The organism is Bradyrhizobium iriomotense, from assembly GCF_018129405.1.
Lineage (GTDB): Bacteria > Pseudomonadota > Alphaproteobacteria > Rhizobiales > Xanthobacteraceae > Bradyrhizobium > Bradyrhizobium iriomotense_B.
The window spans coordinates 1-110,773 of the sequence record NZ_JAFCLP010000006.1 but is presented as its reverse complement, the minus strand read 5'-3'; the positions used below and the strand labels follow the sequence as shown (position 1 = coordinate 110,773).

At 64.9% G+C, this 110,773-nt stretch carries 116 protein-coding genes; 57 read left to right on the top strand and 59 right to left on the bottom strand.

The genetic code is table 11. The annotated features are described in order from the left end of the window. Positions 1-45: 45 nt before the first annotated feature. Positions 46-2,910: an aminomethyl-transferring glycine dehydrogenase gene (gene gcvP / locus JQ592_RS15665; RefSeq protein ID WP_211403926.1), complete on the top strand. Its 2,865-nt coding sequence runs from the start codon at positions 46-48 to the stop codon at positions 2,908-2,910. A 124-nt stretch (positions 2,911-3,034) separates the two neighbouring features. Here gcvP and JQ592_RS15660 read toward each other — a convergent pair whose 3' ends face one another. The 3 genes from JQ592_RS15660 to recA form a co-directional block, all read right to left on the bottom strand. Beyond that, a complete protein-coding gene (locus tag JQ592_RS15660) occupies positions 3,035-4,009 on the bottom strand; it encodes a hypothetical protein (RefSeq protein ID WP_349630465.1) in 975 nt (324 codons plus the stop codon). 88 nt (positions 4,010-4,097) lie between these two features. Further along, a complete protein-coding gene (locus tag JQ592_RS15655) occupies positions 4,098-5,087 on the bottom strand; it encodes a hypothetical protein (RefSeq protein ID WP_211403731.1) in 990 nt (329 codons plus the stop codon). Between the two features lie 105 nt (positions 5,088-5,192). Further along, positions 5,193-6,281, bottom strand: coding sequence for a recombinase RecA (gene recA, locus JQ592_RS15650; protein WP_061882979.1), 1,089 nt, complete (start codon positions 6,279-6,281; stop codon positions 5,193-5,195). A 649-nt stretch (positions 6,282-6,930) separates the two neighbouring features. On the opposite strand from recA, the gene JQ592_RS15645 reads away from it, so the two are divergent. The 6 genes from JQ592_RS15645 to JQ592_RS38250 all read left to right on the top strand — a co-directional run bounded on the left by JQ592_RS15645 (position 6,931) and on the right by JQ592_RS38250 (position 10,887). Beyond that, positions 6,931-7,194, top strand: a complete 264-nt coding sequence (locus JQ592_RS15645; RefSeq protein WP_211403730.1) for a PepSY domain-containing protein — start codon at positions 6,931-6,933, stop codon at positions 7,192-7,194. 209 nt (positions 7,195-7,403) lie between these two features. After that, positions 7,404-7,568, top strand: coding sequence for a hypothetical protein (locus tag JQ592_RS15640; RefSeq protein ID WP_211403729.1), 165 nt, complete (start codon positions 7,404-7,406; stop codon positions 7,566-7,568). 433 nt (positions 7,569-8,001) lie between these two features. Beyond that, positions 8,002-8,193 carry a hypothetical protein gene (locus tag JQ592_RS15635; RefSeq protein ID WP_211403728.1) on the top strand — a complete coding sequence of 64 codons (192 nt, stop codon included), beginning with the start codon at positions 8,002-8,004 and terminating at the stop codon, positions 8,191-8,193. Positions 8,194-8,492: 299 nt separating this feature from the next. Beyond that, positions 8,493-8,663 carry a hypothetical protein gene (locus tag JQ592_RS15630; RefSeq protein ID WP_211403727.1) on the top strand — a complete coding sequence of 57 codons (171 nt, stop codon included), beginning with the start codon at positions 8,493-8,495 and terminating at the stop codon, positions 8,661-8,663. Between the two features lie 614 nt (positions 8,664-9,277). Continuing rightward, positions 9,278-10,483 carry a hypothetical protein gene (locus tag JQ592_RS15625; RefSeq protein ID WP_211403726.1) on the top strand — a complete coding sequence of 402 codons (1,206 nt, stop codon included), beginning with the start codon at positions 9,278-9,280 and terminating at the stop codon, positions 10,481-10,483. Further along, complete coding sequence (locus tag JQ592_RS38250) at positions 10,450-10,887, top strand: hypothetical protein (RefSeq protein ID WP_246820464.1); 438 nt, start codon at positions 10,450-10,452, stop codon at positions 10,885-10,887. The genes JQ592_RS15625 and JQ592_RS38250 overlap by 34 nt, the downstream gene beginning before the upstream one ends. 708 nt (positions 10,888-11,595) lie before the next feature. Here the strand turns inward: JQ592_RS38250 and JQ592_RS15615 are convergent. Continuing rightward, the gene (locus JQ592_RS15615) at positions 11,596-11,835 is read right to left on the bottom strand and encodes a DUF2798 domain-containing protein (RefSeq protein WP_211403725.1); all 240 of its coding nucleotides are present in this window, start codon (positions 11,833-11,835) and stop codon (positions 11,596-11,598) included. A gap of 325 nt (positions 11,836-12,160) precedes the next feature. On the opposite strand from JQ592_RS15615, the gene JQ592_RS15610 reads away from it, so the two are divergent. Further along, entirely contained in the window at positions 12,161-12,349 is a 189-nt protein-coding gene (locus JQ592_RS15610; protein WP_211403724.1) for a hypothetical protein, read from the top strand. Between the two features lie 163 nt (positions 12,350-12,512). After that, the gene (locus tag JQ592_RS15605; RefSeq protein ID WP_018642771.1) at positions 12,513-12,746 is read left to right on the top strand and encodes a DUF6894 family protein; all 234 of its coding nucleotides are present in this window, start codon (positions 12,513-12,515) and stop codon (positions 12,744-12,746) included. Positions 12,747-12,764: 18 nt separating this feature from the next. Here JQ592_RS15605 and JQ592_RS15600 read toward each other — a convergent pair whose 3' ends face one another. Together JQ592_RS15600 and JQ592_RS15595 are read right to left on the bottom strand one after the other, a co-directional pair. Further along, a complete protein-coding gene (locus tag JQ592_RS15600) occupies positions 12,765-13,022 on the bottom strand; it encodes a hypothetical protein (RefSeq protein WP_211403723.1) in 258 nt (85 codons plus the stop codon). 96 nt (positions 13,023-13,118) lie between these two features. Beyond that, positions 13,119-13,415, bottom strand: a complete 297-nt coding sequence (locus tag JQ592_RS15595; protein WP_211403722.1) for a hypothetical protein — start codon at positions 13,413-13,415, stop codon at positions 13,119-13,121. A gap of 353 nt (positions 13,416-13,768) precedes the next feature. Between JQ592_RS15595 and JQ592_RS15590 the strand changes: the two genes are divergently transcribed. Continuing rightward, positions 13,769-14,233, top strand: a complete 465-nt coding sequence (locus JQ592_RS15590; RefSeq protein WP_211403721.1) for a PaaI family thioesterase — start codon at positions 13,769-13,771, stop codon at positions 14,231-14,233. Between the two features lie 115 nt (positions 14,234-14,348). On the opposite strand, the gene JQ592_RS15585 is transcribed toward JQ592_RS15590, so the two are convergent. Beyond that, positions 14,349-14,642 carry an HdeA family protein gene (locus JQ592_RS15585; protein ID WP_211403720.1) on the bottom strand — a complete coding sequence of 98 codons (294 nt, stop codon included), beginning with the start codon at positions 14,640-14,642 and terminating at the stop codon, positions 14,349-14,351. Positions 14,643-14,820: 178 nt separating this feature from the next. Between JQ592_RS15585 and JQ592_RS15580 the strand changes: the two genes are divergently transcribed. Beyond that, on the top strand, positions 14,821-15,069 hold the full coding sequence (locus JQ592_RS15580; RefSeq protein WP_433996421.1) for a PilZ domain-containing protein: 249 nt from the start codon (positions 14,821-14,823) through the stop codon (positions 15,067-15,069). 404 nt (positions 15,070-15,473) lie between these two features. Here the strand turns inward: JQ592_RS15580 and JQ592_RS15575 are convergent, their stop codons facing one another. Then, positions 15,474-15,698 carry a hypothetical protein gene (locus JQ592_RS15575; protein WP_183240245.1) on the bottom strand — a complete coding sequence of 75 codons (225 nt, stop codon included), beginning with the start codon at positions 15,696-15,698 and terminating at the stop codon, positions 15,474-15,476. Between the two features lie 152 nt (positions 15,699-15,850). Between JQ592_RS15575 and JQ592_RS15570 the strand changes: the two genes are divergently transcribed. Together JQ592_RS15570 and JQ592_RS15565 are read left to right on the top strand one after the other, a co-directional pair. After that, positions 15,851-16,255, top strand: a complete 405-nt coding sequence (locus JQ592_RS15570) for a hypothetical protein (RefSeq protein WP_211403719.1) — start codon at positions 15,851-15,853, stop codon at positions 16,253-16,255. 110 nt (positions 16,256-16,365) lie between these two features. After that, positions 16,366-16,698 (top strand): hypothetical protein, encoded by a 333-nt coding sequence (locus tag JQ592_RS15565; protein ID WP_211403718.1) that lies wholly within the window; start codon positions 16,366-16,368, stop codon positions 16,696-16,698. A gap of 82 nt (positions 16,699-16,780) precedes the next feature. Here JQ592_RS15565 and JQ592_RS15560 read toward each other — a convergent pair whose 3' ends face one another. The 3 genes from JQ592_RS15560 to JQ592_RS15550 are packed head-to-tail and all read right to left on the bottom strand — an operon-like array spanning position 16,781 to position 18,060. Then, the gene (locus JQ592_RS15560) at positions 16,781-17,137 is read right to left on the bottom strand and encodes a carboxymuconolactone decarboxylase family protein (protein WP_211403717.1); all 357 of its coding nucleotides are present in this window, start codon (positions 17,135-17,137) and stop codon (positions 16,781-16,783) included. Positions 17,138-17,158: 21 nt separating this feature from the next. After that, positions 17,159-17,626 carry a DUF6691 family protein gene (locus tag JQ592_RS15555; RefSeq protein ID WP_211403716.1) on the bottom strand — a complete coding sequence of 156 codons (468 nt, stop codon included), beginning with the start codon at positions 17,624-17,626 and terminating at the stop codon, positions 17,159-17,161. Between the two features lie 5 nt (positions 17,627-17,631). Beyond that, positions 17,632-18,060 carry a YeeE/YedE family protein gene (locus JQ592_RS15550; RefSeq protein ID WP_211403715.1) on the bottom strand — a complete coding sequence of 143 codons (429 nt, stop codon included), beginning with the start codon at positions 18,058-18,060 and terminating at the stop codon, positions 17,632-17,634. Positions 18,061-18,268: 208 nt separating this feature from the next. On the opposite strand from JQ592_RS15550, the gene ccoG reads away from it, so the two are divergent. Continuing rightward, positions 18,269-19,705, top strand: coding sequence for a cytochrome c oxidase accessory protein CcoG (gene ccoG, locus JQ592_RS15545; protein WP_211403714.1), 1,437 nt, complete (start codon positions 18,269-18,271; stop codon positions 19,703-19,705). A gap of 163 nt (positions 19,706-19,868) precedes the next feature. Next, complete coding sequence (locus JQ592_RS15540; RefSeq protein WP_211403713.1) at positions 19,869-21,038, top strand: GNAT family N-acetyltransferase; 1,170 nt, start codon at positions 19,869-19,871, stop codon at positions 21,036-21,038. 4 nt (positions 21,039-21,042) lie between these two features. Here JQ592_RS15540 and JQ592_RS15535 read toward each other — a convergent pair whose 3' ends face one another. Together JQ592_RS15535 and JQ592_RS15530 are read right to left on the bottom strand one after the other, a co-directional pair. Next, positions 21,043-21,708: a DsbA family oxidoreductase gene (locus JQ592_RS15535; protein WP_211403712.1), complete on the bottom strand. Its 666-nt coding sequence runs from the start codon at positions 21,706-21,708 to the stop codon at positions 21,043-21,045. 67 nt (positions 21,709-21,775) lie between these two features. Beyond that, positions 21,776-22,597, bottom strand: coding sequence for a helix-turn-helix domain-containing protein (locus JQ592_RS15530; protein WP_211403711.1), 822 nt, complete (start codon positions 22,595-22,597; stop codon positions 21,776-21,778). 101 nt (positions 22,598-22,698) lie between these two features. On the opposite strand from JQ592_RS15530, the gene JQ592_RS15525 reads away from it, so the two are divergent. Then, positions 22,699-22,929, top strand: coding sequence for a hypothetical protein (locus JQ592_RS15525; protein WP_211403710.1), 231 nt, complete (start codon positions 22,699-22,701; stop codon positions 22,927-22,929). Positions 22,930-22,961: 32 nt separating this feature from the next. Continuing rightward, positions 22,962-23,360 carry a hypothetical protein gene (locus tag JQ592_RS15520; protein ID WP_211403709.1) on the top strand — a complete coding sequence of 133 codons (399 nt, stop codon included), beginning with the start codon at positions 22,962-22,964 and terminating at the stop codon, positions 23,358-23,360. A gap of 163 nt (positions 23,361-23,523) precedes the next feature. Here JQ592_RS15520 and JQ592_RS15515 read toward each other — a convergent pair whose 3' ends face one another. Then, positions 23,524-24,081: an SET domain-containing protein gene (locus tag JQ592_RS15515; RefSeq protein ID WP_211403708.1), complete on the bottom strand. Its 558-nt coding sequence runs from the start codon at positions 24,079-24,081 to the stop codon at positions 23,524-23,526. 164 nt (positions 24,082-24,245) lie between these two features. Here JQ592_RS15515 and JQ592_RS15510 point away from each other — a divergent pair, with 164 nt between their 5' ends. Then, complete coding sequence (locus tag JQ592_RS15510; RefSeq protein WP_211403922.1) at positions 24,246-24,851, top strand: hypothetical protein; 606 nt, start codon at positions 24,246-24,248, stop codon at positions 24,849-24,851. 22 nt (positions 24,852-24,873) lie between these two features. Here the strand turns inward: JQ592_RS15510 and JQ592_RS15505 are convergent, their stop codons facing one another. Next, entirely contained in the window at positions 24,874-25,602 is a 729-nt protein-coding gene (locus tag JQ592_RS15505; RefSeq protein ID WP_211403707.1) for a TetR/AcrR family transcriptional regulator, read from the bottom strand. Between the two features lie 106 nt (positions 25,603-25,708). On the opposite strand from JQ592_RS15505, the gene JQ592_RS15500 reads away from it, so the two are divergent. The 6 genes from JQ592_RS15500 (at position 25,709) to JQ592_RS15475 (ending at position 30,049) form a co-directional block, all read left to right on the top strand. Next, entirely contained in the window at positions 25,709-27,106 is a 1,398-nt protein-coding gene (locus JQ592_RS15500) for a carotenoid oxygenase family protein (protein ID WP_211403706.1), read from the top strand. Positions 27,107-27,146: 40 nt separating this feature from the next. After that, entirely contained in the window at positions 27,147-27,410 is a 264-nt protein-coding gene (locus JQ592_RS15495) for a hypothetical protein (RefSeq protein ID WP_211403705.1), read from the top strand. Between the two features lie 76 nt (positions 27,411-27,486). Beyond that, entirely contained in the window at positions 27,487-28,062 is a 576-nt protein-coding gene (locus JQ592_RS15490; protein ID WP_211403704.1) for a hypothetical protein, read from the top strand. 12 nt (positions 28,063-28,074) lie between these two features. Next, positions 28,075-28,629, top strand: coding sequence for an inner membrane-spanning protein YciB (locus JQ592_RS15485; RefSeq protein WP_211403703.1), 555 nt, complete (start codon positions 28,075-28,077; stop codon positions 28,627-28,629). 189 nt (positions 28,630-28,818) lie between these two features. Further along, entirely contained in the window at positions 28,819-29,115 is a 297-nt protein-coding gene (locus JQ592_RS15480; protein WP_211403702.1) for a hypothetical protein, read from the top strand. 13 nt (positions 29,116-29,128) lie between these two features. Continuing rightward, the gene (locus tag JQ592_RS15475) at positions 29,129-30,049 is read left to right on the top strand and encodes an SH3 domain-containing protein (RefSeq protein ID WP_211403701.1); all 921 of its coding nucleotides are present in this window, start codon (positions 29,129-29,131) and stop codon (positions 30,047-30,049) included. A 110-nt stretch (positions 30,050-30,159) separates the two neighbouring features. On the opposite strand, the gene JQ592_RS15470 is transcribed toward JQ592_RS15475, so the two are convergent. Next, positions 30,160-31,815 carry a fumarate hydratase gene (locus tag JQ592_RS15470; RefSeq protein WP_211403700.1) on the bottom strand — a complete coding sequence of 552 codons (1,656 nt, stop codon included), beginning with the start codon at positions 31,813-31,815 and terminating at the stop codon, positions 30,160-30,162. 247 nt (positions 31,816-32,062) lie between these two features. Here JQ592_RS15470 and JQ592_RS15465 point away from each other — a divergent pair, with 247 nt between their 5' ends. From JQ592_RS15465 to JQ592_RS15455, 3 genes are all read left to right on the top strand, one after another. Further along, positions 32,063-32,536 (top strand): hypothetical protein, encoded by a 474-nt coding sequence (locus tag JQ592_RS15465; protein ID WP_211403699.1) that lies wholly within the window; start codon positions 32,063-32,065, stop codon positions 32,534-32,536. Positions 32,537-32,793: 257 nt separating this feature from the next. After that, entirely contained in the window at positions 32,794-32,967 is a 174-nt protein-coding gene (locus tag JQ592_RS15460) for a hypothetical protein (protein ID WP_211403698.1), read from the top strand. 117 nt (positions 32,968-33,084) lie between these two features. Next, positions 33,085-33,759, top strand: a complete 675-nt coding sequence (locus tag JQ592_RS15455) for a methyltransferase family protein (RefSeq protein WP_211403697.1) — start codon at positions 33,085-33,087, stop codon at positions 33,757-33,759. A 45-nt stretch (positions 33,760-33,804) separates the two neighbouring features. Here the strand turns inward: JQ592_RS15455 and JQ592_RS15450 are convergent, their stop codons facing one another. The 10 genes from JQ592_RS15450 to flgB all read right to left on the bottom strand — a co-directional run bounded on the left by JQ592_RS15450 (position 33,805) and on the right by flgB (position 43,199). Beyond that, entirely contained in the window at positions 33,805-34,512 is a 708-nt protein-coding gene (locus JQ592_RS15450) for a glutathione S-transferase (RefSeq protein WP_211403696.1), read from the bottom strand. A gap of 222 nt (positions 34,513-34,734) precedes the next feature. Further along, positions 34,735-35,415, bottom strand: coding sequence for a lectin (locus JQ592_RS15445; protein ID WP_211403695.1), 681 nt, complete (start codon positions 35,413-35,415; stop codon positions 34,735-34,737). Between the two features lie 147 nt (positions 35,416-35,562). Further along, the gene (locus tag JQ592_RS15440; RefSeq protein WP_211403694.1) at positions 35,563-36,579 is read right to left on the bottom strand and encodes a Tim44 domain-containing protein; all 1,017 of its coding nucleotides are present in this window, start codon (positions 36,577-36,579) and stop codon (positions 35,563-35,565) included. A 434-nt stretch (positions 36,580-37,013) separates the two neighbouring features. Continuing rightward, positions 37,014-39,596 (bottom strand): cell cycle histidine kinase CckA, encoded by a 2,583-nt coding sequence (gene cckA, locus JQ592_RS15435; protein WP_211403693.1) that lies wholly within the window; start codon positions 39,594-39,596, stop codon positions 37,014-37,016. Positions 39,597-39,750: 154 nt separating this feature from the next. Further along, positions 39,751-40,830 (bottom strand): flagellar biosynthesis protein FlhB, encoded by a 1,080-nt coding sequence (gene flhB / locus JQ592_RS15430; RefSeq protein ID WP_211403692.1) that lies wholly within the window; start codon positions 40,828-40,830, stop codon positions 39,751-39,753. Positions 40,831-40,840: 10 nt separating this feature from the next. Continuing rightward, complete coding sequence (gene fliR, locus JQ592_RS15425) at positions 40,841-41,611, bottom strand: flagellar biosynthetic protein FliR (RefSeq protein ID WP_211403691.1); 771 nt, start codon at positions 41,609-41,611, stop codon at positions 40,841-40,843. A gap of 17 nt (positions 41,612-41,628) precedes the next feature. After that, the gene (gene fliQ / locus JQ592_RS15420) at positions 41,629-41,892 is read right to left on the bottom strand and encodes a flagellar biosynthesis protein FliQ (protein WP_011088555.1); all 264 of its coding nucleotides are present in this window, start codon (positions 41,890-41,892) and stop codon (positions 41,629-41,631) included. 112 nt (positions 41,893-42,004) lie between these two features. After that, a complete protein-coding gene (fliE, locus tag JQ592_RS15415; RefSeq protein ID WP_211403690.1) occupies positions 42,005-42,313 on the bottom strand; it encodes a flagellar hook-basal body complex protein FliE in 309 nt (102 codons plus the stop codon). 16 nt (positions 42,314-42,329) lie between these two features. Then, positions 42,330-42,755: a flagellar basal body rod protein FlgC gene (gene flgC, locus JQ592_RS15410; RefSeq protein WP_211403689.1), complete on the bottom strand. Its 426-nt coding sequence runs from the start codon at positions 42,753-42,755 to the stop codon at positions 42,330-42,332. 39 nt (positions 42,756-42,794) lie between these two features. Continuing rightward, positions 42,795-43,199, bottom strand: coding sequence for a flagellar basal body rod protein FlgB (flgB, locus tag JQ592_RS15405; protein ID WP_211403688.1), 405 nt, complete (start codon positions 43,197-43,199; stop codon positions 42,795-42,797). A gap of 347 nt (positions 43,200-43,546) precedes the next feature. On the opposite strand from flgB, the gene JQ592_RS15400 reads away from it, so the two are divergent. Both JQ592_RS15400 and fliP read left to right on the top strand, forming a co-directional pair. Continuing rightward, positions 43,547-44,524, top strand: coding sequence for a flagellar biosynthetic protein FliO (locus JQ592_RS15400; protein ID WP_211403687.1), 978 nt, complete (start codon positions 43,547-43,549; stop codon positions 44,522-44,524). Further along, on the top strand, positions 44,521-45,273 hold the full coding sequence (gene fliP / locus JQ592_RS15395; protein WP_211403686.1) for a flagellar type III secretion system pore protein FliP: 753 nt from the start codon (positions 44,521-44,523) through the stop codon (positions 45,271-45,273). Before JQ592_RS15400 ends, fliP begins: the two co-directional genes overlap by 4 nt. Positions 45,274-45,434: 161 nt before the next feature. On the opposite strand, the gene JQ592_RS15390 is transcribed toward fliP, so the two are convergent. The 6 genes from JQ592_RS15390 to fliL all read right to left on the bottom strand — a co-directional run bounded on the left by JQ592_RS15390 (position 45,435) and on the right by fliL (position 52,523). Then, positions 45,435-45,671 (bottom strand): hypothetical protein, encoded by a 237-nt coding sequence (locus JQ592_RS15390; RefSeq protein WP_211403685.1) that lies wholly within the window; start codon positions 45,669-45,671, stop codon positions 45,435-45,437. Positions 45,672-45,752: 81 nt separating this feature from the next. Continuing rightward, on the bottom strand, positions 45,753-49,481 hold the full coding sequence (locus tag JQ592_RS15385; protein ID WP_211403684.1) for a tetratricopeptide repeat protein: 3,729 nt from the start codon (positions 49,479-49,481) through the stop codon (positions 45,753-45,755). Between the two features lie 103 nt (positions 49,482-49,584). Next, entirely contained in the window at positions 49,585-50,346 is a 762-nt protein-coding gene (locus JQ592_RS15380) for a MotE family protein (RefSeq protein WP_211403683.1), read from the bottom strand. A gap of 9 nt (positions 50,347-50,355) precedes the next feature. Then, complete coding sequence (locus JQ592_RS15375; RefSeq protein ID WP_183240172.1) at positions 50,356-50,802, bottom strand: DUF6468 domain-containing protein; 447 nt, start codon at positions 50,800-50,802, stop codon at positions 50,356-50,358. Then, the gene (gene fliM, locus JQ592_RS15370; RefSeq protein WP_211403682.1) at positions 50,799-52,001 is read right to left on the bottom strand and encodes a flagellar motor switch protein FliM; all 1,203 of its coding nucleotides are present in this window, start codon (positions 51,999-52,001) and stop codon (positions 50,799-50,801) included. The genes JQ592_RS15375 and fliM overlap by 4 nt, the downstream gene beginning before the upstream one ends. A gap of 21 nt (positions 52,002-52,022) precedes the next feature. Further along, a complete protein-coding gene (gene fliL, locus JQ592_RS15365) occupies positions 52,023-52,523 on the bottom strand; it encodes a flagellar basal body-associated protein FliL (RefSeq protein WP_211403681.1) in 501 nt (166 codons plus the stop codon). A gap of 386 nt (positions 52,524-52,909) precedes the next feature. Between fliL and flgF the strand changes: the two genes are divergently transcribed. The 4 genes from flgF to flgH are packed head-to-tail and all read left to right on the top strand — an operon-like array spanning position 52,910 to position 56,406. Next, complete coding sequence (gene flgF, locus JQ592_RS15360; protein ID WP_211403680.1) at positions 52,910-53,671, top strand: flagellar basal-body rod protein FlgF; 762 nt, start codon at positions 52,910-52,912, stop codon at positions 53,669-53,671. Between the two features lie 16 nt (positions 53,672-53,687). Next, the gene (gene flgG, locus JQ592_RS15355) at positions 53,688-54,476 is read left to right on the top strand and encodes a flagellar basal-body rod protein FlgG (protein ID WP_211403679.1); all 789 of its coding nucleotides are present in this window, start codon (positions 53,688-53,690) and stop codon (positions 54,474-54,476) included. A gap of 10 nt (positions 54,477-54,486) precedes the next feature. Then, entirely contained in the window at positions 54,487-55,641 is a 1,155-nt protein-coding gene (flgA, locus tag JQ592_RS15350) for a flagellar basal body P-ring formation chaperone FlgA (protein ID WP_211403678.1), read from the top strand. 3 nt (positions 55,642-55,644) lie between these two features. Beyond that, complete coding sequence (flgH, locus tag JQ592_RS15345) at positions 55,645-56,406, top strand: flagellar basal body L-ring protein FlgH (RefSeq protein ID WP_211403677.1); 762 nt, start codon at positions 55,645-55,647, stop codon at positions 56,404-56,406. Between the two features lie 288 nt (positions 56,407-56,694). Here flgH and JQ592_RS15340 read toward each other — a convergent pair whose 3' ends face one another. Beyond that, the gene (locus JQ592_RS15340) at positions 56,695-57,474 is read right to left on the bottom strand and encodes a 2-keto-4-pentenoate hydratase (RefSeq protein ID WP_211403676.1); all 780 of its coding nucleotides are present in this window, start codon (positions 57,472-57,474) and stop codon (positions 56,695-56,697) included. An 83-nt stretch (positions 57,475-57,557) separates the two neighbouring features. Beyond that, positions 57,558-58,586 carry an SDR family oxidoreductase gene (locus JQ592_RS15335; RefSeq protein WP_211403675.1) on the bottom strand — a complete coding sequence of 343 codons (1,029 nt, stop codon included), beginning with the start codon at positions 58,584-58,586 and terminating at the stop codon, positions 57,558-57,560. A gap of 93 nt (positions 58,587-58,679) precedes the next feature. Between JQ592_RS15335 and JQ592_RS15330 the strand changes: the two genes are divergently transcribed. Continuing rightward, entirely contained in the window at positions 58,680-59,078 is a 399-nt protein-coding gene (locus JQ592_RS15330; protein ID WP_211403674.1) for a winged helix-turn-helix transcriptional regulator, read from the top strand. A 280-nt stretch (positions 59,079-59,358) separates the two neighbouring features. Here JQ592_RS15330 and dksA read toward each other — a convergent pair whose 3' ends face one another. Further along, positions 59,359-59,724, bottom strand: a complete 366-nt coding sequence (dksA, locus tag JQ592_RS15325) for an RNA polymerase-binding protein DksA (RefSeq protein ID WP_008554760.1) — start codon at positions 59,722-59,724, stop codon at positions 59,359-59,361. A 215-nt stretch (positions 59,725-59,939) separates the two neighbouring features. Beyond that, entirely contained in the window at positions 59,940-60,551 is a 612-nt protein-coding gene (locus JQ592_RS15320; RefSeq protein ID WP_211403673.1) for an NAD(P)-dependent oxidoreductase, read from the bottom strand. Positions 60,552-60,708: 157 nt separating this feature from the next. On the opposite strand from JQ592_RS15320, the gene JQ592_RS15315 reads away from it, so the two are divergent. Then, complete coding sequence (locus tag JQ592_RS15315; RefSeq protein WP_211403672.1) at positions 60,709-61,080, top strand: winged helix-turn-helix transcriptional regulator; 372 nt, start codon at positions 60,709-60,711, stop codon at positions 61,078-61,080. A 216-nt stretch (positions 61,081-61,296) separates the two neighbouring features. On the opposite strand, the gene JQ592_RS15310 is transcribed toward JQ592_RS15315, so the two are convergent. Next, positions 61,297-61,710: a flagellar assembly protein FliX gene (locus JQ592_RS15310; RefSeq protein WP_211403671.1), complete on the bottom strand. Its 414-nt coding sequence runs from the start codon at positions 61,708-61,710 to the stop codon at positions 61,297-61,299. A gap of 282 nt (positions 61,711-61,992) precedes the next feature. Here JQ592_RS15310 and JQ592_RS15305 point away from each other — a divergent pair, with 282 nt between their 5' ends. The 4 genes from JQ592_RS15305 to JQ592_RS15290 all read left to right on the top strand — a co-directional run bounded on the left by JQ592_RS15305 (position 61,993) and on the right by JQ592_RS15290 (position 64,519). Then, the gene (locus tag JQ592_RS15305) at positions 61,993-63,117 is read left to right on the top strand and encodes a flagellar basal body P-ring protein FlgI (RefSeq protein ID WP_211403670.1); all 1,125 of its coding nucleotides are present in this window, start codon (positions 61,993-61,995) and stop codon (positions 63,115-63,117) included. After that, a complete protein-coding gene (gene flgJ, locus JQ592_RS15300) occupies positions 63,117-63,491 on the top strand; it encodes a flagellar assembly peptidoglycan hydrolase FlgJ (RefSeq protein ID WP_211403669.1) in 375 nt (124 codons plus the stop codon). The genes JQ592_RS15305 and flgJ overlap by 1 nt, the downstream gene beginning before the upstream one ends. A gap of 11 nt (positions 63,492-63,502) precedes the next feature. Next, a complete protein-coding gene (locus JQ592_RS15295) occupies positions 63,503-64,000 on the top strand; it encodes a hypothetical protein (protein ID WP_211403668.1) in 498 nt (165 codons plus the stop codon). Positions 64,001-64,159: 159 nt separating this feature from the next. After that, positions 64,160-64,519 carry a hypothetical protein gene (locus JQ592_RS15290; RefSeq protein ID WP_211403667.1) on the top strand — a complete coding sequence of 120 codons (360 nt, stop codon included), beginning with the start codon at positions 64,160-64,162 and terminating at the stop codon, positions 64,517-64,519. On the opposite strand, the gene JQ592_RS15285 is transcribed toward JQ592_RS15290, so the two are convergent. The 4 genes from JQ592_RS15285 to JQ592_RS15270 form a co-directional block, all read right to left on the bottom strand. Continuing rightward, a complete protein-coding gene (locus tag JQ592_RS15285; RefSeq protein WP_211403666.1) occupies positions 64,520-64,885 on the bottom strand; it encodes a hypothetical protein in 366 nt (121 codons plus the stop codon). Positions 64,886-64,898: 13 nt separating this feature from the next. Then, positions 64,899-65,267 (bottom strand): flagellar biosynthesis regulator FlaF, encoded by a 369-nt coding sequence (gene flaF / locus JQ592_RS15280; RefSeq protein ID WP_183240137.1) that lies wholly within the window; start codon positions 65,265-65,267, stop codon positions 64,899-64,901. A gap of 287 nt (positions 65,268-65,554) precedes the next feature. Next, on the bottom strand, positions 65,555-67,165 hold the full coding sequence (locus JQ592_RS15275) for a flagellin (protein ID WP_211403665.1): 1,611 nt from the start codon (positions 67,163-67,165) through the stop codon (positions 65,555-65,557). A gap of 235 nt (positions 67,166-67,400) precedes the next feature. Continuing rightward, on the bottom strand, positions 67,401-69,005 hold the full coding sequence (locus JQ592_RS15270) for a flagellin (protein WP_211403664.1): 1,605 nt from the start codon (positions 69,003-69,005) through the stop codon (positions 67,401-67,403). A 324-nt stretch (positions 69,006-69,329) separates the two neighbouring features. Between JQ592_RS15270 and flbT the strand changes: the two genes are divergently transcribed. Then, a complete protein-coding gene (gene flbT, locus JQ592_RS15265) occupies positions 69,330-69,770 on the top strand; it encodes a flagellar biosynthesis repressor FlbT (RefSeq protein WP_211403663.1) in 441 nt (146 codons plus the stop codon). A 108-nt stretch (positions 69,771-69,878) separates the two neighbouring features. Here flbT and JQ592_RS15260 read toward each other — a convergent pair whose 3' ends face one another. The 9 genes from JQ592_RS15260 to JQ592_RS15220 form a co-directional block, all read right to left on the bottom strand. Next, entirely contained in the window at positions 69,879-71,375 is a 1,497-nt protein-coding gene (locus JQ592_RS15260) for a pyridoxal phosphate-dependent decarboxylase family protein (protein WP_211403662.1), read from the bottom strand. Then, positions 71,372-72,625, bottom strand: coding sequence for an ATP-grasp domain-containing protein (locus JQ592_RS15255; RefSeq protein ID WP_211403661.1), 1,254 nt, complete (start codon positions 72,623-72,625; stop codon positions 71,372-71,374). The genes JQ592_RS15260 and JQ592_RS15255 overlap by 4 nt, the downstream gene beginning before the upstream one ends. A gap of 1 nt (position 72,626) precedes the next feature. After that, entirely contained in the window at positions 72,627-74,249 is a 1,623-nt protein-coding gene (locus JQ592_RS15250) for a hypothetical protein (RefSeq protein WP_211403660.1), read from the bottom strand. Positions 74,250-74,259: 10 nt separating this feature from the next. After that, entirely contained in the window at positions 74,260-75,042 is a 783-nt protein-coding gene (locus tag JQ592_RS15245; protein ID WP_211403659.1) for a hypothetical protein, read from the bottom strand. Between the two features lie 73 nt (positions 75,043-75,115). After that, the gene (locus JQ592_RS15240; protein WP_211403658.1) at positions 75,116-76,990 is read right to left on the bottom strand and encodes a flagellar protein; all 1,875 of its coding nucleotides are present in this window, start codon (positions 76,988-76,990) and stop codon (positions 75,116-75,118) included. Between the two features lie 21 nt (positions 76,991-77,011). Further along, the gene (gene flgK, locus JQ592_RS15235; protein ID WP_211403657.1) at positions 77,012-78,895 is read right to left on the bottom strand and encodes a flagellar hook-associated protein FlgK; all 1,884 of its coding nucleotides are present in this window, start codon (positions 78,893-78,895) and stop codon (positions 77,012-77,014) included. A 36-nt stretch (positions 78,896-78,931) separates the two neighbouring features. Further along, entirely contained in the window at positions 78,932-81,193 is a 2,262-nt protein-coding gene (locus JQ592_RS15230) for a flagellar hook-basal body complex protein (protein WP_211403656.1), read from the bottom strand. 270 nt (positions 81,194-81,463) lie between these two features. Continuing rightward, positions 81,464-81,976 carry a peptide-methionine (R)-S-oxide reductase MsrB gene (gene msrB / locus JQ592_RS15225; protein WP_026311967.1) on the bottom strand — a complete coding sequence of 171 codons (513 nt, stop codon included), beginning with the start codon at positions 81,974-81,976 and terminating at the stop codon, positions 81,464-81,466. A gap of 87 nt (positions 81,977-82,063) precedes the next feature. Beyond that, entirely contained in the window at positions 82,064-83,533 is a 1,470-nt protein-coding gene (locus tag JQ592_RS15220) for an NAD(P)/FAD-dependent oxidoreductase (RefSeq protein ID WP_211403655.1), read from the bottom strand. 195 nt (positions 83,534-83,728) lie between these two features. Here JQ592_RS15220 and JQ592_RS15215 point away from each other — a divergent pair, with 195 nt between their 5' ends. From JQ592_RS15215 to JQ592_RS15205, 3 genes are all read left to right on the top strand, one after another. Beyond that, positions 83,729-84,265: a SixA phosphatase family protein gene (locus JQ592_RS15215; protein WP_211403654.1), complete on the top strand. Its 537-nt coding sequence runs from the start codon at positions 83,729-83,731 to the stop codon at positions 84,263-84,265. A gap of 177 nt (positions 84,266-84,442) precedes the next feature. Continuing rightward, positions 84,443-84,868: a universal stress protein gene (locus JQ592_RS15210; protein ID WP_183240113.1), complete on the top strand. Its 426-nt coding sequence runs from the start codon at positions 84,443-84,445 to the stop codon at positions 84,866-84,868. Between the two features lie 15 nt (positions 84,869-84,883). Further along, on the top strand, positions 84,884-85,342 hold the full coding sequence (locus tag JQ592_RS15205; RefSeq protein ID WP_211403653.1) for a hypothetical protein: 459 nt from the start codon (positions 84,884-84,886) through the stop codon (positions 85,340-85,342). 13 nt (positions 85,343-85,355) lie between these two features. Here the strand turns inward: JQ592_RS15205 and JQ592_RS15200 are convergent, their stop codons facing one another. Continuing rightward, the gene (locus JQ592_RS15200) at positions 85,356-85,592 is read right to left on the bottom strand and encodes a DUF1127 domain-containing protein (RefSeq protein ID WP_211403652.1); all 237 of its coding nucleotides are present in this window, start codon (positions 85,590-85,592) and stop codon (positions 85,356-85,358) included. Between the two features lie 186 nt (positions 85,593-85,778). On the opposite strand from JQ592_RS15200, the gene JQ592_RS15195 reads away from it, so the two are divergent. Beyond that, positions 85,779-87,122: a PLP-dependent aminotransferase family protein gene (locus JQ592_RS15195; protein WP_211403651.1), complete on the top strand. Its 1,344-nt coding sequence runs from the start codon at positions 85,779-85,781 to the stop codon at positions 87,120-87,122. A gap of 1 nt (position 87,123) precedes the next feature. Here JQ592_RS15195 and JQ592_RS15190 read toward each other — a convergent pair whose 3' ends face one another. Then, entirely contained in the window at positions 87,124-87,723 is a 600-nt protein-coding gene (locus tag JQ592_RS15190) for a YdcF family protein (RefSeq protein WP_211403650.1), read from the bottom strand. A 62-nt stretch (positions 87,724-87,785) separates the two neighbouring features. Continuing rightward, positions 87,786-88,367, bottom strand: a complete 582-nt coding sequence (locus tag JQ592_RS15185; RefSeq protein ID WP_211403649.1) for a hypothetical protein — start codon at positions 88,365-88,367, stop codon at positions 87,786-87,788. A gap of 64 nt (positions 88,368-88,431) precedes the next feature. Between JQ592_RS15185 and JQ592_RS15180 the strand changes: the two genes are divergently transcribed. Next, positions 88,432-88,866 carry a hypothetical protein gene (locus tag JQ592_RS15180; RefSeq protein WP_211403648.1) on the top strand — a complete coding sequence of 145 codons (435 nt, stop codon included), beginning with the start codon at positions 88,432-88,434 and terminating at the stop codon, positions 88,864-88,866. A 63-nt stretch (positions 88,867-88,929) separates the two neighbouring features. On the opposite strand, the gene JQ592_RS15175 is transcribed toward JQ592_RS15180, so the two are convergent. From JQ592_RS15175 to JQ592_RS15165, 3 genes are all read right to left on the bottom strand, one after another. Beyond that, on the bottom strand, positions 88,930-91,329 hold the full coding sequence (locus JQ592_RS15175) for a bifunctional diguanylate cyclase/phosphodiesterase (protein WP_211403647.1): 2,400 nt from the start codon (positions 91,327-91,329) through the stop codon (positions 88,930-88,932). Positions 91,330-91,424: 95 nt separating this feature from the next. After that, positions 91,425-91,586 carry a hypothetical protein gene (locus JQ592_RS15170; protein ID WP_211403937.1) on the bottom strand — a complete coding sequence of 54 codons (162 nt, stop codon included), beginning with the start codon at positions 91,584-91,586 and terminating at the stop codon, positions 91,425-91,427. A gap of 269 nt (positions 91,587-91,855) precedes the next feature. Beyond that, entirely contained in the window at positions 91,856-92,362 is a 507-nt protein-coding gene (locus JQ592_RS15165; protein ID WP_211403646.1) for a ferritin-like domain-containing protein, read from the bottom strand. 428 nt (positions 92,363-92,790) lie between these two features. Here JQ592_RS15165 and JQ592_RS15160 point away from each other — a divergent pair, with 428 nt between their 5' ends. The 8 genes from JQ592_RS15160 to garD all read left to right on the top strand — a co-directional run bounded on the left by JQ592_RS15160 (position 92,791) and on the right by garD (position 104,188). Then, positions 92,791-93,873 carry a lysylphosphatidylglycerol synthase transmembrane domain-containing protein gene (locus JQ592_RS15160; protein WP_211403645.1) on the top strand — a complete coding sequence of 361 codons (1,083 nt, stop codon included), beginning with the start codon at positions 92,791-92,793 and terminating at the stop codon, positions 93,871-93,873. A gap of 88 nt (positions 93,874-93,961) precedes the next feature. Continuing rightward, on the top strand, positions 93,962-95,914 hold the full coding sequence (locus tag JQ592_RS15155) for a hypothetical protein (RefSeq protein WP_211403644.1): 1,953 nt from the start codon (positions 93,962-93,964) through the stop codon (positions 95,912-95,914). Positions 95,915-96,229: 315 nt separating this feature from the next. Beyond that, positions 96,230-97,582: an MFS transporter gene (locus JQ592_RS15150; RefSeq protein WP_211403643.1), complete on the top strand. Its 1,353-nt coding sequence runs from the start codon at positions 96,230-96,232 to the stop codon at positions 97,580-97,582. Positions 97,583-97,704: 122 nt separating this feature from the next. Next, positions 97,705-98,610 (top strand): LysR substrate-binding domain-containing protein, encoded by a 906-nt coding sequence (locus JQ592_RS15145; protein WP_211403642.1) that lies wholly within the window; start codon positions 97,705-97,707, stop codon positions 98,608-98,610. Between the two features lie 129 nt (positions 98,611-98,739). Continuing rightward, positions 98,740-99,684, top strand: coding sequence for a 5-dehydro-4-deoxyglucarate dehydratase (kdgD, locus tag JQ592_RS15140; protein WP_211403641.1), 945 nt, complete (start codon positions 98,740-98,742; stop codon positions 99,682-99,684). 26 nt (positions 99,685-99,710) lie between these two features. Beyond that, entirely contained in the window at positions 99,711-101,054 is a 1,344-nt protein-coding gene (gene gudD / locus JQ592_RS15135; protein ID WP_211403640.1) for a glucarate dehydratase, read from the top strand. A gap of 24 nt (positions 101,055-101,078) precedes the next feature. Continuing rightward, the gene (locus tag JQ592_RS15130; RefSeq protein WP_211403639.1) at positions 101,079-102,527 is read left to right on the top strand and encodes an aldehyde dehydrogenase family protein; all 1,449 of its coding nucleotides are present in this window, start codon (positions 101,079-101,081) and stop codon (positions 102,525-102,527) included. Between the two features lie 119 nt (positions 102,528-102,646). Further along, positions 102,647-104,188 carry a galactarate dehydratase gene (garD, locus tag JQ592_RS15125; protein ID WP_211403638.1) on the top strand — a complete coding sequence of 514 codons (1,542 nt, stop codon included), beginning with the start codon at positions 102,647-102,649 and terminating at the stop codon, positions 104,186-104,188. A 16-nt stretch (positions 104,189-104,204) separates the two neighbouring features. On the opposite strand, the gene JQ592_RS15120 is transcribed toward garD, so the two are convergent. Both JQ592_RS15120 and JQ592_RS15115 read right to left on the bottom strand, forming a co-directional pair. Beyond that, on the bottom strand, positions 104,205-104,945 hold the full coding sequence (locus JQ592_RS15120) for a hypothetical protein (protein WP_211403637.1): 741 nt from the start codon (positions 104,943-104,945) through the stop codon (positions 104,205-104,207). Positions 104,946-104,950: 5 nt separating this feature from the next. Further along, positions 104,951-105,838, bottom strand: a complete 888-nt coding sequence (locus JQ592_RS15115; protein ID WP_211403636.1) for a MipA/OmpV family protein — start codon at positions 105,836-105,838, stop codon at positions 104,951-104,953. A 340-nt stretch (positions 105,839-106,178) separates the two neighbouring features. Here JQ592_RS15115 and JQ592_RS15110 point away from each other — a divergent pair, with 340 nt between their 5' ends. The 3 genes from JQ592_RS15110 (at position 106,179) to JQ592_RS15100 (ending at position 108,675) form a co-directional block, all read left to right on the top strand. After that, a complete protein-coding gene (locus JQ592_RS15110; RefSeq protein ID WP_211403635.1) occupies positions 106,179-106,859 on the top strand; it encodes a response regulator transcription factor in 681 nt (226 codons plus the stop codon). Then, entirely contained in the window at positions 106,856-108,220 is a 1,365-nt protein-coding gene (locus JQ592_RS15105; RefSeq protein ID WP_211403634.1) for a sensor histidine kinase, read from the top strand. Before JQ592_RS15110 ends, JQ592_RS15105 begins: the two co-directional genes overlap by 4 nt. 185 nt (positions 108,221-108,405) lie before the next feature. Continuing rightward, positions 108,406-108,675, top strand: a complete 270-nt coding sequence (locus JQ592_RS15100) for a hypothetical protein (protein WP_211403633.1) — start codon at positions 108,406-108,408, stop codon at positions 108,673-108,675. Between the two features lie 112 nt (positions 108,676-108,787). On the opposite strand, the gene JQ592_RS15095 is transcribed toward JQ592_RS15100, so the two are convergent. Then, on the bottom strand, positions 108,788-109,144 hold the full coding sequence (locus JQ592_RS15095; protein WP_211403632.1) for a hypothetical protein: 357 nt from the start codon (positions 109,142-109,144) through the stop codon (positions 108,788-108,790). Positions 109,145-109,497: 353 nt separating this feature from the next. Here JQ592_RS15095 and JQ592_RS15090 point away from each other — a divergent pair, with 353 nt between their 5' ends. Further along, entirely contained in the window at positions 109,498-110,637 is a 1,140-nt protein-coding gene (locus JQ592_RS15090; protein WP_211403631.1) for a hypothetical protein, read from the top strand. Positions 110,638-110,773 lie beyond the last annotated feature (136 nt).

Sequence of the window (110,773 nt, the reverse complement as noted above, 5' to 3'; positions counted from 1 at the left end):
TCGCGGGGCATGACGGCGACAGCGAAATCTAAGCGAGGACCCATGATGACCGCGCACCGCAAATCCAATGGCGACACCGCCGCCTTCGTACGCCGCCACATCGGCCCCTCGGTGCGCGACGTCACCGCAATGCTGGAGGCCGTCGGCGCCAAGAGCGTGGACGCACTGATGGCGGAGACGCTGCCGGCCTCGATCCGGCAGGCATCCCCGCTCGATCTCGGCAAGCCGCTCAGCGAAACCGAGGCGATCGCGCACATGGCCGAGCTTGCCGCCCAGAACCAGGTCTTCACCTCGCTGATCGGCCAGGGCTATTCCGGCACCGTCCTGCCCGCGGTGATCCAGCGCAACATCCTGGAAAATCCCGCCTGGTACACGGCCTATACGCCCTACCAGCCCGAGATCAGCCAGGGCCGGCTGGAGGCACTGTTCAACTTCCAGACCATGATCTGCGACCTCACCGGGCTCGACGTTGCCAACGCCTCGCTGCTGGATGAGGCGACCGCCGCCGCCGAAGCCATGGCGCTCGCCGAGCGGCACTCGCAGGTCAAGGCCAAGGCCTTCTTCGTCGACAAGGACGTGCATCCGCAGACGCTCGCGGTGATGCGCACCCGCGCCGAGCCGCTCGGCTGGACCCTGGTGGTCGGCGATCCCCTCACCGATCTCGACAAATCAGACGTGCTCGGCGCGCTGCTGCAATATCCGGGTTCTTCCGGCGCATTGCGCGACCTCAGGCCCGCGATCGCAGCGCTGAAGGCCAAGGGCGCGCTCGCCATCGTTGCCGCCGACCTGCTGGCGCTGACGCTGCTCGCCTCGCCCGGCGAGTTAGGTGCCGACATCGCCATCGGCTCGGCGCAGCGCTTTGGCGTGCCGATGGGCTATGGCGGACCGCACGCGGCCTATATGGCGGTGCGCGATGCGCTGAAGCGCTCGCTGCCCGGCCGCATCGTCGGCCTCTCCGTGGATTCGCGCGGGATGCCCGCCTATCGCCTTGCGCTGCAGACCCGCGAGCAGCACATCCGCCGCGAGAAGGCGACCTCCAACATCTGCACCGCGCAGGTGCTGCTCGCCGTGATCGCTTCGATGTACGCGGTCTATCACGGCCCCGAGGGACTTTCGCAGATCGCGCGCACTGTGCATCGCCGCGCCGCGGTCCTCGCGGCCGGCCTGCGCAAGCTCGGCTTTGCGCCGCAGGCCGAGACCTTCTTCGACACGCTCAGCGTCGATGCCGGCGCCAAGCGCGCCGAGATCGTCGCGCGCGCCGCTGCCGAGAAGATCAATCTCGGCGTTGGCGAAACTGCCCTGCGCATCGCACTCGACGAAACCACGACGCCCGCGACGGTGGAAGCGGTCTGGCGCGCGTTCGGCGGCACGCTTGCTTATGCCGAGTTAGATGCGACCACGCGCGAGGCACTGCCGGAGGCGCTGAAGCGCACCACCGCCTTCCTGACCCATCCCGTGTTCCACGCGCATCGCTCGGAAACCGAGATGCTGCGCTACATGCGCAAGCTCAGCGATCGCGATCTCGCGCTCGACCGCGCCATGATCCCGCTGGGGTCCTGCACCATGAAGCTGAACGCGACCACCGAGATGATGCCGCTGACCTGGCCGGAATTCGGCAGCCTGCATCCCTTTGCGCCGCGCGAGCAGGCCAAGGGCTACCACGCGCTGTTCGCGCGGCTGGAAAAATGGCTGTGCGACATCACCGGCTATGACGCGATCTCGCTGCAGCCGAATTCGGGCGCGCAAGGCGAATATGCCGGCCTGCTCGCGATCCGCGGCTATCATGCGGCGCGTGGGCAAAGCCATCGCAAGATCTGCCTGATCCCCTCCTCCGCCCACGGCACCAACCCGGCCTCGGCCGCGATGGTCGGCATGGACGTGGTGGTGGTGTCTTGCGAGAAGAACGGCGACGTCGACGTCAACGATCTCCGCGCCAAGGCGGAAAAGCATTCGAACGATCTCGCCGCTGTCATGATCACCTATCCCTCGACGCATGGCGTGTTCGAGGAGCACATCAGCGAGATCTGCGACATTGTCCACGGCCATGGCGGCCAGGTGTATCTCGACGGCGCCAACCTCAACGCACAGGTCGGCCTTAGCAGGCCCGGCGATTACGGCGCCGATGTCAGCCATCTCAATCTGCACAAGACCTTCTGCATCCCGCATGGCGGCGGCGGCCCCGGCATGGGCCCGATCGGCGTAAGAGCGCATCTCGCCCCGTTCCTTCCCGGCCATCCCACGACCAACGTGGACGCACCGGTCGGCCCGGTCTCGGCCGCACCGTTCGGCTCGGCCTCGATCCTCACCATCTCCTACATCTACATTTTGATGATGGGCGGCGAAGGCCTGAAGCGCGCGACCGAGATCGCGATCCTCAACGCCAACTACATCGCAGCAAGGCTCGATGCGCATTTCCCGGTGCTCTACAAGAACGCCAGGGGCCGCGTCGCGCATGAGTGCATTGTCGATCCCCGTCCGCTCAAGACCACGAGCGGCGTCACCGTCGACGACATCGCAAAACGCCTGATCGACTACGGCTTCCACGCCCCGACCATGAGCTTCCCGGTGCCGGGCACGCTGATGATCGAGCCGACCGAGTCGGAATCCAAGGCCGAGTTGGATCGCTTCTGCGACGCCATGATCGCGATCCGGAAAGAGATCGCCGAGGTCGAGGCCGGCCGCTTCAAGATCGAGGCCTCGCCGCTGCGCAACGCCCCGCACACCGTGCACGACATCGCCGATGATGCCTGGAATCGCGCCTACACCCGCGCCGAGGGCTGCTTCCCCGACGGCGTCTCGCGCACCGACAAATACTGGTGCCCTGTGGGGCGCGTCGACAACGTCTATGGCGACCGCAACCTGGTGTGCTCCTGCCCGCCGGTGAGCGATTACGCGGAAGCCGCGGAGTAAGACGCGACGGAGGTCTCGTAGGGTGGGCAAAGCGTAAGCGTGCCCACCGCCTTTCTTGCTTGTTGAAAAATGGTGGGCACGGCGCTTACGCGCCTTTGCCCACCCTACGGCACTGAACACTTGTCTAAGGCGCTACCAGCGAGCGCGTCTCGCGATCCCAGCGCCAGAGCCGTTCGTTGGTCAGTTCAGTACCGCCCCACCAACGTTTGATCGGGTTGTGGCGCCACATGTCGTCTTCGCGCGCTACAAGTGAACGCCCGAGTTCAGTCAGCGTGACCTTCCACTCGCTCCTGCCGAAGTAGCGGTCCTCATTGTCGAACGCTGGATCGCCCAACAAGACTGGCGGCGCCGAATACGCCCCCAGTTCGAGCAAGGCATCGCGCGCGTCGTCTTCATCGAACACGTCGCGAAGCCACCTCGCCTCGCAGACGCGCCTCAGGTCGGTGTGCCCTTCGTTGACGAAATCCAGCAAATCCATTTCGCTGGCACCGAGTCCCGTCACGCTGTCCGGAAGCTCTTCAAGCACGGCAATCAGCGCCGATCGAAGTCTCGGCAGGATGGTCAGATCCGTCATCAGCAGATCGAAACAGGATTCCGGCGTTTCAGCCCGATAGGCTCGCCAGGCATGGCTTGCCGTCACCAGATGGTTCTCGGCCACCTTGAAGGCCGGCAGCTTCCATTTTGCGACATGCTCCGGCGCATAGTTCGCAACGATGTCATCCGCATGCACAAGGCTCAGCTTCGTCGTGATCTGCTTGTAAGGGCGAACCAGGTCCAGCAGCCAGACGAGCACAAGCTGATCATTGGGCCGAGGATCAACCCATATTTCAATCGAGTCGAACTTCTCGCACAGCTCCAAGAAACCAATATCGCGCGTGCCGAAACCCTCGAGCGCACCGCGACAAACGTCATCGAGCCAATGATCGCCTGGATTGCAGTGCTTTTCCGATCGGCGCTCCAGCCCCATCAAAAGCTGCTCGTCGGAAGGCAGTTTTCTCCAGACAAAACGCGGATAGAACCCGAGCGCGACGTTCGCAACGCCGGACTGGCGAAGTGTGTCCTCCGCACGATCGTTCGTTGCCAGGATCAAATGTGACACGATTTCCTCTCAAATGAGGCCGGCGCGCTGTATGGCGTCGGCATCGGACAAATCTGTCGTTTGAACAAGCTGCGTTATGTCCATGACCTCACGACGGCTTCGTCAATCCAGGGCCATACCGCCACAGCCGATCGTTGGTCAGATGGGTGCCGCCCCACCAGCGATCGATCGGGTTGTGGCGGCTGAAATCCTCCTGATGGGCCAAGAGAGTTTTGCCGAACTCGGTCAGCGAAAGGCGGCTGCGGAGATAGACTTCATGCCGAGCACCGAGATTACCTTGGTCGATCGCGCGCAGTTCGTCGCCCAAGCCGGCCACTGCTGGCCTCGGACCGAGCGCGAGCCCCTCAAGCAACGAGCCCAACTCAAATTCTCCGAACACATATGTGCGCCGTTGCGAGCGCAGGTGAAACAACGCATTCGTGTTCGCAAACCCTCGGGAAAGAAGCTCCAGAAATCGCATTTCCGTCGCACCAAGCCCTGTCGAGGGTGACGGCAGTTCTGCCAGCAGATTGAGCAAAGCTGGCCGCAGCATCAACAAGGCGCTCAGATCACTGCTAAGAAGTTTGACGCACGCCTCAGGCGTCGGTGCGCGATAGGCCTGCCATGCCATTCTGGCAGTCTCCAATTCCCGTAGGGTGACAACAAAGGCCGGAATATGCGATGCGGACTGTCTCAGTTCTTCACTTCTCATTAGGATCAAATCGTCCGTCACCAAACGCAATTTGAGTTTTTGCGCCGGGCCCGAATGAGAGCTGAGGTAATCGAGCAGCCAAATCAGCTGCAACTGATCCTGCGGACTCGGGTCGAACCATAGTTCGATCACGTCGTACAGTTCGCAAAAATCGACAAAGGACAGATCTTTACCGTCCCTGACGACGCGAGGCCAATGGATGCCCCAGTCCGACCAGTGATCACCTGGCCCAAGTGTCTCCGAACGCGCCGAAAAATAGGCGGCGAGCATCTCAGGTGAAGGCAAGGGTCCCCACTGAAAGCGAAAAGAGAACGCCACGACAATTTCGGTCAATCCCGATTTGGCGAGATCAAATCCGGACGAGCTGGTCAAGATCAGACGCTTCATCGCACTACCCGATCACGACAACCCAAAACGAAACGGGCACCGAAGACGTCGGCAACTCAACGTCCTCAGTGCCCGCTCCTCGCGAAAACTTTTCCGCGTTAGGGCTTACTCGTCCGCCGGCTCCTCGCCGTCGGCGTCGCGCTCGGGAGTGCCGGCCAGAATCTGCTCGGCGATCAGGCCGGAGTTCTGGCGGATCGCGGTCTCGATCTTGGCGGTGATGTCGGGATTGGCTTTCAGGAACGCTTTCGAGTTCTCGCGGCCCTGGCCGAGGCGCTGGCTGTCATAGGAGAACCAGGCGCCGGACTTCTCGACGATGCCGGCCTTGACGCCGAGATCGAGGATCTCGCCCATCTTGGAGACGCCCTCGCCGTACATGATGTCGAATTCGACCTGCTTGAAGGGCGGCGCCAGCTTGTTCTTCACCACCTTGACGCGCGTGGTGTTGCCGACCACCTCGTCGCGCTCCTTGATCGCGCCGATGCGGCGGATGTCGAGGCGGACGGAGGCGTAGAATTTCAGCGCGTTGCCGCCGGTGGTGGTTTCCGGCGAGCCGTACATCACGCCGATCTTCATGCGGATCTGGTTGATGAAGATCACCATGGTGTTGGACTTGTTGATCGAGGCCGTCAGCTTGCGCAGCGCCTGGCTCATCAACCGCGCTTGAAGTCCCGGCAGCGCATCGCCCATCTCGCCCTCGAGCTCGGCCTTCGGCACCAGCGCCGCGACCGAGTCGATCACCATCACGTCCACCGCACCCGAACGCACCAGCGTGTCGCAGATCTCCAGCGCCTGCTCGCCGGTGTCGGGCTGCGAGATCAGGAGCTCGTCGATGTTGACGCCGAGCTTGCGGGCATAGACCGGATCGAGCGCGTGCTCGGCATCGATAAAGGCGCAGATGCCGCCCTTCTTCTGCGCTTCCGCAACCGTATGCAGCGCCAGCGTGGTCTTGCCCGAGGATTCCGGCCCGTAGATCTCGACGATGCGCCCCTTGGGCAGGCCGCCGATGCCAAGCGCGATATCGAGCCCGAGCGAGCCTGACGACACCGCCTCGATGTCCATGGAGCGGTCGTTCTTGCCCAGCTTCATCACCGAGCCCTTGCCGAATTGGCGCTCGATCTGGGAGAGCGCGGCGGCCAGAGCTTTACTCTTGTCCATGGAAGATCCTTCGACGATACGCAGGGCAGTGGCGGACATTGGGTCGTGCTCCTTATGGCGAGGATTCGCTAGGGGGACAAACGATTGAGAGGCGGGCCGGCGATAAAAACAATGTACCCTATTTGTTCCAGGTTCGCAATATGTTCTTTTGCGGTTTTGGGTACTGTCCGTATTTGACCCCTAGTGTCCTAAGTTGATTTGGCGAGTGTCCTAATTCGTTCGGTTGCACGAACTCGACGCCGAACACACGGCGAACGCGAGTGTTCCGCTAGACGAACACCCCGGGAAAAAATGGCAATAGGCTGAGGAACTAACAGCCTAGCAGCGCATCTCTACGATACCCCCAGCACGAAAGGTGCCCCCCCGACTGCTGGAGGAAAACCCCATCAGCGGGTTGGCGGCCCCCAGTTGGGGCCGTTTATAATTCAAAGATAAGGCCGCCTCAGTTGGCGGCCTCTTTCATTTGAACACGCCGTCTTCCTCGTTGTCGTCCTGATCGGCCAAAATCTCCTTGTGGCGCGAATAGGGCGGTGTCCTGATCTGCCCACGCGGGTGTCCTAATCAGGACAGCACCCGGTTTTGGGCACTGTCCGTATTTGCCCCTCACTGTCCTAAGTTGAATTTGGGAGTGTCCTTTATTCCAAATGCCGCAAAACTCGTTGGTCCCCCAGCCGCGAGGAGGTCCCGCATGGATAGGATTGCACCTGTTGTTCTCGCGGTGGGGCTATCGGCGGGTTCGGCAAACTTCGCGCACGCCGAACAACCGGGGGCGGACTGGATGCCAATCCAGCAAGTCGTCGAGAAGGTTCTCAAGGCGGGCTTTACGCTGGTTAGCAAAATCGAAGCCCACGATGGCCGATGGGAAGGCGAAGGCATCAAGGATGGCCAGAAGATGAAGTTTCACGCCGACCCCAAGACGGGCGAGATCATATCTGCACGGCCCGATCGCTAGGAGTAGCCTAACTAGGGCAGCACCCGATTTTGGGCACTGTCCGTATTTGCTCCCGGGTGTCCCAGTTTGTTCTGGCCAGTCTCCTAAATTCATGTCTGAACCAAGGCGACCCGTGGTAGTTTACCCGCATCACCGGCTTCGGCTCTGCCCGTAGGCGTCGGTGGCTGAGAGACCGAGCGCGCTCCCGCCTGCTGACAGGGAGCGCCGCCATGTCGAAATATCTTCAAAAAATCTGGATTCAGACCGCCCTGATCGCCGACGAAATCGAGCGAACCCGGCAAATTTGTGCGCGCTCGCTGGAACTGCTCCGCCTGCCTGTCCCCAACACCTTCCTCGGCAACAGACTCGGCGCACCACCCGAGAAGGAAGAGTAGGGCCGCCTCAGCTGGCGGCCTCTTTCATTCTACCCGCGCATCCTCATTCGCTAAAGCATGATCCGGACCCGAAGGGCCGCGTAGCGCAAAGTGCGAAGCGGTTTTCCGGAAAGATCATGCGTAAACAACAACCTGAAGCGCGATGACGATTCATCTAAATCTCATCGCGCTTTAATGCCGCGTTGGATCGCTGGGCTGGGACACCCAAGCGTCCTTCGGCTTCCAGCGATGCGTTTGGCCGCAGCGCGGGCACTTGAGAGGTATTTCGATGGGCGGGAGCGTTTCGAACACAACGGTCTCCGTATTCAATCCGGTGAAGACGGCCTGCCCTGTCACGGGACAAATGATCAAAATATCCGGCATTTTCGGAAATCCGTTCTATGCAACCAAACTTGTGCTAAAGAATTGAGGCGGCGCGCAGCGTGAGACCGCCATGAGAAAAAGCGACGTGATTTGTTCCGAGTGCGGCGCCGGCTTTCGTCGCCTGGAATTATGGTCACAGCCCGGGGAAAAAGGCGAGTATCGCTGCCCGGCGTGCGACACGCCGCTGGAGACCTTCGACGGCAGCAAATTGATTGCCTACCGCCTCACGATCGAACCATCCGTCAGATCCATGCGCGATTGAGCTGCAATGTGGTGCGCGTAGCGGTGTTGCTGACGGCGATCCTCGTTGCTGATCGGCCGTAGGTGATCGCGTCACAAACCTGTGGCATGGCCGCTGCACATTGAGCTCAACTGGGATTTCAGCGCTCAGTTAGAAAATAGAGCGCCGCCGGGACGCTGATTTCGAGCCCGGCCGCGCTTTTTTCCAAACCCTGATACGGCCACTGCCGTCATAAATCCGTAATTTTACGGCACTCGAACCTTCCCGCTGTTCCCGATCTTGTCTAGGGGTCAGCGGCTGAGCGACGGGGAGCGTGTGTGATGACGGAACCGACCCATCTTGGCATGGCGCCAAAAGATCGCCTGTTGGACGCAGCCCGGAAAGAGCTGATTGAGTTCGAGCGGCGAGAAACGGAGTTCCGCAAGAAGGACCGCCAGGAGCGAGCGGCGGAGCTTCGCCTTCCCCTGGATAAGATCATCAAGGTCCACTGAGGCGAACATCGACAGTTTCATATGACTGTCATGGGACTGACTGTCATGGGACGTTTCTGATCTGACCGTGCGACGGCCGCTCCGTCGCAAAGGCTTGCGCATCGACGGCCTCGAGCATGATCCGAACCCGAAGGGTCGCGTAGCGCAAAGCGGTGTTCCGGAAAGATCATGCGGACACGACAACCTCGAGAGCAATGACGATTCATCCGGATCTCGGCGCTTTAGACCACCAGACAGGGCGAGGAGATTGTTGCTTTCAGAACCTTTGCGATGCGCACTGGTTATCCCGGCATGTATCGCCTCTGGTATTTTGCCGCCTTCCTCGCCGTCACCGCGAGCGCCTTTGGTGCCTTGGTGGCGTTCGACAAATTCCTTGGATGACCCGAGGCCGCCTCAATTGGCTGCCTCTTTCATGCTCCAGGAAGCTCAATGACTGACGGCATCGCCCATCAAAGTGCGGCAGGCGGCGGAGCCTTGTCTTCACGCGCAAGCTGTGAAATAAGCGCCGCCTTTCGATCAACCAGAGCGACGCTACGGGAGTTGGGCTGATCTTCAACTTCGCGTGCTTCAGGTCGACGCTGTTCGGAGTATTACTTGCTGCCGGTCCCCTTGCCGTGCTCGCTCATGGCTTGGCCGGCGCGGGATCCCTCTTCACCGGCGCATTGCTCGCAGTCCCGACGGTGCTGCTGATCGCGTTTGGCGACTGGAGGCAGTTCCGCCCGCACGCAACCGATCTGCTGTTCACCGCGTTCGTGGCGCTCGTCGGCATTTCGGTCGCGATCAATGGCGTCGCCGGCGACATCAAAGAGCTGGCGCTGCTCAGCCTCACCCTCGCCGCCTATCCGGCCGCGCGACTCTCAGGCAGGCACCTGCTCGCGCCCGGCTTCTTTGCGGTCGCATCAGCCGCCGTGCTCGCCGTTGCCGTCGCAACGGCGATCGCGCTGGCCAAGCAGTGGACCTGGAGCCATGGCAAGCCTCTCGTCTTCGACCAATTCGACGCTGCGCCGACGCAATGTGCAGCGCTGCTCGGCCTGCTGGTGCTGACGATCGCGACGTCGGAAAAGCTCTCCGTACGCCAAGTCACCCTCCTGGGGCTGGCGGCGTCGTTGCCCGCGGCAATATTCGCCGCCTCCATGGTGCGGTTCACGTTCATTGCGCTGGGTCTGTCGCTTCTTGCCGCAATCGCGCTGAAGCCCGCCGGCGCAGGCCGCAGGGCCGCCATCCTGATCAGCTTGATCGTGATGAGCGCGAGCGTGCTGGGCGCTGCTGCGCGCTGGCACCAGGCGACGATCTTCCTGCACCACGCGGCGACGGTCGGGGATCTTGCCGCGCGGGCACCGGATGCACGTCTTTACCTGCCGGATCCAGCTGACGCGGCGCACTGCCCGCCGATCGACATCGACAACTCGATAGCGGTCCGCAAGCAGCTCTACATCGATGCTGCTGCCGCCATCCCAAATGCCGGCCCGTTCGGAATCGGTCTCGACGGCTTTCTCGCGCGGTCCTGCATCAAGGGCTTCTCGCCCCACAACGCATTCTTGCAGGCCGCGATCGAGTTCGGCTGGCCGGCCGGTGTCATCCTCGTACTACTGGTTGCGACCCGCTTCCGCCGGGATACCTTCGCGATGGCGCGGATTTCCGCTGGGTTCCGCTTCGCGGCCTGCGCGCTCTTGTACCTCTGCCTGCTTGCGATAGCGCATGGCCGCATCAGCCGTGAGCTGGGGCTATTCATGTTGCTCGGCTATGCCGCCGAGTTGCGCGCCGCCCGCCGCGCGATCGCCACGGCATGGATGTTGCGGCCGCCGCTGCTCACGCGCTGAAGCATGATTCGAAGGGCCGCGTAGCGCAAACTGCGAAGCCCGGCCCTGGAAAGATAGAGCGGCGCGAGAACATGACGCGCATCAAAGACGCAGCCGCCGCGTGCCGTCATGCTTGCGCAATCCTGCGAAACCTTTCGGTGCTCTGCGGCCTTCTCTGGGATTGGACCGCAACAATGGGGATCTCGGTCATGGCGGAAAACACGCAGCACGATGCAATCGGGCGCAATCATCTACTGGTGACGGCGCAAGAGGAGATGATCAAGTTCGAGCGCAAGGAAAACGAGTTCCGCAAGAAGGACCGCGAAGAGCGGGCCGCCGAGCTCCGCCTCCCGCTGGATACGATCAAGGTTCATCAGGTCCGCCGGGACGTCAGCGACGATAGCCGCCCGCTAACGGTACTTTAATACTACCACTAAGCCATTGATTGCGTGAAACAATCCCACGGCGACCTACTGTGCATGGGGTTGTTTTGCAGCTTTTGCAGGACTTGGAGGCGTCCATGGCGCCCACGACCCGCGTGCGGGCATGTCCGCCCGGAGCCGGCCGCCGTCTGCCCCGCGTTACGTGAGCCCTACAGCAGCGCCAGCAGCGCGATGCCGATGACCAACACCACGAAGCCAGCCGCCGTCGCGGCGGCAAATGACCGCTCTACGTTATCCATGATGCCACCCCGTTGCCGGTGCGCGCCACGTTCCCCCATGGCAGCACCGGACTCGGCGGAATCTTGCCTGCGGCTGTGGCCTGAGTGGTGCGATCGGGTGACAAAATTGGGACCGGTGCGGGGCCAGTCTGCGGCCTGCTCAGCGCTGCTTTCGTTTTCGCCGTCAGGCCTCTGTAAGCCAACTCGCCTAGGCTCGAAGAGCCCGATGGACCAACACCGGGCCTCCATACACAGTCGACGACCCCGCTCTCCCCGAGCGGGGTTTTCTGTTTGCGGGCCTGTGCGTCGTTGAAGCCGGTGCCGATTCGATTCGCGAGCCTGTCAGGCTGCCGTAAGCTCAGCCGGTTAGGGTCGCTCGGCTTATGGTGTTGCAGCCCAGCACCTCAGCCTCCAATAACCTTCTCCCCGCTTGGCTCTCCCCAAGCGGGTTTTTTTCGTGCGCGCCGGCCGTTCACGCGCCGCTCTCCTCCCGCGTCAGCCGCAGCGAGAAGGCGCGGATCGCGGGCGCCGCCAGCAGCACCATGGGCAGCATCGCGGCCCATGCGATCAGCCACGACACCATCCAGTGCCGAACGAACAGGATGGCGCCATCAGCGGGAAAGCTGGCGATTCCCGCCGCGATCAGCGAGGTCAATCCGGACTGGATGACGCCGAAGACGAAATGACTGTAGCGGCGGGGAATGCCGAGCATGACGCGCCCTTGTTATTGCCGTCATGCGGCCAAGCAAGGCACGTGCCGCCCCGCGCACCAAGATGCGCCTGATCGCTTGCCGTTCAGCGCCCGCGCATTTTCGAATCCGGAGACTGATCTGGATCAAGAGTCTCGGGCAGCATGAGCATTGAACTGACTCCGTGGTTCTCCGGCCATGAACAAAGTTCCTGGCCGGGCGATGACGCACGCGCTTTCGAGATTTCCGTGAGCTATCCACGAGTTACCTGCAGATTTCGCTTGTCCCTGGAATATTATGACGGCCAACATGTGTGCAGTGATGGATGGTGAATCGTGGGAGGTGGCCATGAATCACAGGGGCGTCGAGTTCACCGTCGCCAAGACGGCGATTCCCGGAGTCTGGCGGTGGCAGTTCCGCATCGGGGAGCAGGTCAAGTCCGGCAAGACCGAGACCAAGATCGACCTGTTGGCGATCCGGCGGGTGCAGCTGCGCATCGATCGGGAACTGAAGGCCATCGGGCGCAAGACAGCCTGATCAAGACAGCCTGATCGAGCCGGGCATCCTTGTGCAGCGCGGCGTACCCTGAACGAAGCCGCATGTCCTCCGTAGACACCCGGAATTGATCTGCCGGGAGTTTGGGATTGCACTGCCCGGCCACGGCCTTGGGGGCGGGGCCTTCACGCGACCGGTGCCAGCCATGCCGCTCTACTTCTTCCGAATCCGCAACGGCCGCTATTCCGGCTGTGCGGACCAGGCGACGGAATTTTCCGATCGCGATTCGGCCTGGAAGGAGATGACCAGCGTCTGCGCCGACATGGCCGCCGGGATCGCCCGCAAGCTCCAGGAAAATTCCGAATGGCACATGGAGCTCCTGGACGAGGCCAAGGAGCCGGTGTTCCGCATCCGCATCGTCGCCGAGACGCTCGACTAGACGCGAGGACGTTGTCCCTCAATCGGCGCTGGGCAGCCGCCGCATGGTGAATTCGATGTCGCCGCCGGGCAGTTCGCGCCAGGTCTCGACCGCGCTCATATAGCCGGCCTTGGGATAGCGGGCGAAGAAGGCCTCCGCCCTCGCCCGCGCCGCTGCACGCGGCAGCGTGAAGGTCTCGCGCAGATAGCCGTCGCCGGAGCGCCCGCCCGGCTTGCTGCCACCGGCCTCGCGCCGGCGCGCCATCCGCTCGGCGAGATCCCGCGGACGATCGGCCATGACCTCCCCTCCTCTACGCAATACCTGCGCTCAATGTAGGGAGTGGCCGGACGAAGAGGAGTCCCGGCCGGAAGGCGCCGCCTCCGGCCGAAAGGCTCAGTTCGCGGCTGTGCCGGTCTTGGTCTTCTTCGGCGCGCTGGTGGCGGCCGCCTTCGGCGCCGCCGGCTGCTTCGGCGGATCGGAGCGCATGCCGCCCCAGGGATCGTTGGACGCCTTGGCGTCCGGAATCTTCTTCAGCGTTTCCTTGTAGGCCTTGTCACGCTCGGCTTCCGCGGCCTTCTCCTCCGGGGTCTTGCCCGGACCGTCCTGCAGCAAATTGAGATTGGGCATTTGCGCATAGGCCGGTCCCGCCAGCACGGCCAGCAACACCGCCGCCATACGGAAAAGCTTCATCTTTGACTCCTCAGATCATTTCATGGAGGCGCGGATCGCCCGTGCCTTGTCATCCCAGCGCGGCGCTGGGAGCCGCAGGGACCGCTACGATCGGCACGATTTCGGCGTGTGCAGCCAGTCGTCCCAGATCGGGCCGCACCTGGTGCACCCGTTCAGCGCAAGACCGAGCGCAACCAGACAAAAGACGAGGACATACCGACGCAACATCGCCCACCTGTACCCAACCACGGCATCATATCGGGCCAAGTCAGGCATTTTCAAGCCGACGGGACCGGCACCAGCCGGGTGACTTTGCCGCGCCGATGCGGGCAGAATGGCCGAAACATCCGGCAACAATGGAGGACACGACAGCAATGCCATCGCAGCCAGAAGCCGAGTTCGGCATCAATGATGCCCGACGCATCCTCGGCGAGGTCTTCGCGCCCTGGGTCCAGGATCTCAACCTCTCGGTCGAGCGCATCGAGCATGCACCGCCGGCAGATGATCCCGACTGGCAGCCGGGCGCACTGCTGCGCATGACGTTTTCGGAGCGGCTGTGCCGGAGCGGCGGGGTGGTCTGCGGCCAGGCGCTGATGGCCCTCGCCGACACCGCCATGGTGATCGCCATCCTTGCCGCCAATCGCGGCTACCGTCCGATGACGACGGTCGACCAGACCACGCATTTCATGCGCGCAGCCTCATCGTCGGACGTGCTCGCGGACGCCCGCGTGGTGCGGCTCGGCCGCACCATGAGCTTCGGCCGCGTCACGCTGCTGTCGGCCGCCGACAACAAGCCGGTGGCGATGGTGTCGAGCGCGTTCGCGATGTTGCCGGGCTGAGCCTCATCTGAAAAATGAGAGCCGCGTGAGCGCAAGGCGCGCCGCGGCTCTCGATGACGTCGACGCCAGACCGAGGCACGAATGCGATCGTGTCTCAGTCGGCACGCTTCAATAATTACTTGCCGAGGATCTCGTCGGCCGCGGTGACGACGCTGACGGTCGGATTCTTTCCGCAATAGGCACCGAACTTCTTGGCGTTCTCGATGAACACCTCGGTGTCGATGATCGCGTTGTCCTCGTCGCCCTTGTACCAGCCGTCCATCCAGGTCAGCACGACCGCGATGTTGTCTTCGCCGCTCTCGAGGAACTGCTTGCAGCTCATGGTCGAGAGGTCCCACTTGGCGGCGTGGGCGGGCATGGATGTCAGCGAGAGCGCTGCGGCGAACAGAAGCGAAAGCGAAGTCTTCATCAATATCTCCATCGGCGCGTAACGCCATAAAGGAAAGGATCGTGAGGAAAGTCGGCGGGACGTGACTCACCGCTCCAACGTCGTAAACGAAGTCTGAAGCGCCATGCAAGTAGCGCCAGTATTGAGTTCATTTCAACGTAATTTCTATGCACTATTTCACAATCGTCACGATGGATTAATGCCGATGATCGAGAAGCGCGCAGCACAGCGGCACCGTGTTTTCAAGGGCGGAACGATCACCTTCGAAGACGGCGGCATCGCGTGCACGGTGCGAAACATGTCGGAAAGCGGCGCGGCGATCGACCTCGATAGCCCGGTGACATTGCCGCAATCGTTCACACTCTCGATCGCACGTGACAATTTCGTGCGGAATTGCCGCCCCGTGTGGCGCAGCGACAAACGCATCGGCCTCGCTTTCGTGCAATAGCACACGCGATGTGAACGAGTGTTCGCATCACATGCACAACACGATCATGATTGCTCGATATGGTGGCGGCGCGCCAGCGTCAGCTCGCGACCGCGTCAGCTCGCGACCACGAGTGCGATGATCGCGCGTGTGACCGCCGACGACATCAAGAAATCGTCCCCGGGACGATCGATCGCGCGCGACTCTGGCGATGGCCCTCGTCTGCCAAACGCAACTTTGCGGTCGCCGATCGAGGTAGCGACCTCAGAGTGACCGCCGGTGTCCGCCGCGATGTCTCGTAGTGCCGAGAAGCGGACGTTGCGCCACTGCCGCCCCGAACTCTCCCCAGGGGGGCGCGTGGCCGCATTGTGATCAGAACAAGTGTTTGCGGAATTCGCGGACCAGTCCGCGATACCCGCCGTGGGTCATTTCGGCTTCTTGGCGGGTTCGCTCGGGCGGGCCCCGCCCCACGGATCGTACTTTTCCTTCGGCTCGGGAATACGCTCGAGCGCGGCCTTGTAGGCTTTCTCGTCGACCTTCGGCTTGTTATCCGCCGGCTTGGCGCCGTCATTGGGCTGACGCCGCCCCTGCGCCTCAGCCGAGCCGCACGCCAGCGCCAGCACCGCAGCCGCTATGACCAAAATCCTCATCGATGCAATCCCCCTCGCGTGGGGTACAAACTAGCCTGCAATCCCGTAATAGCAAATGCCGCGGGTTCCGCGCCTTCAGCAAATCTTGATCGGGGCGGACTTCGCCGGATCGCATTCGTGCCTATCTGTTCGCCCGCAGGGGACGTTCACGGATGTTGCGGATCATTGCCAATGCGGCGCTGCTGGCCGGCGCGCTCGCGCTCGGTGCATGCGGCTTTGCCGACAGCCGGGCGCCGGTGCCCGAGTTCATGCGCATCAAGGAAGCCGAGCAGCCGCCGCCGGAGCCGCCCCCCGACGTCAAGCGCGTGGTGCGCGAGCAGATCGACGTGGTGTTTCTCACCACGTCCTATCCACGTGAGGTTCATGTCGCCCCGCCCCATCACGAGGTGCGAGGACCGGGCTGGACCGCCTGCGTCCGTGCGCAGCTCACCTCCGCAACCGGCACTTCTCTCGGCGCCCAGACCTACATCGTGACCATCAATGGCGGAAAGGTCGTCGATCGCCGGCGCGCCGAAGCCGACGACATTTGCGGGACCGAGACTTACGAGCCGATCTAGGAACAATCCGCGATTGACGAAGGTGCGGTTCCGGGAAAAACCAGTATTGCGGCCGGGAACGATCACCGCCTCCCCTTCTTGTTACCGCCGAGGGCAGTTTCGAGGAGGACATGATGAGGACGTTGACTATTGCGCTGTTGGCGGGCGTGGGTGCTTTGGCCGCCGCCTCGGGGGCGAAGGCTTCCGATATCTACACGAGCAGCGAATACACCAATCCGGATCTCGTCCAGCAGGTACGACTTGTCTGCGACGATACCGGCCGCTGCTATCGCACGCGCGGCGGTTCGCGTGTCATCGTGCGGGATTCCTATAACTACATGCCGCGCGAACGCTATTACGAGCGCCGGACCTATCACCGCGATTGGGATGACGGCCCGCGCGCCGGGGTCGGCATTCGCGCGCCCGGTGTCAGCGTTGGCGTCGGTGTCGACGACCGCTGGTGATCGATGAACGCGTGATTGATGAGCGGGACCGGGCGAGACAACTCGCCCGGTCCCGCCGCTTCCGCATGCCGGTTGAACGGAATCAGGCGGCGACGGATTGCTGCCGGAACTGCTCGTAGGCCGCGATTGCATCGGCGGCGTACATCAGCGACGGCCCGCCTCCCATATAGACGGCCATGCCGAGCGTCTCCTCGATCTCCTCGCGCGTTGCGCCGAGCTTGACGAGCGCCTCGGTGTGAAAGCCGATGCAGCCGTCGCAATGCGCGGCGACCCCGAGCGCCAGCGCGATCAGTTCCTTGGTCTTCTTGTCCAGCGCGCCGTCGCGGGTCGCGGCCTGGGCCAGCGCGGCAAATCCCTTCATGGTGTCGGGAATGTCGCTCCGCAGCTTCTTCATGTTGGCGGAGATTTGCCGCGTGATTTCGGGATAGTTCTTGTCCATGACTTAGTCTCTACTGTGACTTCAGGTTTCGAGCGGATCGGCCGGCGTGACGAAGCGCGTCAATGACGGCAGGTGAGCGATGAAACGGGCGAGCACCATGCCGGCGCACATCGCCGCAACGAAGATGACCGCGGAGGCCGACCCGAATCCGAGCGCTGTCAGCGCCGGACCCGGACAGAAGCCCGCCAATCCCCAGCCGACACCGAAGATCGCGGGACCTGCGACGATCCTGGGATCAATGTCTCGCCGGGTCGGCAGATAAAATCGATCGGCGAAGAACGGACGCGCGAGCTTTAGGACGCGATTGAAGCCGATGAAGGTCACGGCCACCGCGCCCGCCATCACGAAGGCGAGGCTCGCATCCCATGTCCCTGCCGGAATGCCGCCGATGTCCAGGAAGTTCAGCACCTTGGCCGGGTTCGACATGCCGGAGACGATGAGGCCGATGCCGAAGATCAGGCCGATCGCGAATTGAACGAGGATTGCCATTGCCATCAGCTCCAGTGCCGCATCACGAAGACGGTCGCCATGCCTGCCGCCATGAAGGTCATGGTCGCGACCAGCGAGCGCACCGACAGCCGCGACAGGCCGCAGACGCCATGGCCGGAGGTGCAGCCGCTGCCCCACACCGAACCGAAACCGGTGAGCAATCCGCCGATGATCAGGACGGCCGGCCCGGCCGCGATCGTCTGCGCTGGAAGACGCCCGGTGACAAGCAGGACCAGCACGGGGGCGACGACGAGACCGGCGACGAAGGCGAGCCGGCCGGCAAACTCGCCGTCTTCGTAAGGCGGAAAGAGCCGCGCCGCGATGCCGCTGACGCCGGCGATGCGTCCGTTCGCCCACATCAGCAGAACGGCGGATAGCCCGATCAGCGCACCGCCGACGAGGGAGGCAATCGGCGTAAATGATGTCGAAACCATCAGATCCTCCGGCGGCACAGTCCCAGCATCTCGGAAAGCTGCGCGCATTGAGCCTAGTCAAATCCAGGCATGACGGTGAGACGCTATATTACAGCATCGCGATATTACAGCATCGCGAGCCGGAAGGTCCGCTCGGTGTCGGCAACTCTGTACCGCCTCTTCTGCGCACCGGAATCGGGCTCGCTGGCATTGACGCCCGGAGCGCTGCATGACTGACGACACCTTCATCGAAGGGCCTCTCTACGAGAAGCGCAGGAAGGTCTATCCCCAATCGGTCCGCGGCCCCTTCCGCCGCATCAAATGGGCGATCCTCTGCGTCACGCTCGGAACCTACTATCTCCTGCCGTTCGTCCGCTGGAACCGCGGGCCGGGCCTGCCGGACCAGGCAGTGCTGATCGATCTTCCGCATCGGCGCTTCTACTTCTTCTTCATCGAGCTGTGGCCGCAGGAGGTCTACTACTTCACCGGCCTGCTGATCATCGCGGCCATGACGCTGTTCCTGATGAATGCGGTCGCCGGCCGGCTGTGGTGCGGCTACATGTGCCCGCAGACGGTGTGGACCGACCTGTTCTACGCGGTGGAGCGCTGGGTCGAGGGCGACCGGCGCGAGCGCATGCAGGGCGACAAGCGCTACTGGACGCTCGAGCACATTCGGAAAGTCGCGCTGAAACACTTTCTCTGGATCATGATCGCGTGGTGGACCGGCGGCGCCTGGGTGCTCTACTTTTCCGATGCGCCGACGCTGGTGAAGGAGCTCGCCACCTTCCAGGCCCCGTTCATCGCCTATCTCTGGATCGGCATCCTCACCGCCACGACTTACGTCTTTGCCGGTCACGCCCGCGAGCAGATGTGCATCTACATGTGCCCGTGGCCGCGCATCCAGGCGGCGCTGACCGACGAATGGGCGCTCAACGTCACCTATCGCCGCGACCGCGGCGAACCGCGCATGTCGGTGAAGAAGGCGGATGCGGCCCGTGCCCACGGCGATCTCGCCGGTGACTGCGTCGACTGTCACCAGTGCATCAATGTCTGTCCGACCGGCGTCGACATCCGCAACGGCATCCAGCTCGGCTGCATCCAGTGCGGCCTCTGCATCGACGCCTGCGACAACGTCATGCAGGAGATCGGCCGGCCCAAAGGCCTGATCGGCTACGACACCGACATCAACATGCAGCGCCGGCGCGAGGGCAAGGCACCGATCTACCGCATCATCCGTCCGCGCACGCTGATCTATGCCGCGGCCATCGCCATCGTCGGCAGCATCATGCTCTATGCCCTCGCCACCCGCGCGACGATGGACGTCAACGTGCTGCACGAGCGCAATCCGCTCTTCGTCCAGCTTTCGGATGGCGGGGTACGCAACGACTACACCGTGCGCATCCTCAACAAGGGCGCACAGCGATCGTTCGAGCTCGACATCTCCGGCCTGCCGGGCGCGGTCATTCGCGTCGCTGGCATCGAGGCCGGTCCCGGCGGCAAGCCCATCATCGAGGTCGGGCAGGATCAGACGCGCGAGGTCAGGCTGTCGGTGCAGGTCGGCCCAGCCGACCTGCCGAAGACCTCCCGCGACGTCGAGATCGCCATCACCGATACGGCCAGTGGCGGTCGCGCGAGCACCCGCGATCATTTCGTACCGGGAGACTAGCCACCGGTCCGCGGAGTAGCCGGAGGCAGCCGCGACCGGATGCTGAATGAAATGTTAACACTACCGCTCGAATTGCAGCGGCGTCCCAACGGTATTTTCCAATCTTTGCGCTAAGCATGACCGGTAACACGGGCTCAGCTCGCGTGAACGGGGACGACGGGACGTGGTCGACATCGCGCATCAGGCTGCGATCAATCCGGCATCGGCAAGGGATGTCGCTCCAGCGCGCGCGCGCGTTCCGCTAGCGGCGGTCGACACCGGCCAATGGCGTGCGCTCGCGCAGCGCGCGATCGAGCCGAACGGATATTACCTGCCCGCCTGGGAGCTCGCCGTCAGCGCGAGTGCGCGCGGCCGCACGGACGCCTCGGCGCTGCCGGCATTCGACGGATCTTCGACGCGGCTGATCGGGCTGATGCCGGTGATCTCGCTCTGGCACGCCCAAAAGATTCCCCTGCCCGCACTGGTGAGCGCCCATCCCTATGGCACGTTGTGCAGCCCGTTGATCGATCGCGATGCTCCGATCGAGGCGGCCACGCGCCTGTTGCAGCGGACGCGCGAGGCTGGCGCGCATGCGCTCGTGCTGAACGACGTCGCGCTCGACGGCGCAGCGATGAATGCACTCAACCAGGTTCTGAACCGCGACGGCCTGAAGCCGCGCGTGCTCTCCTCCTACATCCGCGCCAGCCTCGATGCGACGCAGGATGGCGAAACGCTGTTGCGCGACGCGCTCGGCGCCAAGAAGCTCAAGGAGCTGCGCCGCCAGCGCCATCGTCTCGAAGAGCACGGTCCCGTCGCGTTCGAGGTTGCGCGCAGCCCCGACGAGATCGGACCGGCGCTCGAAAATTTCCTGCAGCTCGAAGCCAGCGGCTGGAAGGGCAAGCGCGGCACCGCGCTGGTCCAGCATGCGGGCGATGCGACCTTCATCCGCCGAGCCGTGCCGGCGCTGGCGGAGACCGCGCAGTGCGAGATCGTCACGCTTCGCGCCGGCATGACGCCGGTCGCCGCCGGCATCGTGCTGCGCCACCGGGACCGCGCCTTCTTCTTCAAGCTCGGCATCGACGAGCGCTTTTCAAAATATTCGCCGGGCGTGCAGCTCACCCTCGACCTCACCCGCCACCTCTGCGCCGATCCCGCCATCGCCAGCGCGGATTCCACGGCGAGCGCCGATCACCCCATGATCAACCCGATCTGGCGGGGACGCTTCGCGATCGGCGACGTGCTGATCCCGCTGCGGCGGAATGATCCGGTGGTGGCCTTGATTCACGCAGCACTGATCGGCATCAACGTCGCGCACGATGCTGCGCGACGCATGGTCCATCTGCTTCGAAAATAAGAAGCTACTCCGCCGCCTGCGCGTTGATCTCTTCCGAGACCTGGCGGATGGCGCGGGCGAGCAGGTTCGGATCCTGCGCGCCGGAGACGGCGTATTTCTGCGCGAACACGTAAGTCGGCACGCCGGAGATGCCCTTCTCGGCCGCTTCCTGCGCATCCGCCGAAACGCGTGCGACGTCCTCGTCGGTGGCAAGACGGTTGCGCACGTCCTCGGCATCGAGACCGACATCGGCGGCCGCCTGCACCAGCACGTTCACATCGGTGAGATCGCCGCCGTCGCGGAAATACAGCTCCATCAGCCGCTGCTTCATCTCGGGCGCCTTGCCGATGGCCTCGGCCCACAGGATCAGGCGATGGCAGTCGGTCGTGTTAGGCTGACGCGCAACCAGCTCCGGCTTGTAGACGAGCCCCTCCTCGCTCGCGGCCGCGACGACGCGCCCGGCAATGCCCTTATAGGCCTCGACCGAGCCGAACTTCTGGGTGAGATAGGCCTCGCGGCTGATGCCCTCGCGCGGCACCCAGGGATTGAGGAAGAAGGGGCGGAAGTTGAGCTTGACGGGAACGTCGGGCACCAGCGCAAGCGCGCTCTCGATCCGGTGCTTGCCGATATAGCACCAGGGGCACACCACGTCGGAGACGACGTCGATCTGGAGCGGTTTGAGCGTGCTCATGTCAGGCGCCTCCTTGGCGGTAAAGGTTGGCCCAAACATAAGCCGAACCCGCTCCGAGGCAAGGGCGCTACGTCATAGCTGCCGCGATCTGCTTCAGCCGATCCGCGGTGCGCTCGTCCGCCGGGAAGAACGTCTCCAATGCGAGCTCCGACAGCGTGATGTCCACGGGCGTGCCGAACACCATGGTGGTGGAGAAGAAACTTAGTATCTCTCCACCATGTCGCAGCTTGAAGGGAATAGCGACATTGTCGCTCGACAGCGGAGCCGCGCGCGCCGGGATGGGATAGCTCTTCAGGTCGTTGTAGAGCTTGATCAGCTCCGGGTCGGCCGTCGCCTCGCATTGCCGGTGCAGGCGCTCCAAAAGATGCCCGCACCATTCCGCGAGATTGACCGTGCGCGGCGCCAGCGCCTCCGGATGGAACGCGAGCCTGAGCACGTTGAAGGGCTGGCCGAGCAGATGCTGCGGGATGCCGTCGAGCAGCGGCGCCACCATGCGGTTGGCGGAGACCAGGTTCCAGTGCCTGTCTACCGCGAGCGCCGGATTGGGCTCGTGTGCTCTAAGCACGAGGTCGATCGCCTGGCGGGCTGATTTCAAGGCGGGATCCTCCAGCGGACGCTGCGGGAACGCCGGCGCATAGCCGGCCGCGACCAGCAGCACGTTGCGTTCGCGCAAGGGAACGTCGAGACGCTCGGCGAGCCTCAGCACCATGTCGCGCGAGGGCGCGGCGCGGCCGGTCTCGACGAAGCTGAGATGCCGTGCCGAGATCTCGGCCTCGCCCGCGAGATCGAGCTGGCTCATGCGGCGGCGCTGCCGCCATTCGCGCAAATGGTCGCCGATATGGACCGGCTGGCTGCGTTCGGCCTGTGCCGTGGATGCATGTGCGTTCATGACCAGAAACCTAGCATGCGGATTTCGGCCCTTCCATTACCCGCGAGGTAATCGAATTGGGGCGCGGACGCGCGCATCTTCGGTCACAACAGGAGGTGACCATGATCGCACTGCTGCTCTACCGGACCGTCGCAGACCACGTCTTGCCCTGGGCCATGGCGTTCGCAACCCGGATGCTGGCACGCGGCCTCAACATGCCCGAGCCGCTGGTGCATTCGACCGGCGACTATGTCCTCGCGCAGGTCATCGCCTTCGAGCACGGCGTCGGCAAGAGCCTCTGCCCGTTGCGTCTCGCCCGCCTGCTCCGCGTCTGGTGGCGCGGACTGCATTGAATTCCACCCCACCCCAAGCAAGGAGACCTACGATGATCGACGCATCCACCTTCCTGCGCCGTGCGCTGCTCGCCGACGCCATCTTCAGCGGCATCGCCGCCCTCGGCTTCACCTTCGGCGCGAGCGCGTTCGCAGCGCTGTTCAACCTGCCCGAAGCGCTGCTGCGCGAGACCGGCCTGTTCCTGATCGCCTACACCGCCCTGGTCGGCTGGCTCGCCTCGCGGGCCACGGTGGCGAAACCGCTCGTCCTGCTGGTCGTAATCGGCAACGCGGCCTGGACGATCGGCAGCATCGCGCTGCTGCTCTCGGGCGCGGTGTCGCCGAACCTCGCGGGCGAGCTCATGGTCGTCGCGCAGGCGATCGCCACCGGCGTGTTCGCCGAGCTGCAATATGTGGGACTGCGGAAGAGTGCGGGCGTGGTGGCGGCGTGAGGCCGCCTCCGCTGCTGTCGTCGCCCGGCCTTGTGCGCAATTGCGCACTGGACCGGGCGACCCAGTATTCCAGAGGCAGTAAACGTATGCGGAAAAGCTGCGGCGTACTGGATGCCCCGGTCAGGCCGGGGCATGACAGTGGAGCTAGAGACGCCAGTGCGGGCTAGGCCCGCGCGCGGCCGTTGGCCTTGCCGAAGGCGTGGCCGTTGAGCTTCTTCTTTTTGGCGGCCTTGGGGCCGGCTTTCTTGGCCTTGGCTTCCGTGCGCGCCTTCACCTTGACGCGTTCGGCCCGGGCCTCGGCGCGCAGCTTCTTGCGCTTGGCCTCGCAGGAGACGCACTTGCAGCCGATCGGCTTCAGATAGGCTTTGAAATAGTCGGTGCCGTAATCGTAGTTGATCTCGTCGCCCGGCTCGATGTTCTTGATGGCGCGGATGAACACCTTGCGCTCGCGCGGACGGACGTCCGACTCCGCATTGGGCCGGCAGGAATGGTTGATGTAGCGCGCCAGATTCTTGCGCACCGAGCCGTCGATGGTCCAGCGGCCGTTGAGCTCGAACAGATATTTGTTCTCGATCTCGTCCTGCTCGGGAATCCTGGAGTCCAGGATCGGTCCGTAATAACGGATGATCCGGGTTCCCTTCTTGATCGGTTTGGTGGCGAAGAGGCCGAGCCCGGTCTTGGAGCGGCCGACGCGATAGGGTTTGTTCGAGATTGCTGGCATGATCAGGAGAACGAGGACGCGAACGAGGCCGCATGAGCTTCAAGCGAAGCCGCTCTTCTAGAACGATTCCGCGCCGCTGTCAGGTCTCTCGCGTGCCGGTTTGAACCTTGCCCACAATGAAGACGTCTGATGGTACGGAGTTCCCGCTGCATCAAGGTCTCATCATGATCCGCATCACCTCCGCGTGCCTCGCCATGTTGCTGATGGACGCCGTCCTCGATGGTGCGAACGCCCAATCCGTGGGCAGCACCTATACCTCGACGGCGCCGAAGACCTGCCGGCAGGTCGGCAAGCCCAGCGAGCTCGACGGCAGCACGACGCGCATCTGTCCGGGCAAGGACGGCCTCATGGTGCTGATCGCCGAGGACGATCTTCGCGAGATCGTCTCGGTCGGGCGCAATCGCAAGGAAGCGGCCGGGGAACCTGCGGCAAAGCTCTGGTTCGCCCCATTCAATTCATCGGAAACCACCGTCGAATGGCGCGCCGCGGGCACAAAGCCGTTCGCGATCATCCAGCGCTGGCACATCGCCGACAGCAGCGATCCCGACAAGCAGGGACGGCCGAACACCAAGGCCATGCTGGTCGTGACCCGGCTGCCGCCGGGCCCGGTCTGCCATGTCGACTATGTCGATGCCATCGCCAACCCGAACGCCAACGAGCTCGCGCGCAAGGCCGCGGACGATTTCGCTCGCGGCTTCGCTTGCGGCAAGGATGAGGTGAAAATCATCGGCACAGGCGGCCGCGCCGTCGAACTCGCAACGATGCGCTAGGCTTTCGCCGGCTCGACGACCGCTACACGGGAAATTTCGTGGTGATGGGGGCGGTCAGCATCGCCTCGAGCAGGCGTTCGGCCGTCGTCCCCTCGGGCAGCCGCTCCAGGATGTCCTTCAGCCGCCCGTCCAGCAGCAGCGTGGTGAAGCCGTGCACCATCGACCACGCCCGCGCAATCGCGGCGCCCTGGTTCAGGGTCAGCGCATCGCCGCTGATCTGCTCCTGCCGCATCATGCCGATGGCGTTGGCAAGTCCGGCGAAGGAGGCTTCGGCCGCCTCGTGCAGCGACGGTCTGGAATAATCCAGCCGCTCGGTGCGGAACATGATGCCGTACATGCCGGGATGGGCCTGCGCATAGGCGACATAGGCCTTCGGCCGCGCCAGCGCGCGTTCGAGCGGCGTGGTGGCGGCATTGCAGGACGACGCCATCGCCGCGTTGAACTGGCGGAAGCCGACGGCCGCAAGCTCGCTGAGAAGACCAGTGAGATCGCCGAAATGATGGGTGGGTGCGGCATGCGAGACACCCGCCTCGCGCGCGACCGCCCGTAAGGTCAGGCCGGCGAGCCCGTCGCGCTCGAGCACGCGTTCGGCGGCCTGGAGCAGGGCTTCGCGCAGGGCGCCGTGATGATACGGCGTTTCGGTCTTTGCGCTCGGCGCGCGGCGGGGCGGACGCGACGCAGCGGTCGACGTCGTTTTTCTCGGGGCACGCGAGCTTCGCGCCGGTTCGCCCTTGGTGTCGGTCTTGGCCATTTGCAAGCTATATGACGCAATATTGACAGTGTAAAGATTTCACTTGACGAATGCTGCGATCGGTTCTATTCGATCTTTACGATGTAAAGATAGGGAGGGATACGCCGTGCAGCACGACGCCATCACCGAGCGCCGCAACAATATCGCGCCGATCCCGTTCGAGGCTGACGCTCCCCTCCTGAAAATCATCGGCGAACTGCCGCGCGAGCTGAACGGCACGCTCTATCGCAACGGCCCCAATCCGCAGTTCGATTCTCCAGGCGCGCACTGGTTCGTCGGCGACGGCATGCTGCACGCCTTTCATCTCGAGGACGGCCGCGCCAGCTATCGCAACCGCTGGGTCCGCACGCCGAAATGGCTGGCCGAGCACGACGCCGGGCGCGCGCTGTTCGGCGGCTTCGGCCGCAAGCTGCCGGATGCCCCGGCGAACCTGACCGACGGCGGTGTCGCCAATACCAACATCATCTTCCACGCCGGCAAGCTGCTGGCGCTGGAAGAAGCGCATCTGCCGACCGAGATCGAGCCGGGCTCACTCGCCACGCGCGGCTATCACAACTACCAGGGCCGCGTTGCCGGCAGTTTCACGGCGCATCCGAAGATCGATCCCGTCACCGGCGAACTCGTGTTCTTCGGCTACAACGCCGCGGGGCCGCTGACACCCGCCCTCTCCTACGGATCGATCGACGCCTCGGGCAAGGTGACGCGCTTCGAGCGCTTCGAGGCGCCTTATGCCAGCATGGTGCACGACTTCATCGTCACCGAAAACCATGTGCTGTTTCCGATCCTCCCCATCACCGGCAGCATGGAGCGCGCGATGAGCGGACGGCCGCCCTATGCCTGGGAGCCGGACAAGGGCGCCTATGTCGGCGTGATGAAGCGCAGCGGCACGGCGAAGGACATCGTCTGGTTTCGAGCCGAGGCCTGCTACGTCTTCCACGTCATGAATGCGTGGGAGGACGGAGACCGCATCGTCGCGGACGTCATGCAGTTCGAGGAGGCGCCGCTGTTTCCGCATCCCGACGGCCGGCCGACGGATCCGGACAAATCGCGCGCCCGCCATTGCCGCTGGACGTTCGATCTTGCGGGAAATACCGACCGCTTCCAGCAGACCTATCTCGACGATCTCACCGGCGAATTCCCGCGCATCGACGATCGCCGCGCCGGGCTGAAGAGCCGTCACGGCTGGTACGCCTGCGCCAATCCAAGACTGCCGATGTTCGGCGCGCTGTCGGGCATCGTCCATGTCGACGGCAACGGCAGGCGGCTCGGCCATTATCTGCTGCCGGCCGGCGACACCATCTCCGAGCCTGTGTTCGTCGAACGGTCAAAGGATGCGCCCGAGGGAGACGGCTGGCTGCTCGCGGTGGTCTGGCGCGCACGGGAGAACCGCAGCGATCTCGCCGTGTTCAATGCCACCGACATCGAAGCCGGCCCCGCCGCATTGGTGCAGCTCGGCCACCGCGTGCCCGACGGCTTTCACGGCAATTGGGTGGGCGCGGCGTAGCGCGTCCCGGAGTCACATCGCGAATGCAGAGAGGTCTCCCATGCACACGCCCTCGATCACCGCAGTTTGCCTGGCCGTCCTCGCGCTGACCGGTGCCACGCTCGCATTCCAGATGATCCGGCTGCAGCGGAGCCGCCATACTGTCTTCAACGGCGGCATCTTGCTCAGCCTCGGCCTTTTGATCGCCTCCGCGCTGCCGCTCCTGTCACACCTGCCATGGGCGGAATTGGCTGAAGAAGCATCCGACCAAGCCGTTGCGGCCCTTCACTTTTTAGAGATCGCCTACGTCATTTTGACACTGTAAAGATTTTGCTTGACCCGTGCCCAGCCCGCAAGTAGAAATCTTTCCATTGTAAAGATCGGCTCGACCGAGGCGGCCCATGGCGATTTTCCTGATCCTCGCGCCTTATGGCGCCTACACCGTCCTGATGCTGCTGACCTCGGCCATGGTCAGCGTGTTTGCGGCATCGGCAATCTGCCTCGCCACCGTCGCGATCGATGTCGCGCGCGGCCGCTCGGTGAAGGTCCTGGCCGCGGGCTCCGCAATCGTATTCGCCGCGATCGGCCTCTACCTCGTGCTGATCGACCCCGCCCTCGGCCCGCTCGGTGTCAAGCTGTCGGTCGATGTCGGCATCTTCGTCATCTCGCTGGGCTCGATGCTGGTCCGCCATCCTTTCACGCTGCAATATGCGCTCGAATCCGTCCCGGCCGAGACCGCGGCGATGCCCGGCTTTCTCACTGCCAATTACGTCATCACCGCCGCCTGGACCGCCGCCGCGCTGCTGATGGCGGCTGCCAATCTCGTGCTGCTCTACGTGCCCGGCCTGCCGCTCTGGTCGAGCCTCGCGGTCGCCTTCGCCGCCCGCAACAGCGCGATCTATTTCACAAAATGGTATCCTGAGTATCGCCAGATCAAGTACGGTACGCCCGCCCGCGCTCTCCCCGACGCCCGCTGAACAGGATTGACGATGAAGGACGTATTCGCCCGCCTCGCCTCCGACTTCCTCTCTGCCATCGTCTTCCTGGCCGTCTACCTCATCACCGACAACGTCGTGCTGGCGACGTCGGTCGCGGTTGCCGGCGCGATCGCGCAGGTGATCTATGCAAGGGTCAAGGGACAGCAGCTCAACTACATGACCTATGCGAGCCTCGCGCTCGTCGTTGTGCTGGGCACGGTCACGCTGCTGACCAACGATCCCCGCTTCATGCTGGCCAAACCTTCGATCGCGCATTTCGCGATCGGCGCCATCATGCTCAAGCGCGGCTGGATGCTGCGCTACATGCCGCCGATCGTGAGCGAGACCGTCCCGGAATATGTGACCGCTGCGGGCTATGCCTGGGCCGCGCTGATGTTCGTGATCGGCGCCGGCATGATCGCGGTCGCCGCCACCGGCGATCTGAAGCTGTGGGCGTTCTACATCACGGTGGTCGCGGGCGGCGCCAAGATCCTGGCCTTTGCCGTGCAGTATGTCGTGCTCAGGCTCATCGTCACCAGCCGCCGCCGCGCCGCCGCCCGCGCCTGAAGCGCGATGCGATCGCGCTTCAGGTTGACGTTTGAGCACGATCTTTTCGGAAAACCGCCACACACTTTTCCGGATCATGCTTCGATGCCCTATCGGAGCGTTAGGCAGGAGCTGCGAGTTGGGCTATAGGCTCGCCCAGGACTGGTCGCGGATCGTCGCGGCCCGCCGGGATTTGTTGGGGAGACGGGAATGGCCGTAGACGGCAACTGGAATCTGACCATGACGACGCCGATGGGCGAGCGCAACTCGACGCTCAGCCTGAAGGCCGCGGGCGGCGCGCTCACGGGCGCGCAGGTTGCGGAAGGTAATTCCGCCGAGATCTTCGACGGCACCGTCAGCGGTGACAACGTCTCCTGGAAGGTCTCGATCGACAAACCGATGCCGCTCACGCTCGAATTCACCGGTACGGTCTCCGGCGACAGCATCAGCGGCGAGATGGGGATCGGCCCGATGGGCAGCTTCCCCTTCACGGGCGCGCGCGCGTAAGCGCGCTGCACCGATGCGTGCGCTCCGTCTCATCGCGGCGACGATCCTGTGTGTCGCGACACAGGCAGCGCGCGCGGATGACAGCGAACCGGCGTGGCGCGCAAGCGCGCTCGCCATGGTGCCAGCGGGCTATGTTGCCGGCACCGCCTATCGCACCGAAGGTGCGATAGGCTATCTCGCTGTGTATCCGACAACGTCGAACGATCCGAAGACACCGGCGAGTGTGTTTGCCGCACGCCAGGCTCTCGTCGTTACGCTGACGCCTGATGCGACGCGCGCGATCTCGGCCGAGCTGAAGCCGCGCGCCGCGCCGGACCGTGACAACGACGACAACGATTTCGCGAAGCTGCACGCCGATCTCGCCGGCAAGCGCGCCAGCCTCCCTGATGGTACCGAGCCCTGCGATCTCGGCGCCTGGTCCATCGACAAAGACCCGAATGGCCTGAACCTGCGCGCCGAGCCGTCGACGAAAGCGCGCGTGCTCGGCACGCTGCCGCCACCCTACCGGTTGAAGTTAGGCGGCGCCGAGAACACACCGGAGGGCGGCTGGCTTACCGAATTCCGCATCATCGGCTTCAAGGATGGCTGGTTCCTGATCGAAGGCGCGAGGCCCCCGGGCAAGGCTTACGAGGACGAGAAGCGGTATCCGCGCAGCGCGCCAAAGCCCTATGCCGGACGCGGCTGGGTCGCCTCCAACAAGGTCGGCGCGAACTTCGCCAATGGCTACACGCGCGCGGGCGGGCTTTTCCAGGCGCCCTTCGTCGACGCCAAATGGATGCCCGCGCAGCACGAGCTCGGCGGCCCGATTGACGGTGACGGCGGACCGAAGCGGCTGATGGCCTGCAGCGGCTTCTGGGGTCTGGTCGAGAGCCATGACGGCGTCCGCGGCTGGTGGCGCTCGCTGTGCTCCAACCAGGTCACGAATTGCAGCTAGGGCGGATCGCGACTTCGCCGATAGCTCGCCTCGTCATGCGCGGGCTAGACCCGCGTATCCATCTTTCTTGAAGAGTGATGGATGGCCGGGTCAAGCCCGGCCATGACATCTCAGCCCAAATTCAACTCCTTGAAGAAGTCGTTGCCCTTGTCGTCGATGATGATGAACGCCGGGAAGTCGACGACTTCGATGCGCCAGATCGCTTCCATGCCGAGCTCGGGATATTCGAGCACCTCGACCTTCTTGATGCAGTGCTCGGCGAGGTTCGCCGCGGCACCGCCGATCGAGCCGAGATAGAAGCCACCGTATTTCTTGCAGGCCTCGCGCACGGCCGGCGCGCGATTGCCCTTGGCCACCATCACCATCGAACCGCCGGCGGCCTGGAACTGGTCGACGAAGGAATCCATGCGGCCCGCGGTGGTCGGACCGAACGCGCCGGAGGCATAGCCGTCGGGCGTCTTGGCGGGGCCGGCGTAATAGACCGGATGGTTCTTGAAGTAGTCCGGCAGCGGCTCGCCCTTCTCCAGCCGCTCGCGCAGCTTGGCGTGCGCGCTATCGCGCGCGACGATCATGGTGCCCGTCATCGAGACGCGGGTCTTGATCGGGTGCTTCGAGAACGTCGCCAGAATGTCCTTCATCGGCTGGTTGAGGTCGATCTTGACGACCTCGCCACCGAGCGCCTCTTCGACCTGCGGCAGGTACTGCGCCGGGTTGTGCTCGAGCTCCTCGAGATAGATGCCGTCCTTGGTGATCTTGCCGAGCACCTGGCGGTCGGCGGAGCAAGACACGCCAAGACCGATCGGCAGCGAAGCGCCGTGACGCGGCATGCGGATCACGCGCACGTCGTGGCAGAAATACTTGCCGCCGAACTGCGCGCCGACACCGAGCGACTGCGTCATCTTGTGGATTTCCTTCTCCATCTCGACGTCGCGGAAGGCGTTGCCGTCGGGCGAGCCGTGGGTCGGCAGCGCATCGAGATAACGCGCGGAGGCGAGCTTCACCGTCTTCATGCAGAGCTCGGCCGAGGTGCCGCCGATCACGATGGCGAGGTGATAGGGCGGGCACGCCGCGGTGCCCAGCGTCAGGATCTTCTCCTTCAGGAAGGCGAGCAGCCGGTCCTTGGTCAGCACCGAGGGCGTGGCCTGGAACAGAAAACTCTTGTTGGCGGAGCCGCCGCCCTTGGCCATGAACATGAACTTGTAGGCGTCGTCGCCTTCGGCATAGATCTCGCACTGCGCCGGCATGTTGTTGGCGGTGTTCTTCTCCTCGTACATCGACAAGGGCGCGACCTGCGAGTAGCGCAGATTGCGGCGCAGATAGGCATCGCGCGCGCCTTCCGACAGCGCCGCCTCGTCGTCACCGTCGGTGATGACGTTGCAGCCCTTCTTGCCCATGATGATCGCGGTGCCGGTGTCCTGGCACATCGGCAGCACGCCGCCGGCCGCGATATTGGCGTTCTTCAAAAAGTCGAGCGCGACGAACTTGTCGTTCGGGCTCGCCTCGCTGTCCTCCAGGATCGCGCGGAGCTGCTTCAGATGGCCGGACCGCAGATAATGGTTGATGTCGCCAAAAGCCGCCTCCGACAGCGCCCGCAGCGCCTCGCGCGACACCACCAGCATGTCCTTGCCCAGGACCTTCTCGACCCTGACGCCCTCGGACGAAATCTTCTTGTAGGGCGTCTCGTCCTTGCCCAGCGGGAACAGCGGAGTGTGCTTGTAGGGCGGAACAGGCTTGGACGGGTCGGGGAAGGCGGTGGGAGCGTTCATGGAGCGAATCTCGGGGGTTTGGAGCCCTGGCGGGCCGCTAGCATAGAAGCGTTCTAAGCTTTTTTGCCGCAAAGGGAAGGCGTTCTGGCGCGGCCGGGGCATCTGAATTCGGCGACAAGACGGCCCTTTTCCGGGCCAATGTCCGCAGAGATGCGCGCCCGCCATTGTCTCCGGGGAAGGTCTGGACGCACCCCTTGCACTCCGCGCGCGACGAAGGTTGAATGCGCGCCCTCAGGGGCTTTTCATCATGATTTTCAAACTGAACGTCCGCGGCGCGATCCTGGTCGCCGCCGCCATCACCGGCCTTGTGACTCTCGCCTCGCCCGCGCGCGCCGATCGCTGCGACGACAGCGCCAAGGAGCTGGCGAACCAGATCGACCGCCTCAAGGTGAATTTCCGGGCCGCCAACGTCGTCTACCTGACGCACCCGGCGGCCAAGGAGCTTTCGGTCGGTTGCCGTGGCGACAAATATTCGATCGAGCTCTATGCCAAGGGCGACCGCAAGCCGACGCCGGAGTTTTACGCGCTGGTGGGATCGATGGCGGCGATCGTCTTCACCGTGACCAAGGACGACACCACGACGGGCGCGACACGCTGCCTGAAGCGGATGGGACTCCTGCGCGGCGACAAGGTCAGCATGCGCTACCGGCGGCTCAACATGGATTGCACCCGCACCAAGACGGACGCGTCCATCGCGATCACGCGCGGCAAGGACGAGTAGGACACTCGCTTTCCACACACTCCGTCATTGCGAGCGGAGCGAAGCAATCCAGAGTCTTTCCGCAGAGGATTCTGGATTGCTTCGCTCCGCTCGCAATGACGAGGAGAGAGCTACCGTCCTCTCAAATCTCCCCTTCGCGGAAGCAAGAACAGCGCACAATCCACCGCACCAATCCCTCGCATTTTAACGATCGCCTTGAAGGAAATTTCGCTCCTCCCGGAGCAGGCTGAATTGTTTCCATGCGTGAGGATTTGTGGATGAAGGTTTCCACCGTAGCGCCGCCGCCGATCGCGATCGTGGTACCTAACTACGACACGACCAAGCAGCAGGACGACCAGACCAAGACTGAGGACACCGAGGCGACCTACAAGCCGCAGCCGCCCGCGCCGCTGCCGCCGGGTCAGGGCACGCGGATCGATCAGCTCGCCTGACCGGCTCTTTCTGAGATGAATCGCCCGATCCGGTCGATCGGGCTTTTCGCGCGTCCGGCCGCATCTTCGCCGGATAGCGGGATCACACTCGTGCGCGCTCGGGTCTGAGAGTTGCGCATGATCGTCCGCCTTCTGCTGCAGAACACGATCTTCACCGTCGCGATGGGCGCGCTGCTGTTCGCGTCTGCCGGCACGCTGCATTGGCCGTCGGCCTGGGTGTTCCTCGTCAGCTCCGCCCTGCTTGGTCCGCTCTGCGGCTGGTGGCTCTACCGGCTCGATCCGGCGCTGCTGGCGGAGCGCCTCCGTCCGGTCATCCAGAAGGACCAGCCGCCGGCCGACAAGGCCTTCGTCGCCGCCCTCATGGCGGCGATGCTGGCCTGGCTGGTCGTGATGGGGCTCGACCGGCGTTGGCTTGGGCCCGACATGCCGGTTGCCTTGCTGGTGCTCGGCTTCGTGCTGTTCCTGCTCTGCATGTTGTTCACGATGTCAGTGTTCCGTGAGAACTCGTTCGCCACGCCCGTGGTGAAGCTGCAAGCCGAGCGCGCGCAGCGCGTGATCTCGACCGGGCCCTACGCGCATGTGCGCCACCCCATGTACAGCGCCATGATCCTGTTCTTCGCCGGCCTGCCGCTGCTGCTGGGCTCGTGGTGGGGACTGGCGATGGCGCCGTTGTTCCTCGCCCTGTTCGCCGTCCGCATCGGCATCGAGGAGCGCACGCTGCGCGAGGGCCTGCCGGGCTATGCCGACTATGCGGCACGGGTGCGCTATCGCCTGGTGCCCGGCGTGTGGTGAGTGCGCATACGCGCCCGTGCGACAGGCGGACGTTTTCCGGACCGACTAATTGTCCAGTTCGCGATAGCGACGAAAGATACCCTGCTCGTTGAAGGCGATACGGCGCGGGCTGGCAAGATAGGCCTTGATGTTCGGGCGCGCAGCGACGCGATCGTGCAAGCCGACGAGGCCCGGGATGTCTGTCTCGAACGCCGTCATGCGTTTCGGAAACGCGTAGCGCAGTCCGGCGACGATCTGGAACAGCGAGAGATCGACGTAAGTGAGCCGGCGGCCGGTGACGTAAGCGCCGCCATTGCCGGCGAGCAGCTGCTCGAAATAGCCGAGATATTTCGGCACGCGCTCGTCCCAGAATTCGGCCGTGCGCTTCTTCGCCGGCGCCTTCTGGTCCTCGTAGTACATCGAAGGCCCGAGCGGATGATGGGTGTCGTGGATTTCGACCACGAGATCGGTGATGGTCAGCTGGAGCTGGTGCACCCAGAACTTGCCTGCTTCCGTCTTCGGCGCAAGCCCATGGCGGGCGCCGAGATAGAGCAGGATATTGGCGGTCTGGCCGATGACGAGCTTGCCGGCTTTCAGGAACGGCGGCGCAAAGGGCGGAGTGCCCTTCTGCGCCTCCATCACCTTCATCATCGAAGCCGTCCCGCGCGCCGCCCGCGCGACGTCGACGTAGGCCGCGCCCGCCTCCTCCAGCGCCAGCCGCACATATTCGCCGCGGCCCTGGATCTCGGGCCAGTAATAGAGCTCGTATTTCATGGGGACAGTCCTTTGAGACGCGCGGAACAAGCTTAGCACGCGACGCAAGTTCCGTCGTCGTGGGGCGGAACATCGGCCCCACACGTCATTGCGAGCGCACGCGAAGCAATCCAGAATCTTGCCGCGGAGGCAGTCTGGATTGCTTCGCGGAGCCTGTCATCGGGCCGCGCTTCGCGCGGACCCGTTGGCTCGCAATGACGGAGGAAAGAGCGGCTCAGCGCCTCAATTCGCCGCAAAGCAATACAGCAGCCCGTCGCCGCCGGTGCTCTTCAGATCGGCCTGCGAGCAACCGCCATCGGGACCGCGCGAGGGGTGAGAGCTGTTCCAGGACTTTGACGGTTCGTCGTCGCCCAGGCCCTTACGGTCGGCATGGCCCACGACCGCGGCGCCTTGCGTGCTCGACGTCCAGTTCTTGCAGGTCTTGTCGTCACCCGCGGCAAAAGCGGTGCCGTCGGCCTGCGATCCCGTGAGGATGTCGTGCCGGTTCGGCGTGTCGCCGGCGCCGTTGTTGACCTCGCCCTTCTCGCTGAGCGCGGTCTGCTTGGTGAGATTGTTGGCCGCGCTGTGCAGGTTGGCAACGTCCTTGGCGATGACCGCGCCCTTGGCATTCTGCCACGGTCCCTTGCCGATGCGATCGCGCGCGTTGACGGCCGGCTTGCCCTCGGCGGCCTGCGTCGAGAGATAGGCGCGCCAGGTCTTGCTGCCGGCGCCGGCGGCCTGAGCGAGCTTCTGGCATTGCGCATCGGCTCCCTCCAGGCCGCCAAGATCTGCGCCCTTGCCCGGGCCGCTGGAGGTCACGAAGAAGGTCATGTCGGTTGACTGCGCATGCACGGATGGCGCCGCGAGCAAGGCCAGCGTGAGCGCGAGGCCCGAAATCGTCACGGATCTCTCGATACGGATCATCTTGTCCTCCCAGTTGTGTTTTTCGTTGGCCGCCTGATTTTCAACCCGACGCACGCCCGCTTATTCCGATGCCGCGATGCGAGAGGTCCAAAAGAAAAGGGCGCCGTGCAAGAAGCACGACGCCCTGGTTTCTCATCTCGTCTGCGATCAGTTGGTCTGCTGGATCGCCGACAATTCCCAGCCGCCGTTCGGGCGACGGGCGAAGGTCCAGACCTCGGTGGCCTCGCCCGGCTGCTCGCTGCCGGCGACGACCGCGCCGGTGTTGCGGTCCACCGTCTTGTCGGTGAGCGCGAAGCGCAGCGCCACCGTGGCGTAGTCGGTCTCGCCTTCGCGCCAGGCTTCCGCGAGGTCGCCCTGCAGCAACTTCACGTTGGTGACCTTGTTGACGACGTTGCGCGCGCGGTTCTGGGCCAGGTCCTGCTCGAAATAGGAGACCATTTCCGGCGTCGCGAGCGTGTGCAGCTTGGCAACGTCCTCGTTCGACCATGCGGTCTGGACATCGCCGAGCAGGCGCTCGAACGCTTCATAGTCGTCCGGCTTGATCTCAAGCGGCGCGTTGTTGGCGCCGAAGCCGAAGCCGCCAAGTCCACCGCCGAGACCACCGCCACCGAGGCCGCTGCGGTAGTTCGTCTGCGGTCCCGGACCGGCGCTGGCGTCAGCATTGGCATAGGCCGCCTGCGGCGAGTGACGGCGCTGCCACCAGGACATCGCCAGCCGCACCACCAACACCACCAGTGCGATCTGGATGATCAGGCCAATGATCGACGACAGGCCGCCGAGGCCGCCGAACAGGCCGCCGCCGAACAGCATGCCGAGCAGGCCTGCGCCGAGGAAGCCGGCCGCGAGGCCGCCCATGAAGCCGCCGGCGCGGCCGAACAGGCCGCCGCGCGCCGGCGCGGTCGCAGCCGAGTTCATGCCTGCGCCCGGCTGGGTGTAGGTACGGTTGAACTGCGAGGTCGAGCCCGGCGCGGTTGTGGTCGACGGCGGAGCCGAATAGGTGCGCGAGCCGCGCGAACCCGACGACATGCCGCCACCGACGCGCGCGTCGGCGGACGAAATGGCGAGCGCAGTCGGCAGCGCAAGCGCCAGCACGACGGCGAGCGTCTTGAAGAGAGAGCGGGATCGTTGCGAGAAAGTCATGTGCGTTTCCCAAATCCCCGGCATGGGGACGTGGCCCTAAGATGGGCAGACTTCCCGAAAAGTGAAGCCGGTTTCGGGACCGATGGCTGCGGCCCTCAGTCGCGGGGATGTGGCAAAAGCCCATATTTGACGGGGGTTTGGCCGGGGTGCGCCGGGGAACCGTGGTCGCCGGTTACCGGCGGGTTAACGGCGGGAATTCCGCTTTTTCCTCGTCATTGCGAGGAGCCCTTGCGGCGAAACAATCCAGACGGGCCGTCGCGGAGAAGTCGCACATATGCCTCCCCGATGTCGTCCTGGCGAACGCCAGGACCCATTACCCCAGGAGGCGGTTTGGCGAAGATTGGTCGTTCGGGATTGGCAGGGGACGCAATCGAGAGATCACGCGGTATGGGTCCTGGCCTTCGCCAGGACGACGGCCGAGATTGTTGCGCGTCGGTGCAATCTTTCGACCGCGCCCCTCACCCCTGCTTCGTCATCGTCTCCTTCACCGCCGCCACGAGCTGGCTGAGGGTGAACGGTTTTGGCAGGAAGTCGAACTGCTGGCCCTCGGGCAGGCTCTTCTCGAAGGCGTCCTCGGCGTAACCGGAGACGAAGATGAACTTGATGTCGGGGTTCTTCTCGCGCATCGCCTTCAGCAGCGTCGGGCCATCCATCTCCGGCATCACGACGTCGGAGACGACGAGATCGATCGCGCCGCTTTGCTCCTCCAGCACCTCCATCGCCTCGACGCCGTTCTCGGCCTCGACCACGGTGTAGCCGCGCGAGCGCAGGCCGCGGGCATTGAGCGCACGCAGGCCCTCCTCGTCCTCGACCAGCAGGATGGTGCCCTGCCCGGTGAGATCGGTCCGCGGCTTCGCCTCTGCCGGCGCGGCGGCTTCCTTCGCGGCGCCATTGGTCGTGCTGACCACCGCTGCCGGCTGCTCGACCTGCACCTCCGGCTCGGCATGGTGGCGCGGCAGGAAGATGTGGAACGAGGTGCCTTGTCCCGGCTCGGAATCGACGTAGATGAAGCCGCCGGTCTGCTTGACGATGCCGTAGACGGTGGAGAGCCCGAGGCCGGTGCCCTTGCCGACCTCCTTCGTCGAAAAGAACGGCTCGAAAATCTTGTCGCGGATGTCGGCGGGAATGCCGGTGCCGGTGTCGGCGACCTCGATCCGGACATAGTCCGCGGCCGGCATGCCCTTGTAGGCGAGCTTGCCGGCATCCTCGGTCGTGACGTTGGCGGTGCGGATGATCAGCTTGCCGCCGTCGGGCATCGCGTCGCGCGCGTTGACCGCGAGGTTGACGATCACCTGCTCGAACTGGGAGACGTCGACCTTGACCGGCCAGAGGTCGCGGCCGTGGATCAGGTCGAGCTTGACCTTCTCGCCGATCAGGCGGCGCAGCAGCATGGTGAGATCGCTCAAAGCATCGCCGAGATCGAGCACCTGCGGCCGCAGCGTCTGGCGCCGCGAAAACGCCAGCAGCTGCCGCACCAGGGTGGCGGCGCGCGTCGCATTCTGCTTGATCTGCATGATGTCCTGGAACGACGGATCGGTCGGCTTGTGCGCGTTCAGCAGGAAATCGTTCGCCATCATGATGGCGGAGAGCACGTTGTTGAAGTCGTGGGCGATGCCGCCGGCGAGCTGGCCGACCGTCTCCATCTTCTGCGACTGGTTGATCTGGTTCTCCAGCGCGCGCCGCTCGGTGGTCTCGAGCATGTGCACGATGGCAGCTTCCGCCTCGTTCTCGGCCGCGTCCACCGGCGTGACGAAGAACTGGCCCCAACGTTCCTTGGTCCCTTCCAGCGCCACCTCGACCGGCGCGATGTCGGCCTGGCCTTCGGCGGCCTGGTTGATGGCCGCGATCAGGAGGTGGCGATCGCGCGAATTGACCGCGCGGAAGATCGACTTGGAGGCGCTGTCGAGCCCGAGCGCCTGCCCGAGCTTGGCATAGCGCGCATTGGCGCGCACGACGTTGCCGGCACGGTCGACGGTCGCAATCGCCATCGGCGTGTGGTCGAAGAAGCGCATGAAGCGGACTTCGGCGGCGCGATCGGGATCGCTACGCTCGTCGCGGGCGCGGCTGATGACGAGGGTGCGGGACGGCCCCGGGGCGCCGTCGGCGCCGAAGGCGAGCTTGTGATAGAGCCGCACCGGCATGGTCTTGCCGGTCCGCATGCGCAGGTCGATGTCGAAGACCTCGGTCTTCACCTCGCCCGGCACCGCCACGATCGCGGTCAAAAGCGAGGCGCCATCGCCGGAGACGATGTCGGTGAGCTTCAGGCCGCCCGAGCCGATCTCGGCGAGGTCGTAGTCGAGCCAGTTCGCCAGCGTCGCATTGACATAAGCGAGCTCCCCGGCCGGATTGACCGAGAAGAAGCCGCAAGGCGCGTGGTCGAGGTATTCGATCGCGTGCTGGAGCTCCTGGAACACGTCCTCCTGGCGCTCGCGGTCGCGGGTGATGTCGGCGATCGACCACACCGCGTATTTCGACTCGCGCTTGCCGGTACCGAGCGGGCGCACGCGCATGCGCAGCCAGCGGCCCTGGCTGCCGTCATGGCCGGAGATCCGCACCTCCTCCTGCTGGCGCTTGCCCTCGCGGGCGGCCTTGAGCAGGCGGAACACGGCTTCGGAGACGTCTGGATTGCCGATGAAGACGCGCTCCACGGGACGCACGTCCTGCGGACCGCTGGCGCCGGTCAGCGTCAGATAGGCCGCGTTGGAATAGACCACGTGTCCGCGCGCATCGGTGACGGCGAGCCCGTCGAACGCGTGATCGGAGATGCGGCCGATGATGGGATCATCGAGACTACGGTCGGCGAAGCGGATGATGCCGGCGGCAAAGGCGAACAGGTTGAACAGGCCGACCATCGCCAGCACGGCGAGGATGCCGAGGATATAGGGCTGCGCCTGCGCGCGCCCGAGCGTCATCAGACCGACGGCGACGGCGACGAGGCCGGCGGCCACCAGCAGCACCAGCGCAATGCTGCCCGAGCGCGGCGACGGCTCGTGCGCCGCAACGGGCTCGCGTGTGAGGTCGTGGTCGGTCTCAGCAGTCATCTCGAGCTGGCGCAGCCTGTTGGCAGAGAATCAACGCGCTGCCGCGCGCGCAGGGCCTTCCCTGCCTCAATCGGACCCGCAGGCGCAAGGGCAGCAGGGTTGAAAGGTACGCTGATTCCCAGATTACAGCCATTTCCGATACTTTTCGGGGGTTTTAGCCACGCCCGGCGCGGAATCCCTGTTTCAGCCGCATGACGTAGCCGATGACCTCGGCGACCGCATGGTAGTGCTCGGTCGGGATTTCCTGGTCGATGTCGACGGTGGCATAGAGCGCACGGGCCAGCGGCACGTTCTCGACGATGGGGATGTCGTGCTCGCGCGCGATCTCCCGGATCTTGAAAGCGAGGTTGTCGACGCCCTTGGCGACGCAGATCGGCGCCGACATGCCGCGCTCGTAGGACAGCGCCACCGAATAGTGGGTCGGGTTGGTGATGATCACCGAGGCCTTGGGAACCGCCGCCATCATGCGCTTCTTGGCGCGCTGCTGCCGGAGTTGCCTGATCTTGCCCTTGATGTGCGGGTCACCTTCGGACTGCTTGAACTCTTCCTTGATCTCCTGGAGCGACATCTTCTGCCGCTGGAACCAGCTGCGGTACTGGAAGAAATAATCGGCAATGGCGATGATCGCGAGCGCCGCGACCACCGCGCCGAGCAGGTGCACGGTCATGCTGGTGGTGGCGCCGAGCATGGCAGCCGGATCGAGCCTGACCATCGCCTCCATGCGATGCCGTTCCGGCCACAGGATCATGGTCATGACCACGCCGAGCGCGATCAGCTTGCCGAGACCCTTGAGGAAGTTTGCCGCCGCCTGCTTGCCGAAGATGCGCTTGAAGCCGGCGCCGGGCGAGATCTTGCTGAACTTGGGCTTCAGGGATTCGGCCGACCACACCAGGCGGTGCTGCAGCATGTTGCCTGCGATCGCCGCCAGCACCAGCATCAGGAGAGGCACGCCGATCGCAGCGAGCACGGCAAATTCGATCTGCTGCATCAGCTTGAGCAGATTCCCGCCGTCGGTCTTGATCATCCAGGAATTGGCGAGCAGGTTGCGCATCGGCGTCACCAGCCCGCTGCCGACCGAGCCCGAGAACGTCGACACCACGAGCGTGCCGCCCGCGATCATGAACCAGGTGTTGATCTCCTGGCTCTTGGCGACGTCGCCGCGTTCGAGCGCATCGTCGAGACGTTTTTGTGTCGGGTCTTCTGTTTGACTCTCTGGATCGTTGTCTTCCGCCATCGATCCCTCGTTACTTGAGTGGCATCATCTGGTGCATAACACCGATGAAGTAATCGAGAAACGTGCCCATCATCGCGGTGAGCACCACGGCGAGCACCAGGAAGCCCACGAAGATCGAGAGCGGCACGCCGACGAAATAGACCTGCATCTGCGGCATCAGCCGCGCCAGCACGCCCAATCCGATGTTGAAGACGAGGCCGAACACCAGGAACGGCCCCGAGAGCTGCAGGCCGAGCCGGAACGCCGCGGCGAAGGCGCGCGTCGCGAGCGAAGCGACGTCGCCGCTTGACACGGTCTCGCCCGGCGAGAAGATCGCATAGCTGTCGTTCAGCGCAGCGATCACCAGATGATGGCTGTCGGTGGCGAACAGCAGCGTCACCCCCAGCATGGTCAGGAAGTTGCCGACCAGCACGCCCTGCTGCCCCTGCGTCGGATCGACCGAAGTGACGAAGCCGAGCCCCATCTGCTGCGCGATCACGGAGCCCGCGACCTGCAGCGCCGACAGCGTCACGCGCGCGGTCGCGCCGAGCACGATGCCGATCACGATCTCATGCAGCATCAGCACCAGCAGCGGCGCCAGCGATCCCATGTCGACGTGGTAGGCGTTGCGATGCAGCGGCAGGATGATCAGCGTGAGCAGCAGCGCGATCGACAGCTTGATCCGCGTTGGGATATTGGTCTCGCCGAGGCCCGGCAGCAGCATCACCATCGCGCCGACCCGGGCGAAGGCGAGCATGAAGGACGCGGCGAGCGCCGGCAGCAGCGAGACGTCGATGCGCATAGCGGGCGCATTGTGCCTCAGCCGCCGATGATTCGCGACGAGATCCGCAGCATGTGGGCATGGAGCGAGTCGGCCATGAACGGCAGCGCCAATAGCATCGTGGCGAAGATGGCCAGGATCTTCGGCACGTAGATCAGGGTCTGCTCCTGGATCTGCGTCAGCGCCTGGAACAGCGACACGATGACGCCGACCACGAGCCCGACCACCATCAGCGGCGAGGACACGATCACGATGGTCCAGATCGCATCACGCGCGACGTCGAGGGTCTCGGGTCCGGTCATTTAAATTCTCGCTTCCGATAATTTCCGTCATTCCGGGGCTCGCGCAGCGAGAACCCGGAATCTCGAGATTCCGGGTTCGGTGCTTCGCACCGCCCCGGAATGACAGCATCCGTCAGATCGGCATCTTCATGATGTCTTCATACGCCGAGATCACGCGGTCGCGGACCGATACCAGCGTGGAGACGGCGACGTCGGTGTCGGCGACCGCCGTCACCACGTCCATCACGTTGGCCTTGCCGGCGGCCATCGCCACCGTCTGCGCGTCGGACTTGCGGCCGGATTCCATCACGCTGCCGACGGCGTCTTTCAGCAACGAGGCGAAGGATTGCCCGCCCGGCTCGCCGCCCTTGCCGGCGCCGCTGTTCTCCAGCACGCGGGCGAGGTTGGCATAGGCGTTGGCGGCGATTGTCGGTGATGCCATGGCTCAAATGTCCTGTTCAGCTCTTGAGGATGTCGAGCGTGCGCTGGATCATCCGGCGCGTCGCACTGATGATGTTGAGATTGGCCTCATAGGACCGCTGCGCATCGCGCATGTCGGTCATCTCGACCACCGAGTTCACGTTGGGATATTTGACGTTGCCGGTCGCATCCGCAGCCGGATTGTTCGGCTCGTATCTGACGCGGAAGCTGGACCGATCGGGCTTGATTCTGCCGAGGGTGACGACCTGCGCGTCGAGCGTGCGGTCGAGCGCGGAGGAGAAGGTCGGAACCTTGCGCCGGTAGGGATCGCCGCCCGCGGTCTGCGAGGTCGAATCCGCGTTCGCGATGTTTTCCGAGATCACCCGCATGCGGCCGGCCTGCGCGCGCAGGCCGGAGGTCGCGATCGCCATCGAGCGGGCAAAGTCGCTGCTGTCATTCGCCATGATCTGCCTCCGCTAGCCCTGCTGTTCCCGGATCATGCTCTAGCCCTTGCCGATCGCGGTCTTGAGCAGATGCAGGCTCTTCGAATAGAGCGAGGTCGCCGCCGCGTAGTCCATCTGGTTGCTGGCGGCCTTCATCATCTCCTCTTCGAGGTTGACGGCATTGCCCGCGGGACGGGTCTCGAAGCCGGCATTCTTGTTCTGGTCGAAGCCCGAGGCCGCGCCTGATGGTTTCATGTGCGAGGCGCTGGTGACGGTCAGCGTCAGGGGGCCCATCGAGCCCGCAACGGCGCCGGTCTTGTCGAGCTTCGGCTCGACCAGGTCGCGCGGCCGGAATTTGGGCGTATCGGAGTTGGAGACGTTCTCGGACAGGACGCGCTGGCGCTCCTGATGCCACTGCATCTTGGTGCGAAGCGCCGACAGCACCGGGAGGTCGTTGATGGACATCGTTGCGGCTCCTTCCGCCGTCGGACTTGTGTCCGAAGCTAGGCAGAATTTGCCGCCTGTATGGTTAACAGGTGGTTAAGGATACCGCCGGGACATGTCCCCAGGCGGGACACGACCTTGCGATCCCGTGATTCTACGCATCAAAAAGCGGCATTAACCCAACCGCTTGGCGGCACACGCACGGGCCAAGAAGTCGTTTTGGATCGGGCGATTCATAGGTTATTAAGAGTTGGGGACGGCAAAACTTGCCGTGGAACGTTAAGAGATCGCAGTTTGGGGCATCGTACGCCGGTGGTTGGCGCAGCTGACCACGGGCCCGAGAAAAGCGCCATTTGTCGGGGACAAGTATGCAAGGCAGCCCTATCACCTTCATCGTCGCGTTCATCGTCGTTCTGGCGTTGATCGGCGTCGCTGCATGGCTTGTTCGCCGATTCGCCGGCAACCGGATCGGCGCCAACACCCAGCGCGGCCGGATGCCCCGGCTCGCGGTGATCGATGCCGCCGCGGTCGATGGCCGGCGCCGCCTGGTGCTGGTCCGGCGCGACAATGTCGAGCATCTCCTGATGATCGGCGGCCCGACCGACATCGTCGTCGAGCCCAACATCGTGCGCGCCGCGCCCGGCCGCGACCAGCTCCCGCAGCGTCCCAACGCCGCCGAGCCGCCGCGCCTTGCCCCGATGCCCGATGCCGGCGCCTGGGCCGACGAAGCGCCACGGCCGGAACTGCTCGATCATCCCGAGCCGCAAATGCCCGAGCCGCCGCCGCGGCCCGCGCGGCCGTCGTTCGCCGACGAAGTGCGCCGGCCCGCGCCCGCTTTGGCCGAACGCCGCAGTGAGCCGGCCCTGCCCGGCTTTCCGCCGGAGCCGATGGCGCCGCGCCCCGAGCGCGAGCCGCGGCCCGAACCGCTCCCGCCGCGTGTTGCTCGCCCCGAGCCGCCGCTGATGCCGCGTCCGCCGCGCCAGAGCGAGCCGGTGAAGGTGCCGCCGCTGCGCGCCGAGCGCGCAGCTGCGCCGCCGCCTCCTCCCCCGGTGCCGCAGGCCCCGCCCGTTCCCGCGCCGGCACCCGCCGCAGCCGCGCCCTCGAGCGCCGAGCAGAATCTTGCCGAAATGGCGCAGCGGCTAGAGGCCGCGCTGCGCCGCCCGGCCGGCGAAACGGTCGCGCCTCCGGTTGCGCCGGAGCCGCCCGCCGCTCCGCCGCGCGTTGCGCGCAGCGAGCCACCGGCGCCCCCGGCCCCGCCGCCGAAGCCCGCCGCGGAGAAGACCAGCTTTGAAAATCTCGAAGACGAGATGGCCTCGCTGCTCGGCCGTCCGAAGCCGTCTTCGTGAGGCTGCCGGCCCTCCCGCGTAGAGTTCTTTTCCTTTCTGTCCTGTTCGGTGCGGCTTCGCTCGCGATGCCCGCGCACGCGCAGGACATCAGCATCAATCTCGGCGGCCAGGGCGGCGGCGTCACCGAGCGCGCGATCCAGCTGATCGCGCTGCTCACGGTGCTCTCGATCGCGCCGTCGATCCTGATCATGATGACGTCGTTCACGCGCATCGTGGTCGTGCTGTCGCTGCTGCGCACCGCGATGGGCACGGCGACCGCACCGCCGAACTCGGTGATCATCGCGCTCGCGATGTTCCTCACCTTCTTCGTGATGGGACCGGTGCTGCAAAAGTCCTACGACGAGGGCATCCGTCCGCTCGTCGCCAACCAGGTCAGTGTCGAGGATGCGCTCCAGCGCGCCTCCGTCCCCTTGCGCGGCTTCATGCAAAAGAACGTGCGCGAGAAGGACCTCAAGCTGTTCCTCGACCTCTCCGGCGAGCCGCCGCCCGCCACCCCCGACGACCTCGGCTTACGCATCCTCGTTCCCGCCTTCATGATCTCCGAGCTCAAGCGCGCCTTCGAGATCGGGTTCCTCTTGTTCCTGCCCTTCCTGATCATCGACCTCGTCGTCGCCTCGGTCTTGATGTCGATGGGCATGATGATGCTGCCGCCGGCGACGATCTCGCTGCCGTTCAAGCTGATCTTCTTCGTGCTGGTCGACGGCTGGTCGCTGGTGGCCGGGAGTTTGGTGCAGAGTTACGGGGGATAGCGGCCTCGATCTCCGCTGTCATGCCCCGGCTTGACCGGGGCATCCAGTACGCCGCGGCTTCTCGGGTCAATCACGGCCGTCACGGAGTACTGGATCGCCCGGTCAAGCCGGGCGACGACACCGAGTACGTAGTGCGCGACTGCGTTGCGTAGACCTGCCCCCTACCCCTTCACGTCATACTGCTTGCTGAGATGATCGCCGATCTGAACCAGCATGGCGACGCTTTCGGGAAAGCCCGGTTTGTTTCGCGTGGCCTGATCGGCGTCGGCACGGAACTCCCAGCTATCGCCGTCGCGAACGATGGAGATGGCGAAGCCGTCCGGGCCATCGACATGGGCCTTCAATTCGGCCCGCGCCATAGCGATGAGTTCGGCTTCGGTCTTGGCAGGCTTGTTCATATCGTCCCTCTCCCGGCATGAAGACGTGCAGGTTGCCGCCTCGCGCGGCAGCTGTCGAGAGGTCCAGAGGTAGCAGGGTTCCTAGCGCGTCATCTTGATCTGCCGCACGGCGGGGATCGTGGGCAGCGAGCCGGTGTGGTCGCTCTCGTCCCTGGCCTGCGGCGAGGCCGGCGCGCGGGCGGTGGCGTCGGGGAAGCGCTGCTTCATCTCGCGCAGGAAGCCGTCGAGCGTGTCGACGCTAGCGGCAAGCTTGGCGATCTCGGCGAATTCGGCGCTGGAGGCCGCAGCCGGCTTGCTGGCGATGTCGAAGGCCAGACGGTCGGCGCTCTCGCTCATCAGCGGCGCGTATTTCTCGCGGAAGCGCGACAGCCCGATCGAGTCGTCGGCGAGCGCATAGCCGACGGCGGCGCGGATGATGTCGCTCTTCTCCACCGCGTTGAGCGGCTTGAAGTCGCGGAAGCGCTCGCCATAGTACAGCTCGATCTGCTCGGCGGACTCGCGCCAGCGCCGCGCCGCCCAGAAGATGTCGGAGCGCAGGCGGAGCACCTCGCGCCCGGAGACGTTGGAGACGATGTCGAGCGCGAGATCGTGACGGCCAACGTCGCTCTGCGCGCGCGCTTCGAGCAGCAGGCGCTGCTGCCTGAGCTCGCCGGAGAGATCGCTGATGCGGCTTGCGCGCAGCGCCGAGATCGCCTTGTCGGGCCTGCGGTTGGCGAGATAGATCATGGACAGGCGCGCGGCAACCTGGGCGCGGGCGGCGCCTTCGAGGCGGTGGTCGACCTGGTACTGCAAGAGCTCGGCGGCCTGGTCGAGCAGGTCGATCGAGGCGAGACGGTCGGCCAGACGCCGGATCAGTTCGTCGCCGCGGCGGCCGATCGGCGTCAGCTCGCGAAACTCGTAGAACATGCCGAGCGCTTCGACCACCGGCAGCTCGTCGCCCTTGGGGCCTAAGAAGATTTGCGTGAACAGCTCGGAGGCGAGGTCCTGCGCCTGGCGCGAGGCTTCGGCGTTCGGCTGCAGCCTCGTCGCGGTGCGCGCCGCCGTGAGCGCATCACGGTAGCGCCCGTTCGCGGCGTACAGCTGCGACAGCATCTGCAGCGTCTTGACCTCGATCGCATCGCCGCGCCAGGTCATCGACAGCGTCTCGAGCTCGCGTAGCGCGTCTTCCTTGCCGATCTCGTCGCTCTTCTGGCGCAGCGCCACCTCGAGCTGCTTGGCCTCGGCCGCAGCCAGGCGATCGTTCGAGGCGACCGCAAATTTGTAGTCGTCGAGCGCATCCTTGTCGTGGCCGAGCGCCTCGGCGAGCCGGCCGCGCAACACTGCAAAGCCGGGCGCAGCCTCGGGGGATACGCCGACGACCTCGAGCTCGCTGCGGCGCTTGGAGGCGCCGGCATAGTCCTTCACTTCGAGCGAAGCCCGCATCGCGTCCATGGTCACGATGCGCTGGATGTCGAGCGGCAGCGAGGCGATGGCGAATTCGACGTTCTTGAACTTCTCGCGCGCGTCCGCCCATTTGCCCTGCCGCGCATAAGCGAGCGCCTTCCAGAGCAGGGAGTCATGGCTGTTGCCGATCACGGGATTGGCGAGGTCCTTCAGTCCCTGTGCCGGCCGGCCGATCAGTATGCTCGCGATCGCGTGCATGATCAGGGCGCCACTCTCCTCCTTGTTGAGCGGATCGGCCAGCATCAATTCGGTCACGGCCTTGGCTTCGTGATACATCGCGCGCGACATGTAGAACTGCGCGAGGTCGAGCCGCGGCAGCGAGCGCATCGCCGGATCGACGGCGGAAATCGCCATGACCAGATCGCTCTGCCGCGTCCAGAAATTCTCCGACTGACCCTTGCGCCAGCCTTCGCGACTGAAGATCGGGCGCACCGCGGTCGGCGCCCGCTCGGCCGAGATGTCGACCGGCGACAGCGTCAGCCCACCCTTCTTGCCGAGAATGACCTTGTCGGCCCCGACCTCGACGCCGACCTCGTCGGAGTTCAGCCGGATCGCGATGCCGTGCGCGGATTCCAGCAGCGAGAGATCGACGAGGTCCTGCCGCTTGATGAAGCCGCGGACCGGCCGCTGCGCGGTGACGACATAGAGCGTGTCGCCGGCATCGGGGTCGGTCAGCTTGTGCAGCTGGCCCGGGTTGGCAAAGGGGATCGCGATGTTGGCGAGCGCGGGATCGGTGATGTTGCGCGACATCATTAGCGGCAGCGGCGTCGCCTGGATCCTGTCGGCGAGGGTCAGCAGCCAGTTGGTCTCCTTGCCGACCTCCTCGCTCGTCAGCGAGTAGACCAGCGGCCGCGTGAGACGGATGCGCACCGCCTGCCCCTTGTCGAGCGGAACGCGGCCGACCTCTCCGATCATCGCGCCGCCCTTGGTGCGGATCGCCTCGAGGTCGATCGGCTTCGGTGTGTCGAACACCAGCCAGATGGTGTCGCCGCGGCGGAACGCCGCCGCAGCGGTCGAAACCTGAAGCGGGAACGTGACGCGCAGGCCATCGCTGTCGCGGCGCACGTCGACGCCGGCGACAACGGGCTGCGGCGCCGCCGCCTCGGTCGGCGCGGCCTTGCCGGCTTCCTTGACCGGCTCCTTCGCAGCTTCCGTCACGACCTCCTTGGGCGCCTCGACCGTTGCAGGCTTGGCAGGCGCGGCCGGAGCCTCGGCAACAGGCGCCGGTTTCGGAACGTCCTTGGGCGCTTCCACAGCGTGCGGCGCTTCGGCGGCGACCACGGGAGCCGGTTTCGGCGCTTCGACGACCGGCACCGCGGCGGGAGCTTCCGGCTTCACCTCGGGCTTCACGTCGATCTTGGCCTCGCGCGCGATCGTCTCCGATGTCGGCGGCGTAATCTCGCGACGGACCTCCTTCGGCTTCTCGGCCGCCGGCTTGTCCGGCGCAGGCGCCGGTGCATGGCCCGCAGGCTTGGCCTGCGCGATCGCCGCCTCCGGCGTCATGGCCGTCTTGCCCTTGTCCGGCTGGAAGGAGACGTCGACGACGTAGTTCTTGTCGTCGCGGAAGGAGTGCACGTCGGAATCGCCGATCAGCGCGATCTCGACACTGGTCTGGTCGATGTCGGCCTTCTGCTTGATCGAGGCGACGTTCGGCGGCGCGGCGACGACCGCGTCCGCAAGATCGAAATTGAGGTTGGCGTTGAACATCAGCGTGAGCTTCTGCTCGTTGAGCACGGAGGACACGCCGACGCCGTCAGGCATCTCGAACACGAAGCGGACGAAGGTCGGCTGCACCGAGGCGCGGACGCGGATCTGCGGTCGTTTCTTGGTCTCGGCCGCGGCGCGCTGGGCGCGCAGCGCCCGTTCCGCGATACGCGCGCGCTCGGCGAGCTCCTTGACCACGTCCATGGGCAGGCTCGGCGGCGGTCCCTTCCAGCCCTCCGGCAGGAGGTCGATGAAGGTGCGCTCGCCGGCGTTCATGGTGTTGACGGTGACGCGCCGCGCCAGCGACAGGCGGATGGCACCGCCATCGGGGTCGCGGCGGGCGGAGTTGACGTAGTCGGGCGCGCCTTCCGGAACGCGGTCGACGGGAACCTCGACCGCACGGTCGAAGCGGATGATGAGGATGGAGCCGGCCGTCGTCACCTCGGACGGAACATCCTCGCCGAGCTTGATGACGAGACGGGCAAAGCCGCCGCCGGCCGAAAAACTCGCCTCGCCCCTGATGGCATCGGCCGCCCGGCCGGGCGCCGCGAGGCCGATCAGGAGGCAGGCTGCCAGCACCGGTGCAGTGCGGGCGTGACGCGACAGCCGCCGCGCCAAGGCGCGGGCTCGCGACACAAATCCAGCGGCAGCCTCTCGCGCCATTTGCGGCATGTCTTCCGGTTCGGCGGTTCACGCCGGCAACTGGTGCCGGCCGATGCCCTCGAATGTAGGTTTTGCCAATTAAGGACTTCTTAAGTATGAGCCCTCAATTCGGCTTTTGCGTCGGCCTGCCGTCGATCTTGGGCAGGTCGCCGGCCAAGGCCGATTGATCGCCGCCGCCATTGGCACGGCGGGCCATCTCGACCGTGAGCCGCTCGGCGGCCTCGGGCGACATCAGGCCGAGGATGTCCGACATCTTTCGCGGCGCGATGGCCGAGGCGATCTCGATCAGCACGCCCATCTCCAGCCGGTCGAACACCCGCGCGGCATCCTTCGGCTTCATGCCCTCATACATGGTGACGAGGCCCTTCATGCGCTGGGCTTCGGCGGCCTTCTGCTCGGCCTGGGTCGCGGAGATGCGGGTTTCCACCGCCTTCATCTCCTCGACCTTGTTCTCGATGCGCTTCTCGGCGGATTTGAGCAGGCTCTCGCGGATGTCGATCTCGCGCTGGCGGGCCTCGATCTCCTGGCGGCGCGCCTGCAGGCGCTCGAGGATCGCGCGCTCCGAGGCAGAGACCTGCGGCTGGCCTTCCTCCACCTTGACCACGGTGCCTTCGGGCTTGGTCTCGGGCGCGGCGGGCTTGGGCGCCTCCTTCGGCGCGCCATGGGTCGAACCGGTGATGTCGGGGTCCTCGCGGCCGGTCGGGAAGTTCAGATTCTCCTGCGCCCAGGACTTCCTGGTCTGGTTCGGCTGGTAGTCGAAGACATAGCCGCCATTGATCACGAGGCCCGCGACCTTGAGCGTGGCGAGACCTGCGACGGCAACCAGGACGACCGGAATGACGCGGATGTTACGAAAGGACTTCATACCCTGACTTCATGCGGCAAGGCCGTTGGATCGGCGGCGCTCGGAGAAGGCTTCGGCCGCAGCCGCCACCGCCTTCGCCGACGAGGGTTTTGCAACGGGCGCGGCAGCGGTTTCCGGATTGGTGACGGGGCGCGCGGCGATCGCGATCTTGGACAGGCGCCGCACCACGTTGTCGGCTTCGCCGAGCTGCTTGTAGAGCTGGTCCGACATCTGGGTCGCCGCCGCGAGCTGGCTGCCGAGGTTCTCGTTGACGTCGCGCACGGCGAGCTTCAGCCCGCCGATCGCGCGCTCGGCGATCTCGGTCGCGGTGATCAGCTCGGCGATGACCGCCTTCAGCGAATGCTCGTCCGCCTTCAGCCGCGTCAGCCGCTTGTTCAGCAGGATACAGTAGCCGATCGTGAGCATCAGCAGGATAGCCACCAGCGTCTCGATCGCCATTCCCAGGGAGTGGTTCATGGGGCCTCCATCATCTTGTTCTGCTCGTCCACCTTCTCGAACATCGCAAGTGTCGTACTTGGCTTGCGCAGGGGTTTCGTCACGCGGATCGCGACGCGGTCGCCGACCCGGCCCATCCGCCCCTCGGTCAGCGTGACGTCGCCGCAGCGCACGGTCACGTTGGCATCGGCGCGCATGTCGAGCGGCAGCGTGTCGCCGACCTTGAGCCGCATCAGCTGCTTGAGCGGAATGTCGGCCTCGTAGAGCACGGCATCGACGGCGATCTCGGCCTGCACGATCTCGGTGGCGAAATGGCCTTCCCAGACCGGGTCGCGGCCGAACTTTTCGCCCATGAACATCTGGAGCAGGACGCCCCGGATCGGCTCGATGGTCGCGTAAGGCAGCAAGAGCTCGATGTTGCCGCCGCGGTCTTCCATGTCGATGCGCAGGCGCACCAGGATCGCGGCGTTGGCGGGGCGGCTGATCGCGGCGAAACGCGGATTGGTCTCGAGCCGGTCGATCGTGAAGGTCACCGGCGACAGCGGCCGGAACGCCTGCTCGGCATCGGCCAGCACCACCTCGACGAGGCGCTTGACCAGTTCGGTCTCGATCGTGGTGTAGGGCCGGCCCTCGATGCGGAGCTGGCTGGTGCCGCGGCGGCCGCCGAGCAGCACGTCGATCATCGAATAGATCAGGTTGGAATCGACCGTCGCCATGCCGAAGTTTTCCCACTCCTCGGCCTTGAACACCGAGAGCACGGCGGGCAGCGGGATCGAGTTCATGTAGTCGCCGAAGCGCACCGAGGTGATGCGGTCGAGCGAGACTTCGACGTTGTCGGAGGTGAAATTGCGCAAGGAGGTCGTCAGCAGCCGCACCAGGCGGTCGAAGACGATTTCGAGCATCGGCAGACGCTCGTAGGAGACCATCGCCGAATCGATGATCGCGCGAATGCCGGAATGGTCGTCGAGCGTGACGTCGCCGACGGTGAAGCCGAGGAGGTTGTCGATCTCCTCCTGCGACAGCACCCGCTCGCCGGAATTCTTGCCGGTGCCGAGATCGCGGCTGCCGTCCTCGACCATGGCCGCCCATTGCAGGGCCATGGTCTCCGATAGTTCGTTTTCGGCAGCGGCCTTCGCGGCCTCCGCCGGATCCTCGGAATCGAGCGACGCCTCCCATTGGGCGGCAATCGCATCCTGGTCCATTTGCTCGTTGCCGGCCATGACGCTAGCCCATTGCCATCATCACTGGATCACGACTTCCTTGAACAGCACCGCACTGACCTGGATCGGCGCGACCGCCGCGTTGACGCGCTTGGTCAGCTCTTCCTTGAGGCGGAAGATGCCGGCGGAGCCGTTGAGGTCGGAGGAGCGCAGTTCGCGCACATAGGTCTGGAAGATGTCGGTGACGCGCGGCATGGTCGGCTTGATCGCCTCGATCTGCTTCTCTTCCTTCAGCTCCAGCACGATCTTCAGCTTCAGATATTGCACGCGCTCGCCGGGCGCGCCGGCGAGATTGACCATGATGTCGGGCACGTCGACGAAGGCCGGCGGCTTCGGCGGAGGCGCTACCTCGGCATGATGCTCGTCGTCGCCGTGACGGAAGAAGAAGAACCAGGTCGCAGCACCGCCGCCGAGGACAGCGAGCAGGCCGACAGCCATGATGATGAGCTTGAGCTTGTTCTTCGGGGGAGCGGCTTCTGCGCCCTCAGCGCCTGCGCCGCCTTCCGCTTCATTCTCTGCCATGGCCGCTTAGGCTCGCTCATCTCTTAAAGGAATCGAAAGAGCGAAGCCCCCTGGCAGACAGTGACGCGATACGAATGTCCCAGCGCAATGCGCTCCTCTTGCACGCAAACGCTACGGTAATAATGGTTAACGGTTTCTTTCGATCGGGCCTCAGCTAGGAAAAATCTGCCGGGCAAACATGGCTAACAGAACCTTTCTGCCGCCTCCCCGCACCCTCGAAAAACTATCAACGCATTGAAATTTAACTACTTTTCAGGTTGGCACGGCTTTCGCTGAGAGAGGGCCGGGACTGAACGGTTTGGGAGAACCCGACGGTCTCGTTCACGGGGTCCGCCAAGGCGCTTGGGAGAGCGAGGTGGCAGATCTCACTCAGGGGAGATCCTCCGATGCAGAACGCGCTTCTGATCGGCTTGTCACGGCAGATGACGTTGGAACGGCAGATGGATGTCGTCGCCAACAACGTCGCCAATGCCAACACCAACGGCTTCAAGGCCGACCATTCGCTGTTCGAGGAGTACCTCAACTCGAACGCGCGTGAGGACAATTTCATCGGCTCCGACCGCCGGGTCTCCTATGTGCAGGACCGCGGCACCTTCCGCGACGTCGGCCAGGGGCCGATGGAGCCGACCAACAACCCGCTCGACATGGCGATCGACGGCAACGCGTTCTTCGCGGTGCAGGTCAACGGCGCCGAGCGCTACACCCGCGACGGCAAGTTCTCGCTCAACAGCACCGGCCAGCTCGTCACCTCCGACGGCAACCTCGTGCTCGGCACCGGCGGCCCGATCACCTTCCAGCCGACCGACCACGACATCAACATCGCGCCCGACGGCACCATCACGGTGCTCGAGGGCACGGCCAGAACCGACTCGATCCGCGGCAAGATCCGCATGGCCTCGTTCGACGATCCGGCCAACCTGACCAAGCTCGGCGCCAACCTCTATGCCGCAGGCTCCGCGAACCAGCAGGCCGACACCAAGTCGACCGTGCGCCAGGGCTACATCGAGAAGTCGAACGTGAACTCGGTCGGCGAGATGACCCGCATGGTCGAAGTCATGCGCAGCTACACCGCCATCGCCAACCTGCTGCAGCAGCAGAGCGACCTCCACAAATCGGCGATCGAGAAGCTCGCCGACGTTCCGGCCTGATTGAGGGAGAACTGACATGCAGGCGCTTCACACCGCAGCGACCGGAATGGCGGCACAGGAACTCAACGTTCAGGTGATCTCCAACAACATCGCGAACCTCCGCACCACCGGCTTCAAGAAGCAGACCGCGGCGTTCCAGGACCTGATCTACGAGCACGTGCGCCGCGTCGGCGCGCAGGCCTCGGACCAGGGCACCATCCTGCCCGTCGGCGTCGACATCGGCGGCGGCGTCAAGACCGTCGGCACGCCGCGCAGCATGACGCAAGGCACGCTGTCGCAGACCGGCAACGACCTCGACCTCGCGATGTCGGGCGAAGGCTTCTTCAAGATCCTGATGCCCGACGGCACCTATCAGTACACCCGCGACGGCACCTTCCAGATGGACAATCAGGGCCGCGTCGTCACCGCGCAGGGCAACCCGGTGCAGCCGACCATCACCATCCCGAACAACGCCTCGGGCATCACCGTGAACGAGCAAGGCCAGGTCTCGGTCACGTTGCCGGGCTCGTCGACCTCCTCGGTCATCGGCACGATCAACGTGACCCGCTTCATCAACAAGGCGGGCCTGCAGCCGGTCGGCAGCAACCAGTTCACCGAGACGCCGTCCTCCGGCCCGCCGCAGGACGGCACCGCCAACACCGAAGGCTACGGCAAGATCACGCAAGGCAGCCTGGAGCAGGCTAATGTCGACGTCGTCTCGGAGATGAGCGACCTGATCGCCGCCCAGCGCGCCTACGAGATGAACGCCAAGGTCATCAGCGCCGCCGACCAGATGATGCAATCGACCACGGCGCTGTTCCGCTGAGGTGATGACGATGATCCGCACCACAATCGCCACGATCTCAGCTCTCCTGCTGCTGGCCCTGCCGGCAGAGGCCGCCGACGACGGCATCGCCGCGCCGACGCTGCGCGCGAACGTCACCGTGACCTCGGACGTGGTTCGGGTCGGCGACCTCATCGACAATGCCGGTTCGGCCGCGCTGATCCCGGTCTACCGCTCGCCCGATCTCGGCACCACCGGCGCGCTGCCGGTCGCCCAGGTCCTGTCGGTGCTGCGCGCAAAACAGGTGATCGGCGTGATGACCGGCGACATCAAGGAGGTCCAGGTCACCCGCCTCGCCCGCACCCTCGCCAACAAGGATCTCGAAAACGCGGTGGCCTCCGCGCTCGAGCGCCGCTTCGGCCTTGGCGATGCCGCCAACATCACCGTCAGCTTCGACCGCGGCGTCTCCGACATGCGGCTGGACGCCTCCAACACCGGCGCGCTGCAACCGGTCGCCACCCGCTACGATGCGCGCAGCGGCCGTTTCGACATCGCCTTCGAGATCAACAACGACAACAACCCGACGCCGACCAAGCTGCGCTTCACCGGCAGCGCGATCGAGACCGTGGAAGTCGCCGTGCTGACCCGCGACATCGACCGCTCCGACATGCTGAAAGCCTCAGACATCTCACTGGAGCGCCGGCCCAAGGCCGAAGTCACCGGCGAGCCCGCCTCGCGCGATCGCACCGTCGGCATGCAGCTGCGCCGGCCGATGCGGGCGGGCACGCCGATCCGCGTTGCCGACATCGTCAAGCCCGACTTCGTGCAGCGCGACCAGAGCGTCACCATCATCTACCAGGTGCCGGGCCTCTACCTCACCACGCGCGGCAAGGCGATCGAGAGCGGCGCCGAGGGCGACACCGTTTCCGTGCTCAACCTGCAATCCAAGCGCACGCTGACCGGTGTCGTCACCGGCCGCGGCCAGGTGACCGTTGAGGGCGCCAGCCAATCCGCACCGATGGCGCCGGCGGTCGAGCAGACCTCCTCGCTCAAGCGCGACGAGGCGCCCGCTCCCGTCGATACTGCAGCCCTCGTCCGGAACCTGGTCCAGGCCCCGGCGTCGCCGGCCCAAGCCGCTCAAGCTCAAGTCGCACAAGCCCAGATCCCGCAAGCCCGCGTCTCGCAAGCTCCAGCCAAGTCAGAGTAAGTCATGTCCCCGTTCAGTTCGGCTTCCCGTCTTCGTCGCATCGCGATCTCTGCCCTGCTGCTGGCCAGTTGCGCGCTGGGCGGCTGCTCCTCGATCGACCGCCTGTCGCAGATCGGCGAGCAACCGAAATTGTCCGCGATCGACAATCCGACGACGCAGCCCGGCTACAAGCCGGTGCAGATGCCGATGCCGAAGCCCGAAGTCGCCTCCTACAATCCGAACTCGCTGTGGCGCAACGGCAGCCGCGCCTTCTTCAAGGACCAGCGCGCCCACCAGGTCGGCGACCTCCTCACCGTGACCGTGAACATCACCGACAAGGCCAACATCGCCAACGAGACCCAGCGCAGCCGCACCAACTCGGAAAATTCGGGCATTACCGACTTCATCGGCGCGCAGACCATCACGCAGCCGAACAAGATCCTGCCCGGACGCATCCTCACCGCCGATTCCACCGCCGCCAGCGACGGCAAGGGCTCGGTCAACCGCACGGAAGCCTTGCAGACCAACGTCGCCGCGGTCGTGACCCAGGTGCTGCCCAACGGCAACCTCGTGGTCGAGGGCAAGCAGGAGATCCGCGTCAACTACGAGATTCGCGAGCTGATCGTGGCCGGCATCGTCCGCCCCGAGGACATCCAGAGCGACAACACCATCGACTCCACCAAGATCGCGCAGGCCCGCATCGCCTATGGCGGCCGCGGCCAGATCATGGACGTGCAGCAACCGCGCTACGGCCAGCAGGTCATGGACGTGCTGCTGCCCTTCTAAGCTTCTTTAAGAGCTCCCACATCGTGTTCGCGAACCTAGGCGCGAACGACGGTGTACTACGCGGCCCTCGCTAGCTCCCCTGGCGAGGGCCGCATGTATTTTGGGATGACGGTTTAAGGCGACTGCTTACAACTATTCAGGTCCGCGCAATTGTAGCGACGCGGCTGCCCCAAACTCCGTCATTGCGAGCGCAGCGAAGCAATCCAGAGATGCATCCGCGGAACGACTCTGGATTGCTTCGTCGCAAGAGCTCCTCGCAATGACGAGTGTTGGAGCGCTATGCGCCCCTCACTTGAACTCCGCCTCCACCACGCCAAGGCCGTCCAGCTCCATCCGCACCTTGTCGCCGGCCTTCAGCCACAGCGTCTTCACCAGGCTTCCGGTGAGAACCAGCTGCCCCGCATGCAGCCCCTTGCCTTCCGCGGCGAGATGGTTGGCGAGCCAGGCGAGGGCGTTGTGGGGATGGCCGAGCACGTCGGCGCCGGTGCCGTGGCTGACCTCCTCGCCGTTGACGATGGCGCGGCCCTTGACCGATTTCAGGTCCGGCACCGACGAGCGCGGCACGGACGGGCCCAGCACGCAGCCGGCGGCGAAGAAATCGTCGGCGATCAGCGTCGGCGCGCCCATCGTCTCCCATTTCACGTAGCGGTCGTCGACGATCTCGATCGCCGGCTGGTAGGACTCGACCGCCTCCCCGACCCATTCGGCCGTGAACGGCGCCTCGCCGGCGGCGAGGTCACGCAAGAGCCGCACCGCGATCTCGCATTCGACGCCGACGCGGACATATTTGGAGGCCGAGAGCTTCGCACCGCTCTCATACACGCCCTTCTGGAACACGCCCCCGCCGCACGGATGAGGGATGCCGATGTAGTCCTGCATCACCTGGCTGGTGCAGCCGATCTTGTAGCCGACGAGCGGCCCGAGATGCGGCAGCAGGAGATCGTGCAGCGCGCGCTGGACCTGGTAGCCCTCGGCCTCGTCCGCTGGCGGAACCTCGAGGGCCGCAAGCGGCGCATGGTTGCGGCGCGCCAGCGCGATCGCCTTTGCGGCTTCGAGAATTTTGTCCATCGGCGCCGCCTCCCACGCTACGCAATCGAGGGCGGCACTTCAGCATTCCCGGTCCGGCCTGACAAGCCGAGCGGCGGGCGGCCTCACGGCTTGACGAGGCCAAGCCGGATCAGGCTCTCGGCAGTCGCAAGGATCGCCTCATCGTTGGTACGGGCCTGCCAGCCGAGCAGCGACCGCGCCTTGGCACTGGTGGAATGCCTGACACGTCCGAGCATCGGCACGACCGCGCGCAGCAGCGGAATCCGGTTCGCGGCGAGCCGCACCAGCCAGTCCGGGGCCTGGAGCCGCGGAACCCGGCGCGCGGCCGGCCCCAGTTCCCGCCGCAGCACCTTGCCGATGTCGAGGATCGACATCGCCTCCCCGGAGACGGCGATGAAGCGCTCGCCCTTGGCCTCCGGCGCGGTCATCGCCCGCAGATGCAGATCGGCGACGTCGCGCACGTCGACCACGCCGAAATAGACCCGCGGCACCGCCGGCATGGCACCGTCGAGCAGCGATTTGACGATCTCGATCGAGCCGGAGAAATCCGGCCCCAGCACGGGACCGAAGATACCGGCGGGATTGACCACCGACAATTCCAGCCCGCCGCCCTCGCGCGCAATGAAATCCCAGGCCGCCCGCTCGGCCAGCGTCTTGGACTTGATGTAGGGCTGCACGTCGGCGCCGCCGAGATTGGTCCAGTCGGTCTCGTCGAACGGTCGTTCGCGCGGCGGATGGCCGTAGCCGACCGCGCCCAGCGACGAGGTGATGACCACCCGTTTGACGCCGGCCTCGCGCGCGGCCCGGAGCACCCGGAGCGTTCCGTCCCGGGCCGGGATGATCATCTCGTTCTCGTCCTTGGGAACACTGGTCGAGAGCGGCGAGGCGACATGGAGCACGTAGTCGCAACCCGCAGCCGCCTCGCGCCACCCCTCGTCCCGGACGAGGTCGGCCGTGAAGAAGGACACGCTCTCGGACGAAGCCGCCCCGCCCTCGCGCAGCATGGCCAGCACGTCGGCTTGACGCTCCGGCCGGCGCACCGTCGTCCGCACCGTGTGGCCGGCGGCCAGAAGCTGCAGGACGACATGGATGCCGACGAAGCCCGACCCGCCGGTGACCAAAACAGTGCTCATTGCCAAATTCCCTCGTTGCGGGCCGGCAGATTGGTTCCACCAAGCCCCTGCTCAAGGCCGCATCTGGTCACTATGTGCGTGCGGACAAGTAGAATGGATTTCGAGACCGGTATGGAAAACCTGACCACTGCCTGTGACGGCGACTGCGATTGCAGCCCCGACCCTACTTTGCTCGCCGACTTCAAGCGGGCCATCCATGCCCTTGGCGGCAAGTGGAAGCTGGAGATCCTGTTCGCCCTGATGAACGGTGCGGTTCGCTTCGGCGCCTTGCGGCGGTCGATTGGCGGCATCACCCAGCACATGCTGACCACGCAACTGCGCGAGCTCGAGCAGGACGGGCTGGTGTCCCGAACGGCCTTTGCGGGGAAACCCCTAAGGGTCGAGTACGAGCTGACGGACGCAGCCTACGGCCTGCTCCCGGCGTTTAAGGAAATATTGAGCTGGTCGAGGCTTTATGGGGACGCACGCCTAACGGCGTCGCATCAGGCCTGATTGCAGCGCTGCTTGATGCAGCTGGATCAGCCTCTCAGCATCCGAGCCGATCCCGTTGATGCGACTCGCAAAACCTCCCGCACCTGAAGTGAAGGCTGTTTCTCATCCGAACTCACGTGAGCTCGGAGGAATCGAGTCTAGCTCATTGATCGCGATTCACTTTTCGTGATTGCGCTCGCGCGCTGGCGCGCGGTGGCAAGCGACAGGCAAAATGCCGAGTGCGGCGCGAAATGGCGCCTTGTGTCCAAAAACAAAGAGCCGCATCGCTGCGGCTCGGACCTTATTCGTCGCGATAAACCTTCTCGCGTTTCTCGTGGCGCTCCTGCGCTTCCACCGAGAGCGTCGCGATGGGCCGGGCCTCGAGCCGCTTCAAAGAAATTGGCTCGCCGGTGTCCTCGCAATAGCCGTAGGTGTTGTCCTCGATACGCTGGAGCGCGGCGTCGATCTTGGCGATCAACTTGCGCTGGCGGTCGCGGGCGCGGAGTTCGATGGCGCGGTCGGTTTCGGACGATGCCCGATCGGCGAGATCGGGGTGGTTCACGTTCTCCTCCTGCAGAGCCTGCAGGGTGAGCTTGGACTCTTTGAGGATCTCATCCTTCCAGGCAAGGAGCTTCAAACGGAAGTACTCCTTCTGCCGGTCGTTCATGAAAGGCTCTTTTTCGGTCGGTCGGTAGTTTTTCAACTTTTCCAAGGGCGGCCTATCTGTCTAAACAACGACTCGCAAACGGAACGGGGTCCGTTGAGCGGGGCGTTATATAGCGGCCTCCTGTGACAGACAATATTTCCCTGAGCGTCCGGTTACCGCTCCCAAACCCTTGCACAGGAAGGTTTATCCGCAAGGGCCCGGGAGCGGCCGAAGGCCTAGTAGCCGACCGTGAAACGCTGCCTCAGATGGGCCGGCTTCTCGATCTCATCGGCCAGCGCAATGGCGTAGTCGGCGAAACTGATCCAGCTCTTGCCGTTCGCATCTGCGAGAAGCTGGTCGGTCCCGAGCCGGAACTTACCCGTGCGTTCCCCCTCGATGAACAGCGCCGACGGCGAGATGAAGGTCCAGTTCAGGTCCTTTTCCTGCCTCAGCAGATCCAGGAAGGCTGAGCCCGCCTCGGCCTCGGCCTTGTACTGGGCCGGGAAATTGGGAGTCGTGACCAGCTTCACGCCGGGGGCGACTTCGAGGCTGCCGGCACCGCCGACGACGAGGTAACGGCCCACCCCGGACGCCTTGGCCGCGCCGATCAACTTGAGCGGGTCGCTGGCCAGGAAGTGGACGGAACTCACGGCGACGTCGTGCCCGGCCCACAGCTTGGCAAGGCCCGCTTGGTCGAGCACGTCACCCTTGGTCGGTGTGACGTTCGGCAGGGTCGCGATCTTCTCCGGGTTCCGGGCGATGGCGGTAACGCTATGGCCGCGGCGCGACAGCTCCTTGGTGATCTCCGACCCGGCCCGGCCCGAGGCGCCGGCGACTGCGATTTTCATTGGAAGGCTCCTTTGCTTCTATGGTAACTAACGGTTACTAGATATCGCAAAGAATGCTGGTGTTAAGAGAGCACTTTGTGCTTACCTGATTACGCTGGAGTAACCGGCAGAACGAACCGGCGCGCGCAGGCGACCGGAATGGATCGAGGAACCGACGATGAAGCCCGACGTCTATGCAGCGAATTGCCCCACGCGCCAGATCCTCGACCGCGTCGGCGACAAATGGGCGGTGCTGATCCTGTTGCTCCTGCGCGGAGAGCCGATGCGCTTCAATCAGTTGCGCCGCACGATTGAAGGCATTTCGCAGAAGATGCTCAGCCAGGTTCTCAAGTCGCTCGAACGCGACGGGCTGATCAAACGCCGCGCCATCGCAACCGTGCCGGTGACGGTGGAGTATTCGATCACGCAGCTCGGGCTGACGCTCGCCGCCGCCGTCGATCCCTTGAGGGATTGGGCCGAACAGAATCTGAAAGACGTGCTCGCCGCCCAGCGCCGCTACGACGCGCAGTTGAAGGAGGAAGCGGCGTAGGAACAAGCGAGAGCGTAGCTTGCCAACCCAACGTTGGTGTCATGCCCCGGCTTGCCGCCTTCGCTAAAGCTCCAGCGGGCCGAGCACCCTTGTGGCCCCGGCGTAGCCTTGGCGGAGACGGGACCGGGGCATCCAGTACGCCGCAGCTTCTCGATTCAACAGCGACTGTCTCTGGAATACTGGGTCGCCCGGTCAAGCCGGGCGACGACAGCCTGACTAAGCCTGTCCCGCCTTCGCCAGCTCGACCTCGACGCGCAGCTCGATTTCCGAGAGCACGGAGTCCAGTCCGGGATCGCCGGAGGACGATTTCAGGTTCGCCGCGGCATCGCGCAGCCGCATCACGGTCGATGCATCGAGATTGCCGGACAAGAGCCCCATCTTGAGCTCGTCGAGCACATCGAGCGCGGTCTTGCCGCGCGCGACCGAGCGCTTGCGGCGCTCGACCGGATCCTCCTCGACGCCCTGCAGCGCAAGCAGTGCGTCGATGTTGCCGGCGGCCTTCGGTGCGGCAGCGCTCCGCGTCCCCTGCGCCGAGGAGGTGTCGGGCAGCACGAAGGTGCCGGAGCCGGTCCGTCTGGCCTGGCTGGCCGGCGTTCCAAGCGTGGTGCCGTTCGGTCCGTAGATGCGCATCGGAAGCAATCCGGGTGATCGATGCCTCACCTTCGCTGTTTTATGGTTAACGGCCCGTAAACGGCCCGGCAAAATCTGCCGACAGGCGGCAGTTTCGCTCCTGAAGGCGAACGCCCGCTGACACCGGTCGACACAGATTTATTCAACCTATTCAACCGCCTACCCCGTCTGCCCACGTTGGCACAGCGCTCGCAAGGAAAGCGCCGGACCAGCTCGTCATGGGAGTGTCGTGCAGGTCCTGTCGATTTGAGGAGGCTCTTTGGAAGCCTTGGGGAGCAGAGGATGCCAGGCGTTCGTTGGGTGAGGATTGTTGGGGTGGCCTGCGCCGCGCTGTCAGCGCTGGCGTTGTCGGTCAATTCGGCGGCTGCGACCTCGCGCATCAAGGACCTCGCCAATATCGAAGGCGTGCGGCAGAACCAGCTCATCGGCTACGGCCTCGTCGTCGGCCTCAATGGCACCGGCGACACGCTCAACAACATCCCCTTCACCAAGCAGTCGCTGCAGGCGATGCTCGAGCGCATGGGCGTCAACATCCGCGGCGCCACCATCCGCACCGGCAACGTCGCCGCCGTGATGGTGACCGGCAATCTGCCGGCCTTCGCCACCCAGGGCACGCGCATGGACGTCACCGTCTCCGCGCTCGGCGACGCCAAGAACCTGCAGGGCGGCACCCTGCTCGTCACTCCCCTGTTGGGTGCCGACGGCAATGTCTATGCGGTGGCGCAGGGCTCGCTCGCGATCTCGGGCTTCCAGGCCGAAGGCGAGGCAGCGAAGATCGTGCGCGGCGTGCCGACCGTGGGGCGCATCGCCAATGGTGCCATCATCGAGCGCGAGATCGAGTTCGCGCTCAACCGCCTGCCGAACGTCCGCCTGGCACTGCGCAACGCCGACTTCACCACCGCCAAGCGCATTGCGGCCGCGGTCAACGACTATCTCGGCGTCAAGACCGCCGAGCCGATCGATCCCTCGACGGTGCAGCTGTCGGTCCCACCGGAGTTCAAGGGCAACGTCGTCGCCTTTCTCACCGAGATCGAACAGCTCCAGGTCGATCCCGATCTCGCCGCCAAGATCATCATCGACGAGCGGAGTGGCATCATCGTGATGGGCCGCGACGTTCGCGTCGCCACCGTCGCGGTGGCGCAGGGCAACCTTACCGTCACGATCTCCGAGAGCCCGCAGGTGAGCCAGCCCAACCCGCTGTCGCGCGGCCGCACCGTGGTCGCGCCGCGCAGCAGCGTCACCGTCACCGAGGACGGCAAGAAGCTGGCCCTCGTCAAGAACGGCGTCTCGCTCCAGCAGCTCGTCGACGGCCTCAACGGCCTCGGCATCGGCCCCCGCGACATGATCAGCATCCTCCAGGCGATCAAGGCCGCCGGCGCGATCGAAGCCGACATCGAGGTGATGTGATGCAGACGGGCGCAATCAATACCCCGCATCTCACGACGTACTCCCCGGCCTTCTCGGTCGAGAGCCGCAACGGCCGCCCCGACTTCGAGCTCGCCGCCGCGCTGCAAAAAGTCGCGCCGCAGCAACAGGCCAAGGCGCAGAAGACCGCCACCGACTTCGAAGCGATGTTCCTCAACAGCATGTTCTCGCAGATGACCTCGGGCCTGAAGGGCGATGGCCCGTTCGGCAGCACGCCCGGTACCGGCGTGTGGCGCTCGATGCTGACCGAGCAATATTCCAAGAACTTCGCCAATGCCGGCGGCGTCGGTGTCGCCCGCGATGTCTATCGGACTCTGATCATCCAGCAGGCGAAAACCACTCTTCGTACGGCATAAGGTCCAACGAGATGAACCAGTTCAACGCCTCACGTCGGCCGATGCAAGCGCAGCGCCCGAACACCACGCCCGGCAGCGCCGAGGCGCGCAAGCTCGCCGAAGACCTGATGGACGCGATGAGCGCCCTGCTCAGCCTGATCGAGCGCGAGACCGAGCTGGTGCGCGCCGGAAAGGTCCGCGAGGCTATGACCCTCGAGAGCAGGAAGCAGGAGCTGTCGCGAAACTACGTCGGCGCGGTCAGCCAGCTCAAGGCGAACCAGACCCAGCTCGCGAAATCCGCGCCCGAGCTGCTCTCGACGCTGCATCGGCACCACGATGCGTTCCGCGCGATGCTCCAGGTCAATCTCACCGTGCTCGCGACCGCGCATGCGGTCTCCGAGAGCGTCGTGCGCGGCGTCAATGCCGAGATCCAGAAGCGCAACGTACCGAACACCTATACCGCCGCCGGGCGTCGCGCTGCTCCCGGCCCGCGCCACATCACCCCGCTCGCGGTCAGCCGCTCGCTCTGAGCGCACGCAAAGACCGGCTACAATTTTAGGAAAAACCGCGCGGCGATATCGTCGCGTGGTTAGGCACGTTTGCTTACCGGGTCTTCAGTCCTGGTGTTCCAAGGTTGCGTTATTAGAGGGGTTGGGATTTGACTCAAGTAAGGCAACCAGGAGGCTGCCATGAGTACAGATTTCAGCATCAGGCCGGTGGGGATCCCGGCCCCCGTGCAGATCACAACGACGTCGAATGCGGCGGCGAATGAAGCCGTGCAAACTGATCTTCCGGTGAGCCAGACGGTCGCCGCGAGCGATGCCAGCGTGATCGTGCGCAATGATCTGCACAGCAACGACAACGTCTCGCGCCAGGTCGTATTCGACCAAGCGGCAGCATCCTTCGTCTTTCAGGTCGTCAATGACAGGACGGACGCGGTGGTCAATCAATTTCCCGACGAGGCCATGCTGCGGCGGCGTGCCTACTTCCATGCACTGGACTTGAAGTCCGAACCCACGCGCCCGCTCAACACGGACCTCAGCGCCTGATCAAGTGCTCCGCGTCGCCTGCGCGGTGTCGATGTAGGTCGACCCGGTCGCGGGGTCGGTGACGACGTTCTTGATCTGAGCCTTGCCGTTACCCGTAAGAAAGAACTTGGTGTTGCCGAACCGAAACGCCGAGTCCTTGATCAGCACCTGCTGGTACTGCGACGTGCTGCCACTTTGATAGTGGACCTGCGCGCGGAAGCCATCGATCTGCGAGATGCTGAGCGAGAACGTCTTTCCGTCGGGATACTTGCCCGTCCACGTGCCCTGATAGAGCGAGGCATCGACCGGAACGTATTTGGTATGGCTTGGAATCGACATGCCGGCGGACTTGTACGAGCTCGACAGGATGCTCATCACGTCGGCCACGACTCGTCTCCGTCTACGGCCGACCGGACAGACCGGCGGCAATATTCCTGTTGATCTCGATCAACGGACGGAAATGATCGAGCTGCGGGCTTGCCTGGAGCGCCGCGGTCTGACTCAGCACGAACACGCTGATGTTTGCGATCTTCTGCCGCACGTCGATCGGCTGCGGATTGGTGTCCCGCATCGCCTCGCTCAGGAAAATGGTCCAGAGCTTGCGGTTGAACATCAGGGCCTGCATCGTCTGCTCCCCGAAGGGGTCGTCGCTGTTGATCGCGTCTTGCAGCTTGTTGGCAGCCTTCAGCAGCGTTTGCGCCTCAATGTCGCGGGGGGACGCAGTGGTCGTTGCGACGCGCGCATAAGCCGAAGCAGCAGAACTCGACATTTATCACCCTGGAAGTTTCCTTGCCCGTTATGCAGGCTTAAGGATTCATTCCGACACTAGGCAGCACCGTTTAAGATTTGCTTACGTGAGAGTGCGGACAGTCTCCGGACAATTACGGGCCCGGATCTCATCGTCGCTTCAAGGATAAAACCGAGAGCGCGCACTGTAAACGATGCATCGCAGCCTGCGTCGATCTCGACTAATCGAGCGTTAGCGATCTCGCTCAAAACAACGGCGAAGCTTTCAGCTTCGCCGTTCCATCATCTGTCACTTCGTCGGCGCTACTCTTAGCGCAGGAGCTGAAGCACACTCTGCTGCGACTGGTTGGCGAGCGACAGCGCGGACACGGCGATCGACTGGCGGGTCGAGAGCGCCTGGCTGTTGGCCGCTTCCTCGTTGGTGTCGGCGAGGGTCAGGCTCGAGGAGCCAGTCTGCAGCACATTGATCAGGTTCTTGCTGAAGTCCTGTCGGATCTGCACGATCGACAGGTTCGAACCGAGCGTCGACGCTTCCGCGCGCAGAGTGGTGCTGGCCGCGTTGAGCGAAGTCAGAATGGCGTTCGCCGAATTCGAGTCCAGGAAATCGACGCCCTGGTTCAAGGGCGCAAGGCTGAGGCCGGCGTCGTTGAGAGTCACGCCCTGGATGGTCAGCGTCGAACGTCCAGTCTCATTGAACACGAGCTTGAGCGTATCGCCGTTCAGCAGGTTGACGCCGTTGAAGGAAGAGTCCTGCGCGGTCGTGTTGATCTGCGCGAGCACGTTGTTGTACTGCGCGACGAGGTTGGCGCGTGTCGCCTGCGAATTCGCGTCCGCGACGGGCGGCTGCGCGATCAGGCCATAGAAGGGCTGACCGCTTGCCGCGGCCGTGCCGCCGATTGCGCCGATCGTCAAAGAAGCGGCATCGTTGCTGGTTACGATGTTGAGATGGCCCGTCGGGTCGATCGTTGCCTGCAGATTGTTCGGCGCCAGCGCTGCATTGAGCTGATTGAGCGTGGAAATCTGCCCGGTGCCGGTGCCGAAGGTGATGCTGACCGGGGTGCCGCTGCCGGTCGCGCCGATCGTCAACGTCTTGCCGCTGAGCGGAGGCGGCACGCGGGCGGTGGTGCCGGCGGCGAGGCCGAGCGCCGTGAGCACGTTGCCCGAACCGGAGATCGCCAGGTCCTGGCTAGTGCCGGTGCTGAGCACGAGCTGACCGCTACCGTTGACGGTCGACGCCGTCCCCGCGCCCGTGATGCCGTCGATCGCGTCCAGCACGGTCTGCACCGAGAGAGCGCTGCCGGTGCCGATTCCGATCGTGACGTTGCCGAACGAGTCCGTGGTCGAGGTGGTTTGCGCGGTCGAGAATGTGATCGTCTTGCCGTTGACGGTCAGAACCGAACCGTTGGTGATGACCGTGCCGAGGTTGTCGGACGACGCGCCCGCCGTGCCAACCAGCTTGGTGTTAGCCGTGATGTTGGCGGCAGTGGTGGTGTTGTCGTTGGTAACGGTGCTGCCGTTGACCGTGTTGTTGGTGTAGGCGGTGCCCAACAGGTTGTTGGCGGTCGCACCGGTGATCGCGGCGGCCGTCACGTTGGACTTGGGCGAATAACCCGTCGGGCTTTGCAGCACCTGGCTGGCGATCGACTTTGCGCTGTCGACCAGCTTCTGCAACGAGGTGATGCCGGTATTGGCGGCCTGCAGCACCTGCACGCCGTTGCTGATGCCGTCGAGCAGATTGCTGATGTCGTTGGCGCGGTTGTCGAGACCCTGGGCGGTAAAGAAGTTGGTCGGGTTGTCCAGCGCCGTATTGACCTTCTTGCCGCTCGCGAGGCGCTGCTGCGTGGTGGCGAGCAGGTCGGCTGTCGACTGCAGCGACAACAGGTTCTGGCGAACTGATGCCGAGAGAACGATGTTGGACATTGGCGGATCTTCCTCTTGCGCGACGCTGTACGAATCGGTGCTCGCCGATCGGGGAATGCACTTTCGTCCAGTCTTAGGGGGTCTCCTTTAAATTAAGGTTAATGACGGCTTAAGCAGCAAGGTTAACGACACGTTAACCCGTCCCGGTTCCCCCGGCCTCGCGCGAGTGGGCAACAAAAAAGCGGCGGGGCAAAAGCCCCGCCGCGATGCCTTGAGTGGCGATTTTCGCCGCGTATCAGCGCAGAAGCTGCAACACGCTCTGCTGCGACTGGTTGGCCAGCGACAGCGCCGAGACCGCGATCGACTGGCGGGTCGACAGCGCCTGGCTGTTGGCCGCTTCCTCGTTGGTGTCGGCCAGCGTCAGGTTGGACGAGCCGGTCTGCAGAACGTTGATCAGGTTCTTGTTGAAGTCCTGGCGGATCTGCACGACCGAGAGGTTCGAACCCAGCGTCGACGCTTCCGACCGCAGCGTGCTGCTGGCGGCGTTGAGCGTGGTCAGAACCTTGTTGGCCGAAGCGTTGTCCAGGAAGTCGGTGCCCGAAGTCAGGGACGAGATGCCGAGACCAGCGGTGTTGAACGTCACACCGGTGATGCTCAGCGTCGACTTGCCGGTTTCGTTGAACGTCAGCTTCAGCGTATCGCCGTTCAGCAGGTTGACACCGTTGAACGAGGCATCCTGGGCGGTCGTGTTGATCTGCGCGAGCACGTTGTTGTACTGCGCAACCAAGCTGGCACGCTGGGCCTGCGAGGTCGGGTCGGCAACCGGAGCCGCCGCAGTCAGGCCGTTGAATGCCTGGCTGGCGCCAGCCGCAGTGCCGCCGATCGCGCCGATCGTCGCGGAAGCCGCGTCGTTCGTCGTCGTGATGGTGATCTTGCCGTTCGAGTCGATCGAGGCCTGCAGGTTGTTGGCTGCGAGCGCCGTATTCAGCCCGTTCAGGGTCGAGATCTGACCGGCGCCGGTGCCGAACGTGATGTTGGTCGCAGTGCCGCCAGCGGTCGCGGCGATCGTCAACGTTTTGCCCGAGATGGCGGGCGGGGTACGGGCGGTGGTGCCAGCCGTCAAACCGAGGGCGGTGAGCACGTTACCGCTTCCCGAGATCGTCAGGTCCGAGGTCGTGCCGGTGCTCAGCACAAGCTGGCCACTGGTGACGGTCGAAGCCGTGCCGGCTCCCGTGATGCCGTCGATGGCCGAGAGGACATCGCTCACCGCCAAGGTGCTGCCCGTGCCGATGCCGATCGTGACATTGCCGGAAGCGTCGGTGGTCGAGGTGGTCTGCGCCGTCGAGAAGGTGATGGTCTTGCCGTTGACGGTCAGAACCGAACCGTTGGTAATGGCCGTGCCGAGGTTGTCGGAGCCAGTGCCGGCGGTACCGACCAGCTTGGTGGAAGCCGTGATGTTGGCGGCAGTTGCGGTGTTGTCGTTGGTAACGGTGCTGCCGGTGACCGTGGCGTTCGTGTAGCCCGTACCGATCAGATTGTCGGCGGTCGCACCGGTGATCGCAGCCGACGTCACGCTCGACTTGGCGGAATAGCCCGTCGGGCTCTGCAGCACCTGGTTTGCAATCGACTTGGCGCTGTCGACCAGCTTCTGCAGCGAGGTGATACCAGTGTTGGCGGCCTGCAGCACCTGAACGCCGTTGCCAATGCCATCGAGCAGGTTGCCGATGTCGCTGGCGCGGTTGTCGAGGCCCTGCGCGGTGAAGAAGTTGGTGGGATTGTCGAGAGCCGAGTTCACCTTGCGGCCAGTCGAAAGACGGGACTGGGTGGTGGCGAGCAGGTCGGCGGTGGACTGGAGGGAGAGCAGGTTCTGGCGAACCGATGCGGAGAGGACAACGGACATACTGTTACCTTTCTGGTAGCTACGCGTCCCATCTGACCATGATTGATCAGACGACCGCCGGAACCTGCGTCCAAGCCTCTAACAATCCGTGAAATGAAACCCCCGCTTTCTCTGCGTTGGCACGCGAGCCTCCTCCCGGAGCAACCGCGGAGGTGGCCAAAATACCGCTACAACGCTCAAATCACTGAACTTTCGGCGGCAAGCGCATTCGTTTACTCCCCGTTAACCATGTTGCGCGACGATCGCCCCAAATCGCCGCCGATCGTCGCCATATAGAAGGGGCGCGCCGACCGCTTGCAGCAAAAGGATTGATGGAGAACAGGCATGGCTCTCAAGGTCGAGCTCAAACCGCACGAGCGTATCATCGTCGGCAACTCCGTGATCACCAACACGGACCAGCGTGCCCGCCTCCTGATCGATGGCGACAACGTGCCGATCCTGCGCGAGCGCGACATCCTCACGCCCGAGACCGCCGACACGCCGGCCAAGCTCGTCTATCTGGCGGTCCAGCTCATGTACATCTCGCCGGACCCGCAGACCCAGCACGGCACCTATTTCAGCCTGGTGCGCGACATCGTTACCGCGGTGCCGAGCGCCTGGCCGATCATCGAAGACATCAACAACAACATCATGAGCGGCGATCTCTATCGCGCGCTGAAGGATGCCCGCAAGCTGATCGCCTATGAGGAGAAGCTCCGGAACCAGTTCGAGGCCACGCATCCCAAGACGGCAGCGGACAAGAGCGACGTCAGCACCGCCGCCTGAGCACAGGCATTCGCGCGAAACGACCAAGCCGCACGAACGACAACGGCCCCGGATCGCCTCCGGGGCCGTTGTCGTTTCAGCCATTGTCGGTTCTGCCATGCAGCGATGCTACTGCGTCGCGAGCGACGGCGCCTCGATCTCGATCACACCGCCGGTCCGGCGTTCGCCGAACTCCAGCACGGCCACAACCAGCGCATCGATATCAGTCTCGTCGGTGCGGTGATTGACGATCGCAGCACGGATCGCGAACTTGCCGTCCAGCGTCGTGCCCGAGGGCGCGGCGATGCCGGATTCCTGTATGTCGGCAACGATCTCGCGATTGACCGCATCGCCGCACCGGTAGCGGAAGCAGACGATGTTGAGATTCACCGGCGCCAGCAATTCCAGCCGCGGTTCGGCCAGCACGCGCGCCTCCAGATATTTTGCCAGCGCGCAGCTTCGCGCGATCACCGCACCCAGCCGGTCGGTGCCGAACGTCTTCAGCGTGAACCAGGTCTTCAGCGCCCGGAAGCCGCGCGACAGATCGGGACCGAGATCGCAGGGCCAGACCGCGCCCGCCGCCAGCCCCCTCGCCTCGCGGCTGAGATAGGCCGCCGGCTGCGCAAAGGCCTGCCGGTGCTGTTCGCCGTCGCGCACCAGCAGGAAGCCGGCGTCGTAGGGCACCTGCCCCCATTTGTGGAAGTCGAGCGCAATGGAATCGGCGAGCTCGATGCCGCCGAGCAACGGCGCGAGCTCGGGAGAGAGAATGGCGAGCGCGCCGAAAGCGCCGTCGACGTGAAACCAGATCCCCTCCTCGCGGCACAGCTCCGCGACAGCCCTGAGATCGTCGATTGCGCCGACATCGACCGTGCCGGCGGACGCGACGACGAGGAACGGCTTGAAGCCGACCTCGCGATCGGCCGCGATCTGCGCACGCAGCGCGGCGACATCGATGCGATGATCGGCATCGACGCCGATCTTGCGCAGCGCATCGGTGCCGAGCCCGGCGATGTCCATCGCCCTGTAGACACAGCCATGCGCGACCCGCGACGTGTAGGCCGTGAGAAGCGCACCGTCATTGCCGATGCCGTATTGCCGGGCCAGCGTGCCGAGCGCAGCCGTGCGCGCCACCAGCACCGCCATCAGATTGGCCATCGACGTGCCCGTGACGAAAATGCCGCTCGCGCTCTCGGGGAACGCGAACAGGCGGCGCATCCAGTCGACGATCTGGCGCTCGACCTCGATCGGCATGTGGTCGCGCCCGCCGAGATTGGCGTTCAGACCAGCGGCGAGCATCTCCGCGACCATGCCGACTGCGGTGCCGCCGCCATGCACCCAGCCCATGAAGCCGGGATGAACGTTGCCGGTCGCGTAAGGCGCAACATGCTCGGCGAACTCGCGATAGACGTCGGCGAGATCGCTTGCCTCGCGCGGCACGTCGGATTTGATAGCCGCGCGGACATTATCGGGGATCGGCTGCCAGACCGGCCACGCACGAACGTTGGCGATGCCGTCGATCGCCTCGTCGAGCATGCGGTGGGCGAGCGTGCGGAATTCGCTCCAGTCCTGCGGATCGAGCGAGGTGTGCGTGACGGAGGCTTGCGTGTTGCGGATGATCTCGTTCATGCTGCAGTCCCCTCGCCCGCCTTTGCATGCCGTGACAGCATCGCCGTGAACGCGGCGAAGATCTTGCGCATCTGCGGCGGCTTGTATGGAAACACGGCCGGCGGATCCATGTTGTGCACGACGGCGGTGTTGTCGGCCTCGAACACCAGCAGCTCACCGTCCCGGTTCTCGGCGCAATCGACGATGAAATAGTCGAGGCCGACGCGCCGGCTCATCTCGTCGAGCGCATTCTTGTGGCGCGCCGCGAAGGCGTGATCGAAGTCTTGCATGAAGACGGCCTCTTCAGCGCGCTTCTCCTCGCTGAACGCCATGTAGGCGTTCAGATACCAGATGTCCCAGCGGTCCGCGATCGCCATGTGGCAGGCATAAGGCTTGCCGTCGACCATGGTGAGCCGGATCTTGCGAAACAGGCCGTCGGGGCTCGCGTAATTGACGAAACGAGCGACGAAGAAGTCCTGCTCCTGTCGTTCGGCCAGATAGGCCTTCAGCACCGCAGCATCGTCGACCTTCGCAAGCCCGACGCCGGCGTGCGTACCGCGCGGCCGCACGATCATTGGAAAGTGCAATTCGCTCGTAATCTCCGCGCAAGCGATCCGTCCGTCCGAGAGAGCCGTCAATTGCGCACGGGTCGCGTTGGCGGTCACGGGAATATCGAGACCGGGGATATCAGCCAGCAGCCGATAGAGCTTGTCGCGATCGAGATTGCCAATCAGCTCGGGGCGATTGAGCAGCGGCCGCGGCCAGTGCGGCGCAGCCTGTTCGATGACGGCGAGCGCCTCGCGGCATTCCTCGGAATCGGAGGCGACCACGATGGCAACGTCGTGCTCGGGCAATGTCTCGGGCAGGCCGACGCCCTTGACCACGTAGAGCGTCAAGAGCTCGATGTCGGAGCCTTCGAGCAGGAATTCGATCGGCGTATTGCCGCCCATGTCGATGTCGGCCGCGAGCGCGAGCACGCGCATGCGTGGTTTGGCAGCCGCGCAAGGCGTGCGAAACAATTGATGGAAGGCGAGCACCTCGGTCTGGATCACGAGACCGGCCTCCTTCTCGCCGAGAAGCTGGGCGATCAGCGACAGATCGAGGCCCTCGCCCGCCTCCGCCGTGCCTTCTGCGATCCGCGCCAGCAGATGCTCGCGCAACGGATGCAGATCGCCGCCCTCGAAGGCCCGGCGCGTCAACTGCGCGAAGCCGATGCGGTCGGAATAGTTCGGTGTGGTCATGCCGTTCGGCGTGGAAACAGGAGGCAGCATCTTAGGTCTCGAGCACAGACTTTCCCGGCGCAGTCGCCGCACGGTCGAGCAGCAGCTCGATCTTCGCCACCGCGTGGGCGATGCGATCGAGCATAGCTTGCAAATTGCGTTGCGCTTGAGCGGCGTCCGCCGACCAGGCTTCGGTGACCAGCCGCGCGCCGACGCACAGTCGCAGCAATCCTTGCACCTTGCCGTCCGTCCGCTCCAGCCGTACCGGCTGACCGACGAGGCAGCGTTGTGCGGCGACCTGCCGGTCCGCCGCGCTGCCGTCGATATCGTTGCTCATGTCGCGCGCCAGAGCGCGATGCACGGCGCTGGTCTCGGCGATGGAGACCGGCTCGCCGTCGCGCAGCAACGTGAACGGAAAGATCGTGCCTCGCGCGAATTCCTCGTCGTCGACGCCGGCCTTTTCGGATGGGTTCGGAACGGGGCGAAGCGCAGGCGACAGCGCGATCATTCTGTCGATACCGGAAGCGAGCTCGGCCAGCGCCCTGGCGCGGAATGCGCCGGGCACGGCATAGTAGCTGCCGATCTCCGCAAGCGCCGCCTCCCAGCGCAGCCATTGACCGAAATTCGGCCGGCGCTCGAAGCGCGAGCGCAACGCCGTCCAGGCCATCGGCCAGTCGCAGCGGCCGGCATAGTCGAAGATGCCGGGCGCGATCGCGCCAATCCGGTCGATCGACCGCGACAGGCCCTTCGGCACCAGCAGCGCGCCGCTGAAGGCGGGGCCGCCGAAGAATTTCGAGCCCGTCATCAGCACCAGGTAACCGCGATCGAGATAGGAGCGCAGCCGGCGGCGACCGAGCCGCGCCTGGCAGGCATCGACGACCACCTGAACCTTGCGCGGCCAGCGCCGCGCGATCTCATCGAGGCAGGCAGCACTCGGCGCGCGCCAGCCGAGCTTTGACGAATCCATGATTTGCAGAAGAACGCACCGGCCTTGCGCGAGGCTGTCCTCGATTGCACGCATTACCGCGGCATCCGCATCCGCGCGCATCGCGATGTCGGACACCGCATCGAGCAGCGGCACCGCAATGCTGTCGCCGGCAAGCCCTGCCACCGCGCCATCCTTGCGCACGCCAAGGCCGCTCGCCGTCATGGTGCTGAAATGACGCCCGCCCGCGGTATGGGCCGTCCCGCTGCCGGTCTGGTCCGCGCCGACTACGATCGTCACGGGCGGTGCGCCGAGCACCGCGCGGGCCAGGAACAAAGCATGGAGCTGGGAGTCGGTGCCCGATGGCGAGAACACGATGTCGACGCGCGGCGAGAGCTGGAGATGCCCGCGCAGCTCCTCGCGCATGCCCTCGCAGCGTGCATCAAAGGCGACCTCGACCTCGTCGAACAGGCATCTGTGCATCAGCTCTTCGCGTGCCAGCGCGGCGCGGTCATAGGCTGCTTGCGAGATCACGGACGCGGTCGATGAGGCGAAATTCCAGATCTCCGGCTCCGGCGATGCTGCACAGCCATAGGCGTTGACCCGGTCGCTCGGATCGAGCGTCAGGCGCGGATCTCCGCCGGAGACCAGCAGCGTGTCGAGCGGGGTGAAGAGATCGCGCAAGCGATAGCGCGAGCCGCCCTCGGACGCTCGCTCGATGTCTGCCAGACGGGATGCGCCGGTGCTCATCCCGGAGCGCTCAGGCCGCGTCGGCCGCCGCCGCAGGCGCCGGCGCGAACTGCGAGGCGATATCGCCGTGGAACACCGACGGCCCGACATGGTCGAGCGAGCTCTGGATGTCGGCCCAGATCTCGCCGCCGATATCGGTCCAGCGCTTGCAGAAGGCGAAGTCCTCGGAGAGATAGGTGCCGGTCGCAGGATCAATCATGCATTCGAACAGCGCGAACCGGTTCTGGCTCGCCGCCAGCGTGTCGTGCGAATGCTCGCGGAAGAACTGCAGGTTGGCGTAGTCCGGATGGCGGCACATCGCCTCCAGCACGTGACGCCGGATCATCAGGAAACCCGTGCCGGCATAACGAACGCGGGTAAAGCCGTTGACCACCACGATGCGATCGGGGTCTTCGATCTCGAGCACGTAGTCGAGCGAGGCGGCCGGTACGTCGGCCCGACCTGACTGGATCGCGCGTTTGGCCTTGTCCCAGTTGACCCGCTTGATCGGATAGCAGCCCGCAACGACGTCCGCGCCGCATTCGATCAGCCGGAACACCTGCTCCGGCTTGAAGCCGATATCGGCATCGATGAACAGGAAATGCGTCGCCTTGGGATCGTCCAGGAACATCGCGGCCAGATTGGCCCGCGCCCGCGTGATCAGCGCGTCGCCGTCACGCAAGTGCACCTTGAGCTCGAGATTGGCCATGCCGTGCACGGCGCGCTGGAGCTCAAAGATCGAGCTCGCATAGATGCTCGACACTTGCCCGCCGAAGCAAGGCGTTGCCACCACCAGCTGCATCTTGTCAGACATCGACCGCCCCGCCCCCGCTTGCAATCCTCACCAAGAGGTAAACAGGCATGGTTAACGGCGTCTTAACGTATCCTTACAGGAACTTGACGAGCGAGAGCTGCGCTAGGTTCGAAGTCACCTGGTAGGACGCCTGGAGTGCGTTCTGGAGCGCCAGGATCTCGCTCGCGACCTGGTCGGGCGAGGCCGATTCCGCCTGGTCGACGATGCTCTGGAGCTGCGCCTTGGCCTGGGTCTGGCGCGTGGTCGCGTCCTTCATCGTGTTCTGGGCCATCGCAATGTCGGTCTGGATGTCCTCGATGCGCTGCTGGCCCGGCTGCTGGGTCAGCGCCTGCGTCACCCGCAGGCTCAGTGCCGAGACCTGCCCGCCCGAATACTGCCCGGTCGGCGAGGTCGAGAAGGTCCCGAACACGGCGATCGCCTGCAACTGGCGGCGGATCGCGTCCTCGTTTGCCTGCGCGCCATATTGCACCGTGACGGAATCGTCGACCCGCGCCACCGCGGTGGAGCGCGGCGAGCCGGGCCCGTCGTTGCCCATGTACCAATTCACGGTGTTGGCCGAGCCGTTCACCAGCGTCGTCGCCGAGCTCGCCGGCGAAGAGCCGACGCGCAGCGGCGGCTGCGTGGCGGTCACCGGCGTCGCGCTGAAGCCGAGCGAGCCCAGTGCGGCCGTATTCGAGCTCGTGATGTTGAGGCTCGCCGCATCGTCGGTGTTGATCGTGATCGAGCCGCCATGGACCGTCGACGGCTTCGAGGTGCCCGTGATCGCGTCGATCTTGCTCAGCAGGGTCTGGATGCTGTCGGTGACGTTGAGCTGGTTGCCGGTCGCACCCGAGCTGACGAAGGTGAGCGTGGTGCCATTGACGGTGATGGTGTCGCCGGCAGCGAAGCCCGGCGAGATCGAGTCCGAGGGGCTTGTACCGGACAGCGCGGTCGCCCCGGTCACGGGCGCGGGCGGTGCGGCCTGGTTGTTGACCGGCGTGCCGATCGCAGAGCTCGCGGTGTTGAAGAAATTGTCGCCGGCGGTCACGGCGGACGCTGCGACCAGCGAGGTATTGGCGAGCTTCTTGATCGCGGTGTTCAGCGCCGTGTCGAGATTGGTCGCGGTGTTGCCCGGAGTGGTCGTATCGATCGCAAAGCTGCCGGCCGGCGTCGGCGTGGCGGTCGAGGCGGTCAGATCGATCTGCTCGGTCGTACCATCCGGCAGCGTGAACTGGATGCTGAGCTTGTCGCCGTTGTTCGGATTGGTGCCGTTGAGGTCGACGGAGAACGACACCGGCGAGCCGCTCGGGCCGGTGACGGTCGCGCCCGTCAGCGTCGAGGACACCGCCTTGATCTTGAGCCCGAACGGCGATCCGGCGACGTCTTCCGACACCCGCACCGAGCTCGGCGTCGGCTGCGTCTGCACCAGCCGCCCCATGCCGTTGGCCCCGAGGTCGGCGGCCTGGCGCTCCGCCATCACGGTCTTGAAGCCCGCCTGCGTCGTGGTGCCGTTGATGATGTCGCCGGCATTGGCGACCGACTGCGTGTTGACCGCCGTTCCCGAGAACAGATAGCGGTTACCCGATTGCGTGTTGAGGACGCCGACCATCGAGCCGAACTGCGCGGCGGCGGTGTTCTGCGCGACCGTCTGTCCGTTGACGTTGAGATCCTGCGCGGTGCTGGCCGAGCCGGTCTGCACGGTGTTGCGGATCGTCGTCAGCGACTGCAGCGCGGTATTGGCGAGGTTGATGTTGACGTTGACGTTGGTGATCGTGTCGGTATAGGCGGCGATGTTGGAGAGCTGCGCGCGCGAGGCGATGGCAAAGCCCTCGTTGGTCCCCATGCCGGAATAGTTCTGCGACAGTTTGCCGGTCGAAAGCTGCGTCGACAGGTCGGTGAGCTGCTGATTGATGTTGCGGATCTGCGCGCCGAGAACCGACGAGGAGTAGTTGATGCTGCTGATCGACATGTTTCAGAGCCCTGTTACTTTTTACGCTTGAGCCTGGAGCAACGTGTTCATCATGCTCTGCACCACCGACATCACGTGGGCGTTGGCGGCATAGGCATTCTGGAGCTGGATCAGGTTCGACATCTCCGAGTCCAGATTGACTTTGGAGGTCGAGTCGAACTTGGCCTGGAGCGTCGAGACCACGACGCTCTGGCCCTGCTGGAGCTGGGTGGCCTGGGTCGAGGCGTTGGCCTGGATGCTCAGGAACTGCTGGAGGTAGCTCGAGACGCTGCCGGTGAAGGGCTGGTTCGCCGAGCCGAGGCCGGTCGTCGGCGAATAGGAGAACACCGCACTGGTGAGCTGCGAATAGAGATAGTCCGAACGCGTGGTGTCGCCCGCGGGCGTCACCGGCGAGGTGTTGTAGACCGACAGCCGCGTGGGATCGCTGACGAGCTGCGTGTTCACGGCAATGCGCCCGGCAAGCCCGGTCATCTGCGAGCCCGAGGCGGTGATCGCACCGGTGTAGAGCGCCTGCCCGCCGTCGGTGAACACTGCCAGTTGCGGGCTGCCCGAGGTCAGCGACGAGATCGTCTTGGTGGTCGAGGCCGAATTGACCTTGGCAAGGCCGGTATTGTCATCGGTCACCCGCAGCGTCGTGGCGGTCGCCGGCGACGGCGCGGCGGAGAAGGACAGATGCGAGCCTGAGAGCGCGGTGTTGAGCGCAGCTGCGATCGCGCTCATGCCGCCGGAGAAATTGACGCCCACCCGCATCGGGTTGGCATTGGTTGCGTTCTGGAGCGGCAGCGCCGCCGGATCGGTCACGTTGACGAGCGTGATCTGGCGCTGGGTGTTGGTCGCAGTGTCCGTGTAGGTGATGTTGACCGTATTGCCGGGCTGCGCACCGGCAAGCTCCAGGTCGAAACCGGCCGGCGGGCCCGAGACCGTGCTGCCGGCCGTGGTCTTGTCCGACAGCGCGCTTGACATCGTCGCGGCGAGCTGGTCGATCTGGTTTTGCGCCTGCACCAGCGTCTGGTCGCGCAGCTTCAGGTCGGCCGCGATCTGGCCGGACGAGACCACGTTGTTGGCGACGACGTCGAGCTGCGAGCCGTTCGGCAGTTTGATGTTGAGCGCACCGACGCCGGACTTGGCCGGGTCGATGTTGTAGAGCGAGGTCGCCGACAGCGCGCCGGCGGAAGCGAAGGTGAATTGCGAGGCGAGCCCGGCGCCGACCAGCTGGACGCCGGTCGTGGTGTAGATGTTGGCCTGGTTCGAACCGTCGGTGGTGACGCGCACGTCGACGAATTTCGACAGCGTGTTGATGGCCTGGTCGCGCTGGTCCATCAGCGTCGCGGCAGAGGGATCGTTGGACGACAGGCCCTGGAGCTTGGTGTTGATGTCGGCGATCTGCTGCATCGCCGCGTTGGCGGCTTGCGCCGAGGTGCCGAGATCCTGCTCGACGTTGGAGCGCAGCGACTGGATGCCCTTGGTGGTGACGTTGAGCTGCTGCGCCAGCGCCTGCGCCGCCCCCAGCGCAACGGTCTGCGCCGACGACGCGCCCGAGCTGGTCGACAGCGCCTGGAGCGCCTTGGTGAAATTGTTCAGCGCGGTTTCGAGCGTGCCGTTATTGCCGGGCGTGCCATAGACACTCTGAAGCTGCTTCAGGATGTTGGCCATCTGGTCGGCGTAACCGCTGCCGCCGGTCTCGGTGCGCAGCTGGTTCAGCACAAAGGTGTCGAGCTCCCGGCTGACGCCGGTCGTCATCGCCGTCGAGCCGAAATCGCCGGTGGTGACCTCGATCTGGTTCGGCGTCTGGACGACGTAACCCGGTGTCTGCGAATTGGCGACGTTCGAGGAGACGATCGAGAGCGCGGCCTGGTTGGCACGCAGACCGCTCATCGCACTGGCAAGGGCTGAACTCAAACCCATGTGGACTTACCCGCCTTTGGTTACGTCACGCGCCGATCAGCGCAACACGTTCAGGAGGTCCTGCACCATCGAATTCGCGGTCGTGATCACCTTGGTGTTGGCCGAATAGGCCTGCTGGGTCACGATCAGCTTGGTGAACTCGTCGGCGATGTCGGTGTTGGAGCCTTCCAGCGACGAGCCGCTGATGGTGCCCGAAGCGCCGTCGATCGCCGGTCCCGACTGTTCGGTCGCAGCGTAAGCGCCGCCGTCGAGGGCCTTCAGGTAGTTGGTGCCGTTGAAGTGCGACAACGAGACCTGCGCGAGATCGAGGTTCTGGCCGTTGGAGAAGGTGCCGACCACGAGGCCGTTGTTGTTGACGGAGACCGAGCGGAGCTGACCGGCGGCGTAGCCGTTCTGGGTGATGGTGTTGATGGTCACCGCGCCGCTGGTGCTGGCGTATTGCGTCAGCCCGCCCGAGGAGATGTTGAAGGCGACCGAGCCGAGCGACTGGCCGCTGACGCTGACGTTGTTGATGGTGATGCCCGAGCCGCTCGGCGAGGTCAGCGAGCCGTCGGCGGCAAAGGTGAAGGTCTGTCCGGTGTTGACCCAGCCGACCGTCGTGCCGGTCGCGTTCGGGTCGGTCTGGTAGAACAGATTCCAGCTATCGCTATGCCCCGTGCCCAGAGAGGCACTGTCGGTCTTGGCCCAGCGCAATTGCAGGTTCACCGGCGTGCCGGCGGCGTTGTAGGCGGTCACCGCACCGCCGCTGATCGATTCCTTGGTGAAGGTCGCGATGTCGTTGCCGATCACGCCGCCGGTGCCCGCGGTGCCGCCACCGTCGCGGTTCTTGTTGACGGTCGAGGTGAAGCCGAGCGCGGCGAACGCCGCGCTGTTGGAGCTCGACACCTGCAGGTTGGAAGCGGTGCCGGTGTTGAGCGTGATCACGCCGCTGCTGCTGACCGACGATCCCGACGCACCGGCGAGCGCGTCGATCTTGCCGAGCAGTGTCGTGATGTTGTCGGTGACGTTGATCTGGTTCGGACCCGAAGCACCCGAAGCGACGAAGGTGAGCGTCTGACCGTTCACGGTGATCGTGTCGGCGGGCGGGCCTGCCGAAAAGCCCGACGAAAGCACCTCGGCGCCGCCGGCGGTCGCGGTGCCGCTCAGCACCGTGGCGCCGGTGATGGCGGGCGAGGATAGCACGTTGCCGCCGCGCGTCACGCTGCTGATGCCGAGGGCCGTCGCTGCCGTGCCGCTGCCGATCGCCACGTCGGTGCCGGTGCCGGTTGAGATCACGATATTGCCGCTGGCGTTGAGCGAGGCCGTGACACCGGCACCACCGGCGGTCTGGATCCCATTCAGGATGTCGGCCACCGTGGCTGTCGTGCCCGCGCCAAGTCCGATCGTGGTGTTGTTGCCGACGGTCGACACCGTGGTGCCGGCGTTGAAGGTGATCGTGTTGCCGTTGATGGTCAGCGTCTGGCCGCTCAGGGCCGTGAGGATGCTGGAGGCGAGATGGGTGCCAACGGTGTTGTCAAGGGACGTGGTGGTCGAAGCCACCGCGGACGAGTTGTTTTGAAGCGCAACCGTGCCCGTCCCTGTCGTCGACGAATAGGCCGAGCGGATGTTGCCGGTGGCGGCTGCGCCGGAGACCGTCGCATTGGTATAGGGCGCAGGCGGTGTGCCAACCGGCAGCGGGTTGGCGGCGAAATCGGACGGGTTCAGGCCGCCGGCCGCCAGCAGCGTCTTGCTCGCCGCGGTCGAGCTCGCCGCCGTGTTCGGCTGGCTCGGTAGGTTCGCTGCGTACTGGATCGAGGTCGTCGCCTGTGCCGGGATGAAGTTGTTCTGGAATTTCAGGACGGACGACACATTGCCGGTCGGGTTGCCGGTCTTGGGGTCGACCGTGACGCCCATCAGATAGTAGCCGGCGCCGTTGACCAGGTTGCCGTTGGCATTGAGCTGGAAGTCGCCGCGGCGGGTGTAGTAGGTGACGCCGCTGAACACCGGGACGTTGTCGACGACGCCGGTCGCCTTCTGGATCGAGAAGAAGCCGTCGCCGGTGATCGCCATGTTGGTGGCGACGGTGGAGGACGAGATCGTGCCCTGCGTGGTGATGGTGGCCTTGGCGTTGGCCGTCACGCCGCCCGCGACCTGCTTGCTCGGGACCGAGGCGTCGGGAATGAGATCGACGAAGCTGGTGCCGATGCCCTTGTAACCGGTGGTGGATGAGTTCGCGATGTTGCCGGAAATGTTCTGCAGCGCGTAGGACTGCGCCTGCAGGCCACCCACCGAGGTGTTCATTGCATCGAAGATACCCATAACTTTGTCTCCAAATCCGATCTCGGCGGCCGGTCGACCATGGCCGCGGTCGGGGGAGACAGTCGCAAGGGCTATGCCAATGCGGGTATCTTCAGGAAATCAATGACTTAAACAGACAGATCCCGGTCGGATGACCGGGGCACAATTGCCGGGCCGGCAACAATTGCCGGGGCGCATCGTCGTTCCGGGGCGATGCGAAGCATCGAACCCGGAACCTCGAGATTCCGGATTCGATGCTCACGCATCGCTCCGGAATGACACCTCAACTCACTACGTTGCCGACGCTGCCGCGGGGTGGAAGACCAGCCCAAAACCATCGATGCAGTAGCGCAATCCGGTCGGCTTTGGACCGTCATCGAAGACGTGGCCGAGATGGCCGCCGCAGCGCCGGCAGTGCACTTCGGTACGCACCATGCCGTAGGTGCGGTCCTCGGTCTTGCCGACATTGCCCTCGATCGGCTGGTAGAAGCTCGGCCAGCCCGTGCCGCTCTCGAACTTGGTCTCGGACGCGAACAGCGGCAGGTCGCAGCCGGCGCAGGCGAAGATGCCTTTGCGATGCTCCTTCAACAGCGGGCTCGAGCCCGGCCGCTCGGTGCCGTGATTGCGCAGGATCTCATATTGCTGCGGCGTGAGCTGGGCACGCCACTCGGCCTCCGTCTTCGTGATCTCGAACGTTTCCGCGGCCTTCTCGCCAGCCTCGGCAGGTGATCCTCTCAGCCAGCGGAAGGCCGAAAGGCCGAACAGGCCGGCGACGGTCGTTAGCAGGATGCGGCGGTCAAACATCTCATTCTCCGTGCGCGGGAAGTCCACGCCCTGAGATACGGGCTCTAACGGCCGACGTTACACTTCCGGGCGGAATTTTTCTCGGGCTTATTGCGGGACGCTGGCGTCCTGGGAGGCAGGTTCCGCAGCCTGTTTCACGCTTCGGTCGGCATGTTCCGGTGCAGGCGCCGGCTGCGGCCGCACACCCGGCGGCGGACGGCGCGGACCGGTGCCGGCGGCGCGGTTGGCCTCGGCGAGACGGGCCTCGCGTTCCCGGTCCTTGACCCTGGCACGTTCGCGGTACCGGGCCAGCGAGCCCGCTGCGGCCGAACTCGCCCTGCCCCAGATGCCGACCAATTGGCCGGCAACGCGGCCGGTCGCCCCACCGGCCCAGACCAGCTCGAACGGCGAGAACAGCTTCCAGCGGTCATCGCCCCACAGGATGCTGCGCGCGATCAACTGCCCGGCCATGGCCGAGGTGTTCATGCCCTGGCGGCCGAACCCGCTCGCCACCCACAGGCCTTTGCGCAACTGGCCGATCTGCGGCATGCCGTGCACGGTGTGGCCGGTGGCGCCGCCAAACGTCTCGCTGATCTCGACGTTGCCAAGCTGGGGGAAGATCGTGCGGATGCGTCGACTGACGCTGCCTGCAAAACGCTGCGGTCGCGCGGCCCAGGTGGTCTCCGGGCTCTCCCACATCAGGCGGTCGCCATCGACGATGCGAAATTGGTCGACGCCGTCGGAATCCATCACCGATCCCTTGAAGGCGATGATCTCGTGCACGCGCTCGCCGAGCGGCGCGGTGATGCCGGCATAACGCCAGACCGGCAGCAGCGTCTCCGACAGGCGCCGCAAGGGCGCGCCGAGATGGATGTTGCCGGCAAGCACGATGTGAGTGGCGCGCAGCCGGGCCGAGGGCGTGACGATGCGCTTGCGGATGCCGGAATGATCGATGCTGACGACCGGCGTGTCCTCGAAGATGCGGGCGCCTGCCCGCCGCGCCAGCGCCGCAAGGCCGTGCACGTATTTGCGGCCGTCGACCTGGAACGCTCGGGGATAGTAGACACCGTGGAAGTAACGATCTGTCTTCAGCGCCTCGCGGACGCGATCGACCTGCCAGCCCCCGACCTCGGTGTCGAAATCCTCGTTCAGCATCTGCAGCCGGCTGATCAGCCGGTCGCCGGCATCGACGTTGGAGACCTCCAGCACGCCGTCGCTGGGAGCGATCCCCGGCATGTTCTCCTCGGTGGCGTTGGCGCGGACGAATTCGGCCCCCTCCTTCGACAGCGCCCACAATTCGCGCGCGTCCTCGAAACCGATGCGCTCGATCAGGTCAGCGAGCGGCAGCGCAAAGCCCGGCATCACGGTGCCGAGCTGGTTGCCGGAGGCGTTCCAGCCGATATGGCGGCCCTCGAGCACTGCGACGCTGGCCCCGAGCCGGGCCGCCTCCAGCGCGATGGAGAGCCCCGCAAGCCCGGCTCCGATCACGCAGATGTCGGCGTCGAGATCGAACGACAGCCGCGCGCGGTCGCGAAAGCCGGCTTCTTCCTGGGACACGCTTGTGAAAGTCTCGCTCATGTCGTTTTCTTAGAGCATGATCCGGAAAAGTGTGCAGCGGTTTTCCGAAAAGATCATGCTCAAAACAAATTTTTGAAGCGCGATGAGGGTTTGTCCAAATCTCATCGCGCTTTAAAGGACCAACTAGGCGCCTGTCACCTTGTCCTCAACCGGCGCCTGTAGATTATCCTCAACGTGGAACGATTCGAGAATGCCATGCGCCGTTTGATGCTGCTGCGTCACGCCAAGACAGAGACTGACGCGCCAAGCGGCCGTGACCAGGACCGCCGGCTCGACGACCGCGGCCACAAGGATGCCGCGCGGATGGGCGACTGGATCGCCAGCCATCCGCCCTTCCCCGATACCGTGCTGGTGTCGCATGCCGTCCGGGCACGGCAGACCTGGGACATCGCCTGGACGACGATGAAGGACCGCGTCCGGGCGCCGCAGGTCGAGGTCCTGCCCGAACTCTACGGCGCCGATCCCGCGCAGATCCTGGAATCCATTCGCACTGCAACGATTCCCGCCGATCCGAAGCGGTTGCTGCTGGTCGGCCATAATCCCGGCATGCATGAGATCGCCCTGATGCTGATCGGCGGCGGCGATCACGCCGGCGCCAAGGCGCTCGCCCACAACCTGCCCACCGCGGGGCTTGCGATCTTCGACTTTGACGTCAAGGATTGGGGGGACGTGGCCTACCGCCGCGGCAAGCTGGTGCTGTTCGTCAGCCCCAAGCTGCTTCGATCGGCCTGAGACGCGCGGGCGCCGTCTCGACCGGTCGATCCAGCTTGGTCACATGAGCGTTTTCGAGCGAAGTGGACACCGGTTCGCGTCAAGAAAACGCGTCCAAACAAGAAGCTGGAGCTCCGTTCCGATTCCATCGGAACGGAAATGGCTCTAGACTTCCTGACTGGAAGACTGGAGGCGCAGATGTTCAAGTCCATCCTCGTGCCCATCGACCTCGCCGACACCGACCTCGCCAAGCCGGCGATCGCGACCGCAGCAACGCTGTCGCAGACCTGGAGCGGCACGGTACGCCTGCTCAACGTGCTGCCGATGACCCCGGTCATGCTGGCCGAATACGTGCCGGCCGATTTCGACGAACAGCAGCGCCAGACCTCGGAGGAAGCCCTCGCCATCGTCGCGCGCGAATCCGGCATAGATGCTTCCCGCATCTCCAGCGTGGTGCGCCAGGGCGGCATCTACCACGAGATCCTGGAAGAAGCCGTGCACATGAAGGCCGACCTGATCGTCATGACCTCGCATCGGCCGGCGATGCGCACCTATTTCCTCGGCTCGAATGCCGGGCACGTCGTGCGCTATGCCAAGTGCTCCGTGCTGGTGGTCAGGCACTGAACTCGGAGCAATGTCGTGAAGCAATGGTGGCGGAGATGGACTTACGAGGTCCCGCTCGCGATCGGCGATGCGCTATGGGAGGTGCTGGTCGTACAACTGGCCGCGCTGCTGGACAGGCTGACGGTGCGGAAGGTGATCGCACTCATCCCCGTCGCGATCATCGTACTCGCCTACTACCACAGAATCCCGATTCCGCCGGAGCTGATCCTGGTCGGCGACTTCCTCGCCTACATCGACATCTTCTCGGTGCTGATCCTGCTCGGCTTGCTGAGCCGCGTCGCGACGATCCTGTTCGTCGTCAAACAGGCGGCGGCACGTATCGTCACGTTCGCGGGCAGCGTCGCCGCCCATGCGCAGCGGCTGGACCTGCGACATCGGCGCGAACGCAGCGCCTCGAGGCCTCACCGCAAGTCGAGCAGAACTGAAGACGATCGAGCATATGACGGAGCGTGGGATCAGGTCGCGATCGCCTGATCCCCGCGGCCGCTCACAGATACCGCGACAGCTCGGTCTTGAACTGCCCGTAGACGGCGTCCTCGATCTGGCTGCGATTGATTCCGATGTCGCGCAGGGCGCGGTCGTCGAGCTCGTTCAGGGTCTTGACGGCGGAGCGGCGCTCCAGGCTGTCGAACAGCGCATAGACGGCGGTGACGAGCGTTGCAAAAAATCCGCTCGACGAGGATGGGCGTAAACTCCGCCCGGCAGTTTGCGAGATCGTGGTCATTCTTCTTCTCCGGCGTGCTGTTCCGCGCGGCGAAGCAGGTGCCGTTGGCGCGGACGCTGTCAGCGCCTGCACCTCATTTGCCGTCGGATTGCTCTCGCTCCCCTCGGCTCAATCGCGGAACTTGATGGAACTTAAATGCTCCAGTACACTTCTCGGAGCAAGTAAAACATTGCTCTCGGTGCAATAATGTCCAAGTTCGAGTACGTGAAGCTTGCCGATGCCATTGCCGCGGATATCTCTAACGGCACGTTAAGACCCGGCGACCGGCTGCCGCCGCAGCGCAATTTTGCCTATGATCGCGGCATTGCGGTCTCCACCGCGAGCCGGGTTTACACGGAATTGCTCCGCCGCGGCCTCGTGGTCGGCGAGGTCGGCCGCGGCACTTTCATCTCCGGCGACGTCAGGCGTGAAGTCGAGACGATCAGCGAGCCGGCCGACGCGCGGATCAATTTCGAGGTCAATTATCCGTTATTGCCGCAGCAATGGGCGATGATCGCCAAGAGCCTCGCGGGGCTCGAGCGCGTCGACGCGCTCGAATCCGCGCTGCGCGTCTCGACCAGCACCGGCACCAAGAGCGCGCGCGTTGCTGCCGCCGCCTATCTCGCGCGCAAAGATTTCACGCCGCAGGCCGAGCAGATCGTCTTCACCGCTAACGGCAAGCAATCGCTGGCGGCCGCGCTCGCCGCGCTCGTGCCGACCGGCGGCCGCTGCGGCGTCGAGGCGCTGACCTATCCTTACGTCAAGAGCATCGCCGCGCGGCTAGGCGTGACGCTGGTGCCTATACCGATGGACGAATTCGGCGCGCGCCCCGACGCGATCCAGAAGGCGCATCGCGAGGCGCATCTGTCGGCGCTGTATCTGCAGCCTATCATCCAGAATCCGCTCGGCGTCACCATGAACGCGACGCGGCGCGCCGACATCATGCGCGTTGCCGAGAAGCTCGATCTCACCATCATCGAGGACACCGTCTACGGCTTCCTCGCCGACGACACGCCGCTGGCGGCGCTTGGGCCGGACCACTGCATCGTGCTCGACAGCCTGTCCAAGAAGGTCGCGCCGGGGCTCGCACTCGGCATCCTGGTCGCGCCGCCTCACTTGCGCGAAAGCGTGATGAGCGCGGTCCGGACCGGCGGCTGGATCGCCTCGGGCCACGCGCTCGCGGCCGGGCAGCGGCTGATGGCCGACGGCACCGTCGCCGAGCTGACGCGCCTGAAACGCATCGATGCCGCGCGCCGGCAGCAGACCGCGGCAAGGTTGCTCGCCGGCTACCAGCTCGCCGCCGACCCACGCTCCTATCATCTCTGGCTGACGCTGCCGCCGCACTGGCGCTCGCAGACTTTCGTCGCCGCAGCAGCAAGGCGCGGCATCGCGCTGACGCCATCCTCGACCTTCGCGATCGCGCATGGACATGCACCGAACGCAGTGCGGCTCGCGCTCGCTCCGCCCACCCCGGAGCAACTCGATTCCGGCCTGCGCACGATCGTGTCGCTGCTCGGCACCAAGGAAGAGGATTTCGACTCGACGGAGTAGCTCAGACCTCCGGCCAGTCCGCGATAAAGCCCCTCGCCTTGTAAGGCTCGATCTTGTCCCATTCGTGCAGCATGCGGCGGCGAAATTCGGCATCGGTATGCCAGAGCGCACGCGGCGTCGCGAAGCTGTCGACAGTGAGCAGCATCTTCTCGACCTCTGGCCAGTGCCGCTGCAGCGTCATCGGGTAACGCCGCGCGGTCCAGGTGTTGCCGAGGCAGATCACACTGCGGATGTTCTTCAGTCCAAGCGCCGCATCGATGATCGGCAGCGAGAAGATCACGTTCTCGCCGGTGTTCATCGCGCGGTGCTCCTCGAGGATAAGGTCCGCCGGAACGCCCGCCGCGACCATCGCGGCCTTGATGATGTTGCACTCGGATTGCTCAGAGCCTGGCGTGACACCGCCGCTGACAATCGACCAGCGGAACAGGCCTTCACGCCACAGCCTTGCGGCGGTGTCGGCGCGCAAGCCAACGTCTTCACGGGTGCCGAACATGAACAACAGGTCGGCTGGCTGGAGCGGCGTCTCAATCAGATGCGTGCGGTTGATTCTGGCGATCTCATCTGCCGTTGGCCGACGGGTGCTGCGGTCCATGACTGGCATGACCACAAGATGCGACGCCGGCGCAGGGACGCGAAGTCACGTTTGATTGCGGCCGATTGCACCTAAGGCAGCAGGGCCTTCGGCACACGATCGAAACTGTAGCTCTGCGGCTGGTTGCGCCGCACGAAGCCGCCGACCTGCCAGGCGAACAGCGCGGCGAAGCCGAGGATGAACAGCACACCGGCGAATTCGCCGGTCATGAGGGCGCGGATCAACAGCCCGGCCATCGCAACGGCGAGCAACGCCAGGAACGCCAGCACCGCCGCATAGGTCTTGCGGCCGAGTCCTGCGGTCAATTCGGCGCGGCTGCCCGCTTTCGCCATCCGCGCATGCAGCTCGATCAGAAAATCGCGAAAACCGTTGTCCTGCGGCGCCATCAGGGCCGCGGTCTGCCAGCTCGTCGACAGGATCGCGATGCGGCCGCCGCCATTGTGGCTGACATCGGCGCGAAAGCGGTGCTGCTGCATCGACACCGGGCGGAACGACAGCCGGATCGCCGAGATCTCATCATAGCGCCACAGGCCCGAACGGCCGGCGATATGCCAGGACAACCCCTCCTCCGTCAGCTCGAAGCGATGCGCCGAACCGATCAGCGACGCCTTGTAGGCGTAGCTCGTGGCCGCCTCGGCTCCGGAAACCTGCATCTCGAATTCAATCCCGTCCGCGATGTGCTTGCGCGATCGCCCTCGCCCATCCTACAAGCGAGACATGGCTGAGACGACATTTTTTCCGCGTCGCCTGATTCTCGGCGCCGCAATGATCTCCGGCGTGCTGCTCGCGCTCGCGGTGCACATGCTGGGCGCGCGCTACGGTCTCGACCTTGGCGGCCTCTGGCGCCCCGACACGCATGAGTTCATTCCGGCGGGCGCTGCGATCGCGTGGTGGCTGATCGCAACCGTCGGCTTCTCCGGCGGCTATTTCACGGCGACCCTGATGCAGAGCGCCGTCTCCGGCCAGATCCCGCAGCGCATGCGGCAATTCCTGATCGCGGTCGGCGTGCTCTTGCTCGCGGGTGCCGGCCAAGTGGCCTCGGCGCCGAGCCCGATCCCGACCGTCTCGGGCGTGCTGGCCGGACTTGCCGCATTGTGCCTCGGCGCCGTGATGGCGTTCTGTGGCGCGCATTTCGCGCTGCGCCGCGGCTAGAGCATGATCCGGAAAAGTGCAAAGCGGTTTTCCGATTAGATCATGCTCAAACAATAGCGTCCTCTAGGCCGAGGCGCGCAGCCGCGGCCGTTCCAGCATCATCGCCACTTCCGAGGCAGGCCGCGGCTTGCTGAACAGATAACCCTGCGCCTGGGTGCAGCCCTCGCGCCGGAGCAGCTCGAGCTGCGCGTCGTTCTCGACGCCTTCCGCCGTGGTGACGATGCCGAGGCTGCGGCCGAGGCCGGTCACGGCGCGGATGATCGCCATGGAATCCTCGCGCGTCGCAAGCTCCGACACGAAGGAGCGGTCGATCTTGATCTTGTCGAACGGGAAGCTGCGCAGATAGCTCAGCGACGAGTAGCCGGTGCCGAAATCGTCCAGCGAGATCCGCACGCCCATGGCGCGCAGCTCGTGCAGCGTCGTCAGCGTCGCCTCGCTGTTCTGGAGCAGCACGGATTCGGTGATCTCGAGCTCGAGGCGGCGCGCCTGAAGTCCCGAAGCGGCCAGCGCCGCGGTCACGGATGCGATCAGGTTCGGGCTCTTGAACTGCACCGGCGACAGGTTGACGGCGACGTCGATATCGTCGGGCCAGCTGGCGGCGTCGGTGCAGGCGGAGCGCAGCACGAATTCGCCGAGCTGAACGATGAGCCCGGTTTCCTCGGCCAGCGGAATGAAGCTGATGGGGGCGATCAGGCCGCGCTGCGGGTGGTTCCAGCGCAACAGCGCCTCGAAGGCGACGACCCGGCCGCTGGCGACGTCGCGGATCGGCTGGTAGTACGGCTGGAATTCGTCGCGTTGCAGCGCTGCGCGCAGATCCATTTCCAAGAGGCGCCGCGCCTGCGCGCGCGCATCCATGCCGGTCTCAAAGAAACGATAGGTGCCGCGGCCGTCCGCCTTGGCGCGGTAGAGCGCAAGATCGGCGTTCTTGAGCAGCTCGTCCGGATTGCTGCCGTCCTGCGGCGACAGCGAGATGCCGATCGATACACCGATGACGATCTGATGGTCGTCGATCTCGTAAGGCGCCGAGATCACCTCGACGATGCGGCCGGCAAGCGACCTCGCAGCGGCTTCCTCCGACCGTCCGATCTGGACCACGGCGAATTCGTCGCCACCGAGCCGCGCCACGGTGTCGTGCTCGCCGACGGCGGCCTTCAGCCTGCGGCCGACCTCCTTGAGCAGTGCATCGCCGATGGGATGGCCGAGCGAGTCGTTGATGTCCTTGAAGTTATCGAGATCGAGACAGAGCACCGCGAGCTGGTCACCCGACTTCGCCCGGTTCAGCCCCTGCTCGAGCTGCTCATGGAACAGCACGCGGTTCGGCAGGCCGGTCAGCGCGTCATGGCGTGCCATGTGCGAGATCTTGGCCTGCGCCTCCAGCCATTCGGTGATGTCCTCGAAGGTCGCGACCCAGCCGCCCCCCTGCATCGGCTGGTTGACGACGCGGATGGAACGGCCGAACCGGTTGACGACGTCGGTCGTGGTGCGGCCCTCGCGCGCGTCGGCGACGAGGCGCGCGAAGAATTCATTGGCGTCGCCCTGCCACTGGCCCTTGGCCTGCTCTTCCCTGAGCACGTCGACCAGCAGGCGGCCGACGAGTGCGATGTCGGTGCGGCGAAACATCGCCGCGTAGCGCTCGTTGAACAGGATGATCTTGCCGTCCGCGTCGAACATGCACAGCCCCTGCGACATGTTCTCGAGCGCGGAATCCAGCACCAGTTGCTGGCGTCCGAGTTCGCCCTTGGCGCGGCGATCGAGCAGCGCGGCAACGAGCGCAATCGCGATGATCGCAACTGCGGCGCTGGCGGTGAGGAAGGACATCGAGGCAGGCGGAACGGCGAGCCCGCTGATCGCGAGCGTCGGGTCCGGCGTCAGCAGCACGGCACCCATCGCCGTGAAATGATGTGCGACGATGGCGAGCGTCAGCAAGGCGGTCGCACTCAGCGCATGGGAGAGATCGTCGCGTCGCGCGGCGACGAACAGCGCGAGTGCAGCAAAGACAATTCCGAGCAGCACCGAGACGGCAACCGTGCTTCCGATCCAGTCCACGCGAGCCGGCATCTCCAGCGCCGCCATGCCGGTGTAATGCATCGCCGCGACACCGCCCCCGACGATGGCGCCGCCGACGATGACCCAGGCCGCGCGCGAGGACGATACCGCGATGCTCAACCCCACGAAGGTCACGGAGATCGCAAGGATCAACGAAACAATCGTGACCGGGATGTTGTAGGCGCCGGCATCACCCGGGCCGTAGGCAAGCATCGCGATGAAATGCGTCGCCCAGACGCCGCATCCGCTGACGGCAGCATCCAGGGTGATCCAGGCGAGGCGCCCCGGTCCCCGCGCCGCGCGCGCCCGGTGAAACAGGCTGATCGCTGCTGCACTCGCGAGCAGGCAAACCGCTCCGCCAAGCGCGACCAGACTCCAATCATGCTGTTCCGTGAGACAGTAAAGAACTTGATACATTGCGGGCCCCTATGGACCCGCACTTGAACCGACAGAGGTGGACGATCGGTAACCGGCTATGTGCTGCTTCCCCGGATGGTGAACGGGAGATGTGTTCATTCGCTCGGATTGTTCATCCCCTGCGAAGGCGCACCGATCCCGATCACGGCGCGGAGGCTCATCGCCCCCAGCGTCAGCGAGGTCACAAGACGCGAGCCGGCGCGCTGCGCGCCGGCTTCGTCGTCAAAGGATTCATACTTGATGGTGCTGACACGCATGCTGCCACCTCGGTTGCAGCCCCATGCGGGATATAGGCTATCGGCGCGCCGTCATGCTTCGACAATGGCGGAAGGATGGATGTGCAGCGATCGTGTTGCCCCGCCACCAGTGTCATGCCCCGCGAAGGCGGGGCATCCAGTACGCCGCAGCTTCTCCGTAACCACGACTGTCTCTGGAATACTGGATCGCCCGCCTTCGCGGGCGATGACAGAGTCTATGTGGCGGCAGCGCCGCGGATCACCGCGACGCACTCCACAGCTCGCCTTACCTAGCTCGCCGCGCGCAGATTCACCTTGCTCTCGGCAAGCGCCGTCAGCTTCTTGTCGGTCGCCTTCTCTTCCTCCAGCGTCTTGGCGAGCACGCTGGCACAGTCGTTGCGGCCGAGCTGCTTGGCCCAGGCGATCAGGCTGCCATAGCGCACGATCTCGTAATGCTCGGCGGCCTGCGCCGCGTTGATCAGGGCGGCGTCGAGCACCGCCTTGTCGGCGACTTCGCCGGCGGTCTCATCGGCTTCCTCGATGATGCCGTCGATGGCCGGGCAATCGACCGCCTTCACGGCGACGCCGTGCATCTTGAACACTTCCTCGAGCCGCGTGACATGTTGCTTGGTTTCTTCGAGGTGCGTCAAAAAGCCCTGTTTCAGCTGCGGATCGGTGGCCTTGCTGGCCATTTTCGGCAGCGCCTTGGTGAGCTGCTGCTCGGCGTAATAGATGTCCTGGAGCTGGTGCACGAACAGGTCGTTCATGGTCTTGATGTCCTTTGTGAACAGTCCCATCGTTCCAATCCTCTTGCGTTTCGGGAACACGGAGGCAGCGGCTTACGCGAAAAAGCCGCTTATTCCGCCATGTTCGGTTACTGATGGGCCGCTAACGAGCGCCCGGCATCGACGTTCCATAAAAGCCAGAAGCGCTTGAGCTGGAACAATGCAGGCGGCGGTACGATATGAAATCGTGCCGGCACGTGAACGTACGATCCGGGCCTATCTGCCGACTCATATGCTTAACGCGCGCCCGATGTGAACCGCATATGACAAAAGTAGCCGGTCTGGCGCAGAACCTATCCTTGTCAAGGGCTGCACAAGTCACCGTTTTTGCCTTAAATGAGCTGGATCATATCTAGCGATCGACACTTGCCTTCGGCAATGATCGCGCCCGACTGGCCAATACCCGGCCGGGTCGGTCTTGCCCCCCGCCGGGAGGATGAATGCACGGACTGCTGCCCGCGCTGAAACGCGGCTTCAAGAGATGGATTGGCTGGCGACGGCTCGGAATTGCCGCGAGCGTCTTCATCATCGCCTTCGCGATCACAACGCTGGTGCGGACCCTCAAGGGCATCGATACCGGCGTCATCCTGACCGCGTTAACCGAGATTCCCCGCGGCAGCATCGGGCTGGCGGCGATCTGCGTCTTCTTCGCGTTCTGTACGCTGACCTTCTATGACTTTTTTGCACTGCGAACGATCGGCAAGAAGCACGTTCCCTATCGCATTGCAGCGCTGTCCAGCTTCACGTCCTATTCGATCGGCCACAACATCGGCGCCACGGTGTTCACCGGCGGCGCGATCCGCTTCCGGATCTATTCGGACTACGGGCTGAACGCGATCGACGTCGCAAAAATCTGCTTCCTGTCGGGCCTGACCTTCTGGCTCGGTAACATCTTCGTGCTCTCGATCGGCATGGCCATCCATCCGGATGCCGCCTCCTCGATGGATCAGCTCCCCTCGTCGCTCAACCGGTTGATCGCTCTCGGCGGCCTCGCCTCGATCGGCGCTTACCTGGTCTGGCTCTGCATGGGCGAGAAGCGGCGCGAGCTCGGCCAGAAGGGCTGGAAGGTGGTGCTGCCCTCGGCACCGCTGACGCTGGTGCAGATCCTGATCGGCGTGGTCGATCTCGGCTTCTGCGCCACCGCGATGTACCTGCTGATGCCGGCCAATCCGCCGATCGACTTCCTCTCGCTCGCCGTGGTGTTCATCCTGGCGACGCTGCTCGGCTTCGCCAGTCACGCGCCCGGCTCGATCGGCGTGTTCGACGCCGCCATGCTGCTGGCGCTGCCCGAATTCGGCCGCGAGCAGCTCCTGGCAACGCTGCTGGTGTTCCGCCTGCTCTATTTCGTGATCCCGTTCGGTCTCGCCATCTCCATCATGGGCACGCGCGAGCTCTGGATGAACGTGGTCGAGCCCTGGCAGGAGCGGCGGCGGCTGGCGGAGGCCTGCGCCCAGGCCAATCTGCCCAAGCAGGTGACGCCGATGGAGCGCGAACGGCTGCTGCGGCAGGCCAATAAACGGTAAGGCTTACGATCTGGAGCCGGAGGGGTTGCCCGCGGAGAGGCAATCCTCTCTTATTTCCGCCTCAACTTTGCCGTTGAAAACGCGGGCCATGACCCCTGGATCCCTTCGCACCCTCTCCGCAAGCCTCCTGCTGCTTGCCGGAATTCTGACCGCTTTGCCGTTTCCGCGCGCGGCGGCGCAGGATGCCGGCGCCATGCAGATTTCCTGGGAGGTGCGCAACCGCTTCCGCCTGCTCCGCGAGGAGCGCGACTTCCTGCTCCATGTCGAGAACGCGCGTAATCGCAGCATTTTGGCCGCCGAGCAGTCACTGGAGCTCCAGAGCGAGGGGCGCGGCTGGGCCCGCAACATGGTCAACCGGCTCTGCATCGACCTGCAGGGCCGGGTCAATCAGCCCTGCACCCGCGACAACGTCAAAGAGAACTACCTCACGCCGATCGACCATCCGGTGACCGTGCGCCTCGTCGGTGCGGTGCCGGTCGGGGCCACCTGTGCCTGGTCGTTCGACGACGGCGACGGACCGCAGACCTCGACCTTCGACTGCGCCGAGCCGGTCAATTTGCGCGTCCGCTACGGCAAGCAGACGGTTGCAACCGTCGATGTCTCCGCCGGCTCCGACCCGACCCAGCGCGTCCAGACCGAGATCCAGGTCCGCGACGTCTTCGTCGCCGGGCTTGGCGACAGCATCGCCTCGGGCGAAGGCAATCCGGACCGGCCGCTGGCGCTGTCGGACGAGGGCTTCTGCTTCCGCTCCTATCTCGGCACCGCCGGTGCGCAGTACTACCGGCCGAGCCGCGCCGGCTACAAGGGCGGCCGCGCCTGCGAGGCGCCGGACACCCTCGCCAACTGGCAGCACTACAGCGCGCTATGGTTCAATGCGCCCTGCCATCGCTCGCTCTACAGCTACCAGGCCCGCACCGCGCTGGCGCTCGCGGTGCGTTACACCCACATCGCCGTGACCTTTCTGCCGCTCGCCTGCACCGGCGCCAGCATCGGCGACGGGCTGTTGGGCTCACAGCGCGCCCGCGAATGCCCGCCGGGCAAGACCGGCGTCTGCAACACCAGCGTCAATGCGCAGGTCGCCGAGCTGCGCGAAGCGCTCACCGCGGCAAAGAAACGCCAACCGGACCGCACGCTTGATCTCGTGCTGCTGTCGGTCGGCGCCAACGACGTCTATTTCTCCGGCCTCGTCGCCGACGTCATCGTCGACACCGCGACCGAGCGCGCGCTGTTCCGCCGCTCCGGCGTGATGGCGAGCGTCGACGATTCCCGCGACGCGCTGGCGCGCGAGCTGCCGCAGAATTTCGTCAAGCTGCGCGAGGCGCTGAAGCCGCTGGTCGGCGGCGACCTATCGCATGTGGTCTATGTGTCCTACGCCAATCCCGCGCTCGCCGACGGCGGCGTGCCCTGCCGCGGCGGCCGCGCCGGCTTCGACATCCATCCGTCCTTCAATGCCGATCCGCAGCGCCTGGCGCGCGTCTCGACTTTCGTCGACACCGAATTTCTGCCGCAGCTGAAGGGGCTCGCCACCTGCACCCGCGGCGCGCTGTGCCGCGATCCCGAAGCCGACCGCATGACCTTCGTCGACGCGCATCAGGCCGCGTTTGCAGACCACGGCTTCTGCGCCCATTCCGGCAACGATCCCGAATTCGACCGCAGCTGCTTTGCCGAGAACGGCCAGAGCTTCAACCCTGATATCGTGAGCGCGGCGAGCCAGCCGATGCTGTGCGGCCGCAGCGCCTCGGAGTACCGTGCCTACCTGCCGCGCGCACGCTGGATCCGCGACGCCAATGACAGCTATTTCGCCGCGATGACCTATCCGCAAGGCCTACCGGCCGCGAGCCAGCCGACCGACATCCACGACGCGACCTGGGGCGTGCTCTCCGCCGTCTATGGCGGCGCCGTGCATCCCAGCGCCGAAGGGCACGCCGCGATGGCGGATGCGGCACTGCCGGCCGCAAGCGCCGTGCTCGGCCTCGATGCCGCGCCGCCCAACGTGACGCGCGGATTTCTGCCGCAATTGCTGCCGAGCGCACAGCAGTAGAAGGCGAGGACTCCCTCTACGAGTCGTCCTGGCGAAAGCCAGGACCCATTACCACCGTCCGCAGTTTGGCGAAGATTGGTAATGACTAGCGCGCACCACAACTTCTCCCTGGGGTAATGGGTCCTGGCTTTCGCCAGGACGACGATTGAGCGTGTGCAATCGTCGTTGCCTATCACCACAATCGTTCCCCTCGCCCTGCCGTTCCATCAATCCAAAAACGGCATCGATCGATACCCCCTTGAACTTGGACACTTTGCCGCGCGCGCCTCTAGGAGTCGCATTGAGGAAACATTTCGAGTTCTAAGGAGGCGCATGATGAGCGCAGTGGTGTCCGCAGCGGACGTGAGGAGGTCTCGCGTCAGGCTGTTCATCGTGACCATGTTGTTCCTGGTCACCACCGTGAATTATGCCGACCGCGCCACGCTGTCGATCGCGGGTCCCGCGCTCTCCAAGGAGCTGCATCTCGATCCCGTCGCCATGGGCTGGATCTTCTCGGCCTTCGGCTGGTCCTATGTCGTGGCGCAGGTGCCGGGCGGCTGGCTGCTCGACCGCTACGGCTCGCGCATCGTCTATGCCTTCAGCATCATCATCTGGTCGCTGTTTACGCTGATGCAGGGCTGGGTCGGCTTCCTCAGCGCCGGCGCCGCCATCGTCGTGCTGTTCGCGCTCCGCCTCCTTGTCGGCGTCGCGGAGGCGCCCTCCTTCCCCGCCAATGCCCGCATCGTCGCGGCCTGGTTTCCGGGCAACGAGCGCGGCACCGCCTCGGCCTTCTTCAATTCGGGGCAGTATTTCGCCACCGTGATCTTCGCGCCGCTGATGGGCTGGATCGCCCACGCTTACGGCTGGCGCTACGTGTTCTTCGTGATGGGCGCGCTCGGAGTGGTCATGGGCTTCGTCTGGCTCAAGACCATCTATGGCCCGAAGGAGCATCCCTCGATCAACGAGGCGGAGTTCGACTACATCAAGGACGGCGGCGCGCTGGTCGATCTCGACGCGCCCAAGGACGATCAGCTGCGCGGGCATGCGCCCGAGGCCGGATCCGGCTGGGACCACATCCGCCAGTTGCTTTCCAACCGCATGATGCTCGGCGTCTATCTCGGCCAGTACTGCATCAACACGCTGACCTATTTCTTCCTGACCTGGTTTCCGGTCTACCTCGTCAAGGAGCGCGGCCTGTCGATCCTGCAAGCCGGTTTCGTCGCGACGCTGCCTGCGCTGTGCGGCTTCATCGGCGGCGTACTCGGCGGCATCATCTCGGATGCCATCCTGCGCCGGACCGGCTCGCTGACCATGGCGCGCAAGATCCCGATCGTCGGAGGCATGCTGCTGTCGATGTCGATCATCGCCTGCAACTATGTCGACGGACAGGCGCTGGTGGTCGGCTTCATGGCGCTCGCCTTCTTCGGCAAGGGCATCGGCGCGCTCGGCTGGGCGGTCGTCTCCGACACCTCGCCGAAGGAAGCCGGCGGCGTCTCCGGCGGCCTGTTCAACACCTTCGGCAACCTCTCCTCGATCACCACCCCGATCGTGATCGGCTACATCCTGGCCGCGACCGGCTCGTTCAACGGCGCGCTGGTGTTCGTCGGGCTCAACGCGCTGGTGGCCGCCTTCGCCTATCTCGTCATCGTCGGCAAGATCGAGCGGGTGACGCTCAAACGTTCCTCCTGAGGGCTCCCATGGGAGCTTGACCAGGCAACTCAACGGCGGCTTCACAGCCGCCGTCTTTGTTTTGGGGATGATCGATGCTAGAAGTGCCGGGGAAACGCCTTATCCATCTAAGGCATGTATCGATGTTCGACCTCAACCAGCTCCGCTGTTTCGTCACGGTGGCGGAGGAACTGCATTTCGGCCGCGCCGCCGCGCGGCTCAACATGACCCAGCCGCCGCTGTCCCGGCAGATCCAGGTGCTCGAGCACATCATCGACGCCCCGCTCCTGGAGCGCACCAGCCGCTCGGTGCGCCTGACGCCGGCGGGGCGCAGTTTCCTGCCGGAGGCGCGGCGCATCCTCAAGCTTGCCGAAAGCGCTTCGCAGATCGCCCGCCGCATCGCGCTCGGCAAGACCGGCTCGCTGAAGATCGGTTTCACCGCGGCCGCCGCGTACGGCTTCCTGCCCGAGCTCGTCGCCGCCTGCCGCGCCAGGCTGCCCGAGGTGGACTTCTCGCTGAAGGAGATGGTGTCGGGCGACCAGTTCGAGGCGCTGACCTCGGGCCAGATCGACGCCGGCCTGCTCCGGCCCCCGATCGCGCGGCCCGAGCTGACCAGCCGCCGCGTCGTCGCCGAGCCCTTGCTCGCCGCGATCCCGAAAAAGCATCCGCTGGCCAATGCCGACAGCATCACCATCAAGGATTTCGACGACCAGCCCTTCGTGATGTATTCGCCCTATGAGAGCCGCTACTTCCACGATCTGCTGGTGGCGCTGTTCACCCGCGCCGACGTGCTGCCGCGGTACGTGCAGCATCTCAGCCAGATCCACTCCATCCTTGCCATGGTCCGCGCCGGCCTCGGCCTTGCCATCGTGCCGGCGGCGGCCGCGAGCCTGAAGATCTCCGACGTGCGGCTGCGCCCGCTGAAGCTGCGCAGCCGCGTCCCCGTCGAGCTGTTCATGGTCTGGCGCCGCGAGGACGAGAACCCGTTGCTGTCGGCGCTGGTCAAAATCGCCGGTGAATTGTCCTCCGCGGAGACGATGGAAGATTGATGCTGAATCCGCATTGGTCGATATAGGCTTTGGCTTGGACGCGCATCGAACGGTCTCCTAAACCACGGCGCATGGACGCGCAGCCTTCTGCTTGCGTCCTCCACAACACGCAATAAGGGAGCCGCGCCCATGAGCAAGATGACCCCGCAGGAAATGGCCCAGAAGATCGGATCGGGCCTCCTGTCCTTCCCCGTCACGCCCTTCAAGGCGGACTACTCCTTCGACGAGGCGACCTACCGCGCCAACATGGACTGGCTCTGCGGCTACGATGTCGCAGGTCTGTTCGCCGCCGGCGGCACCGGCGAGTTCTTCTCGCTGACCCCGACCGAGGTTCCGCAGGTGGTCAAGGTCGCCGTCGACGAGACCAAGGGCCGCGTGCCCGTGCTCGCCGGCACCGGCTACGGCACCGCGATCGCCCGCGAGATCGCGATCGGTGCGGAAAAGGCCGGCGCCGACGGCCTCTTGCTGCTGCCGCCCTACCTCACCCATTCCGAGCAGGAGGGCCTTGCCGCCCATGTCGAGGCGGTCTGCGCCTCCGTGAAGATCGGCGTCATCGTCTACAACCGCGACAACGCCATCCTCCAGCCCGACACGCTCGCGCGCCTTGCCGAGCGCTGCCCGAACCTCGTCGGCTACAAGGACGGCATCGGCGACATCGAGCTGATGACCCGCGTCTACACCAAGCTCGGCGATCGCCTGACCTATGTCGGCGGCCTGCCGACCGCGGAGACCTTCGCGTTGCCCTATCTCGACATGGGCGTGACGACCTATTCCTCGGCCGTATTCAACTTCGTGCCGGAGTTCGCCACCAACTTCTACGCTGCCGTGCGCAAGCGCGACCATGCGGCGATCCACGCCGGCCTGAAGGATTTCATCCTGCCGCTGATCGCGATCCGCAACCGCAAGAAAGGTTATGCAGTCTCGATCATCAAGGCTGGCATGAAGGTGATTGGCCGCGATTCCGGCCCGGTCCGCCCGCCGCTGACCGACCTCACCGAGCAGGAGATCGCAGAGCTGACCGCGCTGGTGAAGAAGCTGCCCGCCGCACGATCGTCACAACAGGCTGCAGAATAGCAGCCGACAACAGGGAGGAGCGTGCGATGGCCCGGACTGAGATTTCTGGCGCACCGGTCGTCACGGCGATGCAGGTGATCCCGGTTGCGGGCCGGGACAGCATGCTCCTCAACCTCAGCGGCGCGCATGCGCCGTTCTTCACCCGCAACATCGTCATCCTTACCGACAATGCCGGCCACACCGGTGTCGGCGAGGTGCCGGGCGGGCAGAAGATCTGGCAGACCCTCCATGACGCGCGCGATCTCGTGATCGGCAAGACCATCGGCGCGATGAACAACATCCTCGCCGATATCAGGACCGCCTTTGCCGACCGCGACGCCGGGGGCCGTGGCAAGCAGACCTTTGACCTGCGGGTGATGATCCACGCGGTTACCGCAATCGAATCCGCCCTCCTCGACCTGCTCGGCCAGCATCTCAACCTGCCTGTCGCCGCCCTGCTCGGCGAAGGCCAGCAGCGCAAGAGCGTCGAGACGCTCGGCTATCTCTTCTTCGTCGGCGACCGGCGCAAGAGCAAGCTCGACTACGTCACCGGCGAGACCGGCAAGCCCGACTGGTTCAACCTCCGCCATCAGGAGGCGATGACGCCCGAGACCGTGGTGCGGCTCGCGGAGGCCACCCACGACCATTACGGCTTCGCCGACTTCAAGCTGAAGGGCGGCGTGCTCCGCGGCGAGCAGGAGATCGAGGCCGTCACCGCGATCGCAAAGCGCTTCCCGAACGCGCGCGTCACGCTCGATCCCAACGGTGCCTGGTCGCTCGACGAGGCGATCAGCCTCTGCAAGGACATGCACGGCATCCTCGCCTATGCCGAGGATCCCTGCGGCGCCGAGGCCGGCTTCTCCGGCCGCGAGATCATGGCCGAGTTCCGCCGCGCCACGGGGCTGCCGACCGCCACCAACATGATCGCCACCGACTGGCGGCAGCTCTCCCATGCGCTGCGCCTCGGGGCGGTGGACATCCCGCTCGCCGATCCCCATTTCTGGACCATGCAAGGCTCGGTGCGCGTGGCCCAGACCTGCCGTGACAACGGCCTGACCTGGGGCTCGCACTCCAACAACCATTTCGACATCTCGCTGGCCATGTTCACCCATGTCGGCGCCGCCGCCCCCGGCAAGGTCACCGCGATCGACACCCACTGGATCTGGCAGGATGGCCAGGCGCTGACGAAAGAGCCGCTCCAGATCAAGGGCGGCAAGATTGCCGTGCCTGACAGGCCGGGCCTCGGCATCGAGATCGACCGCGCCGCCATCGAGGCCGCGCATGAGCTCTACAAGAAGCATGGACTTGGTGCCCGGGATGACGCTATGGCCATGCAGGACCTGATCCCCGGCTGGACGTTTGACGACAAGCGTCCCTGCCTCGTGCGTTAAAAACATTCCCTCGGAGGAAAAAAGATGACAGCGATCCTGAAGAACTTCATCGGCGGCGAATGGGTCGACGGCTCCGGCGTCACGAAGAACATCAACCCCTCCAACACCAACGATCTCGTCGGCGAATACGCCAAGGCCGACAAGGCGCAGACCGAGAAGGCGATCGCCGCCGCCAAGGCCGCCTTCCCCGCCTGGGCGCGCTCGACGCCGCAGGAGCGCTATGACGCGCTGAACAAGATTTCGCTCGAAATCCTCTCCCGCAAGGAAGAGCTCGGCCGCCTGCTCGCCCGCGAGGAAGGCAAGACGCTGCCCGAAGGCATCGGCGAGGTTGCTCGCGCCGGCCAGATCTTTGCGTTCTTCGCCGGTGAAGCGCTGCGCCTGATCGGCGAGAAGGGTGCTTCGGTGCGTCCTGGCCTCGACGTCGAGCTCACCCGTGAGCCGGTCGGCGTCATCGGCATGATCACGCCCTGGAACTTCCCGATCGCGATCCCCGCCTGGAAGATCGCGCCCGCGCTCTGCTACGGCAACACGGTCGTGTTCAAGCCGGCCGAGCTGGTGCCCGGCTCGGGCCACGCGCTCGCCGAAATCATCACCCGCTCCGGCATCCCCGCCGGCGTGTTCAACCTCGTGGTCGGCTCCGGCTCGGTGGTTGGCCAGACCCTGCTCGATCACCCTGACGTCGCCGCGATCTCCTTCACCGGCTCGGTGCAGACCGGGCGCAAGATCGCGCAGGCCTGCGTGCTCTCGAACCCGATGAAGAAGTTCCAGCTCGAGATGGGCGGCAAGAATCCGCTGGTCGTGCTCGACGACGCCGACCTCAAGACCGCCGTCGAGGTCGCCGTCAACGGCGCCTATTTCTCCACCGGCCAGCGCTGCACCGCCTCCTCGCGCCTGATCGTCACCGAAGGCATCCACGACCGCTTCGTCGCGGCGATGGCCGAGCGCCTGAAGGGCCTGTCGGTCGACGACGCGCTCAAGGCCGGCGTGCATATCGGCCCGGTGGTCGACCAGAGCCAGCTCGACCAGGACCTGCGCTACATCAAGATCGGCCAGGACGAGGGCGCCGAGCTCGCCTTCGGCGGCGAGTTGCTCAAGCGCGAGAACCCCGGCCACTATCTCCAGCCGGCGCTGTTCACCGAGGCCAACAACAACATGCGCATCGCGCGTGAGGAAATCTTCGGCCCGGTCGCCGCCGTCATCCGCGCCAAGAACTACGAGGAGGCGCTGGCGATCTCCAACGACACCGAGTTCGGCCTCGCCTCCGGCATCTGCACCACCAGCCTGAAATACGCCTCGCACTACAAACGCAACAGCGAGTCCGGCATGGTGATGGTCAATTTGCCGACCGCTGGCGTCGACTATCACGTGCCGTTCGGCGGCCGGAAGGGATCGAGCTACGGCGCCCGCGAGCAGGGCTCCTATGCGCGTGAGTTCTACACCACGGTGAAGACGGCTTATACCTATCCGGGCTGATAGGCTGACATCGTAGGGTGGGCAAAGCGAAGCGTGCCCACCGCTTACGTTCGGTATGAAGCATGGTGGGCACGGCGCGTTGCGCCTTTGCCCACCCTACGACTTCTGAGGCAATGCATATGGACCAGGACGTCGCAGCGAAAGAGCAGCCCCGCTACATCAAGCTCAACGAGCGCGACAATGTCGCGATCGTGGTCAATGATTTCGGGCTTCCCGCCGGCTCCCGCTTTGCCAGCGGGTTGACGCTGCGCGCCTTCGTGCCGCAGGGGCACAAGACGGCGTTGGTCGACATCGCGGAAGGCGCACCGATCATCCGCTATGGCGAGATCATCGGCTACGCGCTCTCGCCGATCCTGGCCGGCGAATGGGTCGACGAGGCGCGCATCCGCATGCCGGAGGCCCCCGCCCTCGACAAGCTGGAAATCTCCACCGCCGTCCCCGCGCCGCTGCCGCCGCTCGAAGGTTTCACCTTCGAAGGCTACCGCAATCCCGACGGCTCGGTCGGCACCAAGAACATCCTCGGCATCTCCTCCTCCGTGCAATGCGTCAAGGGCACGATGGAATATGCGGTCAAGCGCATCCGCGCCGAGCTGCTGCCGAAATACCCCAACGTCGACGATGTCGTGCCGCTGACCCACGCCTACGGCTGCGGCGTGGCCATCACCGCGCCCGACGCAGTGGTGCCGATCCGCACCCTGCAGAACCTCGCGCTCAACCCGAATTTTGGCGGCGAGATCCTGGTTGTCGGCCTCGGCTGCGAGAAGCTGGCGCCCGAGCGTCTCGTGCCGGAGGGCGTCAGCGATGCCATCGTGCGCATGCAGGATGAGGCCTTCGACGGCTTTGGCGCGATCGTCGATGCGATCATGACCCAGGCCGAGGCGCGCCTGAAGGTGCTCAACACCCGCAAGCGCGAGACCTGCCCGGCCTCCGACCTCGTCATCGGCCTGCAATGCGGCGGCAGCGACGCCTTCTCCGGCGTCACCGCGAACCCCGCCGTCGGCTTCGCCGCCGACCTCCTGGTCCGCGCCGGCGCCACCGTGATGTTCTCCGAAGTCACCGAAGTGCGCGATGCCATCCAGCTCCTGACGCGGCGCGCCATCAACGAGGATGTCGGCCGCGCGCTGGTGCGCGAGATGGCCTGGTACGACTCTTATCTCGCCCGCGGCGGCGCCGACCGCAGCGCCAACACCACACCCGGCAACAAGAAGGGCGGCCTCGCCAACATCGTCGAGAAGTCGCTCGGCTCAATCGTCAAGTCCGGATCATCCGCCATCACCGGCGTGCTCTCGCCCGGGGAGAAGGCGACCCAGAAGGGCATGCTGTTCGCGGCCACCCCCGCCTCCGACTTCATCTGCGGCACGCTCCAGCTCGCCTCCGGCATGACTTTGCAGGTGTTCACCACCGGCCGCGGCACACCTTACGGCCTCGCCGCTGCCCCCGTGATCAAGGTCGCGACCCGCAGCGAGCTCGCGCGGCGCTGGAAGGACCTGATCGATTTCGATTCAGGCAGCATCGCCACCGGCGAGAAGACCATCGAGGAATGCGGCTGGGACCTGTTCCGCCTGATCCTCGACGTCGCCTCCGGCCGGACCAAGCCGTGGTCGGACCGCTGGGGCATCCACAACGACCTCACGCTGTTCAATCCGGCGCCGGTGACCTGAAGCCGGCCAGCCGGCTTCACTGCCCGTCGATCAGGTGCATGTCGCCCAGCGTGACCGGCAGGCTGCGTGTGATGAGGTCCGCGATCGCCGCGCGTAGCCGTTCACTGGAAGCCGGACCTTCGAACGTCTCGTCGATCTGCCCGCTGGGACCGGCAAGCCGCATCGTCCCGGTATTGTCGAGCGGCGCTGCCGCCCGCTTCTCGATGACGTCGAACGACTTGCCCTCGATCACACGCACCTCGTAGAGCGCGTGGATCAGCCCGTAGTCCGCAAGTAGCGTCCGGTATTGGGCGAGCCCGACACCCTCGACATTGCGGCCGTTTCCGAGTTTCGATTTCGCCCGTGTGATGACGATGTAGGCGTCCAGTCCCTGCGGGGCGACATCGGTGCGAACCAATTCCTTGAAGGGATCGCTGCGCAGCAGATTGACGGGCGCAACCGCCGAATCCCTGATCGCCGCGAACGCCGCGCGCCTGTAAGTCACCGGCTGCACGCGAAAGCGCCCGCTCAAGAGCTTCGTCGCCTGCTGGACGATCAACTCGTCCAGCCCCCATGCGCTGATCGAGGTGCTTTGCGCGGTGTTGCCGAGCCCGGTCAGGCCGGCGCGCGTCAGGCTCATCTCCTCGCCGATGGCCGAGACGATGCCGACGGTCTTGATCGCCTGGAGTTTCGTCGCACGCGTCTCGAACGCCGCGGCCGCGCCGAGGACGACGGAAGCAATTGCGCAGGCGAGACCCAGAATGACTCTGCGGCGCATGACGACTATCGAATCCTGAAGTCGAACGAATAGGACGCACCGAGGCCAACCGTGGTCTGGTTCGACGATCCCCGCAGCTTCACCAGCGGGCTGTCCGCGGCATCGCCCAGCAGCTTCTCGTATTCGACATAGGCATGGACCTCCCACTGCGGATTGATGCGGTAGGAGATCTGGCTGCCGAAGCCGACCGAGTGCGCGCCGCCCCTGGCATTGTACATCGGCAACCCCGACGCCAGCGCCTGCGCGGCATCGACGCCGAAATACGGCGCGGTGGCCTTGGTGCTCTTCCAGGTGAAGCGCGGGCCGGCCGAGATCGTCAGCCTCTGGATCAGCGGCACGATGACGTCGGCCGAGACGTCGGCCACTGTGCCGGTGTGGCCATCGAAGCCCTGACGCAACTCGCTGCGCAGGCGCAGCCAATCCACCGGATAATATTCGACGAAGCCGCCGAGCTCGTAGGCCGCCTTGACGTCGCCGAGGCCGGTCAGCTCGGCATATTTGCTGCTCTTGCGCGAGGAGACGTATTTGAACGCAGGGCCCGCGCGAAAATTGCCGACGTCGAGCAGCGCGATGCTGGCGCTGTCGCGCGGACCGCGAAACTGGTCGATCGATCCGGCGCGACGGATGGTGAAGATCGGGATCGGAAGAAACTTGCCGTTCTTCGATCCCACGAAGTCAGGCGTGTACTCGCCGCCGATGCCCACCATGACGGTCCAGTTGCCGGACGGCGACGGCAGCATCGGCAGCTCGAAGGGCGGGGCCGGCAGCGTGAACGCGGTCTGCGCCGATGCGGATTGTGCGGTCGCCATGATCGCACCGAGTGCGGCAAGGCAGGCGGTCGTCCACCGCGCATTCACCGTGAGGCGGAGAGCGGCTTCGTCGATATGCTTCATTTCAGGGCCCCGGACCGGCCTTGCTGGCCGAGTCGACTGGTGTGGTTAGGAGCCCAGCATGTGGTCCGGCAAAATTGCCCCAAGATTGCAACGGCCAAGCGCCCCTGCGACATTCCGCGCCAGAACGCGCCATCGGATCAACATTGCCCGAACATTGCCCGGGGCGCGTTCGCGCCCATAACTTTTGACCGCGCGTGCCACTCAGCCTGTTCGCTCCTGCCTTTTATTCGCCAAGCTCGCTGCCTTAAACGGAACTCGCGCACTACCGAACCGCCGGACTTCGGCCAGGAAGCGTCAAGGTTGGGGCCCGATGGCCCCAGGAGAGTCAGGGACGACCCGCGTGCGCTCGCTCGTGATCGAAGACGAACCGCAGATCGGCGCCTATGTCAGCCGCCTGCTTGGGCAATTGCATGGCGTCGTCGATCTCGTCGGCTCGATTGCCGACGCCCGTCAGGCGCTTGACAATTTCAAGTATGATCTCGCGATCGTCGACAGGATGCTGCCCGACGGCGATGCGCTCGAGGTGGTCACCGCGCTGAGCCAGTCGCCGGATCGCCCCGCGATCATCATGCTGACGTCCAAGGACGCCAAGGAGGATGTCGTCGACGGCCTCAATGGCGGCGCCGACGACTATCTCGGCAAGCCGTTCGAGCCGCAGGAGTTGATTGCGCGGGTGCGCGCCGTGCTGCGGCGGCCGCGCCTGCTCGCGCCTTCGGTGCTGTCGCTCGGCAATGTCGAGCTGCATCTCGGCAGCAACGAAGTCGTGGTCGCCGACAGGAAGATCCTGCTGCGGCGGCGCGAGGCACTGATCCTCGGAGCGCTCCTGATGCGGCGCGACCGCGTCATCACCCGCGCCGCCCTGATCGAGGAGATCTACGGTTTCGACGACGAGATCGAATCCAACACGCTCGAAGCACAGGTCTCGCGCCTGAGGAAGAAGCTGGCCGCATTCGGCGGCGACGTCGAGATCCGCAGCATGCGCGGCATCGGGTACATCCTGCGGCTGGCGACGCCGCGATGACGTCGATTGCCCGGACCTTTGCGCTGTCGCTGGGCATCGCCGCGACGACGATTTTCCTGATCATGCTTGGCCTCTTCATCTGGCGCTATCCGATGGAGGAGCGCGAGTTCAGGGCTTGCCGGGTCGTGGTTGCCGTTCTCGACCGCGCCACCGATATCGAAGCACAGAAGCTGACGGTGCGCCCGACCCCCGCACTCGAAGAGCTGAAGGCGGACAGCCCGAACCTCTGGTACGTCGTGTCCGCAGGCGACATGATCAGCGAGTACGGCAGCGAACGCCGCCCCGCCCTCCCCTTCGCATTTCCCTATCACGGGCCAATCGGCTCATCGGTCTTCAACACACTCGACCAGAAGAGCACCTTCTGCCTCGCCGTCGTGCAACGGGGTTCGTTACAGCTCGCGATGATGGTCGGCGAGCCTCATGTCCGTTTCGGCCGGATTGCGAGAAACTTTCTCGTCCGCAGTGTTTTCTCGATCATGCTGCTGGCGCTGGCCTTTGCCGCGACCGTTGCCGTCGGCGCGGGGCTGGCCGCGCGTTTCGTCTCACGCGGTATCGAACGGGTCGCGCTTCGTGCGCTCGCGATCGACCCTGCGGCACCGCAAGGTCTGATCTCCCTGTCCGAGGTCCCCCGCGAGCTGAAGCCGCTGGTCGAGGCGCTGAACCGCGCCTTCGGCGAGATCGACGCCTATATCAGGATGCAGCGCCGCTTTCTCGGCAATGCAGCCCATCAGCTCCGCACGCCGCTCACGCTGCTGCGCGCGAAGATCGACGACGTGCCCGATCCGGCCCTGAAGGCCGAGCTGGTGCGCGACGTCCGCCGCCTGACGTCGCTGGTCTCCGCCATGCTTGACCTCGCACGCCTGCAAAATCACGCGATCGAAAAGCGGCCGATCGATCTCGCCGAGATCACGCTGGAGGTGCTGGCCGATTTCGGTCCCTCGGCGCTCGACGCCGGCATCGAGCTTGCGCTGGAGCGCGCCGACGAAGGCCCGTTCCTGGTGCAGGGCGTCGACGCCGCCATCCGCAGCGCGCTCGCCAATCTCGTCGGCAACGCGCTCATCCACGCCCGTGGAGCGCGACGCATCGTCGCCACGCTCGGCCGCGGCAGCATCTCGGTCGAAGATGACGGCGCAGGCCTGCCCGGCGGCGCGGAGCACAAGCTGCTGGAGCCGTTTCAGACCGGCAACAGCGCAGGCAATGGCGCCGGCCTCGGCCTGTCGATCGTCCGCGAGATCATGGCCGCCCATGGCGGTGAGCTCGTCATCGCCTCCGAGCCCGGCCGCGGCACGACGATGCGCCTGTGCTTTCCCGAGGCGGCCACGGCGGCCGGATCGCGGCAGCTCGATCTACAGGAGTACTGAGCGAGGCGCCCCGTGCGAAACCGTCCGGAAACATTGGCACGAAAAATTTCGTCCTCGTTTCATCCTTTCGCACCAAGCAACCAATATGTGCGCCGACGGCGACAGGAATGTTCGCACGCGAGCGAACCTGCCCCGGCATCACCGCGACCAAACCTCCGATTGACATCTTTCACGGAGATTTTCCAATGCGTGTTCTCTCGATGATTGCCATTGCCGGTGCCATGATTGCCAGCTCGGCCGCTGCATTCGCCAGCGAGCTTCCCTCTTACGAAGTGAAGTCGTTTCCGATCTCGTCGACGCAGGTCCAGGTGCTCGGCGGCGCCGGAGTCGAAGAGCAGTCGACCGCGCCCGCGATGACCGTCGCCGGCATGCCCGCTTCCCCCGCGCAGGTCTCGGTGCTGTCGCCGCGCGTCAAGCAGCTTGCGAGCGCGAATTCGCAGAGCGAAGCGCGCTAGATGCGATCTGCATTCCGGGACGCGCGAAGTGCGCGCCCGGAAATCCATCGTCCAGCAATTTCGAGATCCCGAGCATGACGCTATGCGTCGACCCGGGATGACATTTCAAGGATCACGTCATGCTGCCCGGCATGAAGCAGCGCACACGCGGGTGGCCGTCGACATAGTGCTTCCACACCATGGTGCGGCCGATCTTGTTCGGCTCGGTGATCACGGCTCCCTCCGGCACGAGCACCCATTCGCCGTCGAGATGGACGCGGTAGCGTCCCTTGTCGGATTCCCAGTCGACATCGGCGACCACGTAGCCGTCGGCATCGGAGCAGCACTGCCCGAACTCGCTGTGCAGGCTCTCGAACCAGGGTTTGAGCGGCGAGTTGGCGTAGCGCCCGTCGTCACGCGCCAGCGCCGATGTCGCCAGCAGCACGGTCAGGCCGAGCAGCATCGCCGCACACGGTTTTGCAAGTGTCATGTCGTCTTCCCGCGGATCGAAGTCAGCGCCGCGAGGGACAGGCGCCGCCGTCCGCCTTCCGCACATTGGCGGCACGCGGTGAGACGGCGACTCGCTCCCCCAGCAGCTTTGCGACAGCTATGCAAATCCGGCGCCAGCGCGCATTCCGGAGAACTACTGCCGCACACAATTGCCCACGCTTGCGTATGCCTGCATGCGTGACGCCCCGGCGATTTCGTCGCGCATTTTCCAGGCTTTCCTTGTTGCACCTCAGCGTGTACGAACATGGCCGCGAAACTTATCGCATTTGTTTAACCGGCTGTTTCGATTAGAGAATCAGGTGACGGCGTGACTGGCATTGGACCGGCAGCGCTATGAATTCGAGAGAGTTGCTCCCTGGCCAGCAGGACGCGACCGATCTGCCCGCAAACCAGGTGCAGTTTGCGCTGGTGATTTCGCGCATGCTGGAGACGGTGAAGGACGACGCGGACGCGAGGCGGCAGATGGTCTACGACCTTGCCCGCTACAAGCTCCAGGAGCAGTTCACCTACGCCGACGCCAGAAACATCGACCAGATGAAGCGGGCGCTCGAGGTCGCGATCGAAGAGGTCGAGAAGTTCTCGCGCGAACAGGCGCCGCTGGAGCGCCTGCCGTCGCAGCAACTCGCCTCGTCAAGGGAGACCGGCGGCGTTCTGTTGTCCGGCGATGGGACCGTCTTGCCATCTGGAATCGGCAGGCCGCGCGGCCGGCTGCCTGCGATCTCGGGCCCGCTGCTCCCGGTGATCAAGCGCACGGCGGCCATCCTGCTTGCCGCCAGCGCTGTCATCCTGATCGTCTCGCAGCGAGACAATATCGCCGCGCTGCGCCGGCAGATCGCGTCCCAGCCCCCGGAAGTCGCGCAGGTCGCGCCCAAGCCTGAGACGACGGTCACGGTCGCCAGGCCGGAAATGGTGACGCCCGCCGCACCTGCCCCGACGCGCGTGCTTCCAACCGACTACGGCGTCTACGCCCTGATCGACGACAAGTCGCTGGCGGAGTTGAATGCGACCGGCGTGATGGCGCCCGACATACGCGTTGCGATTTCACCCGAGTTCAGGAAGCCCGACAAGCCGCATTTGCCGAATGGTCGCGTCAAGTTCATCGTGTTTCGCCGCGACATCGCGAACGTGGTTCCCGAGCGCGTCGAGGTGCGGGTCGTCGCGAAGATCGCGAGGGAGTTTTCGAGCGAGGCCGCAGGCAGGGCGCTCGGCGGCGGAGACACTGCGGGAGTCATCCGCAACTTTTCCTATCCCTTCCGCGTCGCGCCGATTCCGGGAAAGGCCGAGATGTATGAGATCCACGCCGGAGATTCCGAGCTCGAGCTTCCGCCGGGACATTACGTCCTGAGCCTGGGCACGCAGGCCTATTATTTCCAGGTCGACGGCGAGATCACCGATCCCCGGCAGTGCCTCGAGCGGGTCGTCGCCGGCAGCGGCACCTTCTATGCGCCGTGCAAGAAGGCGCGGACGTATTGACGCTTGAAACGCCGGGATGAGCGACGAACGCGCCAAACACTTAGCTGTCATTGCCCGCGAAGTGTTTAGCCCGGACAGATCACTGACGGGGGTTCGGAGACATAGCTGACACATCAACATTGGCTGGATTGGTCCG

Coding starts and splice junctions, on each gene's coding strand:
- gcvP (WP_211403926.1), top strand. CDS start 46: ATGACCGCGCACCGCAAATCCAATGGCGACACCGCCGCCTTCGTACGC.
- JQ592_RS15655 (WP_211403731.1), bottom strand. CDS start 5,087: ATGAAGCGTCTGATCTTGACCAGCTCGTCCGGATTTGATCTCGCCAAA.
- recA (WP_061882979.1), bottom strand. CDS start 6,281: ATGTCCGCCACTGCCCTGCGTATCGTCGAAGGATCTTCCATGGACAAG.
- JQ592_RS15645 (WP_211403730.1), top strand. CDS start 6,931: ATGGATAGGATTGCACCTGTTGTTCTCGCGGTGGGGCTATCGGCGGGT.
- JQ592_RS15640 (WP_211403729.1), top strand. CDS start 7,404: ATGTCGAAATATCTTCAAAAAATCTGGATTCAGACCGCCCTGATCGCC.
- JQ592_RS15635 (WP_211403728.1), top strand. CDS start 8,002: ATGAGAAAAAGCGACGTGATTTGTTCCGAGTGCGGCGCCGGCTTTCGT.
- JQ592_RS15630 (WP_211403727.1), top strand. CDS start 8,493: ATGACGGAACCGACCCATCTTGGCATGGCGCCAAAAGATCGCCTGTTG.
- JQ592_RS38250 (WP_246820464.1), top strand. CDS start 10,450: ATGGATGTTGCGGCCGCCGCTGCTCACGCGCTGAAGCATGATTCGAAG.
- JQ592_RS15615 (WP_211403725.1), bottom strand. CDS start 11,835: ATGCTCGGCATTCCCCGCCGCTACAGTCATTTCGTCTTCGGCGTCATC.
- JQ592_RS15610 (WP_211403724.1), top strand. CDS start 12,161: ATGAATCACAGGGGCGTCGAGTTCACCGTCGCCAAGACGGCGATTCCC.
- JQ592_RS15605 (WP_018642771.1), top strand. CDS start 12,513: ATGCCGCTCTACTTCTTCCGAATCCGCAACGGCCGCTATTCCGGCTGT.
- JQ592_RS15600 (WP_211403723.1), bottom strand. CDS start 13,022: ATGGCCGATCGTCCGCGGGATCTCGCCGAGCGGATGGCGCGCCGGCGC.
- JQ592_RS15595 (WP_211403722.1), bottom strand. CDS start 13,415: ATGAAGCTTTTCCGTATGGCGGCGGTGTTGCTGGCCGTGCTGGCGGGA.
- JQ592_RS15590 (WP_211403721.1), top strand. CDS start 13,769: ATGCCATCGCAGCCAGAAGCCGAGTTCGGCATCAATGATGCCCGACGC.
- JQ592_RS15585 (WP_211403720.1), bottom strand. CDS start 14,642: ATGAAGACTTCGCTTTCGCTTCTGTTCGCCGCAGCGCTCTCGCTGACA.
- JQ592_RS15580 (WP_433996421.1), top strand. CDS start 14,821: ATGCCGATGATCGAGAAGCGCGCAGCACAGCGGCACCGTGTTTTCAAG.
- JQ592_RS15575 (WP_183240245.1), bottom strand. CDS start 15,698: ATGAGGATTTTGGTCATAGCGGCTGCGGTGCTGGCGCTGGCGTGCGGC.
- JQ592_RS15570 (WP_211403719.1), top strand. CDS start 15,851: ATGTTGCGGATCATTGCCAATGCGGCGCTGCTGGCCGGCGCGCTCGCG.
- JQ592_RS15565 (WP_211403718.1), top strand. CDS start 16,366: ATGATGAGGACGTTGACTATTGCGCTGTTGGCGGGCGTGGGTGCTTTG.
- JQ592_RS15560 (WP_211403717.1), bottom strand. CDS start 17,137: ATGGACAAGAACTATCCCGAAATCACGCGGCAAATCTCCGCCAACATG.
- JQ592_RS15555 (WP_211403716.1), bottom strand. CDS start 17,626: ATGGCAATCCTCGTTCAATTCGCGATCGGCCTGATCTTCGGCATCGGC.
- JQ592_RS15550 (WP_211403715.1), bottom strand. CDS start 18,060: ATGGTTTCGACATCATTTACGCCGATTGCCTCCCTCGTCGGCGGTGCG.
- ccoG (WP_211403714.1), top strand. CDS start 18,269: ATGACTGACGACACCTTCATCGAAGGGCCTCTCTACGAGAAGCGCAGG.
- JQ592_RS15535 (WP_211403712.1), bottom strand. CDS start 21,708: ATGAGCACGCTCAAACCGCTCCAGATCGACGTCGTCTCCGACGTGGTG.
- JQ592_RS15530 (WP_211403711.1), bottom strand. CDS start 22,597: ATGAACGCACATGCATCCACGGCACAGGCCGAACGCAGCCAGCCGGTC.
- JQ592_RS15525 (WP_211403710.1), top strand. CDS start 22,699: ATGATCGCACTGCTGCTCTACCGGACCGTCGCAGACCACGTCTTGCCC.
- JQ592_RS15520 (WP_211403709.1), top strand. CDS start 22,962: ATGATCGACGCATCCACCTTCCTGCGCCGTGCGCTGCTCGCCGACGCC.
- JQ592_RS15515 (WP_211403708.1), bottom strand. CDS start 24,081: ATGCCAGCAATCTCGAACAAACCCTATCGCGTCGGCCGCTCCAAGACC.
- JQ592_RS15510 (WP_211403922.1), top strand. CDS start 24,246: ATGATCCGCATCACCTCCGCGTGCCTCGCCATGTTGCTGATGGACGCC.
- JQ592_RS15505 (WP_211403707.1), bottom strand. CDS start 25,602: ATGGCCAAGACCGACACCAAGGGCGAACCGGCGCGAAGCTCGCGTGCC.
- JQ592_RS15495 (WP_211403705.1), top strand. CDS start 27,147: ATGCACACGCCCTCGATCACCGCAGTTTGCCTGGCCGTCCTCGCGCTG.
- JQ592_RS15490 (WP_211403704.1), top strand. CDS start 27,487: ATGGCGATTTTCCTGATCCTCGCGCCTTATGGCGCCTACACCGTCCTG.
- JQ592_RS15485 (WP_211403703.1), top strand. CDS start 28,075: ATGAAGGACGTATTCGCCCGCCTCGCCTCCGACTTCCTCTCTGCCATC.
- JQ592_RS15480 (WP_211403702.1), top strand. CDS start 28,819: ATGGCCGTAGACGGCAACTGGAATCTGACCATGACGACGCCGATGGGC.
- JQ592_RS15475 (WP_211403701.1), top strand. CDS start 29,129: ATGCGTGCGCTCCGTCTCATCGCGGCGACGATCCTGTGTGTCGCGACA.
- JQ592_RS15470 (WP_211403700.1), bottom strand. CDS start 31,815: ATGAACGCTCCCACCGCCTTCCCCGACCCGTCCAAGCCTGTTCCGCCC.
- JQ592_RS15465 (WP_211403699.1), top strand. CDS start 32,063: ATGATTTTCAAACTGAACGTCCGCGGCGCGATCCTGGTCGCCGCCGCC.
- JQ592_RS15460 (WP_211403698.1), top strand. CDS start 32,794: ATGAAGGTTTCCACCGTAGCGCCGCCGCCGATCGCGATCGTGGTACCT.
- JQ592_RS15455 (WP_211403697.1), top strand. CDS start 33,085: ATGATCGTCCGCCTTCTGCTGCAGAACACGATCTTCACCGTCGCGATG.
- JQ592_RS15450 (WP_211403696.1), bottom strand. CDS start 34,512: ATGAAATACGAGCTCTATTACTGGCCCGAGATCCAGGGCCGCGGCGAA.
- JQ592_RS15445 (WP_211403695.1), bottom strand. CDS start 35,415: ATGATCCGTATCGAGAGATCCGTGACGATTTCGGGCCTCGCGCTCACG.
- JQ592_RS15440 (WP_211403694.1), bottom strand. CDS start 36,579: ATGCCGGGGATTTGGGAAACGCACATGACTTTCTCGCAACGATCCCGC.
- cckA (WP_211403693.1), bottom strand. CDS start 39,596: ATGACTGCTGAGACCGACCACGACCTCACACGCGAGCCCGTTGCGGCG.
- flhB (WP_211403692.1), bottom strand. CDS start 40,830: ATGGCGGAAGACAACGATCCAGAGAGTCAAACAGAAGACCCGACACAA.
- fliR (WP_211403691.1), bottom strand. CDS start 41,611: ATGCGCATCGACGTCTCGCTGCTGCCGGCGCTCGCCGCGTCCTTCATG.
- fliQ (WP_011088555.1), bottom strand. CDS start 41,892: ATGACCGGACCCGAGACCCTCGACGTCGCGCGTGATGCGATCTGGACC.
- fliE (WP_211403690.1), bottom strand. CDS start 42,313: ATGGCATCACCGACAATCGCCGCCAACGCCTATGCCAACCTCGCCCGC.
- flgC (WP_211403689.1), bottom strand. CDS start 42,755: ATGGCGAATGACAGCAGCGACTTTGCCCGCTCGATGGCGATCGCGACC.
- flgB (WP_211403688.1), bottom strand. CDS start 43,199: ATGTCCATCAACGACCTCCCGGTGCTGTCGGCGCTTCGCACCAAGATG.
- JQ592_RS15400 (WP_211403687.1), top strand. CDS start 43,547: ATGCAAGGCAGCCCTATCACCTTCATCGTCGCGTTCATCGTCGTTCTG.
- JQ592_RS15390 (WP_211403685.1), bottom strand. CDS start 45,671: ATGAACAAGCCTGCCAAGACCGAAGCCGAACTCATCGCTATGGCGCGG.
- JQ592_RS15385 (WP_211403684.1), bottom strand. CDS start 49,481: ATGGCGCGAGAGGCTGCCGCTGGATTTGTGTCGCGAGCCCGCGCCTTG.
- JQ592_RS15380 (WP_211403683.1), bottom strand. CDS start 50,346: ATGAAGTCCTTTCGTAACATCCGCGTCATTCCGGTCGTCCTGGTTGCC.
- JQ592_RS15375 (WP_183240172.1), bottom strand. CDS start 50,802: ATGAACCACTCCCTGGGAATGGCGATCGAGACGCTGGTGGCTATCCTG.
- fliM (WP_211403682.1), bottom strand. CDS start 52,001: ATGGCCGGCAACGAGCAAATGGACCAGGATGCGATTGCCGCCCAATGG.
- fliL (WP_211403681.1), bottom strand. CDS start 52,523: ATGGCAGAGAATGAAGCGGAAGGCGGCGCAGGCGCTGAGGGCGCAGAA.
- flgF (WP_211403680.1), top strand. CDS start 52,910: ATGCAGAACGCGCTTCTGATCGGCTTGTCACGGCAGATGACGTTGGAA.
- flgG (WP_211403679.1), top strand. CDS start 53,688: ATGCAGGCGCTTCACACCGCAGCGACCGGAATGGCGGCACAGGAACTC.
- flgA (WP_211403678.1), top strand. CDS start 54,487: ATGATCCGCACCACAATCGCCACGATCTCAGCTCTCCTGCTGCTGGCC.
- flgH (WP_211403677.1), top strand. CDS start 55,645: ATGTCCCCGTTCAGTTCGGCTTCCCGTCTTCGTCGCATCGCGATCTCT.
- JQ592_RS15340 (WP_211403676.1), bottom strand. CDS start 57,474: ATGGACAAAATTCTCGAAGCCGCAAAGGCGATCGCGCTGGCGCGCCGC.
- JQ592_RS15335 (WP_211403675.1), bottom strand. CDS start 58,586: ATGAGCACTGTTTTGGTCACCGGCGGGTCGGGCTTCGTCGGCATCCAT.
- JQ592_RS15330 (WP_211403674.1), top strand. CDS start 58,680: ATGGATTTCGAGACCGGTATGGAAAACCTGACCACTGCCTGTGACGGC.
- dksA (WP_008554760.1), bottom strand. CDS start 59,724: ATGAACGACCGGCAGAAGGAGTACTTCCGTTTGAAGCTCCTTGCCTGG.
- JQ592_RS15320 (WP_211403673.1), bottom strand. CDS start 60,551: ATGAAAATCGCAGTCGCCGGCGCCTCGGGCCGGGCCGGGTCGGAGATC.
- JQ592_RS15315 (WP_211403672.1), top strand. CDS start 60,709: ATGAAGCCCGACGTCTATGCAGCGAATTGCCCCACGCGCCAGATCCTC.
- JQ592_RS15310 (WP_211403671.1), bottom strand. CDS start 61,710: ATGCGCATCTACGGACCGAACGGCACCACGCTTGGAACGCCGGCCAGC.
- JQ592_RS15305 (WP_211403670.1), top strand. CDS start 61,993: ATGCCAGGCGTTCGTTGGGTGAGGATTGTTGGGGTGGCCTGCGCCGCG.
- flgJ (WP_211403669.1), top strand. CDS start 63,117: ATGCAGACGGGCGCAATCAATACCCCGCATCTCACGACGTACTCCCCG.
- JQ592_RS15295 (WP_211403668.1), top strand. CDS start 63,503: ATGAACCAGTTCAACGCCTCACGTCGGCCGATGCAAGCGCAGCGCCCG.
- JQ592_RS15290 (WP_211403667.1), top strand. CDS start 64,160: ATGAGTACAGATTTCAGCATCAGGCCGGTGGGGATCCCGGCCCCCGTG.
- flaF (WP_183240137.1), bottom strand. CDS start 65,267: ATGTCGAGTTCTGCTGCTTCGGCTTATGCGCGCGTCGCAACGACCACT.
- JQ592_RS15275 (WP_211403665.1), bottom strand. CDS start 67,165: ATGTCCAACATCGTTCTCTCGGCATCAGTTCGCCAGAACCTGTTGTCG.
- JQ592_RS15270 (WP_211403664.1), bottom strand. CDS start 69,005: ATGTCCGTTGTCCTCTCCGCATCGGTTCGCCAGAACCTGCTCTCCCTC.
- flbT (WP_211403663.1), top strand. CDS start 69,330: ATGGCTCTCAAGGTCGAGCTCAAACCGCACGAGCGTATCATCGTCGGC.
- JQ592_RS15260 (WP_211403662.1), bottom strand. CDS start 71,375: ATGAACGAGATCATCCGCAACACGCAAGCCTCCGTCACGCACACCTCG.
- JQ592_RS15255 (WP_211403661.1), bottom strand. CDS start 72,625: ATGCTGCCTCCTGTTTCCACGCCGAACGGCATGACCACACCGAACTAT.
- JQ592_RS15250 (WP_211403660.1), bottom strand. CDS start 74,249: ATGAGCACCGGCGCATCCCGTCTGGCAGACATCGAGCGAGCGTCCGAG.
- JQ592_RS15245 (WP_211403659.1), bottom strand. CDS start 75,042: ATGTCTGACAAGATGCAGCTGGTGGTGGCAACGCCTTGCTTCGGCGGG.
- JQ592_RS15240 (WP_211403658.1), bottom strand. CDS start 76,990: ATGTCGATCAGCAGCATCAACTACTCCTCGTCGGTTCTCGGCGCGCAG.
- flgK (WP_211403657.1), bottom strand. CDS start 78,895: ATGGGTTTGAGTTCAGCCCTTGCCAGTGCGATGAGCGGTCTGCGTGCC.
- JQ592_RS15230 (WP_211403656.1), bottom strand. CDS start 81,193: ATGGGTATCTTCGATGCAATGAACACCTCGGTGGGTGGCCTGCAGGCG.
- msrB (WP_026311967.1), bottom strand. CDS start 81,976: ATGTTTGACCGCCGCATCCTGCTAACGACCGTCGCCGGCCTGTTCGGC.
- JQ592_RS15220 (WP_211403655.1), bottom strand. CDS start 83,533: ATGAGCGAGACTTTCACAAGCGTGTCCCAGGAAGAAGCCGGCTTTCGC.
- JQ592_RS15215 (WP_211403654.1), top strand. CDS start 83,729: ATGCGCCGTTTGATGCTGCTGCGTCACGCCAAGACAGAGACTGACGCG.
- JQ592_RS15210 (WP_183240113.1), top strand. CDS start 84,443: ATGTTCAAGTCCATCCTCGTGCCCATCGACCTCGCCGACACCGACCTC.
- JQ592_RS15200 (WP_211403652.1), bottom strand. CDS start 85,592: ATGACCACGATCTCGCAAACTGCCGGGCGGAGTTTACGCCCATCCTCG.
- JQ592_RS15195 (WP_211403651.1), top strand. CDS start 85,779: ATGTCCAAGTTCGAGTACGTGAAGCTTGCCGATGCCATTGCCGCGGAT.
- JQ592_RS15190 (WP_211403650.1), bottom strand. CDS start 87,723: ATGCCAGTCATGGACCGCAGCACCCGTCGGCCAACGGCAGATGAGATC.
- JQ592_RS15185 (WP_211403649.1), bottom strand. CDS start 88,367: ATGCAGGTTTCCGGAGCCGAGGCGGCCACGAGCTACGCCTACAAGGCG.
- JQ592_RS15180 (WP_211403648.1), top strand. CDS start 88,432: ATGGCTGAGACGACATTTTTTCCGCGTCGCCTGATTCTCGGCGCCGCA.
- JQ592_RS15175 (WP_211403647.1), bottom strand. CDS start 91,329: ATGTATCAAGTTCTTTACTGTCTCACGGAACAGCATGATTGGAGTCTG.
- JQ592_RS15170 (WP_211403937.1), bottom strand. CDS start 91,586: ATGCGTGTCAGCACCATCAAGTATGAATCCTTTGACGACGAAGCCGGC.
- JQ592_RS15165 (WP_211403646.1), bottom strand. CDS start 92,362: ATGGGACTGTTCACAAAGGACATCAAGACCATGAACGACCTGTTCGTG.
- JQ592_RS15160 (WP_211403645.1), top strand. CDS start 92,791: ATGCACGGACTGCTGCCCGCGCTGAAACGCGGCTTCAAGAGATGGATT.
- JQ592_RS15155 (WP_211403644.1), top strand. CDS start 93,962: ATGACCCCTGGATCCCTTCGCACCCTCTCCGCAAGCCTCCTGCTGCTT.
- JQ592_RS15150 (WP_211403643.1), top strand. CDS start 96,230: ATGAGCGCAGTGGTGTCCGCAGCGGACGTGAGGAGGTCTCGCGTCAGG.
- JQ592_RS15145 (WP_211403642.1), top strand. CDS start 97,705: ATGTTCGACCTCAACCAGCTCCGCTGTTTCGTCACGGTGGCGGAGGAA.
- kdgD (WP_211403641.1), top strand. CDS start 98,740: ATGAGCAAGATGACCCCGCAGGAAATGGCCCAGAAGATCGGATCGGGC.
- gudD (WP_211403640.1), top strand. CDS start 99,711: ATGGCCCGGACTGAGATTTCTGGCGCACCGGTCGTCACGGCGATGCAG.
- JQ592_RS15130 (WP_211403639.1), top strand. CDS start 101,079: ATGACAGCGATCCTGAAGAACTTCATCGGCGGCGAATGGGTCGACGGC.
- garD (WP_211403638.1), top strand. CDS start 102,647: ATGGACCAGGACGTCGCAGCGAAAGAGCAGCCCCGCTACATCAAGCTC.
- JQ592_RS15120 (WP_211403637.1), bottom strand. CDS start 104,945: ATGCGCCGCAGAGTCATTCTGGGTCTCGCCTGCGCAATTGCTTCCGTC.
- JQ592_RS15115 (WP_211403636.1), bottom strand. CDS start 105,838: ATGAAGCATATCGACGAAGCCGCTCTCCGCCTCACGGTGAATGCGCGG.
- JQ592_RS15105 (WP_211403634.1), top strand. CDS start 106,856: ATGACGTCGATTGCCCGGACCTTTGCGCTGTCGCTGGGCATCGCCGCG.
- JQ592_RS15100 (WP_211403633.1), top strand. CDS start 108,406: ATGCGTGTTCTCTCGATGATTGCCATTGCCGGTGCCATGATTGCCAGC.
- JQ592_RS15095 (WP_211403632.1), bottom strand. CDS start 109,144: ATGACACTTGCAAAACCGTGTGCGGCGATGCTGCTCGGCCTGACCGTG.
- JQ592_RS15090 (WP_211403631.1), top strand. CDS start 109,498: ATGAATTCGAGAGAGTTGCTCCCTGGCCAGCAGGACGCGACCGATCTG.